Origin of the sequence: Psychrobacter sp. CMS30 (assembly GCF_904846565.1) — a bacterium.
Lineage (GTDB): Bacteria > Pseudomonadota > Gammaproteobacteria > Pseudomonadales > Moraxellaceae > Psychrobacter > Psychrobacter maritimus.
In genome coordinates this window covers 1-98,519 of the sequence record NZ_CAJHBF010000011.1, presented here as the reverse complement: position 1 = coordinate 98,519, position 98,519 = coordinate 1, and the positions used below count along the sequence as shown (strand labels likewise).

Below are 98,519 nucleotides of genomic sequence, written 5' to 3'. Positions count from 1 at the left end.
ATGCCAGTTTTGGCCGGCTGGGTACTTTGTACCGATTCAATCTTATTGCCAGCAATGGCCATTTTGATGACTTGCTCTTTATCGACATCATTGGCGCTATAAGTAAAGCCGCGCGTATGGATAAAGTAAGTATTGCCGGATTTATGATAAGTACCCGTACGATCATAAGACTTGTTGCTTTGATAATTAAGCAGCTCAAGCCACTTTTTCATCGTGTCTGTATCGACGTTCGCGCCTTGATATAGCTCTAGCGGCTGCGAATAAACTTTGGCAGGAATATCCCAGCGTTTACCCTCAAACTTGTGGGTAATGGTGCGATCAAGTTTGACCAAATACAGCGCCAACAGCACCATACCGGCGATAATGACAATTAATAAAATACTACTAAACACCATGCCGCGCTGCTGTGAAGGTAGCGTATTGATAGCAGGCTTAGAGGACTGTGGTTGCTTAGAATTAGATTTTTGCACTGATGACACACCATTCTGGGATAAAAAACTGCCTCATAATGACGCAAATTGACAATTTTTTCAATCTATCATCGTCAACGCGCGCATTCATCGGGCGTTCGTTAGAGATTCGTTATACGGGGTTTGGATACATTGAGATGGCGTGACTATATGCGACTAAGGGTTATGCTGCTTAGCGCACCTGCTTATAGTATAATGGTTATCTTAATACTTAATGGTATATTAATAGGTTTTTACGCAAGCTTTAGACTCTTTTAATAGAGCGTATTGATGCCATATAGTTGCTATTACATGAAAGCAATAATAAACAAAAGCAATAGGTTGGTAGGCGGATTCTGCTGGGATAACTTTTTCTCGCTTGCTGTGCTGATGCCGACAGAGGCTTCGAAAAACTTATCCCAGTTTTACTGTATCGTTTTTGAATTGGATAAACTATATAAGCTGTATTAAAAGCACTAGCCAAACCAGCAATTTACCATTTACGTCACTTATATCATTGAAAGCAGTGGCATCATACTTTTCCCACCATTTGTTTTATGATGCTTTTTATTAATGCTATTAATGAGCAGTTATCGTTATCGTTCTTGTTCGGTATTTTGTTTATGCCAGTCATGCCAATATCTATGTAAAGTAGCTGTATCAAAACACTGTGTTAAAAAACAGCCTTGTTAAGCAGCTCTTTTACATAGGGATTGATTCTAGTTAATCATGATAAGTTTACTAAAGGCCAGTCGGCTGTAAGTGAACCTGTCGAAAGGAAATAAGCGCGATTATGTCCAGTGTTCCCTCGTCAATACCATCAAGCAGCAACCGTCATTATCAAGACTACTCAATTACTGAGGGTTTGGTGCTGCCGCTTGCCGGTCACTGTTTTCATTGCGGTGATCCTGTGCCGCAGCCGCCGTTTCATGCTGAGATATTGGGTCAGTCGCGTGAGATGTGCTGTATGGGCTGTCAGTTGGCCGCGCAAAGTATTGTCGAGGCGGGACTTGAGCAATATTATCTTGACCGCTCAGAGATTAACCGTACGGCAAGTTTGCCCACCCAGCTGACTCGCCTCGAAGCCTATGATCACGACGAGATAAAATCACAATTTGTTTATGCCCAAGACGGTATGTCGGTAGCCGAGCTGTCGGTCAATAATCTGCGCTGTGCTGCTTGTACGTGGTTGATTGAATCGCGCTTAGATGAGCTAGATGGCATCAGTCAATGTCAGGTGAATTTAACCAATCAGCGTATGCGGGTGATTTGGAACGAAGACAAGCTGCCGATTAGTCGTATTTTGGGCGTTATCAATGAGATTGGCTATGAAGCCAAGCCTTATCGGCAAGATACCCATGAAGCTATGCTGGCACGCCATAACAGTCAGATGCTATTGCGTCTTGGTATCGCTGCGCTCGGCTCGATGCAAGCGATGATGTATGCGGTCGCGATTTATTTTGGTGAATATAGCGACATGCTGATTTTCCAACGTGACTTTCTACGTTGGGTATCGTTATTTGTGAGTACGCCGGTATTCTTTTATGCCGGTGTGCCGTTTTTTACTTCAGCATGGTCAGCGATTCGTGCCCGTCAAGTCAATATGGATGTGCCGGTTAGTATTGCCTTAGTGGTGACGTTCTTTGCCAGTCTTTACGCTACCGTCACGGGGCAAGGGGAGACGTACTATGATTCGGTCAGTATGTTTATTTTCTTCTTATTGGCTGGGCGTTATATTGAGCATAATGCACGCCTGAAAGCAGCCACCATGGCCAATGACTTGGTGGTGGTCGAGCCTGTCTTAGTACAAAAAATTGCCGAAGATAAAGACGCAGCTGCGCGTATCTTGCAGCTTCTAGAACAAAATGCCCTTAATGAAACCGTTGCTGATAATGACACTGAACAAGTTGCTAATCCAAGTAATAATTTAGCGGTTAATGACACAAGCGCTGTAGCAAAATCGATGCCCAACTTTATGCAAAGCATGGATGCCAATATTCAGCAGTTGACCTTGCGTATTGCTCAAGACTGGCAGCAATCCAATAATACGCCCGCCAGTCTCTCAAAAACGCAGCATACGCTAAATAACAAGCAAAAAGATAAACAGATGGTGACCGCTCATAGCTTGCAAGTGGGTGACATCATTATGGTGGAGGCTGGTTCTGAGATTATCAGTGATGGTATCTTGCTCAGCCCAACCGCTACCGTTTCGCAAAGCTTACTGACAGGTGAGGGTGATTTAATCATCAAAACCCAAGGCGATTATATCGTTGGCGGCGCACAAAATGACAGTCAGCCGTTTGAGATGCTAGTGACGGCATTGCCAGAAGACAGCCAGATAGGTTTGATTGATAGGCTGATGAACCGTGCCATGAGCGAGAAACCAAAACTCGCCCAGCAAGCGGATAAGCTGGCGCGTTGGTTTGTGGCACGGATTTTAGTATTGTCAGCTTTGGTATTTATCGGTTGGTATATCGTTGACCCAAGCCAAGCGATTTGGGCAACGGTTGCAGTCTTGGTGGCGACCTGTCCTTGTGCGTTGTCCTTAGCAACACCGATTGCGCTGACGGTAGCGACCAATCGATTGGCGAGTTATGGCTTTTTAACCACACGTGGGCATACTTTGCAAACCCTTGCTGAGATTACCCATGTGGCGTTTGATAAGACCGGTACGCTCACTTACGGTAAGCCCAATTTATTAAATATCGAGCTAATAGCTACTAATAATGTGGCAACAGACATAAATGATGCTAGTGACGAAAAGGACAAGCTATTAGCGATTGCCGCCGCGCTTGAAGTCGGTAGTCGCCATCCGATTGCTCATGCGCTGCTCACCGCCGCTTATCAATTGCACCTGCCAGCCACGCAAGCCTTGCAATATTATCCGGCAGGCGGCGTAGAAGCGATGATTGATGGGGTGCTATATCGCATTGGTCATGTGGATTTTGCCTTGAATAAAGCGAATAGTGATAATCATGACTTAGTCATTGATTTGGTTGCACAGCGAGCCAGCTCGGCCGTGGTATTGTCTTGTCAGGATAGTCAGTCAAATGCATGGCAAGCGCTGGCCTGTTTTTACTTTAACGATAAGGTGCGTGATAGTGCTAAATCGATGCTTGATACGCTGAAAGAGCTTGGTATTGAGCCGGTCATGCTGACCGGTGACCCAAGCCCGCAAGCGCTAATAATGGCTGAGGACTTAGGCATGAAAGCCGCTTATAACGGTTTATCTCCAACCGATAAAGTCAATCATATTCAAGCGCTGCAAGCAAAAGGCGCGGTTGTATTAATGGTCGGCGATGGTATTAATGATGCGCCAGTATTGGCCGCAGCCGATGTTTCAACCTCAATTGCGGGCGCGGCAGATTTAGCGCAAGTATCGAGTGACAGTATTATCCTAAATGGTCAGATTGAAGCTATTACTGCGGCGAAACGTATCGCTGATAAGACCAAGCGTATTATTAAGCAAAACTTGCGTTGGGCGCTTATTTATAATAGTAGTGTCTTGATACCGGCGGCTTTAGGCTATGTGCCGCCTTGGCTTGCGGCGATTGGTATGTCATTAAGCTCGTTACTTGTGGTATTAAATGCCCTGCGCCTAAAGCGTGCTTAATTTAAACCAGCTTAAACTCATTTAAATAAATTTCTGAAAATTACCCACAAAAAAACCGCCTTTATAAAAGACGGTTTTTTTATTTAAATAACCACTAAACAGTATTTAGCTTAGTCTTGTAGATAGCTTAGCAGACGCATAAATTCGATATACATCCATACTAACGTTGCAAGGATACCAATACTAAATAACCATTCGTAGTCTTCAGATACGCCCATCGCTACACCGCGATCAATATTATCAAAGTCTAATAACAGGGTAAAAGAGGCGATAACAATCACGAATAAGCTAAAGCCGATAGCGATGGCGCCACCTTCAAATAAGAACGGTAAGCTCGAACCGAAAGCTAAAGACAGTACCCACTGCGCCACATAAACAAGCATGATAGCAATCAATGCTGAGGTGACGATTGAGCGGAATTTTTCAGTCACTTTAACCAGACCTGAGCGATATAGCCCTAGCATTACGGCTGCGGTGACAAAGGTCGCACACATCGCAGTAACTGGCACGCTTGGGTACATGCGCATAAAGAATAGCGAGATGCCACCTAAAAAGATACCTTCTAATAAAGCATAAGGTACGGCAAAGGTTTTGGCTTTTTGCGGTTTAAAAGTGATGAAAATAGCAAGACCAAAGGCGGCAAACATACTACCAAAAGCCGCCATGGTGATAAAACCTTGTGATAGGCCTGCCATTAACGCATAAAAGAAAAATCCAATACCAGTAATCGCCGATAAGCCAAGCAATAGACTGGTTTTTTGAATCACGCCCTTAACCGTCATCGGCGCGCCGCCAACGGCAAGCTCTGCACGACTGACAATAGGATTGGCCATAAAAATGTCCTTAATAAAATATAAATAACTGAGATGCCAGCTACTTTAGCAAAACCGCTATTATTGTCAACTGTGTTTGCGTGACAGCATACAAGGCTCTCAGCGACTATTACGCCGGTGATTCGCTCATGTATGTAGAAATAGGGTGCGATAGTGAGTAGCTAAACAAACACGCCTAAAAGTGGCGTATGATAGAAGATATATGGGGTCAATTACGACAGTTAACAACGATAATTGATAAACATGCTAGTCTAAGCGTTGTTTTCTCGCTATCATTGCCCTGTACTTTACCGTTATGCCGAGTCGTTTTATGGAAAACTCAGCGCAGTCCGCCCGATTGCCGCACTTACATGAATCAGAGCTGTTCCACGCTATCAAAAATCCTGCTTTCAGGCGTATCGGTCTGATGGGCCGCGCGGGAAAACGTAGCGTTACCCAAAGTTTGGTGCAGATTGCCCAAACCATCAATGATATGAATTTGACATTGATTATGGATGTACAAACGGCCAATTTACCGACGTTAAACCTGACTGAGATTGAGCGCGTCAAAATCGTCAAGCGCAGTTTAATTGGCGAGATTTGTGACTTGGTCATCGTAGTAGGCGGTGATGGCTCAATCTTGCATGCCGCTGAAGCACTGGCACGCTACCGTGTCCCTGTATTGGGGGTCAACCGTGGTCGTTTGGGATTTTTGGCCGATGTAAAGCCTGATGAAGCCGCCTTTAAATTACGCCAAGTATTGATGGGCGATTATCAGTTAGACCATAGGTTTTTGCTCACCATGGAGATTCGTGAAGGTCGCAAGATTATTCACGAAGACATGGCGCTTAACGATGTGGTATTACATGCGGGTAAATCGGTGCACATGATTGATTTTCAGATGAAAATTGACGGTCATGATGTTTACCGCCAGCATAGTGATGGGCTTATTGTCGCAACGCCAACGGGTTCGACGGCTTATGCACTCTCTGGCGGTGGTCCTATCATTCACCCGAGTATGGATGCGATTTGTTTGGTGCCGATGCACCCGCACACCTTGTCTAGTCGCCCGATTGTGGTGAGTGGGACGAGTGAGATTTGTATTCGTATCCATGAAGACAATCGCACCCAGCCGCAGGTGAGCGCCGATGGCAAGCCCAGTATACCGCTCGACCAAGAGCAACGCCTGTATATTCGCAAGCATCCTGATAAGCTGACCTTGTTACATCCACCTGGGTTTGATTTTTATGAGGCCTGCCGCACCAAGTTACACTGGAACGTCCATGCCGAAGAATTCAGTATGGATGTTGATGATGATATTATAGAAGAATAAGCGCATCGATGATAAAAGGCCTGTTCGCTAAGGCTTTTTATATAAAATATAGTAGTGGAGAGTAGGTACGATGGACAAACAAACGATATTAGCAAGTGTCACCCCAGAAGTGGTCGATCAATTCCGTTTGGCGATTGAGATAGGTAAATGGCCAGATGGTCGTAAGCTCACGCCTGAGCAGCGCGAAACTTGTATGCAAGCGGTGATGGTTTGGGAGCATGAGCATCTGCTGCCAGCCGAGCGTACCGGTTATATCCATAAACCTGTAAAAGACGATGGCTCTATTGTGGGCGCTGAATGTGATGTCGAACACGAGCATCATTATCCCAATATGCCCAATCCTAAAGGTGCGGTGCAGCCAGTCAAATTTCGCAATAAATAGATTAACATCGAAGTTTTTGGATAAAAAATAATGCATATAAAAAAGCCACGCTATGATGATAGCGTGGCTTTTTTATGTATCAATATTGCATCACTACATAGCTACATCACTATAGCGCGCTGGTATCAACACTTGGACGCGGCGTTAATGGATTTTTTTCCATTAAGAACCCCTGCCAACCCCAATGTAAGAAATTGCGGATATTGGCATGGTCCGTACCCTTTGGGGTCGCTTGAACCTTGGCATAATGCTCACCGAACAGCTTTAGGGTGTCTAATTGATTTAAGCCATGGTGCTTAGCAAAACCAAAAATCTTGGCGCTGCCTTCGTTTTCGCCTGCAGCGTTATGGATCAAGCCATTCACAAAAGGCGCTGGTGCATAGCGATAAAAATCATCAATAAAGCTGATGACATCATTGAATCCAATGGCTTTTTTATTCAAACCATTAAGTAGAGCCGATACATCTGATTGGCGGATACTCATAAATACATGACCTCAGAGCAGATTAGAAAGCAAAAATAGGGTGCTTAATTTATGCCCAATAATTATTGATAGTTAGATAGTAAGCGAACCATTTAGCGATTGAAATAGTCTTCATCATCGAATGAAGGCGCAAAGCTGCCTTGTTCAAGATGTTGCATTTGCGACTGTACCGTACGCTCATGCTGGATACGCTGATAAATCTCTTCACGGTGTACGGCAATATCTTTAGGTGCATTCACACCGATTCGTACTTGATTGCCCTTGACACCTAGGACAGTCACACTGACCTCGTCGCCAATCATTAGCGTTTCGCCCACGCGGCGTGTCAAAATTAACATGCGTCACACTCCTTATGTCGCATCAACAGATTATTACTCATCAGATTGCGTCTCAATTACAGGACATCACCGCAGCACTAAATAAGCAAGGTATTCATCATAAAAACAATGCTTAAGGTGGTGCCAATAGCGGTAATGATAGGTAGATTCATTTAGCCCAAATGAAAGCCCCATTATAGGGGGCATAACAGATACTGTCACGGGTTTTCACAAAACTATTAGGTATATACTTACCTTAGCAATAGTAATAAAAGAAAATAGAGCCTAATAAGACTCTATTTAATTAAAATTTGCTAAAAATAATCAATCGTTATTTGCTTAACAAGTATGCAACCCGCTTTGGTTTTTATTAAAGTGTTCATGCTTACAATGTATAAACGCTAGCCATTAAATATTATAACCCAGCAATTTTGCTGTCACCGTCTTCACGGTCAAGCCCAAAGGCCGTGTGCAATGATTTGACCGCTTTTTCTAAATGCTGCTCTTGGATAAGTACAGACACTTTGATTTCACTGGTCGAGATCATTTGGATATTGATGTTATTTTCAGCCAAGGTTTGGAACATCAGGCTTGCAACACCAGCATGCGAGCGCATACCAACACCGACCAATGACACTTTAACCACTTCGTTATTGGCCAATATCTCTTTGGCACCAATCTCATCTTTTACTTCATCTTCTAGCACTTTCATGGTTTTATCCATGTCAGTACGGTTGACGGTAAAGGTGAAGTCAGTGGTGCCGTTGGTCGATAGGTTTTGGACGATCATATCGATTTCGATATTGGCGCGACCGATAGGGCTTAGGATGGCAGAGGCGATACCAGGGTGATCAGGCACACCGCGCACGACTATTTTTGCTTCGTCGCGATTAAAAGCGATACCTGAGATGATTGCCTGTTCCATGTTGTCTCCTTCGTCTATCGTAATTAGGGTGCCGACATTGTCTTGAAAGTCTTGGTCGAAGCTACCATCGTTGTTTTCATCAAAGCTAGATAATACGCGCAGAGGCACGCCGTATTTGCCAGCGAACTCTACTGAGCGAATCTGTAAAATCTTGGAGCCAAGGCTGGCCATCTCAAGCATTTCTTCAAAGGTAATCTTTTCAAGTTTTTTGGCTTTTGAGGTCACGCGTGGGTCGGTGGTATAGACACCATCGACATCGGTATAGATTTGGCATTCATCAGCGCCCAAGGCTGCTGCAATGGCAACACCTGTCGTATCAGAGCCGCCGCGACCTAATGTCGTCGCGTTGCCTTCTTCATCGATACCTTGGAAGCCTGCGACGATAACGACGTTGCCCGCATCTAGTTGCTCACGGATGTTTTTATCATCGATGCTTTCGATACGCGCTTTATTATGGGCACTATCGGTTTTAATGGCGACTTGGCGACCGGTGAATGAACGGGCGCCAACCCCCAACTCTTTAATCGCCATCGCAAGTAAAGAGATAGAGACTTGTTCGCCCGTTGAGACCATTTGGTCGTATTCGCGTGGGTCAGGTTGGCTGCTGATTTGGCGTGCTAAATCGATCAAACGGTTGGTTTCGCCGCTCATGGCAGACACCACCACAATCACTTGGTGACCGTGGTCATGCCAGCGTTTGACTCGTTTGGCGACATTTTTGATGCGGTCGATACTGCCCATCGAGGTGCCGCCATATTTTTGTACTATTAACGCCATAAAAATCTACCTATTATTCACCAATGGCCATCTGTTACTTATCGACATCAATCCATCATGGCGCTGTTTGCAACGACAGTGCTAGATTCATTTTAATAACGATAAAGCCGGATTATAAAAACTGCGCCCTGTATTTTACTTTCTGCTGTTTTACGCTCTGCTGTTTTACTATTGATAGCTAGTGACTAGATATGCTGACCTGCATCTAAGCGTGGTACTTTATACCATATTAGCGGCATAACTTTAAGTGCTAGCAAGCATTAGATGTATGGCGATTGGTTATAACCGTTATAACCAATCATCTATTAGCCTAAGCTTAATACTTAACCAAGCTGCTCTGCAATCCACTCAGGTAGCGCATTGATAACCGCGCTGGTGTTGGCAGCTTTTGGTGCGCCGCCTTGGGCATAGTCAGGCTTACCGCCGCCTTTACCACCCAGCTCATCTGCCAAATGACGAATGATATCACCGGCTTTTACTTTAGCGGTAACAGATTTTGCCACACTAGCAGCTAATGCCAATTGCTCATCTTTATCGCCAATCAAGACAATCACGCTATCAGGAAGTTTTGATTTGATATCGTCCATCAGGGTACGGATGGATTTACCATCAACGCCGCTTAAAGTACTGATAAGCACCGGTGTACCAGCAATGGTTTGCACGTCATCAAGCAAATTAGCGGCTTGGGCGCTGGCGATTTTTTGCTCTAAACGTTCGAGCTGTTTTTCCAAATCGCGCTGTTTGTCCGCCATGGTACGCACACGCTGTGCAACCTCTGGACGTTTGACTTTTAGCTGGCTGGCAAGCTCGCTGAGTTGTTGCTCACTTTGCTGAATGTTTTTAATGGCATTCATACCGGTGACCGCTTCAATACGGCGAATGCCCGCCGCAATACCGGATTCGCTGGTGATTTTTAAGACACCAATATCACCAGTGCGTTTAACGTGCAGACCACCGCATAGCTCAATAGAAAATGGCTGACGCTGACCATCAACGATACTGTCGGTGCCCATGGTCAAGACACGCACGTCGTTACCATATTTTTCGCCAAATAACGCCATCGCACCTTGCTTCATCGCTTCATCGATAGACATGTGCTCGATACGGGCAGGGGTGTTGGCTTGAATTTGCTCATTGACAAGGCGTTCGATACGGCTGATTTCAGCAGCGCTAACGGGTTTGTCATAGGAGAAGTCAAAACGTAATACTTCGCTTGAAACCAATGAGCCTTTTTGTGTGACTTCATTACCCAATACTTGTCTTAGCGCGGCATGCAATAGATGCGTGGCCGAGTGGTTTTTGGCACTAGCAGCACGAATGCTTGATAATACTTGCGCATCGGCTGTTTGCTGGGTGTTAATCTCGCCCATGGTAACCACGCCATAATGAATAATAGCTTGCCCAGATTTTTTGGTATCTTGCACTTCAAAAACACCGGTTGCGCTGCGAATTTCGCCCAGCTCACCTACTTGACCACCGCCTTCAGCATAAAACGGTGTACGGTCAAGGACAACAACGCCTTCCATGCCCTCAGCTAAGCTCTCGGCTGGATTGCCATCTTGATAAAGGGCATGAATAATCACACCATCTTCTTCAAGCTGCTCATAACCGATAAAGGTGGTTGGGTTTTCTACTTGGATAACGCTGCTGTAATCGACATCGAATTTGCCGGCATCACGCGCCCGTTCACGCTGTGCTTGCATGTGCTCATCAAACTCCGCTTCATCAATCACAATACCGCGCTCACGGGTGATATCAGCGGTCAAGTCAACGGGGAAGCCGTAAGTATCATATAGCTTAAATGCCGCCTCGCCAGAGAGGGTATCACCATCTTTTAGACCTTCAAGCTCGCTGGCAAGCAGGCGTAAACCTTGTGCTAGGGTTTTGGCAAATTGGGCTTCTTCTTTTTGAATGGCGTTTTCGATGACGCTTTGCTTATCTTTTAGCTCAGGATAGGCGCTGCCCATCTCAGCGACAAGCGGCGCAACCATTTTATAAAAGAAGTCGCTATCGGCACCAAGCTTATTACCGTGACGTACGGCACGGCGAATAACGCGGCGCAGTACATAACCGCGACCTTCATTACTTGGGGTGACGCCATCAGCAATCAAAAATGCCACGGCACGGATATGATCGGCGATAACTTTTAAGGAAGATTGTTGCTCGTTTTCAATACCTAAAATCTCAGCCGCCGCATCCATTAGATGGACAAATAAATCTATCTCGTAGTTGCCATGGACGCCTTGCATAATGGCACTGATACGTTCAAGACCCATACCAGTGTCGACGCTTGGGGCTGGTAGCGGCAGCATAGTACCGTCTTTTTGACGGTTAAACTGCATAAAGACGCAGTTCCAAATCTCAATATAACGGTCGCCATCTTCTTCAGGCGTACCCGGCAAACCGCCTTCGATATCAGCGCCATGGTCATAAAACACTTCGGTACAAGGACCACATGGACCGGTATCACCCATCGTCCAAAAGTTATCAGAGGCGTAAGGCGCGCCTTTATTATCACCAATACGGATAATGCGCTCGCTTGGGATGCCGATGTCTTTATGCCAAATATCAAAGGCTTCGTCATCGGTTGCATAAATGGTCACATACAAGCGGTCTTTATCGATTGCCAACCATTCATCTGAAGTTAAAAACTCCCAGATATATTCAATACCGGCTTGCTTAAAATAATCACCAAAAGAGAAGTTACCCAGCATCTCAAAAAACGTATGATGGCGCGCCGTATAGCCGACATTATCCAGATCGTTGTGTTTACCGCCGGCACGTACGCATTTTTGTGAGCTCACGGCACGCGTATAGTCACGCGGCTCCATGCCCAAAAAGGTTTCTTTAAACTGATTCATGCCGGCATTGGTGAATAGTAATGTCGGGTCATTGTACGGAATCAAGCTCGACGAGGCGACGGGGGTGTGCTGCTTGCTTATGAAAAAATCGATAAAAGCTTGACGAATATCGGCTGAGCGAAATGGCTGGCTCACAGCGGCTCCTTACTGACGGATGGTATTAAGTAAAATAAGTAAAATAATTTTGCAAGCGATTTTAGCACAAACGTGCCAAGGGTGTTGAAGATTCATAAGCAAACACCGGGTAAATACGGCTTAAGTTTCGTTATTAAGCAGGCGCTTGCATTGAATATTTGTCTTCATTAAATCGCTTTATTTCAAATAAATACTTTAGGTTTTATAGAAAGGTTGTCGCATTATCGTTATTGCATTAACCGACTAGGGTCAATTAGTCAGTTAAATAAATAGCCGGTTAAATGAATTGCCGGTTAAATAAATCAGTTGGTTAGTATAGTCACATCGGTTTTATCAAGCTTATCTTGAATCAGTGGATGCGACTCAATCACCTGTACAGGCATATAGCGCAGCTGCAAGCGAATCGGTAGATAGTCAGGGAAATTATCGGCCATATCTTGGCTGATAATCGCTTCGATTTGACGGACATCGTAGGAGCTGGGCGTTGTTTCGCCGCGAATCACCGCGCGCACGACTTGATTGGTGTCGCTTTTATCAAACTGCGTATTGGTCAGCACATTGCCTTTATCACTAAAGTAGCTATTAATCGTCTCTTTGACGCTGCTTTCAAACACCTGCTGTTTGGCGTTGGTTTGTAGATTAATGGTCAAATAGGTTCCTAATCCGCCCAGTAACAATAATGTCACCGCATTACGCTGCAAAAAAGTCAAATAGGTGTTGGACTTATAATCGTCTTTAACCAAACGGCGGAAGCCCAAAACCCATAATACCAGCGCATTAGTAAATTGAATGGCAAGGATGTTGGTCATAGCCAGCAAGAGTGCGCCGAACCCAAGCTGAAGCTCGCCATTGGCAAATAAAATGCCACTGGCAGCAAGGGGCGGCACCAAAGCTGTCGCCACCGCGACGCCAACCACTGCCACCGACAGGTGCGGAGAAACCATGGCATAAGCACCAGCCGTACCACCAGCAAGGGCAATCATCAAATCCATCGACGTCGGCTGCGTGCGCGATAGTATCTCTGCCGTTAGCGGTTGGTCTTTGTGTAACCAGCCAACGATAAAGCCCACCAATACCACCAAAGAGATGCCTAGAAACACGGTAATAAGTGACTTACGTAGTAGCGGCATACGATGGTCGATAATCGCTAGTGCCACCCCAGTGATAGGACCCAACATCATAGCGACCAACATCGCACCAATGACCACCGCCGCTGAGTTGGTCACCAGTCCATAGCTTGCGATAATAGCCGAGAGGATATTCATGATGAAATACATTTTGCTCGGCAGCGCATTGGCCTCAATCCTAACGCGCACTTCTGGATAGTCTACTTTTTTATTACTAAACTGTTCAGCGACAAACTGCTTATAAGATTCAAGTTTGGCTTCCTTTTTTTCTTTTACCTCTTCGCCTTCTTCATTGTCTTCTTCATCACTCTTATGGTTATCATCGCTAACCTCATCTTCTTCTAAAACATTAGCAGCGGTTTGAGTACTGTTTTGCTTTTTATTAATTGGCGGCTTATTTTTGTTGATGTTTTTCTCATCGTTCATTGCTTGATGTTTAGTCGTAGGAACAGCCGCTTGTTCCTGATTGAGCGCTTCTTTTTCTTCCATGTTTTCTGGGAAGCTTTCTTCATCTGTCAGCTCATGAGCTTGTGCATCGTTTGAATGCTGTTGACTAAAATCCGTTTCATCAGCTTCTACGCTTACTTCTGCATCTGAGTCGTCCTGAAAAAAATCTTCCTCGGTGCTTAGAAAATCCGACTCTGTATGATCATTCACGGCTTGAGATTCTGTTTCAGGGGTTTCTAATGAGGCAACCACCACATCAGGTGCAACGGTTTCCATCTTTATCTTTGCTTCTGGTGCTCGCGCCGCTGCCGACTCTTTGGCAACTTCTTTATCGCTGTTATTGTCGGCATCAACATTTTCAACAGCCGCATCCTGTGCGGCTGGTTCAGCAATGTTGTCATCAATGTCATCATTAATGATATTGACGACTTTAGATTCAAAATCGTTTTGGGATTTATCGACAGGCAGTGAACCGTTAGTAGTGTCAGTATTAGATGAGGTCATAGAAGCAAGCTTAGCTATTGAGTAAGGATGGAAGAGTGCAAACTAGCAAATGCAAGTGGCAGAATGCATGTAAGAGTACAGGAAACCCACTATTGTAATGATAAATGCATCATAGCGTATGAACTTTTTGCGACTCAAGGATGAGAGGTACAGAGAAGTTGAGCAGGCAAAAAATAGCCAATATACTGCTTTTCTCCTTATTGAAAACACTTGGCGCAAATCAACAATTATAATATGGCTTTCAATATGAATCACTTGCTATGAATGGGCTGCGGGTCTATAAGAAAATACTTACTTTTTGTGTGGATTTAGTGTATAAAGGTGTTATACCCACACAATAAATGAGGAATATATCATGAACTGGCCACTATTCTCTGTCATCTATTCGATAGCCGCAACCGTTACCATCGGCGTATTTATGATTGGCGCATTGGTCACGGGTTTTAACGAGATTCCGCATATTCAAATAGCGGTAGCAGCAGGTTTCCTTGTGTCTATTCCTGCCGCACTCATCTTTACCAAAAAAGTCGGTAGTATCACTGGTAAAGAAGATGGTTATAAAGCGTAATTTCTTAAAAGCAATCGATTTCAAAAAGCTATCACTAATAAGAATAAATAATGCTTAGTTTTTGACTGTGTATAAAGTAAAAAACAGCCTTTAATAGAGAGGCTGTTTTTTATTGGCTTGTAATTTGTATTAAGAGTTTGTATTGCTTTAAACAAAAAAAGACCTTGATTACGCATCAAGGTCTTTTTTATTCATTTGCATTAACTGCTAACTATTTGAGCTCAACGGTTGCGCCATTTTCGATATTGGCATAAACCTCTAGCACATCCCAGTTAGTCAGACGTACACAGCCTGCCGAGGCTTGACGGCTGATGCCTTCCGGCTTTGGTGAGCCATGAATACCATATGAGGGTTTAGATAAGCCCATCCATACAACACCGACAGGGCTGTTTGGGCCTGGTGGTAGCATATGGATTTTTTTATCGGCGCCCTTACCAACGGTTGCTTTATACCAAGGCATTTTTACCTTGTTAATGATTTTAAACGAACCTTGCGGTGATGGCGTGGCGTCACTACCAATGGTGGTTGGATAAGTGGCAACCAGCTTATCATCGTTATAAGCATATAAGGTCTTATCAGCTTTATTGGCAACGACACGGTTGATACGCTGCTTAAGCGGGGCACGGGTATTCAAAACAGTAATAGTTTCGCCCGCTTTATATTGCTTGTTTTTATTCAGCTTATCTAAATAGCGCACATCCATATGGAAGCGCTCACCAAACATCTCTTTAATGTCTTGATAATATAAGCCTTTCATTTTTGACTTGGCTTCTGAGCCTGCAGGCATGTTAGCAAAGTTAGTATTCACATCATCTTCAGTGATGGTATAAGTCACAAGTACGGGCTTATTGGCTGGGATATTTTTATTTAAAGCATCCCACGTTTTTTGGTCCATTTTACCCGTCGCTGGCAAGCCTTTCATGGTTTGAAAGTTAATAAGTGCTTTTTTACTGTTCATGCCCCAGCCGCCATCAATAGCACCAGGAGAGGCGTGGTTCCAATCCAATAGCGCCTGCATTTTGATGGTCATTGCCGAGTTGACTTTCATATTCGGTGTCCATGTGGCACCGTTTACTTGTTTGGCATAATTAGATAAATTCAGTGTGGTATGCTTTTTACCGTCGATATCTTCGATGCTCTTAATCGCAGGGTCATTTGCGCTATCAGCGGTCGATGTAGAAGGGGCAGCAACGGCTTGACCTTCGCTGATATCGTCAGTGCTATCAGACTGCACATCTTTAAGAGACAGCTCTTCTACGGTCATATTATCAGCGCTAACCGCTGCTGAATTGGCTTCAGCTTCTTGCTTTGAGTCAATCAGCTGAGTCATACGGTCAGCTGGCTTGGCTTTATTCGCCTGATTAGCAGTTGGCTTAACAGTAGTACGAGCATCAATTGAGCTGCTACGGCTTTCTTGCACATCCAAGCTCACTTTCTTAGCGATGCTAGGCATTGAGTCAGCTTTGCGTACTGGTAGGGTGCGCGTCGTGTCGGCAGGTGCGGCAACAGCGCTGACACTAACGATAGCAATTGAGATGGCGGTAATAAGAGGCTTCATTTTCATCATATTGGCATACTTATGGTTATAACTAATGGCGCTATTATGCGCATAATTTGGATGCTTCGCAAACTTTTGACACATCTTTTTTCGTTTAGGGCTTGCTAAACGTCAACTGTTGACGTATTCACTACAGTTGGGAAATAATTTAGTCATGCTGGATATAGGGTTGCCGTTAATTATTGCTACAATGGCTAATTTTCTACTTTATAGTCAAATATTATCCTAATGCTCAATCTCATTTTCCCAGATACCTAAACTTGCTAAATTTAACTATATTAGCCGGTAAGCAAGTAGATAGGCAGTTTTTTGCCGTAAAAAACCCAGTCAGTACAATACACAGTTATTGGCGCATCATGACGTTTGCGTCTATAATGGGTGACGAGTTTTTATTTAATAAATCAGCTGCTAATTAAAAGCGATTTAACCCATCCGCATGTAGTTAGTGAGCATGTAAATCAGTAAGGTGCGATATGTCAGAAGACCAAACCATGAGCGCAGAAGAGTTTCAAAATCAGTACTTTGATGATGAGTCGCAAGGCTTGGATAATGAGCCGGAGTATGATTTAGAAACCGGTCTGCTCGGTGAGCACGATGAGTTTGCCAACCTGCATGCAGAGCTTGAAGAGGCGCGTGAGCAGCTGGTCAGTATCCGTGATTTTATTCGTTTTGCTGTCACCCAGCTACGTAATTATGATGTGGTGGTTGCTCAAGGAACGACAGATGAGTTCGCTGAAGCCTCTGCTATTGTGTTGCATTCTTTATCTTTAGATTGGGCTGCCAATGATCAGATTTTGGATTGCCGCCTGACCACATCAGAGAAGCAGCAGGTACTGAGTTTATTAGAAGAGCGTATCGCTGAACGTAAGCCATTAAGCTATTTGATTAATTTATCGTATTTCTGTGACTTGCCTTTTTATGTCGATGAGCGCGTTCTAATTCCACGCTCGCCAATCGCTGAGCTGATTCGTCAGCAGTTCCATCCATACTTTGAAGTGAGCGAGCTGGCAAAACCGATAGGCGTTAGTGTCAATAATCAAGCGCCAGCTTTTTATGATCATGGCTTAGAGATTAAACAGCTGTCACAGCCCGAGCGTATTTTAGATTTATGCACCGGTTCTGGTTGTATTGCGATTGCACTTGCCACACGTTTTGTCGATGCATTGGTCGATGCCGTTGATATCGATAAAGGCGCGCTAGAAGTGGCGATGGTCAACGTCGACCATCATGACTTAGGTCATCAAGTCAATGTGATTGAATCTGACTTATTTGCTAAGATTCCGGCTGAGCATCAATATGAGCTGATTGTCACCAATCCTCCGTATGTCGATGCCGCTATCATGGCAGATTTGCCCCCTGAGTTTTTATATGAGCCGGAACATGCGCTCGCAGCCGGTCAAGACGGGCTGGATTTGGTACATCGTATTTTGTTTGAAGCGCCAGACTATTTAAGCCCTGAAGGGTTGCTGGTCTGTGAAGTGGGCGATAGTGAGTGGGCATTAAAACAGGCTTATCCTGAGATTCAGTTTGATTGGTTAAGGTTTGCTCACGGCGGTCATGGTATCTTTGCTATTACTTATGATGAGCTCATGACCCATCGCCAGTTATTTGCCGCTTATGTACAATTATTAGATAGCAATCAATAAAGTAATTTTGACATTGACACTAGAATTAAAAAACGGCAATTAAAAATCGACTTCATTTGTTTAAGGATAAATATGGCTGGCAATAGTATTGGACAGGTTTTTACGGTAACGACGTGCGGTGAGTCGCATGGTGCAGGCCTGATGGCTACCGTCGATGGCGTGCCACCAGGTTTAGAATTATGTGAAGCAGATTTGCAGGTAGATTTGGATCGCCGTAAACCTGGGTCATCTAAATACTCGACCCAGCGCCGTGAATCTGATGAAGTTGAGATTATTTCTGGCGTCTTTGAAGGTAAAACGACGGGCACATCGATTGGGCTTTTGATTCGTAACACCAATCAAAAATCAAAAGATTATAGTGAAATAAAAGACACTTTTCGCCCCGGTCATGCCGATTATACCTATAGTATGAAATACGGCTTTCGCGATTATCGCGGCGGCGGGCGTTCATCTGCACGTGAAACGGCTATGCGTGTGGCGGCAGGTGCTATCGCTAAGAAATACTTGCATCAGCGCTTAGGCGTGCAAGTGCGCGGGCATGTTACCCAAATTGGCTCGGAATACAGTCAAGTGCTAGACCCAAGTCAAATCGACTGGGATTTTGTTAATAGCAATCCGTTCTTTTGTGCGGATAAAGAAGCAGTCAGTCGCTTTGAAGTCTTGATAGACAGCTTGCGCCGTGAAGGAACGAGCTGCGGAGCACGTTTGGAGATTATCGCCAGTGGCGTGCCCGTAGGATTGGGTGAACCGGTATTTGACCGCTTAGATGCTGATATTGCCCATGCGATGATGAGTATCAATGCCGTTAAAGGCGTTGAAGTTGGTGATGGTATGGCGGTGGCTGGACAGTTTGGGCATCGCTCACGTGATGAGATGACCCCTGATGGTTTTACGGCTAATCATGCAGGCGGCATCTTGGGTGGCATCTCGTCAGGACAAGATATCCGTGTCAGTATTGCCCTGAAGCCAACCTCTAGCATTACCACGGCTGGCAAGAGTATCAATACAGATGGGGAAGCGATTGAGATGCTGACTAAAGGTCGTCATGACCCTTGCGTAGGTGTGCGAGCAACGCCCATTGCTGAAGCGATGTTAGCGATTGTATTACTGGATCACTATCTGCGCCATCGCGGTCAAAATGCGGATATTAAGCAACCAGTCCAATCGATTACTTAGATTTTCTGCCATACATTTATTTGCCCTTTGCCGCATCTACTGCTGTTCTATTAGATACGTTAGAGGGTTTTTTTATGCATGCTTAAAACTGTAATGATTCACGTTATATATTCTAATTTAAATATTGTATGTCTTGCTTAATCAAACAAATAAATCTGGTTTTATTTATCAGTTAAAGGAACTTAAAACATGAGTAACTATTTAGATGCCGTTATTGTCGAACATAATCCCTCACAAAAAAAAATAGATAGAGCCGTGATTTGGCTGCATGGTTTGGGTGCTAGCGGTCATGACTTTGAGCCAGTCGTGCCACAGTTAGGTCTTGCGGATGACATGGCCGTACGTTTTATCTTTCCCCATGCACCTAATCGACCAGTGACGGTCAATGGCGGCATGGTCATGCCCGCATGGTATGATATATTAGAGATGAGCCTTGAGCGTAAAGTCGATATTGCTCAAATCGAAGAATCTTCTCAGCAAATCCATGACTTGATTGCTCGTGAAATCGAGCGCGGTGTTAAGCCTGAGCATATTGTCATTGCGGGATTTTCGCAGGGTGGGGCAGTGGCGTATCATGTGGCACTCGGCTATCCGCAGCGCTTAGCAGGTTTGATGGCACTATCTACCTATCTTGCGACCAATGACAATATTGACTATAGTGAGGCTAATAAAGACATGCCGATATTGATAGAGCATGGCACGCACGACCCTGTTGTTCCTGTGGTTTTAGGTGAGCAGGCACAGGAGTTGTTATCAGCGAAAGGCTACAGTGTCGTTTATCATACCTATCCGATGGCGCACCAAGTTTGCATGCCACAAATCCAAAATATCGGTAAATGGATGAATAAAGTTTTGGCTTAGCACCTTAAGCTGTAACTTAATGTAATACGGACTGCTTATAGGTTGAAAGTCTATGGCTAAGTCCTATATAATAGTCAGTCTTATTGGGGATGTTCTGGCTTCGACGCTGGTGATGAAACTCAATGATGCATGTCGAGAGTGTATGTCCTCTCGTTAATCAAACATATATTGTTATAGTCGCAAACGACGAAACTTACGCTCTAGCAGCTTAAACCCTGCTTACTTGGTTGCTGATCACCTACAGTTGGTCAACTAAGTTGAAGCGTCCGCATGTAGGCTCGCCACAAGTAATTGTCTCAATCGCTTGGGTTCAAAAGTAGAGAATCGTCCAATCCATCCTGACTGTCGGATCGGTGCGGATTAAAACTAAAGACAGAAACTAAACATGTAGATTCATGAGCGTAATGCTGGCGGACGCGGGTTCAACTCCCGCCATCTCCACCAAACAACGATAAAGGGCTAACCGTCATAGACGGTTAGCCCTTTATTTTGGGAATTTTTCAGGTATTGAGGTTTATATAGAGGTATGACGAACCATATAGAATGTTGGTATTAGGGTTTATACATACGCTCAATACCAACAAAGGATAGTCCAATGCCCTTAACTCATACCGTTATCAATAAGCTACCTACAGCCCAGTAGCGCCTCTATTGATACAAAGCGACCAGACAAGAACAGCGATGGTAACGGGCTGCAACTATGGGTGCGTTATACAGGCGTTAAGTCATGGATTAGTGCCTACAGGTGGTAAGGTAAACCGTCAGCCTTCACTATTGGCACTTATCCAGTAATCTAAATGCACGCCAGCGCAATATTGAGATTAAACGCTTGATAGCTAATGGCGCGCATCTGAAAGATCATAAGAAAGAGCAGCACGCCAACTAAGAGGGTTCTAATATTCTGTATGGCAACATTAAAATAAATAAAAGACTTATGCTTTTCAGATCAGTATGTATTTTTTAACGCTTCAACCAGAAAAATTGCTAGGACTTCAATCATCCTACGATCTCAAAGCTTGCCAGCAAGCTAATTAATAAGCCAATAAAAAAATACCTCGATGACGGGGGGGATAACAAGGCTATACATGAGATTGATAGTTATCAAAATAACAAACTGTTCTCTTAGCTAGAATTATGAGTTCTCTTTACGTCAGTTTACCGAACGCAATATGCTATATACAATACGTGAACATTAGTAGACATAAAAACATATTATTAAAGTATAACATTGGAAGCTGAAATTAACTGTTAGAAATAAAGGTTGAGACATGAATAATAGACTATCAGGGAGTGATTTAACTAGAGCTATGCTAGAGCGCGGTGATGAGCAAGTGTGGTGCGCTGTGAGTCATAAGAGTGCTGAGCATGCTATGGAGACTATTATCAATGTCAGCAGTGACTTTATAATGCATATTGTGGCATTTGAGGATGGTCACTTTCTCTGTAAAGAAGGCGGTAGATGGAAATACGCGATACCAATTAAAAAGGTTGAAATTACTCAAGAAGAAGTGGGGTTATAGAGAAATTCTAATTTAATTAATATTATTTTAATAAACATTAGTTTATAGTATAGTTAATTGATAATTAGACTATAAATTATATTCATTATTGTGAATAAAGATATATACTATGTATTAAAAAATAGTATTAGGCACGTCTACTGTACCGTTTTGATTTAAAAATACAAAATCATAAATGCGAAAGTCTCAGAGATGGTCAAGGTATAGCTTTTATATACCCACTTGTTTGGCTTAATAATCGTAAAATATGATTAGGAGCTATAGGTATGGATGCAGCAATTACAGGAAGTGAACTAACTCGTGTAATGTTGGAAGAGGGTCATCAAGAGGTCTGGTGTGCGGTAGATGATGGTTGCGATCAGGATGCTATGGCCTATTTAGCCAATAATGATTTTACAGCCCGTATAGTGTCTTTTAGTGATGGTATGTTTTATTGTACAGCTGGCATGGCTTGGTCGTGTGCAGTACCAATTAAGATAGTAGCGATAACACAGGCCGAGGCAGGATTTTGATTCTCAGAACTATACATGTTACGAAAGTATAGGTCATGTATCACGTTAGAAATGAAAAATCTAATTAGGTATTTTAAAATAGTAATAATAAAGAATGATGGTTAATATCATTGATGTTTTAAAACTTTTAATATCAATGGTTTGTGATTAATAGTTAGTTTCTGCCATCTCCACCAAATATTAAAAGTCCGATCACTTCATGGGGTTGGATTTTTTTGGCTTCAATTTATTAGCAAGTGTGAAGTATGAGCTTTCAACTAAATTAAAACTATGATTAACCGGTCTAGACTGACAAATATTATAAAACAGTTATTTTCTCAGAATATTTTTGCTAGCAATAAACGAGGGGATTATTAATCTCATAAAAAAACGACACCATAAGAAAAAGGCTTCCAATTGCTTGGAAGCCTTTTAATGTAATGGTACCCGGAGCCGGACTTGAACCGGCACGCTATTACTAGCGAGGGATTTTAAATCCCTTGTGTCTACCAATTTCACCACCCGGGCAAAACTTGTATTATCTAAAAGTAAGCTTGCTACTTGTTAGATAGTGGTCGCTATTATAAGCATTTATGTTAATAAAGCAAGCTAAAATTAACGTAATATTTATAATATTTTTAACCTAAATAATTGGAGGCTGAGGTCGGAATCGAACCGGCGTTAACGGAGTTGCAGTCCGCTGCATGACCACTCTGCCACCCAGCCAATCAAGGATGCCTATATTAGCAAAAATAATTTAAATTACAAGTCATTTTTTAATTAAATGCTACTTATCTGCTCAGTTGTGGTTATTTGCCCATAAATTAACGCTTATTCGAAGTATTGTTAGACTAAATGAAGCCATCACTAAGCCTTTGCTACATGATGGCTTTGTAAAACACATCGTCTAATATCATGTGCTAAACGATATCTTTATTATTATATTGCGCTTTTTTAATATCACGATAGGTTGCGGTACAAATTAATATCAGTACACCCAGCGTAATAGCTGGCCAAATGAGGATATATAATCCATAGATAAAAACGTTGTCCATGATAGCTCCTTATATTTAGTGTTTGTTGCTGTAGATTCTTACTTTACTTTGCTAGCTTCTAATAATGACTTCTAATAATGGCTAGCCAGTTAATGACCAACCATTACTTGATAATATTAATCTTATTTAAGATTTTGCTAGCGGTTGTACTGGCGGCTTTTTATCATAGTCGCCAACCCGCTGTTTAATGAGGTCAAAATCAAAATGCTCGTCACCCATTAGGCTGATAATCACACAGACGATGGTACTTGCGCCGTAAGCGGTCAGTGAAGCGAGTAAAACCATGTACTGGCGTAGGAAGCCAGTGGCGAAGATTAACATCAGCACCAGCGTGATAGCGGCTGCTGCCATGCCGATTTTACGACCTAAAAAGCCAAAGACCATAAGTCCAATAACCACTGCGGCACCGACACTCGCCAATATCTCAAAGAATAGGGCGGTGAAGCCAGTAATTGGTATCAGCTCAAAGCGCGCAACGCAGAACAATAACAGCCCAACGATGACCGCTGAGGTAAAAGCGACATTGGTGACGCGATTCCAAAACACACTGGCAATCACTGGGAAAACAATCGCACCCCATAACGCCCCAACGAAGACCAACATTACCAATATATCAAGCTTAAAGCTGGCAAAAATCAATCCTGCTGCCGTGGCGACAATCATGGTTCCGCGACCGACAAGCATCATAGTTTTTGGTTTAACGCTCCCCTTAGCAAGGTTTTTGCCATAGACATCCGCCATCATAATCGTTGATAGCGCTGATAAGTCTGAGTCAGCGGTTGAGGACAGCGAACCTATCACTAAAATAAAGAATAATGCGATAAAGACCGGATGCAAATAAGTACTGACCATTTGCGGAATTAAGTTATTCATATTGCCATCAAGTGGCTCGATACCTATGGTTAATGCCATGAGTCCAATCATACCAAGCCCAATGACGATACCGGCATAACCGACCGTGGCAGTGATAAAGGTCGCTTTAATTTTAGTTTTATCAATGGCAAATAGACGCTGGGTAATGGTTTGATTACCGATGGCATAAGCCAATACGGCGACAAAATACGGCGCACCCTGCTGAAAGAAAGCTTCAGAGGAAAAGAAGTCTTGCTGCTCAAAGGTTAAATTTGACAGTCCGCTGACCATGACCGACGGACCACCCATGGAAAATAGTACCGCTGGGATGATGATGACACCAATGGCCATCAAGGCGACCAGTTGGGCAAAGTCGGTAAAGACAGAGGCTCGGAATCCTGAGGTTAACGTATAGCTGAGCACCCCAACGCCTGCGATGATGACGCCCGTCTGAAACGATAAGGGTGACAGTACGGAGACCAAGGCACCAGCAGCGGTGAAGTTGACCATCAAGCTAATTAAGCTCCCCATAATATTGGATATGGCTAAAATTAATTGGCTTGATGAGCCGTGGCGGGCGTGGATGAGTTCACCTAAGGTATGGCCATTTGGGGCAAGTTCACGAAAGCGCATACCAAAAGGGTAGATGAATAAAATCATCAAAGCACCCCAAAAACCGTAATGTATCGGTCCTGAGACGCCGTATTTATAACCAGAAGTAGCGGCAGCATAAAACGACGCCGCCCAAATCCACGTGGCGGTCATACTGGCTGCGCCCATGCCGAAGCCAACACTGTGACCGGCGACCATAAATCCTGAAGTTGTCTCCTTGTCTTTTTTGATTAATAAAGACAGTAAATACGTGCCGCCATAAAATGCTAGTAATAATAAAAGAATGGTTAACGATGAAAATTGGAACAATGACTCAGTTTTCAAATTCATACCTCGCAATTGTTTTAATAGAATAATAGTTCGCTTTAAAGTAAAACTTACAAACTGGCGAAAATATAAAAACGCGCGTTCAACCTATTTGCCACGCGCATACAATTTTGCCCGTGCGTACAATTAGCAACGAGCAATACGCAATACGCAATAAAATAAATGGTTATAAAAACCAAGTGCTAACGTCAGCTGGTGTATTAATTTTTCATTGGCCACAGGCTATTAAAATATTTAATAAAAAATATCGACTAAAAGCTTGTATGAAAAATAACAGCGGCAACTCTCAATTAGCGTCTGCTAATGGATAAACCATTACGCGGTCAAATACGGCATCATCGATAGTAGCGATAGGCTACACGAGGCTTACATGGTAAGCGTCCATAGCAAAATTACGGATAAGCACTAAGCCAAAACTGTATGACTTGTGCTAAATGTAGACAGCTTATATCAGCTGTGATAAGCAATAATTAGAGTAGCGTTTTACTCAATTTATTGCGTGTGAGCTATCATCCGTTGTCGTGATGATAAGTAAAATCTTATTGGGATTGTGGTGCTCATTTACTTATCATTGATAAATAAAACTACAACTATGTTAAATATTCGTAACATGTTTGTGTGGTAAGGGTAACCTATTATCTATCTAACCTCAAATTTTCTCTCAAACTTCTGAGTTAAGGATGGTTAAGGCAAACTAATAGATAGATTTATAATAGTAACTGTAATCAGTGTTAGAGCAAAATGGAGTTAAAAAAGCTTAATCGAATGGATAAGTGAAAACTTGCACAGGAAGGGTAATGGGAGTGGATAGTAACGGAGTAATATCTGGCATGTTTAGTTATAGAGATATAACAGCAGAATCCGCTCTAGATTGGTGTTTTAAGCGTTTGGACAGTTGGTGTGATGTTGGTATAGTAAGTAACTCGGTCATCGCGTAAAAACCCTGCCAGCCCCAAGCCATAGCGCTCAGCAACCCGTACCGCAGTGCTGGTCGGTGCAGACATGCCGACAAGCCAAGGCAGGCGACTACGAATGGCCTTTTGCACCAGCTCAATAGACAGCCGTGAGGTCATCACCACGCATGTCAGCTCTGCTTTGTGGCGTAATTGCCAACCAATAAGTTTATCGAGGGCATTATGGCGTCCGACGTCCTCGAATAGATATAAGTCAGCGCCTTGCATGGTGGCAGCGGCATGTACCGCACCGGTTAATTGATGCGTGTGTTGTGCGGCGTTAATATTTTGTCGTACTTGCAATAGATAATTTAGAGTAGGGATAGTTGATGCTGATAGTTTTTCGCCTGATTCTAAGTTTGGCGCCGAATAACGGCTTAAATCAGGAAGTGCTTGCGCCAGTCCTGTAATACCACACATTCCGCAGCCTGTACGTCCTGCTAGCTGCCGCTTTTGCGCTTGAATACGCTGATGACAGCGCTGATTTAATACCAGTTCCACCACATACACATCATAGTCTTGTAGCTGCGTTGAAAACTGCTCAAAAGTAGTCGTTGCAGTAGCCGAATCATCCGTTAAATCATTGCTGAATTTCTGATAACTTGCGATATCGGTCAGTTGCGTTATTTCCCAATCTAATAATTCATGACTATGATGAATGAGCCCTTCACTGTATAAAAAGCCAATGGCAAGATATTCAAGCTGATAGGGGCTTGCCATCAATATCGCATAATGGATACCATTAATGACAATCGCAACGGCGGCCTCTACTGCTAGCATTGCTGATTTATCATCAATCTCTATTTCTTTGGCTGCATAAGTGGAGTTTTCAGTAGATAAATAACGATGTTTTTGTGCCAAATGCAGCCGCGATAGTGGCACTGTCTGATTATCCATTGACGCCTCAGCAGCATCTGTTGCCAAAGTATCTACTGTCGCTAAGTTATTTTTATTGACCATTATTTTAACCATTATCGTAGGACATTAAGCGCTATTAAGCGGTAGCTGCCAAACTGCCTTCATTAACGCGCTGTAAAACAACAGTAACCGACTTATAAGCCGGTGTCCTCGAGTCAGGAGCATGACTGTCCAAGTCAATAAGGTCGTTACATTCAGGATAATAGGTCGCCACCGCGTTGGCAGCGATGTCCATCTCAGTAAGTATCAAAGGACCCAAGGTACGCCGCTCATCCTTGCTGCCTTGCCGCGATACCATGACACTATCACCTTTTTGCCAGCCTAAACGCTTGATTTCATCGGGATGCATAAATAACACATCGCGGCGGTTGGTTTGGCGATAGCGGTCTTTAAACCCGAAAATCATGGTGTTAAATTGATCATGACTACGGACGCTAGTCAATTGCCATACTTTTTGCTCAGTACTTTTTTCGATATTTTTATCTTTAAAATTGTCGCTCGTGTCATTGCTATGATAGTCCGCGCTCGTTTGTGCCATTTGCGCGGCGACATAAGTAATCGGATATTGCGGTACTTCAAATTGGGCTTTGCCACTATCGGTATTCCAAACGCGATGACGTGCTGGGTGGTATAAATGAAAACCGCGCTCGCTTTCACGGATACGCTCATTAAAGTTCTCAAAGCCGTTAATAGCGCGGGCAATATAATTACGGATGATATCGAAGTCACTACCCATGGTCTGCCATGGAATTGACGAATCAGACCCAAGTACATAGGTTGCCATATCAGCCACAATTTGCGCTTCAGACTTTAAATCATCACTAATCGGTTTTAGACGTCCTTGTGTGGGCACAATCTGGCACATAGAGTCTTCAATCGTCGCAAACTGCTTGCCTTTAGCCGTTATCACGCGTTCGGTACGCCCTATACAAGGCAAGATTAAGTTGTTTGTACCCGGATATAGCATGGTTTCATTGAGCTTGGTAGCGACAAAAACATTAAGCTGAGTAGTGGTTAAGGCGGTTTGAATCGCACTCTTATCGGGTGCGGCAACGGCATAATTACCGCCCATACTGATAAAGGCTTTGAGTTTACCTTGCATCAATGCTTTAGCTCCAGCAATGACATCCAGCCCATCTTCTTGCGGCATAGGGCGCTGAAACACGCGCTCAAGGCTATCAAGTAGGCTTTGTTTAGGGCGCTCATGGATACCCATGGTGCGATCGCCTTGCACATTGGAGTGACCCCGCACGGGCGATGCACCTGCACCATCGATACCAATCATGCCCATCAGCAGCAGCAAATTGGTAATCATGGCGACATTATCTTCGCCTTGGACATGTTGGGTAATGCCCATGCCCCACGTACAGATAGTAGCAGGACTGTCTGCCACGAGCTTGGCAAGGTTGATGATGTCTGCTTGCGTAATACCAGAGCCAAGCTCGATATCTTGCCAAGATTGGGCGACCAGCCACTGTTTTAAATCATCAAACCCTGAAGTATGAGTGCTAATAAACTCACTATCAATCTTATCGTTTTCTACCAGCCATTTAGCCAAACCAGTCAATAAAGCGACATCACCACCGATTTGAATTTGAATGACCTCATCGACCATCTCATCGCTTTGTCCTGCAGCCATATGGGTTGGTTTTTGTGGATTCCTAAACTTGCTTAAACCCTGCTCACGCATCGGGTTGATAGAGATAATACGGCAGCCTTGTTTATGAGAGTGCGCCAACATCTCAAGCATACGCGGGTGATTGGTGGCAGGATTTTGCCCAAACAGCATAATCAACTTTGCTTGCTCAAAATCTTCCAAAACTACGGTGGCTTTACCGACGCCTAATTGTTTGCCAAGCATCACTGATGTTGGCTCATGACACATGTTTGAGCAATCTGGCAAATTATTGGTGCCAAAACAGCGTACAAACAGCTGAAACATAAAAGCTGGCTCGTTGGTCACGCGTCCTGAAGTATAAAATAAGGCTTCATCTGGTGAATCAAGATTTTTTAAGACATCAGCGATACGCTCATAAGCCGCTTGCCAAGAAATAGCGACGTAACGATCTTGCGCTGCATCATAATATAACGGCTCTGATAAGCGTCCGCTATGCTCAAGCTCATAGCCTGACCAACTTTGCAGTTCGGTCACGCTATGTCTGGCAAAGAACGCTGCATCTGCGCGTTGGTTCATCGTTTCACTGGCAATGACTTTGATACCGTTTTCACAGACATCGATAACTTTATGGGTCTTATGGTCAGGCCACGCACAGCCCGGACAGTCAAAGCCGCCCTTAGGCTGATTGCTATGTAAGACGCTGACACTACCGCGCATAAACGCCTTGTAATCCATCAGCTTACGAGTCGATGAGATCAGCGCTGGCCAACCAGCAGCAGGATGGGTATAAACAGGGATTTTGCGCATGACAGACCTCATAGGCGAATGGCGATAAGTAAGGGCTACTATAATAAGAGTGATTATGTTAAGTGCTACTACATTAAGTGCTACTATATAATGGCTGATAAGAAATATTGACTTTCATTACTTATAGATAACAAAAAACCTCAAAGCAAATGATGCGTTGAACTGACCCCCAAATGTTGGACGGTTTAGTTTATAACAAGGACTGAGTTCTGTATTGCACAGGACTCAGTCCTTTTAATTTAAGTTGAATACGCTCATGATTATAATAATGCATATACTCATGAATCTGTTTCTCTAACTGCTCAATAGTTTTCGGTTTCTCAATATAAATCGTCTCGCACTTCAGCGTACCGAAGAACCCCTCCATCAGTGCATTATCTAAGCAGTTGCCTTTTCTGCTCATACTTTGCTTAATTCCATGCTGTTTAAGCGTCGTGCTAAACGGTTTCATTTGATAATGCCACCCTTGATCTGAATGCAGCATTAATCTCTTACCACGGCACGCCTTTGTCTTATCTAAAGCACTAGCTAGCATCTTACCAACTAAGTCATAAGTGGGTCTCTTTGAGAGCGTATAGGTGATGATCTCATTGTTATAACAATCAAGTATGGGTGACAAATACAGCTTATCATCACCCACCTTAAACTCAGTAATATCGGTCAGCCAGCGCTTATTTGGTTTATCTGCATGAAACTGGCGCTTTAAATAGTTCTTCGCAATCTTGCCTTGTTGTCCTTTGTAAGATCGGTACTTCTGACGTCTTATCTTTGCGCTAAGCTTCATGTTACGCATCAGCTTAGCGATGAGCTTATGGTTATGATAAACCCCTAACTGCTTTAGCGCGGCCGTGACTCTACGATAACCATACCTGCCTTTATGCTTGTGGTATATCTGAGCAATATGATGTTTTAAGTCTGCATATTTGTCTTTAACATCAAACTGACACCTATGGTAGTAAAAGACACTCTTAGCCATCTTAGCGATGTTTAGCAAAGCAGATAAAGGGTGCTCTTGTCTTAGTCCTTCGATGAGCCTTGCTTTTTCAAAGCTTGTTTCTTCTTCTGTTTGAGCAAGGCATCCAGCTTTTTTAGGTAGGCGTTCTCCGCACGTAGGTACTCATTCTCACGCTTAAGCTCTGCTAGCGTCTTTTCATCATCTGGCTTGTCTGTAATAAAGGGTTTACTCATGGCGGTTCTACCTTTAGGTTTGGATATTAGTCCAGACATACCATAAAGCCGATACGCTTTGTGCCAGTGGCTAATTAAGGCCGGTGAGCTGATGTTAAACGTTAGAGCGACCTCGGATTGACTTAATCCTTCCTTAAGCATGGTCGTAATCACGTGATGTTTAAACTCACTGCTGTATTTGGCCTTACTTGTCTTTGGCTTAATGGCATCTATGCCACCGCTTTGGTATTGTTTAACCCATTTTTGTACAAGTTTCGAATCTACTTTAAACTTCTCACTTGTGGCAAGTCCGGTATGTCCTTGCCGATAGTATGCGATGACTTTTATCTTAAAGTCTAGGTCGTAATGCATAAAAATACCCCATAAGTTGTGTCCAACTTATGGGGTTCAGTTCACGTTTGAGGTTTTTCTGTTTCATAAATCAGCATGACTGATATGTTGTCAGGCTAGCGCATTTAATAACGGGCATCTTTAGGTTTGTTACCGTTTGGCCAGTCATTTACTTTACCAGCAAAATCAGGACGCGGTTGATGGGTGAAAAATTCAGCGACATCGATAGCATCTTGGTCACTCAGCACGTTACCATGACCCCATAAGCCTTTGGTCTGAATGCCCATTGGCATATTGTACTTAACAAAAGCCGCGGCTTTATAAGTACGCGCCAACCCAGCGCCAATGTTAAAGGATTCATCGCCCCATAATGGCGGGAAGACAATATCGCCGCGACTGTCTTTCATGCCTTCGCCGTTATCACCATGACAGGTCGCGCATTGTACTTGGTAGATTTTTTCACCGCGTACAGGATTGCCAACCAAAGATTCATCCACTTTACCAGCGTTTTGGATATCGACCTTTTGCTCTTTCGGCGTATTTTGTGACAGCCATTTCATATAGGCCAACATTGCCAACATTTCAGGTGATTCAGGTTTTAAAGGTTTGCCATTCATCGAACGCTGGAAGCAGCCATTAATACGCTTGGTTAAATCAACTTCTTTACCAGCACGTGGCATTACGCGCGGGTAGAAATTATAACTGTTGATATAGGGGTCGCCAAGCGGGATTTTACCTTGCGAGATATGGCAACTATTACAGTTCATTTGCGCGCCAACGTGCTCGGGCAATAAACGCTTGGTTTCGTTTAATAAGCGTTTGCCATAAAAAATCTCATCAGCGTTTGGTTCATCCAAGATAGAGGTATCTTGCGGCAGCACATAAGTGCCGACATCTTCGTTGGCATCATCAGCAGTAACTAAGCCATATTTAGGGGCATTTTGCTCGATAGGCTCTGGCTGTGAGCAACCACTACTGATAGCGGCGATACTAACCACTGAGGCAGTCAGAACAGCGGTGGTTAGTTTGCTCATTTTCATTTTCTGAGAGATAACGCTAACAATAGCAGGCAGGTTGTGTGGAGAGTTTTTCATTATTTTGCTCCTTTTGTTTGCGCATCAATACTTAAGTCTGGGGCGATATCGGTACTGGTTTTTGGTTTTTTGGCGAGGAAAGCACGCATTTTTACCACGTCATCGACACCAATTTCAGGCGCTTGGTTGGTCCAGCTATTACGTACATAGTTGACCACTTCTGCCACATCCGCATCACTTAGGTTAGTGAATTCAGGCATGGTAAAGGCCATGCGGTCGTGCGGAGTTTCTGGCATGCGACCACCGCTCAAGGTGATTTGTAGTACAGAGTCGGCATTTTTCGCATATACCGCACTATTGCCATCAAGGGCTGGGAAGATACGCGCCACGCCTTTACCATCGGCACGGTGACAAACTTGGCAATACTCGGCGTACAAGATTGAGCCGCGCGAATCATAGTTGCCATCAAGCAGTTTTTGCGTGGTAATGTCTTTTTTCGCCGGCAAGGTTTTTTCTTTATTTGGCGCGGGCGTTAAAGTCTTTAGATAAGATGACATGGCGTTGATATCATAGTCTGTCATATATTGCGTGCTGTGCTCGACCACTTCGGCCATAGCGCCAAAAGCAGCTGTGGTGTCAGTGCGACCGGTTTTAAAGAAGTCATTCAATTCTGCGACCGTCCGCGTACCCAAACCGCGATGTTCACCGCGAATACTTTTGGCGCGCCAGCCATCGATAACCGCACCGCTCAAATATTCTTCTGAGTCGGCATTATTTAAGGCGATTTCTTGGAAGCCAATACCGCGGCCAGTATGACAAGAGCCGCAGTGCCCAGGACCTTCAACTAAGTATTGTCCACGAGCCAACACTGCATCATCACTTTCAGCGACAAAGTCACGTTTTGGGTCAAACATTGCTTGCCAGTATGCTAAGGGCCAACGCCAGTTTGCCACCGGTGGTAGCTCGCTTTTTAGATTGGCTTGCTTGACGGGTTTGACGTCTGACATAAAAAAGGCGTACATCGCGGCCAAATCTTCATCTGGCATAAGCTGATAAGAAGGATAGGGCATCGCAGGGTAAAGGGCTTTATTATCACGACGCACGCCATGCTTGACGGCATTTTTAAAGTCAGTAAAAGTATACTGACCAATACCCGTTTCTTTATCAGGGGTAATGTTGGTTGAATAAATGGCACCCAGTGGTGTTAGCATAGGCAGGCCGCCTGCATAAGTCTCGCCATCTAACGTGGTATGACAAGCAACACAGTCAGCGGTACGCGCGACATATTCCCCTTGTTTAATAAGAGCAGGGTCGGTGATATTGACCTCGATGTCACTGCTACTCGTGCGCATATTAGGCAGTATTTGCCCAATGATAAACGCTAAAATCAGCCCGACAATGGCTGCCATAATAATGATTAATGGCCACTTTTTCATAAGCCTGCCCTCCATAAAAATAGTCTATAAAAATATTACTGCGCTTACTGTCGCTATCTATGTTGTAAGGCTTATTGGTAATGCCTGATTTTTATATTCGATAGCAATCATTAAGCTCAGCCAATTAAAAGATACAATCTTGCTATGTAGTATAGAATATGGCGTAATATGCTGATATTGTGGAAAACCACATTAATCATATGGTTTTAATAAATTTTACAAACTTGGACGTCTTAAGTCGTAAATAATGCCTATAAATACCATTTATTTTTTATCGAAAATCGCGCTTAGAACCATAACCTTGAGAGTGTGGAAAGCGTTGCAAGCGTTAATACCCTTTATGGCTCTGATGGCATTAAATGCTTGCTTGGTTATGTCGATGGCAAACGCCCAGACGTATTATTTAGGCGTGCTGGCGCCGCAAGGCGAAACGGTTGCGCAAGAACGCTGGCAACCTTGGCTCAATCAGCTTAATGAGCAGTTGCAAGAGGACACAGTAGTCTTAGTGCCGCTAGCGTTAGAGAATTGGCAGCAGGAAATTGAGGCGCAGCAGTTTGCCTTGGTGCTTGGACCACAAGTACAGCTGATTAAAATGAATACCACCCATTGGCGCTGGATTGCGACCTTGCAAGCGGATACGGCGCCAACTAAATTGACTGCGCCTGCTGATATCAATGGTAAAAACTTTAATGAAAAAGGTTTTAACACCAAAACCGCTGATAAGCAGTTTTCCGCCACGGTTAATCTAGCCAATGAATTTAATAAGCTCAGTCAGGGTGGTCCGTTAAAAGAACCTAGCGCCATGGAAGAAGTGGCCAGTGCACTTTGGGTAAAGGCGGACAGCGGCATTTATCAGCTGCAAGATTTGCAGCAGCGTAAAATTGCTGCCGTCGATGCCGAGGCTTTTGGTGGTTATCTATTGGTCGCGCATTTATTACAACAAAACGGTGTGCCGTCCAACCGTTATCAGACCCAGTTCGTTGGCTATCCTATTGAGCGCACGTTAAATGCACTAGCGAATGGCAGCGTAGATGCGGCGATAGCGCCACTTTGCTTGATGGAAGAGATGGCACGGCAAGGGAAAGTTAGTGAGAAACAATACCGTCTTATTCACCCTGTTGCGACCGCTTCTAGCTGTCAATCTTCAACGCCTATATATCCAAATTGGACATTGGCGGCGACCGAGCAAGCGCCAAATGCTTTGGTGCGACAGATTAATCAAAATTTATTTGGTACAAGTCAATCAGAGCAGGAGTTGTTAGGAATAAATCAGGGCTGGCTACCACCCGAATCGAGTAGTAATGCTGAGCGTATCCTCTATGATATGAACCGTCATCCCGCCCAAAAGCAGCTGGGCGCGCATATGGTTGAATGGGTAAAGGCGCATCGATTGTGGATGGCGATTATTGTTTTAATTATTTTGATATCAACAGTAAATTATGCGTGGATGAGTTGGCTGGCATGGCGACGGCGGCAAAAAATAACCCTGCAAAATCGATTGATTCGTGATTATGACCAGCAGCTACGTCAATCAGAACGCTTCGCTGTCATCGGTGAGATGAGTGGTTCAATCGCCCATGAAATCAATCAGCCGCTGGCGACCATTCAAAATTATGCCCAAGGATTACTGATTCGCAGTCAAAACAGTCAAGAAAGGACGTGGCTGGATAAAAACTCTTTAAATAGTCTGCATGCGGTAGAAAAGTCGCTAACTGATAAACAAGCCACTGACAAACAAGTGACAGATAAACAAGCGACAGAAACTGCGCTGCAGCAAATTGTCAATGAAACCGAGCGGGTCGCGGCTGTTATTAGTAATATTCGGCGCTGGGCAGGGCGCTCACAGCCGGATGAGGTGAGGGTGGATATCGCCACTACTTATGAGCAGTGTATATTGCTATTGGGTGAGAAGGCTTCAGCCATGAGTTTTTGGCTAACGAGCGACTATCCATCGTTGCAGTTGCCAAATCTAGTTCTTGACCAATTATTAATTAACAGCATGGTAAACGCCGAGCAGCAAGGGGCGACGCAGATAATGTTACGTTGTCAGGCAGAAGATTATAATGGCAAATCGTATCTAGTATTGCATATAACCGATGATGCAGGCGGTTTTGATAAGGCGCAGTTGCTTGACCATAAACAGTTAGCTGGTAATAAGCAGCTAGTCGAGAGTAAATCACAGCAGCGTCTAACTAATCATTACGCCACCAAATCAACCAAAGCCAATGGTTTAGGCTTGGGTTTGATGATATGTCAGCGCTTGTGCAAATCACTTGGCGGTATGATGCAGCTTAGCAATATCGAAGTGCAGCAGGAGCTTAATTGCATACAAGCGTTATGTGGTTATCAGCAACGCTTTAAGCGTAACTTAAATGGTAAAGTGCGCTTGATGAACACTGAAAACACTTACACGCCAGCAAATAAGATTGGTGCGCAAGTGTCTTTTTATCTGCCGCTGCATTTGGCTGATAATGCTGAGAAATAAAGCAATCAAAAGCGAAAGTGAGCAAAAGAGAAAGTAAGCATAAGAGAGCTATGAATAACCAAGCGCTTATAAATTTTACAAATTCATTTAGTCATAAGGTTGCGTATGAATGCTCAGCATCATCTCAATAAGCGCTCAGAATGGCAAACGCCAGTTGATAACAGTAGTGACTCTCTACTGATTCATATCATCGACGATGAAGAAAGCGTGCGTACATCCTGTGATTTTCTGATTAGCAGCTTAGGATTACCGACCCAAGTATGGTCAAGTGCTCTGATATTTTTACAGCAAGTCGATATCTATCGCCCAGCAGTGGTGGTCAGTGATCTAATGATGCCAGAAATGAGCGGTCAGGCACTACAAGCGTATCTTAATAAACATGACAGTCCGATAGGGTTTATTGCGTTAACTGGCAAGGGTGAGATTGCTGATGCGGTTAACATGCTCAAACAAGGCGCCGCTGATTATCTCGAAAAACCGATTAATAGTCACCGTTTACAAGAAGCGCTTGCGCGTGCACAAGCCTTAACACTCAAGCGTGCTCAGCTTTATAATATTAAAAAACTCTATGCGCAGCTGACCGATAAAGAAAAGCAGGTAGCCAATGAGTTACTGCAAGGCAATCTGAATAAGAATATCGCCGACCATTTAGACATATCGGTCCGTACGGTAGAGGTACATCGCTCACAGGTGATGAAAAAAATGCAAGCGCAGCATGTGAGTGAGTTGATTCAAAAATTGGTCATGCTTGATTCTTAATAACTAAAACAGTCATAAAAAAACGCCTAATGAGTAGGCGTTTTTTTGTTTGAAGATAAGAACCAAGGGAGTTTGAAATTAACTCAAAATCAAGCTGTCATCTTCGACTTTTTCACCGCGAGTCTGCTCAAACATATCGAGTAAGTCATGCACATTCATGCCTTTACGAATATCGCCTGCGACATCGAGCACCACTTGTCCTTGATGTAGCATCACGGTACGCGTGCCATGGGCTAAGGCCTGCTGCATCGAGTGAGTGACCATCATCGTGGTAAGCTGATTGTCCGTGACGATTTTATCGGTCAACTCTAAAACAAACGCCGCAGTCTTAGGGTCAAGGGCAGCCGTATGCTCATCAAGCAGTAGAATCTTAGATGGTTGCAATGACGCCATCAGCAAGCTAACTGCTTGACGTTGACCACCGGATAGCAGGCCCATACGGTCGGTTAAACGATTTTCTAAACCCAATTTTAATACTGACAGTTTCTCGCGAAATAAGTCACGGTTATTTTGATTAAGCGCAAAGCTTAAACCACGTTTGCCGCCGCGCTTATAGGCAAGCGCCATGTTTTCTTCAATGGTTAGCGCCTCACAAGTTCCCGCCATCGGGTCTTGGAATACACGAGCCACCCAATGAGCACGTTGGTGCGCGGTTTTTTTGGTGACATCGATGCCATTTAACAAGATTGAACCGCTATCGACGCGCGTGGTGCCACTGACCGCATTTAAAAAGGTCGATTTACCCGCGCCATTGGTACCGATAACAGTCACAAACTCACCATCAGCGATATTAAGATTGATACCGCGTAGGGCAGGGTTTTCAATGGGCGTTCCAGGATTAAAGGTCAACCGCAAATCTGTAGCTTGCATCATAATAATTATTCCTTATGGTTGCACATTGACATTAAGCCCGAACTTTACGACTTAAAAATTTATTTTTAGCTTTGGGTAATACCAAGGCCAATACCACAAGCAGCGCTGTAATCAAGTTTAAATCCTGCGGACCAAAACCGATACTACGTAGCGTATCGCTCGATAGGGCAACCTGAATAAACAGCTTGTACAATACCGCACCGACAACCACAGCAAAGGTAATCAGCCAAATCCGCTTGGCAGGAATAATAGTCTCACCGATGATGACCGCTGCCAGACCAATGACAATGGTACCGATACCGATCGAGATATCTGCGCCACCTTGCGTCTGCACAAATAGCGCACCCGCTAGAGCAATCAAACCGTTGGAAATCGCCATACCAATGATGGTCATCCACGAGGTGTTGATACCTTGCGCCTGTGCCATACGTAGGTTTGAGCCGGTCGCACGCATCGATAAACCCGTCTCGGTACTATAAAACCAGTTTAAAAATAACATGGCCAGTAGCACGACAACACCTATGATTAGACAGCGCATCCAGTAACCATTGCCATCATGGACCAAGGTACTAAAGACCGTGGTTTCACCCAATAGCGGCAAGTTTGGCGCACCCATAATCCGTAGATTGACAGAATATAAGGCAACCATCACAAGAATACTGGCAAGCAGCTGCAAAATGCCCAGTTTGACGTGTAGCCATGCGGTGACAATACCGGCAACTGACCCTGCTAGCATACCAAAGGCGCAAGCAAGCCAAGGATTGATGCCGGCAATGATAGAAATACCAGCGACGGCGCCACCTAACGGAAAGCTACCGTCAGCGGTCAAATCTGGAAAGTCGAGGGTACGAAATGAGATTAGGACGCCAAGCGCCACTAGGCCATAAATCAGACCACTTTCAAGCGCACCAAAAAAAGCAATTAAAGACATAAGAGATCAGTAAGTCATAACCAAGCGTTTAGCAAATAACATTCTAGTGATTCATAGGATAAGTGAGCGCTATATAGCGGCGCTATTTTATTTATAAATGAATCTATACATGAGTTTTAGCTAAACGACGAAGCGGTGAATTTAACAGATTGGGTTATCTGCAGCTAGGGTAATACAAGACTTGTCATTATTACGCATAATCATAAATCTTGCTCATTTAAAGCCTTTAAAAAACAAGCCCAGCCTACTGACTGATAGCTGGGTTTTGTCTGCGCTAAATAAATAGCGGTATCGCCCATAGACGATAATTGATAAAAATTACCGTCTATCGGTGCGATACCAGAAGTCGCAGTTATTCTACCACTACTTTTGCTTTATCGATAACGGCTTGTGGCAAAGTAATGCCTTCGGCTTTCGCATTTTTTGGACTGACATATAAATCAAGCGATTGCGGGGTATAAACAGGGATAGCACCGGCTTTTTCACCGTTTAAAATACGCGTAACGATTTTACCAGTTTCGCGGCCTAAATCGTAATAGTTTACCCCTAAAGCCGCAACGGCACCGCGCTCAACAGAGCTGGTATCAGAGGCAATTAGTGGAATCTTGCTTTCTTTAGCGATTTGGTACAGTGACTCATACGCTGAAACGACGTTATTATCGGTTGAGGTATAAATCATATCGACTTTACCTTCAAGGCTACGGGCAGCCATCGCAATATCGTTACTACGCTGAGCCGGCGCTTCGTGTACGTTGATACCTAGTGGCGTTAGGTTATCTTTTAATGCCTTTAAAACGATGGTTGAGTTAACTTCGCCTGGGCTATAAACATAGCCGACGTTTTTTAAGCTTGGGATAATTTGACGCATCAAATCGATTTGCGGCGCATAAGGCAGGGCATCCGAAGCACCGGTGACGTTGGTGCCAGAACCATCAAGTTTGGGCACCAGTTTGGCTGCTACTGGGTCAGTCACTGCTGAGAATACCATGGGAATGGTGCTGGTAGAGGCAGCCACAGACTGAGCTGATGGTGTTGCAATGGCAACGATGACGTCTGGTGCATCAGCGACGAATTGCTTAGCAATCTGACCGGCGGTAGCGGTATTACCTTGGGCGCTTTGGAAGTTGATGATTAAATTCTCACCTTCTTTAAAGCCGGCATCATTTAATTCATCGATAACGCCTTTACGTACGTCATCGAGTGCTGGATGCTCAACGATGGCGGTAATAGCGACCGTTTTCATGGCAGCTTTGGCATCGCCACCTGTTGCAGCGCCGTCAGTGGTGTTGGCATCTTGTGCGGGTTGGTTACAGCCGGTCAAGATAGCGGTGCAAACACCGCCCCATAATAAAGCTTTTGCAAAACGATTTTGATACAACATGGGTCTGACTCCTGAAAATAATAATGTGTCCGTACATTATATAAAAGATAAATAAAAGGTAGCGCTGACTGCTTGTTAATCACGGTCTTTCTATTCAATGCTCACTGCTGTTTTGCCAGCAATTACTTACTGGTTTTTTGTGCTTCTTTATCGACATTGATGGCGTTTTTAAGTAAATCTGCTGATAGGCTGGTACCTTGTTCAGCGGCGTGTTTCGGGCTCACATATAGCGTTAAGGTGTTCATCACTTGCGGTGCAATATCTTTGGTAGCTTCACCATTTAATACCCGATAAACCATTTTGCCCGTGGTACGACCAAAATCATAGTCATTAACCCCAAGCGCCGCAGTTGCACCGCGTCTGACGCTAAATTCATCTGAGGCAATGACTGGGATATCAAGCTCATTAGCCGCACTGGCCATGGCTTCAAAAGCCGAGACCACGTTGTTGTCCAATGAGGTATAAATGACTTCTACCTTTCCTGCAAGACTACGGGTTGCCATTGCGACATCGGTAGGGCGATTGGCGGTTACGCCCAATATCTTAAGCCCGCGTGCTGGTGCCGCCTTTTCAAGTTGTTTAAGGACCACCACAGAGTTGGCTTCACCTGGGCTATAAACATAACCGATGGTTTTTACATTGGGGACAATTTTTTGAATATTGTCTAACTGTGGCTCGATAGGTAATTCGCTCGACAGACCGGTCACGTTGGTTTGGATAGGTACATCATTTTCATCAATCAGCTTTGCTGCCACAGGGTCTGAGATGGCGGTATAAATAACGGGAACGGTTTTGGTCGACGCCACGATTGATTGCGCAGAAGGTGTTGAGATGGCGACGATAGCATCTGGATTGTCACCAGCGAACTGTTTGGCAATTTGCCCTGCAGTTGCGGTATTACCTTGGGCACTTTGAAAGTTAACTTTTAGGTTTTGACCTTCTACATAACCATTTTCAGACAGCTCATCAATAATGCCACGACGCATCTCATCTAAAGAAGGATGCTCGACAATCTGAGTGATGGCTAAGGTTTTGGCAGGCTTATCGTTAGTTGCGCTGTCATCAGCAGTGGCCGCAGGGTCAGTAGCATTATTAGAGCAGGCGGTTAATCCAAGCGCCGCGCTAATAGCAGCGCCGCACAGGCTAAGGCGTAAAGTAGTGGCAAAGGTCATTTTATTTTGGCTCATAGGTTAAAAGGTGCAGGTTACCCGAGTCAATGTTATGTGCATGCTGAGATAACGGGCGAACATTAAGGTAATCAATCCATTGATCATTACGTCCATATTATGACAGTAATGTAACTTATGGCAATAAGAAAATAAAACGCGTTTGTCATTAGCTTTATAAAGGAGGATTTAAATCAATTTTTGTTAGATAAATAATTTTGTTATCAGGTTCTTTATGCATAGTTACCAATGAATTTTGGGCAATAAAAAAGATGCCACGAAAGCATCTTTTTATTCGGTAAAATTACAATCAAAAAGCTTACAAGCTAGCAACGCATCTATTACGAAGGCACTTCATAATTAACATAAGCTAGTTTTTATACGAGAATTATAGTGAGTCCAAAATTCACATTACTATAAAATTCACATTACTATTATGCTGACTTGGTGAATGTACAACCCACTCTAATATCTACTTAATATTTTTCACACGAATATTTTAAGGCTAACATTATGAACACTTCTAATCTTAAACTATTAACCATCGCTGGCATTACTGCTACCTCATTGATTTGCTTACCTGCTACGGCAAAAGATGGAAATGGAAATGGAAATGCCAAGGGCAAAGCTGTTTATATCAATAAAGGTTATAACCATCATAGCAACGCCCAACCTAATATCAACGCTTATCGCAATGCTAGCCCTAATGCCTCATTCAAACGTGATCTTGATCAATACGGTTATAGAGTAGTCGGCAAGATTGATAGGAATATTTATGATCGTTCGGTAATTTTAGACCGTTATGATGACCGCTACGTTCGTATTCGCACGCCAGAAAATAAAATTGTGACGGTCATTAATGATACGTTGCAGATTATTGATATTTTAACTAGATAAACAGCAAGCTTACTTTCTATTGTTTTTCACATAAGAACAAAAAACGGTCTATTTCGACCGTTTTTTTGTTCTTTAATTATTACTTGATTTAACGTTTTTAAGCAAGCACATCGCCAATCACGCAGTTGTCCGGTAAAGTCACTACCGTTAGCTGAGTTTTTGGGTTGCCCGTTGATAGCACCATCCCTTCTGAGATGCCAAACTTCATTTTACGCGGCGCAAGATTGGTGACGCAAATTACCTTTTTATCCAGTAATTGCTCAGGCTCATAAAACTTACGGATACCGCTAAAGACATTACGTGGTTTGTCTTCGCCAACGTCTAGGGTAAATTGTAAAAGCTTGTCCGCGCCTTCGACATAATTACAGGCTAAAACATGCGCCACTTTCATCTCAACTTTGGCAAAGTCTTCGATACCGATATAGTCAGCTTGCTCAGCATTTGTATCAGTATCAGCCTTTTCTGCTGGCTGGGTGTTTACTGCCGCTGTTTTATTATCTGAATTATTATCGCTGCTAGTAGTAGGGGCTTCTGCTTGCGCTAACGAGGCCTTTGAGTCTTCAACCATTGCCGCAACGTCTTTTTCTTCGATACGCTGCATTAAAGGTTTAAATTTATTGATTTTATGACCAAGTAACCACTCATTACGGCTAGCAAAGTTTAAATCATCAATATTTAAGAATTCTTTGGCATTAGCAGTCAGCTCAGGTAATACTGGCGCCAAATAAACCATCAATTGGCGGAAGATATTAATCGCCACCGAGCAGACGTCTTGAACTTCTTGCTCAGACCCTTCTTGCTTGGCAAGCGACCACGGTTTTTTCTCGTCGATATATTCATTGGCTTTATCGGCGCACTGCATGATTAAGCGCATTGCACGTGAGAATTCGCGATTCTCATAAGCGGCGGCAATCTCATCACCGGTTTTGGTAATATCTTCTAATAATTCAGACTCTACGCAAACCTCAGACAGCATACTGTCGTATTTCTTCACGATAAAACCGGCACTGCGACTGGCGATATTGACCACTTTACCCACCAAGTCAGAGTTGACCTTCTGCATAAAGTCTTCTAAATCAAGGTTGATGTCTTCAACTTTGTCAGACAGCTTACTAGCAAAATAATAACGCAAGTATTCAGGATGTAAGTGTTCCGCGTAAGTTTCGGCTTTGATAAAGGTGCCGCGTGACTTACTCATTTTTTCGCCATTGACCATCAAGAAACCGTGGGCAAAGACACCAGTCGGCGTACGGAACTCACTACCCGCAAGCATCGCTGGCCAAAATAGCGCATGGAAGTAAACGATGTCTTTACCAATGAAATGATAAACCTCGGTTTTGTGCTCGTTTTCTTGCATCCAATAACGGTCAAAATCAAGCGCTTGGTCGGTACCTTCGCGCTTGTCACATAGGTTTTTAAAGCTTGCCATGTAACCGACTGGCGCATCTAGCCACACATAAAAGTACTTGTCTGGCTCATCGCTTGGCGTATCTGGAATTTGGAAACCAAAATAAGGCGCATCACGCGAGATATCCCAGCTGGTCAAGCCAGCGTCAAACCATTCTTGCAGTTTATTGGCGACCGACGTTTGCAAGCGATTTTCGCTACGGGTCCAATCTTTTAAGAACTGCTCAAATTCTGGTAAGTCAAAGAAATAATGCTTAGAAGTTTTAAGTACTGGCGTCGCATTTGATAACGTTGAATGCGGATTGATAAGGTCGGTCGCATCATAGGTGGTACCGCACACTTCACAGTTATCGCCATATTGGTCAAGCGCACCGCATTCAGGGCACTCTCCTTTGACAAAACGATCGGCTAAAAATAGCTGTTTTTCAGGGTCAAAAAGCTGTTTGACGTCCTTTGTGCTGATATGTCCGGCGCTATTAAGGCGACGATAAATCAGCTCAGAGAATTCTCGATTCTCTTCTGAATGCGTTGAATGATAATTATCAAAGTTAATCAAAAATTTGGTAAAATCTGCTTCATGTGAGGCTTTTACCGAGGCGATTTGCTCTTCTGGCGTGACGCCATTGGCTTCAGCTTTGAGCATAATGGCGGTGCCATGAGCGTCATCGGCGCAGACATAGGTGACTTGATGGCCCTGTGCTTTCATCGCACGTACCCAAATGTCGGTTTGAATATACTCTACAAGATGCCCCAAATGGATATGGCCATTGGCGTAGGGCAGCGCACTGGTTACTAGAATCTCACGCACTTTCATCACCTATATTTTTATATAAACGGGTTGGTTATCAAACGTCTCAAGCGCTTTATGACGAGCAGGCGCGATATGATTAATATTAAATCATCAATGCTAAAAACGTCTAAAAACTTACAAAAAAGAGAAAAATTAAAAAAGTGTGCCTATGATACCGTAATTCAGCCAATTTTGTGACATTACTCAGTAATTAATACGTTAACCAACATAGTCATTGGCTATATTATGCCAATAGATTTCTATGCATTTATTAAGTGTCAATAAGCTATTTTTTTTAAAGAGGATCGTCATAAAGTGGCGATAAAAAACCCACTAAGCAATTTGCCAAATGGGTTTATAAAAGATGCATTTTTTGCGAGTTAAAGTCTGTTTTCAACGTCCGACTTTCTTTTAAAATGAGCCAAACATCGTCCCTAAAATGATAACGGCGACCACCGCAATAAGTGGAATCACCATCGTCACCATGGCAACGTTTAGATAGGATTGCTTATGGGTCAAGCCACAAATCGCCAGTAAGGTGATGACCGCACCACTATGCGGTAGCGTATCTAAACCACCTGCTGCCATCACAGCAACACGGTGCATCAGCTCTGGGTCAATACCAGCGGCCACCGCCATTCTTAAATAATCTTCACCCAACGTCGATAGGGCAATACTCAAACCACCAGACGATGAGCCCGTAATACCAGCCAGCGTGGTCATCGCCACTGCTTCTGAAATCAAAGGATTATCAGGATTTAGGTTTAAGATGCTATCACGAATGATAAGGAAGCCTGCTAGCGAGGCGATAACCGCACCGTAACCCACTTCTGAGGCGGTGTTAAAAATCGGCAACATCGAATCATAAGTACCACGGTTAATGGTTTTTTGTAGGTTGTTCCAATGACCAATACGCAGCACAATGAGTACGGTACAAGCAACCACCAATGAGATAATGATGGACCACAAGCCGAGCGAGCCTGCGATATTTAAGTCCGGAAATTGAGTTTGTAAGGCGCTAAAGTCGAGCGACGGGAAAATAGCATAAGTTAATAAAGCATTTAGGGCGATGACCAGCACCAGCGGAATCATAGCAACGGTAAACGAGGTGTGATGCGTACTTAGGGTCTCAGATGCTTGTTTTGCCGCACCAACGCCACCGACATCCTCTTCATCATGCTGACCGTAGCCTTCACCTACTGCATTGGCTTTTCTAGCACGAGATTGTAACCATAACCAACCACAAATAAACATGATGCTACCGCCGATAAGGCCCAAGATAGGCGCGGCAAAGACGTTGGTATTATAATAAGGAATCGGAATGGCATTCTGAATGGCGGGCGTGCCGGGCAATGCTGTCATGGTAAAGGTAAATGAACCTAAGGCAATCGCTGCCGGAATCAAGCGCTTAGGAATATCAGCGGCTTTAAACAAGTCTTTGGCGATTGGATAGATGGCAAAGGCCACCACAAATAACGACACGCCGCCATAGGTTAAGATGGCGCAAACTAAGATGACCGCTAAAATGGCTTTACTGGCACCGAGCTTTTCGACCACAGTATTGGCAATCGCTGTCGCCGCGCCAGAGTCTGCCATCAAACGCCCAAATAGCGCGCCCAATAAGAAAATAGGGAAGAACTTCAGTAAGAATCCACTTAACGCCCCCATAAATACATCGGTATAGGCGGGGATACTGCTTAAAAAATCACCTGAAAGTAATACGGCTAATATCGCCATAATCGGTGCTAAAATCAGCACAGAATAGCCGCGATAAGCAAAAAACATCAATAGTAATAAAGTGATGACAATAGCAAATGTACTCATCATGATCCGCCCTCCTTGGCAAAGTTCAAGCATCGAGTATGCAGGGCATATTGACATGGGTCAATAAAATTAATCAAAATATGCAGTATTCAATATTTTATCAAACATAAATCTAGACTGCTGTCATAGTGAATGAGGATGTCTTAAATGACGGCGCTGGCGCGTAAGTTCTTACCGTTATTCTCTTCTCGCTAACACAATAATATGGTAACTTAGCATTACAGCCGTATCTAATATATCGATAGATAATGTATTGCTATAAATCTATAAATGAAAGTAAATCATCATTGATGATGACTGTTAATAACAAAAACTCGACTTGCAAGGAGATAAGCATGAGTCGCTCAAAAGTATATAGTAGTGCCGAAGAGGCGCTACAAGGTGTGGTAAGTGATGGACAAACACTTGCTATCGGCGGTTTTGGTCTATGTGGTATTCCTGAGGCGCTCATCGAAGCGTTACGTGATAGCGGGGTTAAGGATTTGACCTGTATCAGTAATAATGCCGGCGTCGATGGGTTTGGTTTAGGCTTGCTATTACAAACCCGTCAAATTAAAAAAATGATTTCATCTTATGTCGGTGAAAATAAAGAGTTTGAGCGTCAATACTTGGCAGGTGAGTTAGAAGTTGAATTAACGCCGCAGGGAACTTTGGCGGAAAAGCTACGTTCAGGTGGCGCTGGTATTCCAGCGTTTTATACGGCGACGGGCGTCGGCACACAAGTGGCTGAAGGCAAAGAGACGCGTGATTTTGATGGCCGTACTTATGTGCTTGAGCATTCATTGCGTGCGGATGTGGCATTAATCAAAGCGCAAAAAGCAGATAAAGCGGGTAACTTAATCTTTAATAAGACGGCGCGTAACTTTAATCCAGATTGCGCCATGGCAGGCAAAATTACCATCGTCGAAGTCGAAGAAATCGTAGAAACCGGCACCTTTGATCCTGATGAAGTGCATCTACCGGGTATCTTTGTGCAGCGTATCGTCTTAAACAGCAATCCTGAAAAACGTATTGAGAAAACCACCACTAAAGCCGTTGAAAGCGCTTAAGTTATTCAGTGATTTTATAAAAATATTTTTTAATGATTATATTAATAATAGAGCAGTGTAAAAAATAAGGAAGTTACCATGGCATGGACAAGAGAGCAGATGGCACAGCGTGCCGCACAAGAACTACAAGACGGCTATTATGTCAATTTAGGCATTGGATTACCAACCCTAGTCGCCAACTATATTCCTGAAGATGTGGATGTTTGGCTACAGTCTGAAAACGGCTTGCTAGGTATTGGCGAGTTTCCAACGGCAGAGAACGTGGATGCAGATTTGATTAATGCGGGCAAGCAAACGGTAACCGCAGAACCGGGCGCCAGTTATTTTAGTAGCTCAGAGTCATTTGCGATGATTCGTGGTGGCCATGTCAATCTGGCGATATTGGGCGCGATGGAAGTGTCAGAAAAAGGCGATTTGGCCAACTGGATGATTCCCAAAAAAATGGTTAAAGGCATGGGCGGCGCGATGGACTTGGTCGCAGGCGTGCAACGGGTGATTGTGCTGATGGAGCAAGTTAATAAACATGGCGAGCCAAAAATCCTTGCCAATTGCGAGTTGCCATTAACAGGTAAAGGCGTGGTCGACCGTATTATCACCGAACTTGCCGTATTAGACGTCACTGACAATGGTCTAAAATTGGTTGAGTTGGCAGAAGGTGTTAGCTTCGATGAGCTACAAGAAAAAACGCCAGTGACTATTACTCAATAAGCTTGTTGCATAAATATGTCTAGCACAGACATCCAAAAAACCTATTTAATAATGGATTATAAAATATGGCGACCACATTACAACAAGATTTGACCGGCAAGGTAGCATTGGTCACAGGTGCTGCAAGTGGCATTGGACGCGATATCGCTGAGACTTATGCTAAGGCAGGCGCTGCAGTTGGTATTGCCGATATTAATCTTGAATCAGCACAGCAAACGGTCGATGCTATCGAAGCTACTGGCGGACGCGCACTGGCAATTGAAATGGATGTCACATCAGAGGATGCGGTAAACGCTGGCGTGCAGCAATTAGTTGATACCTTTGGCGCTATTGATATTCTTGTCTCTAATGCTGGTATTCAAATCATTGACCCGATTCATAAAATGGCGTTTAATGATTGGAAAAAAATGCTCGCTATTCATTTAGATGGGGCGTTTTTAACCACCAAAGCAGCTGTACAGCATATGTATAAAGATGACAAAGGCGGCACCGTCATTTATATGGGCTCGGTACATTCGCATGAAGCGTCATTATTTAAAGCACCGTATGTGACCGCCAAGCACGGTTTGCTTGGACTGTGCCGTGTGTTGGCAAAAGAAGGCGCTGAGCACAATGTACGCGCGCATGTGATTTGCCCGGGGTTTGTCAAAACACCATTGGTCGAAAAACAAATTCCGCAACAAGCGGCTGAAAAAGGCATCAGTGAAGCATCTGTGGTGAATGACATTATGCTGGTTAATACCGTCGACAAAGAATTTACCACTGTTGATGATATTGCTCAATTGGCATTATTTTTAGCAGCATTCCCAAGTAATGTATTCACTGGTCAGTCTATCGTTGCCAGTCATGGCTGGTTTATGAATTAACGGCGCGGTCAATGGATAGGTTTGCGGGCTGTCTGATTGGTTTAAAAATCATTAGCTTGCTAATAAAACACCAATCCATTAGGATTTGATTCTATGTTAACTTGAGCCAATTATATTGGCTCTTTTTTATGAGCGCCTGTTGCATAATTTCGCGCTGCACGGAGTAAAAATAATGAATAATGAAGACTTAGCGGTGACCCTTGCTGCAAAACTAAGCCGTGCTATCGAGCAGCAGCAGTTTGAGCAAGCAATTGATGAGGTGCAAGCATTACGTCCGATTGATATTGCTGATGTGCTGGCACTGATTGAACCCAAACTTGCGTGGCAACTGCTTGAGGTTTTGCCCAATCGCTCGACGATATTTGCCTATTTAGACGTCGATATTCAGGTTGCGATGGCTCTTGAGTTTCCGCGTGCAAGCCTAGCAAAGATAGTCGGGGAGATGCCATCTGATGAGCGCACCGACTTATATAAGCACCTAAATCAGGAACAGCGAGATGCGTTACTGCCCGCACTTGCACAGGCAAAACGTGAAGATATTCGCCGACTGTCTGCCTATGAAGAGCGCACGGCTGGCGCGTTGATGACATCTGACTATGCGACGTTAGCGGCCGAGATGACGGTTGCTGAAGCGCTGGATGCTCTTAGGTTAGAAGCACCTGATGCTGAAACCATTTATCATGCTTATGTGATTGATGATGCGCGTAAACTGCTAGGCGTGGTGTCATTAAGAGTACTTATTTTAGCGTCGCCTGAGCAGCTGATTAATGACATTATGGTGCGCTCGGTCATATCTTCTGATGTAAACGACGATCAAGAAGACGTTGCTAAAACCGTCGCGCGCTATGACTTGATTGCCTTGCCAATTACTGATGCCAGTGGCGCGTTAGTCGGTATCGTCACTCACGATGATGCGATGGACGTTGCTAGCGATGAGGCCACCGATGACTTTCATAAGTCGGGCGGTGTCTCGACTATGGTCGGCAGATTAAAAGACGTCAGTATCAGGGTTTTATATCGTAAGCGTGTGTTTTGGCTAGTGTTTTTAGTCTTTGGTAATCTGCTCTCAGGGCTTAGTATCTCAAACTTTGAAGATGTGATTGCCGCCAATTTGGTATTGGTGTTTTTCTTACCGCTACTGGTTGATAGTGGTGGTAACGCCGGTTCTCAGTCCGCAACCTTGATGGTACGTGCGCTAGCCACTGGCGATGTGGTCATGCGTGACTGGTTTTCATTGCTCGGTCGTGAAGCCTTGGTTGCGCTCATGCTTGGGGCGACGATGGCGGTAGCTATATCAGTTATCGGTTATGTACGCGGTGATGCCGTTGTATCGCTAGTGCTGGCGCTGAGTATGATGTCGGTGGTCATGATTGGCTGTGTGATTGGCATGAGTTTACCGTTTGTACTCAACAAACTAGGCTTTGACCCTGCTACTGCCAGTGCGCCTTTGATTACCTCGGTATGTGATGCGTCAGGCGTGCTGATTTATCTGTTTATTGCTTCAAAATTCTTAGCCATTTAATTTCTTCATTAGCTAATAAAGGTAATAAAGAAATAACAATCATTGGCACCAGTCATTAATAACAATCATTGAAAATAGATGGCAGGATAGATGAATTTTACAAAGCATCATCCTATTGGCGTTGTGGTTTTTTTATCCTTGTAATTGAGCTACACTGTCACGATAAAAGGTTTGGCTAGGAAGCTCATGGGCAGTATGATTTAGCCTGTTTATCACAGTATGAATTGAGTTTTTTACCATGCCCACCCACTTGTATAGGCAGTAACGGTAGCTATGTTTAACTTTATGAAAAAAAATAAACCGACCCCAAAAACTGAAACCCCGCAGCAGCGGGCAGAACGTGACAGTGCTGTGGATAAGGTGCTGCTCGGCTATGAAGTAGGTACGCTTAGCATTGCCACCATGGTGCTGGGACTGGAGCGCAACGGTGAAGAGCTTACCTTAGACTTACGCCTGCCAGAAGACAGTAGCCCTGAAACGATTCAGCAAGAGCTTGGGCAACTGCTGCACCCGCATGGCATCAAAACCATTCATATGAATGTTCGGCTGTCGGCACCAGGTAAGGGTGCAGGCTCAACCTTACCGAAGCAAATGCCAAAGACCACGGATGCTATGGCAAATCAATCCAAGCCTAGCGCACAGTCTAATAGCGACAGTGAACCACCGATCACTAAAGCTGCGCCAACGCAAGCTTCATTGGCCGCGCATCCGCGTATTCGTCATATTATTGTCGTAGCTTCCGGTAAAGGCGGCGTTGGTAAATCAACCACCACCGTTAATATCGCTTTGGCATTACAAAAACTGGGCAACCGTGTTGGCGTCCTCGATGCCGATATTTATGGTCCTAGTATGCCAACGATGCTGGGCGTCGCCGATGTAAAGCCGCAACTCGAAAACGAGCAGTTTGTTCCAGTTGATGCGCATGGTATGGCGATGCTATCGATTGGTAGCTTGCTCGATGGTGATAACACCCCTGTCGCGTGGCGTGGACCAAAAGCCACCGGTGCACTGATGCAGCTTTATAACCAAACCAACTGGCCACAATTAGATTACCTAGTGATTGATATGCCACCAGGTACGGGCGATATCCAATTGACGCTCGCACAGCGTATCCCCGTCACAGGTGCGGTGATTGTTACGACGCCGCAGCATATTGCATTACTCGATGCGCAAAAGGGTATCGAGATGTTTAACAAGACCAATATTCCGGTACTTGGCGTGGTTGAAAACATGGCACTGCATACTTGTAGCAACTGTAATCATACCGAAGCTATCTTTGGTACGGGTGGTGGCGAGTTTATCGCTGAGCAGTATCAGGTGCCGCTATTAGGGCAGTTGCCATTAGCCAGCGGTATTCGTGCACAAGTGGATAAAGGGGAGCCGAGCGTGTTGGCCGATGATGAGTTTGCGCCGTATTATCTAAGTATTGCCAAAAATATCGAAGCCAATATTAGTAAGTTTGCAAAGCCTGTTGATGATAAGCGTATTTTCTAATGGTTTTATAATGGCTCTTAATAGTGCTAATGGCTTTTATTGATAGCAAAATAGCCTAAGCATATAAACTTGAATGGTTTTAATTTTAAAAAGGGAATATTGTGAGCTTATCGATTTATCAACGTTATTTAGACAATGTTCCCAAGCAGTATAAGTTTTTAAAATTATTGCGCCCGCCGATATACGTGATTGAGCTCTCAAACAATCAACTGATTGGCGTTTGTTACTATAAAGATGGCAGTAGTAAACGCCATCAGGTTAATGCGGGTTTCAGTAATCGACGAATGGTGATTGCTGATTTTTCGCGAGCAGTACAAGCCATGACTGATTTATTGCTTAAGTTTCCCAAGCATGCATTTGCATTGAATGGCTTTGCAGTAGCGAATGTAACCGAAACGCTAGCAGATGGGTTGACCACGATAGAGATTAAAGCCATTAGAGAGGCAGTTTGGGCAGCATCAGGACAGGCAAAAAGAAGAATCATAAGTACCGCAGTCAGCTACCAAGGACAGGTAGTCTCGCAATGAATTTTGGCTAGGATGCCGTAAAAATGAAGCAAAATGATAATAACCAACCTATCGCTAATCACTTTAGACCAGTTGAACTTGACCAGCTTATTCAAAACGGTCAACCTACCTTTGGCGTATTTGCGAAAGTTAAGAGCATCAATTATCTGGACTATCACAGTCATCTTATCTCGCAAAAAGCGCTGCCCAACTGGCGTAAAGCGCTTAAAGCCAACCAATTCTGCTTTATTCAAATTATTCAGCCGCCTTATCGAATCTGTTTAGCACTGGCGACCATTAAGCTCGCAACCAGTGCCTTTGTCTATCTTTACAATGATGAGACTGGTGAGTTAGAGGTTGATGAAGCCTTGCAGCCTTTGACTCGGCAGACGCATTTAACAGGTGATTGCTATCAAGGGCAAATGGCATTTACTCATGCCAAACTAACCGTTACTTTAGATTTTACACCTTCGCAGATTAACGTTGTGCTAGACAGTCAAAACCTTGCACTCAATGCAATCTTAGCAAGGCATTCGCAACCACTCGCTATCTGTACGCCAACGGGCAGGCGCGGCTGGACGTTTACCCAAAAAGAGCCATTAACCGCTGTATCTGGGCATTTACTCATTAAAGACAATTCAAAATTTAACGCTGATGCTGCTCATACCCTCGATTCTCTCAATTCTCCCGATGCTAAAGCTAAGCAAATAGACTTTACTGACACCACTAGCGCCAATCTAGATTGGACGCTTGGCTATATGCGTCACAAGACCAATTGGTTTTGGAGCTGTATTAATAGCTATTTGCCAGATGGTCGTCATTTCACATTAAACTTATCAATGGGCGTCAATGAAACGGGCGCCAGTGAAAATGCGTGCTGGCTTGATGGTCAGATAGTTTATCTGCCGCCCGTGATGTTTATACGTCAAGATTTGGATACACCCGCGCAGAATACTTGGCGTATTTATCATCAAAACCTCGGCTGGAGCAAGGTTGATATTGATTTAACCTTTACGCCGATTACTGTCTATAAAAAGACCGATAACTTCGGTGTGCTTGCCAGTATCTTTGAGCAATGGCTTGGACTATATAGTGGTGAGATTCGCTTAGGAGATGAGGTCATTAAAATTGATAAGGTAGTGGGCTTGGCAGAAGATCATTTTGCTAAATGGTAGTGTAGTGAGCGTAGGTTTGAGTAGCAGCAACAAGACATCAGTAAGACATTTATTAGATATTGAATAGCATGCTTTATTTTAAAGTCATTGTGGCTCTATAAATTAAGGCGCCAATTCCGTATAATCGTCGCTATCGAAATACGGTATCATAACCACTATTAAATATTTGCTTTTGCTAAGGAAGAACAATGTCTATCAAATCTGACCGCTGGATTCGTAAAATGGCCGAAGAACATGGCATGATTGAACCATATGAGCCAGGTCAAGTACGCTTTAATGATGCAGGCGAGCGTTTGGTCAGTTATGGCACCTCAAGCTATGGTTATGATGTGCGCTGTGCCCCTGAGTTTAAAGTTTTTACCAACGTGCATTCGGTCGTCGTTGACCCTAAAAATTTCGATGAGAAAAGCTTTATCGATATCGTTGGTGACGAATGTATTATTCCGCCAAACTCGTTTGCATTGGCGCGTACGATGGAATATTTCCGCATTCCACGTGACGTATTGACCATTTGCCTCGGTAAATCAACCTATGCGCGCTGCGGTATCATCGTCAACGTGACGCCGCTTGAGCCTGAGTGGGAAGGGCACGTGACGTTAGAATTTAGTAATACCACCAATTTGCCAGCACGTATTTATGCCGGCGAAGGCGTGGCACAGATGCTATTTTTCCAAAGTGATGCTGATGACGTCTGCGAAACCAGTTATAAAGACCGCGGCGGTAAATACCAAGGCCAACGCGGCGTGACTTTACCTAGAACTTAGGCGTCTAGAATTTAAGCGCTAAGAATTTAAGTGTTTTAGACTGACAATAAAAAAGCCAGCATATTTAATATGATTGGCTTTTTTATTGTTTTATAATTTGGCTATTTCAAAGTCGATTACTTTTTTAAAGTCAATTATTTTAAAACTTTTAAACCGGCTTTATTATCACGTTTGGGCTTAGGCGCTGCAACGTTGGTTTTAGAGCTGCTACTCGCCATAGCGTCCTCTTCAGGTTCATAATTGTCATATTCATTAGGGTCAAAAAACATCCCTTGCGAATTTTCTTTGGCATAGATGCCCATTACCGCCGTTAGTGGCACCCAAATCTCTTGTGATACCCCACCAAAGCGCGCACTAAAGTTAATGTAGTCATTTCCCATACTCATGTTACCGGTCGCACGACTGGCGATATTGAGCACAATACGCCCATCTTGTACATGCTCTCTTGGAATCTGTACGTTGTCGGCAGTAGCGTCCACCATCAGATACGGCGTGAGCGCATTGTCTTCTATCCATTGATATATCGCGCGCACCATATAAGGACGGGTTGGGGTAATAGAGGTGGTTTCTTCGCTCATCTTTGGCTTCCTATACTGAGGATATGAAATAATAATTAAAAAAGGATTGACGGTAGAGTGTTCGTTATAAAAAAAGTCGTTCATGCTTAACTATTGGTTATTCTAAGGTAGCACTTTGCTATTGTCTAATTAGCGCACGCTTTTTTGAAAACTATCACGCTCAAAAACCCGTTTTTGATAATCAAATAGAGGACGACTGATAGCGCGCGGTAGCTCAATGCCCATTTCTTCCAACCGCCATAGTAGAGGCGCTAAGAGCACATCACACCAACCAAACTCATCTGCCATAAAGTAAGGCTTATGCGCAAACAGTGGTGATAAAGTAATGAGTGAATCGCTCAGCTGTTTTTTGGCCATGGCAGCTTGGGCTTTATTGAAACTATCTGGATGCATCAGCAGGCGTTTACCGAGTACCAGCCAATCGCGTTGAATACGCCATGCTAATTGGCGGAATTGCGCGCGCTCTTGCGGCGTTTCAGGCAATAGCTTATTGGCATGGTAACGCTCTTCAAGATACTCAAAGATGACGTTAATCTCATATAGCGCAATTTCCCGCTGCTGCAAGACAGGCAGGGTATGATAGGGGTTGAGCTCTGTCAAATCTTCAGGACGCTCAGAGTGCAAACGTGATAAATAATAGGCAAGCTTTTTTTCTTCAAGTAATAGACGCACCACATGACTGTCGTAGCCGTCATCAGCGTATAAAATCAGCTGACTACTTGGAATGTCATTCGCATCAATCATGAAAGCCTAATATATTAGTAAAGCCTGTTATCGTAAACAATGTGGCTCTGTTTATCAAGGTAGCGTACGTAAACATTAGGGGGCAGCCTTATTTTCAGCTAATATTTTAGTGTCTAACGGCTTGTCAAAGAATAAAAAAAGGCACTACCGAAGTAGTACCTTTTATATGATGCAGTCTTAGTGTTTAATACTTAAATTATTTTACGTCTTTCCAGAACTCTTTGTTCAATAAGTAAACTGGAATTAGTAATACTAATAAGAATAAAATCACAAAGAAACCAATCACTTGGCGGTCATGACGAACAGGCTCAGCCATCCACGCCATGAAGTTAACCAGGTCACCAACCTCAGATTCAAACTCATCGGCACTCAGCTCTTCTTGCATATTATGCAAGACGTGAGGCATCGCAGCGTTTGCAAGCACTAAGTTATTAGCGCCCCAAGGACGGCTTGGATCTTCATAGAATGACAACAGGTACGTATATACCCAGTCATCACCGCGCAGACGTGTCTCAAGAGACAAATCTGGAGGAGCCGCGCCGAACCATGATGCTTGGACTTCAGGGTCAGTTTCAGCATTGATATGGTCACCGATTTGATCGGTAGTGACCATCAAATACTTCTCGACCAGCTCAGGTGGTATCTCTAAATCTTTAGCAATGCGCGAGTGGCGAACGTACTGTGCGGAGTGACAACCGGCACAGTAGTTCATAAAGATTTTCGCGCCGTTTTGTAGCGAGCCTTTATTGGTAAAATCAATAGGGGCTATGCTACAAGCTAGGTGTTCTACCACACCGTCAGCATTGGTGAAAGTACCGCAGCCACCGCCTGCTGCCAGTGCGCTACCAGCAGTCAAGGTTAATGCCGCGCCTAAGCCTAGACCAGCTAGGGATTTAATTAGCGTGCTCATTAGTGACCTCCGGTAACGCGTTCTGGTGGCTGTTTACACTTCTCAATGGCAGTGTAAAACGGCATCAATAAGAAGAACAAGAAATATAGAACTGTGAATATACGTGACATGATAGTCGCCGTTGGGGTTGCAGGTGTTGCACCCAAGTAGCCTAGTACGACAAAGCTAATCGCAAAGATAGTAAGTGCAATCTTAGACAAGATGCCTTTATAACGTATCGAGCGTACTGGAGATCTATCGAGCCATGGGATTAAGAACAGTACGGCAATCGCACCACCCATCGCAATAACACCACCAAGCTTATCAGGAACTGCACGTAAGATGGCATAGAAAGGTGTGTAGTACCATACTGGCGCAATATGCGCAGGTGTTTTTAGCGAGTTCGCTGTCTCAAAGTTTGGTGGCTCAAGGAAGAAACCGCCGCCTTCTGGGAAGAAGAACACCACTGCAAAGAACAAGATAAAGAAGACAACAATACCAACCATATCATGCACAGTGTAGTACGGATGGAATTCAATACCGTCTAATGGTACGCCATTCTTATCTTTTAGCTTCTTAATGTCGATGCCATCAGGGTTGTTTGAACCAACGTGATGTAGCGCCACTAAATGCATAAAGACTAAGCCCACAAGCACCAGCGGAATCGCAACCACATGCAAGGCAAAGAAGCGGTTTAGGGTGATACCTGAGATAATATAATCACCACGTACCCATTCAGCAAGACCATCACCAATCACAGGCAGTGCAGCAGGTAAGTTTAAGATAACCTGTGCGCCCCAGAATGACATGTTGCCCCAAGGAAGTAGGTAACCGAAGAAACCTTCTGCCATCAATGCTAGGTAAATACCCATACCGATGAGCCAAATAAGCTCACGTGGTTTTTGGTATGAACCGTATAGCAAGGCGCGGAACATATGCAGATATACCACGACGAAGAACGCTGATGCGCCGGTCGAGTGCATATAACGGATGAGCCAGCCACCTTTAACATCACGCATGATGTATTCAACAGAGGCAAATGCCCCTTCGGCACTTGGGTTGTACATCATCGTCAGCCAAATACCAGTGACTAACTGGTTGACCAGTACCACCATTGATAACACGCCAAAGAAATACCAAAAGTTAAAGTTCTTTGGTGCATAGTACTTTGACATATGATATTCATAGGTTTCAGTCGCAGGAAAACGCGCGTCCACCCAATGCATTAACTTTTTACCCATGCTCATATTAAGCCTCCCCAATCGTCAAGATGGTACCATCCACGTTGTACTCTGGGACGGGTAAGTTAAGCGGTGCAGGTACACCACTATAAACACGACCCGCTAAATCATATTTAGAGCCATGACATGGGCAGAAAAATCCACCGTACCAATCATTACCACCTAAATCGGCTGCGCCAACATCAGGACGGTAGTTTGGTGCACAGCCTAAATGCGTACAGACGCCTTCTACTACCAATACTTCTGGCGAGATAGAGCGTTCAGGATTTTTACAGTATTCAGGTTGCAAAGATGCATCAGAATCGGGGTCAGATAATAGTGGCTTTACTGATTCAAGCGTGGTCAGCATCTCTTCAGTGCGCTTGACCACAAAGATAGGTTTACCACGGTATTTGACGACAATCATTTGTCCTGCTTCGATAGAACCAATATCTTGGGTCACTGCAGCACCAGCAGCCTCAGCTTTAGCGCTTGGGGTCCAAGAGCGGACAAAAGGTGTTGCCACAGCAGCTACCCCAGCTGCACCAATTACGGCAGTCGAGGCAATAAGAACTCTACGACGTTGTACGTTAACGCCTTCGGCATGGCTCATTAAAACTTCCTCCAGGTGAATGAAATGGGATTATCCCACACTGGGTTTGTGGCTTAGAAAAATTACAATTATCAAGCCACGTTAGCTGTGCCTAATTTTGCTAATTGTTGCTATTCTAAGCTATTTCGGTCATAAAATAAATTATTGTGTTAAAAATAAAGCAACCTTGATAGGGCACGCTACAACGTTAAACCAGATAATGGGTCGAAAAGACCTTACTTATCAATGTTTAACAGATGCCTGTATGCAACAAGGCTTATAGGAATAATGACCTTATAATTAATAAGGATATTCAGCAATAGCGAATGATACTTGAAATTCAGACAATGTTCACTAACTTTCAGCACATCACTACTGTGTAAGTAGCCGTTGGCTATTTATTTCTACTTACTATAATGAAATACTTATAAATCGCCCTACCTTTAATAGTGCATTTTAAATAAGATATCTATTAATATGATAGCTATTAAAGGTATAACCATTAAAGGTAAGGGCGTCATGATTCATACTAAGCTTGTAGTGCTTTATTTTTTATACTAACTATAAATACTAGCTTTCAAGAGTATGCCAGCGCTCAAGCTTAGTCATCATCTCATCTTCAATGACCAATAAACGCTCACTGGCAGCAGTCGCGGCTTCAATATCTTTTGTAAACCATGACCCGTCAGCCAGCTTTTCTTCTAGCTGAGTTTGCTCAGCTTCAAGCGCGGCGATTTCTTTCGGTAAATTATCAAGTTCACGCTGCTCATTATAGTTGAGCTTTTTGGCCGCTGTATTAGGCTTTGCGGCTACCGCAGCTTTATTGCTAGATTTGCTATTGGCAGCATTATCGTTAGACGATTTAGCATTCTTAGCCTTTGCTGCTTCTTCACGGTTTTTTTGTACCAAATATTCTTGATAACCGCCGACATACTCTTTGACCACCCCTTTACCGTCTTCATCAGTATCAAACACCCAAGTAGAAGTGACGACGTTGTCCATAAATGAGCGGTCATGACTAATCAGCAAGATAGTACCGTTAAAGCTACTAACAGACTCTTCTAATAGCTCCAAGGTTGCCATATCCAAGTCGTTGGTTGGCTCATCGAGTACCAGAATGTTAGCAGGCTTTAATAGTTGCTTGGCAAGTAATACACGGTTACGCTCACCACCTGACAGGGCTTTGACAGGAGTACGAGCACGCTCTGGGGCAAATAAGAAGTCTTGCAAATAGCTCATGATATGCGTCTTGCGCCCGCCAACTTCGACAAAGTCTGAACCTTCTGAGACGTTTTGCGCAACACTGGCTTCTAAATCTAGCTGATCACGCAGCTGATCAAAAAAGGCAATTTTCAGATTAGTGCCAAGCTCAACTGTACCTGTTTTGGTCACTTCATCGTCAGACATATCGAGTAGGGCTTTAATGAGCGTGGTTTTACCAGCGCCGTTGGGACCCACGATACCAATTTTATCGCCGCGCATAATCATGGTGCTAAAGTTATCGACTAAGACGTTGCCATCATATTCCAGATGCAAGTTTTTAACTTTACAGACCAGCTTGCCGCTTTTCTCGCCTTCACCCATGGTGATATTGACGTTACCGACTTGCTCACGGCGACCGCTACGCTCTTCGCGTAAGGCTTTTAGCTCACGGACGCGACCTTCGTTACGGGTACGACGGGCTTTGATACCTTGGCGAATCCAAACTTCTTCTTGTGCCAGTTTCTTATCAAAGTTAGCATTATTTTTTTCTTCAGCAAGTAGCTGCTGCTCTTTTAATTCTTGATAACGCGCATAACCTTTTGCGCCTTGGGTGACGTCATAGCTTGTTAACTGACCACGGTCAAGCTCAACGATACGCGTAGCAAGCTTATTCACAAATGCTCTATCGTGAGTCACAAACAATAAAGTCAAACCTTGCCAATCTAATAAGAAGCGCTCTAACCATTCGATACTTTCAACGTCTAAATGGTTGGTTGGCTCATCGAGTAATAGTACGTCAGGCTTAGTAACCAGCGCACGTGCAAGTAGTACGCGGCGTTTACGACCACCAGAAAGTGAAGACAAGTCATCTTCAGGATCGAGTCCCATGGTCGTAATCAGACGGGTTGCATCGCGCTCTAAATCCCAGCCATGTACGGCGTCAATATCATGCTGCAGGGTTGCCATATGCTCGCAAGCGTCCATATCGCCGTTGGCACACATATCGACTTGCTTATTATAGTTGATGAGCAAATCAGCGGTACGGCGGCTACCGCCCATCACGATGTCCAAGATACGACCGCTGGTTTCAGGGACGTCTTGCTCTAGCATCGCAACACGCATGCTGCTATTGGTGATAATCTCACCGCTGTCAGGCTGCAATGAGCCGTTAATCAGTTTAAATAAGGTGGATTTACCTTCGCCATTGCGGCCAATCAAACACACACGCTCGCCCGCATTAATCGCAAAATCAATGCCGTCAAGAACAGGAGCGACGCCAAAGGCTAAGTGAATATCTTTTAAATGTATCAATGCCATAGAATATCTTAAGCTTATATAATAGTGAGGTAGGGGTTGTTGCAAAATTGCTAGCAGTATAACATGCTGCCACCTAACTGTAGTATGCGTAAATGCATTTATAAGCACTATTTTATAACGGTTATTTTAAATGGTCATGGATGAGATTTGACAAAGGCCGTGCCCATATTATCTGGTATTGAGAAAAATATGAATGAACTGAATTCGATAGATAGCAAACCTTCCAATAGTCAAGCTAAGCTGTCAGATACCCAAGCGGATTTACAAGCACAGGTTATTGAATTACAGATGAACCTGTCTCACCTTGAGGTTACCGTAGAACGGCTTGATGAGGTCATTACGCGTCAAGACAGAGATATCCAAACCTTGCAGCGACAGGTGCAGTTTATCTATAAGCAAGTCGAAAGCCAAGATGGAGAGGGCGGTGTGGCGCCGTTTGATGTTGTGGCAGATAGACCGCCACACTATTAAGTGGAAAAACACCTTTTACTGATAAGCCATCTGATGGGCTGTTTATGATAAGCGTATATGTGTGTTTTTGCATAAATACACCGTACGATGACTATTGAGTCATATTAGAGAAATAATGTGTTTTTAGGTTGTCTTAATGTAAAAAAAACATTAGTATCCTTCACCTTAGATACTGTCTACCTAACAAAGTTCGGTGTAGCGGTAAAACAATGTGGATGTTTGGAGATACACAATGGGCGCAAATTTCAATCTAAAGACTCTTACGGTAGCTTTGGCTGCTCTTTCTGCAGCTAGTATCGCTAGTGCAGCAGGTCTTGATCGTTCAGGTCAAGATATCACCGCATTCTTACAAGATGGCACCTATGCCGAAACCGTTTATACTTATCTAGACGCTGATGTCAGTGGTTATGATAATGCTTATATTGGTAAAGATAAAAACGCTTATCAGCAAGGTAATAAAATTGATGACATCGCGGAATCTTATGATTTCTTCCGATACGGCGTAAAGGCCGATATTAACGATACTTTTAGTGTTGGTGTTCTATATGATGAGCCTTTTGGTGCTGCTGCCGATTATAGTGGTGACAACAACTTCGTTGCTCAAGGCGATCTAGATGCTTCAATTAACGCTATATCAGGTGGCGTTGCTAGCAGCGTAGCAGATGCTAGTATGAAAATTGGTCAACTATCACAGGGTGCAAAACAAGCGGGTGATTTGGCGGCAAGTTTTGCAGAACAAGCTCAAACAGCTACAACGCCGCAAGCAGCTGCAGCGTTTGCTGCACAAGCAAAAGCTGCAAAAGAGCAAGCGCAAATACTAGCAGGTCAAGCTCGATCTCTAGGTGGAGCATTAAAAGCTGCTGAAGCAGAGCTTGCCACTAAAGGTGAGGGTACGAATGTTGAAGTTCGTACTGAAAATATTACGGCGATTCTTGGCATGAAATTTGGCGAAAATAAAAATTTCCAAATTTATGGTGGCCCGGTTGCTCAACAAGTACAAGCAGACGTAAAACTGCGCGGAATTGCATATAGCGCTGCGACTGGCTATACCGCTCATATTAGCTCAGATCAAGATTATGGCTGGCTAGCAGGTGTGTCTTATAGTAAGCCTGAAATTGCTTTACAAGCCGCGTTAACCTATCGCTCAGAAATTGATCATACTTTACCAATATTTGAAAGCTATCCTGCAGCCAGCATTGAAAAAGCTGGTGACATAGATATCACTACTCCAAAATCTGTAAACTTTGATTTTCAAACAGGTATCAATCCAACGACTTTAGCGACAGCAAAAGTACGCTGGGTACCATGGAGTGACTTTGCAATCGTACCTCCTGTTTATACAGAAGTGAGTAAAGCGCAGTACCCTGAAGGTTTGTCTTTAGTGAGCTATGACAAAGATCAATGGTTAGTAGAATTAGGCTTAGCTAAGCGACTAACCCCAGCATTAGCAGTTACTGGTAATATTGGTTGGGATAGTGGTGCTGGTAATCCAGTGACGTCATTAGGTCCTATTGACGGTTACTATAGTGCTGGACTAGGTGCAAAATATAACTTCACTGAGAACTGGGCAGTTTCTGCCGGTGGTAAATACCTATGGTTCGGCGATGCTAAAGGTCAAATACCAACTAAGAATGTCGTTAGTAACTTTGAAGACAATGACGGTTTTGCCCTTGGTGTGAAGCTATCTTATCAAGCTAAGTAAAACTGAAAATTACTAATATTGATATAAGTTATATTTTTTAGATAAAAAAACGACCTTAAATAGGTCGTTTTTTTATGTTTAAAATAAAGAGAAATACAATAATAAATATCTTTTAATTTAAGAATAAAAACCTATATTTTCCGATTTAAGTTCGCCAATAATGTTAATTAGAAATTAATGATTGTGTGTTAAGTAAACTATTGTTTATTAAAGTAATTTAATGTTTTGTACCGCTCAGTCATTAACAAGAAATAAAGCGTTTTAATTGTTGTTTTAGTGTCAGAAAGTCATTACTATTCATTTTAGGACATCGTTTACATAATCATATATTTTGCGTAACAATGCTAAATGTTGATTATTACAACGATTTAACAACGAGGATGTTTGGAGATACACAATGCGCGCTACTTTTCACTTAAAAACCCTTGCCGTAGCGATAGCTACTCTTTCTGTAGCCAGTATGAGTAATGCTGCAGGTCTTGATCGCTCAGGTCAAGATATCACAGCATTCTTACAAGATGGCACTTATGCCGAAGCTGTATATACCTATATCGACGCTGACGTTAGCGGTTATGATAATCAACGTGTTGCCACTGATGATGCCGGTTATGTCCAAGGTAGGAGTACGGGTGAAGTTGCTGAGTCTTACGACTTTTTCCGTTATGGTGTAAAAACTGATATTAATGATACCTTTAGTGTTGGTATCTTATACGATGAACCTTTTGGCGCAGCAGCAGCTTATAACGGTGACAATAACTTTGTTGGTTCCCCAACCGCGGCAATAGACGGATTAATTGCTTCACAGCTGAATGGAAAATTACCACCTGGGGTTACCATTACTAATGCTGAAGAATTGAATGATTTCGTACAAGATTCGCAACAAGAACTTGCAGCAGGTAGAGATCGAGTTAGACAAGCTGAAGCTGCCATTGCATCAAATCCTGCACTTGAACCAATTTTGCGTCCACAGATTGTCGCAGGTCAAGTAGAAATTGCCGCTGGTGAAGCACGGCTAGCTCCTTTACAAGGTCTGAATGGCTATGCGGCTAATCAGCTTGCTAATACTGAAGGCACTAAAGTTGAGGTGCGCTCTGAGAATATCACTGCTATTATGGGTATGAAACTTGGTGCAAATAAAAACTTTCAAATATATGGCGGTCCAGTTGCTCAGCGCGTTCAGGCTGATGTAAAACTCCGTGGTAGTGCTTATGGCCTCGCTACAGGTTATACTTCACATATTAGCCCTGACCAAGACTATGGTTGGTTAGCCGGTGTAGCATATAGTAAACCTGAGATTGCTTTAAAAGCAGCGCTTACTTATCGCTCAGAAATTGATCATAGTATGGATATTACTGAAACATATCCATTAGCAGGTCTTTTAGCAGGTAATCCAGCGGCAGCCACTCAAACCAATAACATGGAAATTAGCACGCCAAAATCAGTTAACTTTGATTTCCAGACGGGTATTAATCCTACGACATTAGCCACAGCAAAAGTACGCTGGGTACCTTGGGGTGATTTTTCTATCGTACCGCCATTATATAATGAAGTTAGTAAACGCAGTTACGGTCCAGATGGTTTAGCTTTAGTAGATTATAGCGATGATCAATGGCAGGTAGAGCTTGGTATGGCTAAACGCCTAGCACCAGCTTTAGCTGTTAGTGGTACAATTGGTTGGGATAGTGGTTCAGGCGATCCAACGACATCATTAGGTCCGATTGATGGCTACTATAGTGTTGGTTTGGGCGCTAAGTATAATGTCACCCCTGAGTGGGCGGTATCAGCAGGTGGTAAATATCTATGGTTTGGTGATGCCAAAGGTCAGTTGCCGACGCAGCAAATTGTTGGCGATTTCCAAGACAATGATGGATATATCGTTGGTGTGAAGTTGTCTTGTCAAGGTAAGTAACTATACTCTCTATCAATAATTTATAGGATTAATGTTCGTAAAAGCAAAGCAGCCTATATGGCTGCTTTGCTTTTTTTATACTTATATATTTAGAAATTAATATAAAAAATTCCTCTGATTAATATGTCTAATATATAATTTTTTGATCAAGATGTACTGATATCATAGGTTTGGGTGGTATTGATTTATATTTGTTTTTCAGTATAAACTCTATCGGCTTTAGCCTATTTCCTTAAAGTTCAAAAAGAGAGTTGCTATAAGACTCAACTTTAATTATGATACTTAAATCGGTTACGTTATCTTACATAGCTGTAATGTCTGATGTTTAGGAAATGTGAAGATCGAGTCATCGATTCTTACTTCTAAAGATTTAGTTCAAAGTCGTTTGGCAAAGGATTGCACAGCATCAGCTGAAGTTACTGATATAAGACATATCATAACCAAGCTATTTGCCAGTTATTATATTCATGGAGGATATCAAGTGTCTCAAAAATTCCCTATCTCTAAACTCACCCTCGCTCTTTTTGCTTTATCGGCTGCATCATTGACGCAAGCCGCTGGTCTTGATCGTTCTGGTCAAGATATCAAAGGCTTTTTTAATCCCGGAACCTATGCAGAAGTTGATTTTGCTTATATCGATACCAAGGTATCTGCTCATGACAATGCGGGCAATAAATTTGGTATAACAAATACTGAAGCTGAATATGTTAAAGGTAAGAGTACCGGTAATGCTACTGATGATACCTATAGCTTTATGCGTTATGGTGTCAAAACGGACGTCAATGACAATATAAGTATTGGTGTCTTTTATGATGAGCCATTCGGGGCAGAGGTAGAATATAAAGGTGATAGTAATTTCGTATCAAAAGTAGGTGAAGAAACGCTTATTACACCTAAATTCAATGGAATCGGTGCTAAAAATGAAATTATTAACTCTGCAATACTAGACCCTGATTATAATAAAAATACCAAGGTCAGTGTTCATACCGAAACTTGGACCGGCTTAGTTGGTTATAAGTCTAACGGTTTTCAGGTATTTGGTGGTCCAGTGATGCAAAAAGCAAAAGCGGACGTACATTTACGAGGTAAGGCATATGGTCCTTTGACAGGCTATGATGCTAATGTTAATGCTGATACTGATTACGGCTGGGTCGCAGGTCTTGCTTATAGCAAACCTGAAATAGCACTAAATGCCGCTTTAACTTATCGTTCTGAAATTGAGCATAAAACAGATATCGCTGAGAGAGTTCCGCTTTTAGATAGTCAATATAAAGACCTTGTTCTTTCTCAGATTCCAGGAAGTGCTGGATATGACATTCAAGCCAATGCGACAACTGAGGCGACAGTTACAACACCTGAATCAGTAAACTTAAATATACAGACAGGTTTGAGTGAAAAGTATCAATTATTAGGAACGCTTGATGTTCGCTGGGTGCCTTGGAGTGATTTTTCGATTGTTCCACCTTTATATAATGTATTCTCAAAGGCAGCTGTACCAGAAGGTTTACCATTATTATCCTACGAAAAAGATCAGTGGAAGGTCGATGTTGGTTTAGCTAAGCGATTTAATGAAAAATTGGCTGGTTCAGTTGTACTCGGCTATGATTCTGGTGCTGGAGACCCTGTGAGTTCACTTGGTACCATTGAAGGTTTTTATAGTATTGGTGGTGGCATTAAATACAATGTCACACCAGAGTGGGCAGTATCTGTCGGCGGCAAGTATCTTAAGTTTGGGGATGCTACTGGACAGTTACCTAATGGTAGTATCGTCAGTAAGGCTGAAGACAATGATGGTTATATTGCGGGCGTAAAAATCTCTTACCAAAGTCAGTAAAATTGCATTTGATAGTATTATTTTGAATAAAGTTCTTAAAAAGCTTATCTAGTGAGTTAGATAAGCTTCACTAATGACTATTATCTATCTTATTGAGTACTGAGTTAATACTCATATAAATGTTTAACCTCTCACAAATGAACGTTTGCGTCATTTTTTATCAACAGCAGTCAGCTGTTATGAATTGACTTTGTAAACTAAATTTGGTTATCTATAGCTCTTATCTAAACACTAGTAGTACAAGTAGTAGATAAAGGAATATCAATTAATCATCCATGGAGGAAGAAGAATGTCACCTAACCGTCATTCAATCACGGCTGTATCGACAGCTAAAAAATTCAAAACCCCGCTAAAAGCCAGTGTTGTTCTTTTAACATCAATGATCCTCGCCGCCTGTAATACGACTGATGAGCCTTCTTATAATCTTGGCGATGTATTTGAAACAATAACGCCGACTCCGACTCCAACGCCGACTCCGACTCCGACTCCAACGCCGACTCCAACGCCGACTCCGACTCCGACTCCGACTCCAACGCCGACTCCGACTCCGACTCCAACAGAACCTGAAGCAGGTATTTCAGGAGCTCAACGTATTAATGTCGGTGGAATGTTTAAGGCTGATACACGTAAATTTGAAGCAAGCGCAGATAAGTCAAAAATAGAGGCAAGAGCGGACTTAGCAACCAGTCTTTTACCGACTGTACCAGTAAACTTATCTGGAGACGGTGATGCAGATGCTAAGCAAGGCTTTAAGTCACATGATGACAGTACAACGATTATAGCCGCTGGTAACGATATTCCACTAGAATATACTTCAGTATATAAAGACTACGATAATGTAATGCGTGTTGCTCATATCAATGGTGAGGCAGATGCAAGAACACTTTTAGGGCAAAAATTGCCAGTTGATGGTGTTGTAGTAATAGGCAATGCAACTCAAGTAACAAATTTACCAATGGATGGCAAGGTTGGCTATAGTGGTGATGCAACCTACCGCGAATTGGGTGCAAATAAAAACATCGAATATGGTACGTCAGTATTTACTGCAGATTTTGTTGCTAAAAACGTAAAAGGTGATCTTACATTTGCTAACGCAGGTAAAATCGGCTTAACAGCAAATATTGATGGCAATAAGTTTGCAGGCAAAGCCGAAGACAATGGAGGCTATGCAACAGAAGGTGGATTTTACGGTGGTAAAGCTGAACATCTAGGTGGTATCTACGAAAGCGAAAAAGCTCAAGGCACATATGGTGCCAGTCAAGTAACAACGCCAACTCCAACGCCGACTCCAACGCCGACGCCAACGCCGACGCCGACGCCTGAAGTTCCAAAACCTCCAGTGAATCTAGAACATCCAGTAGATAGCGAATTTACTGGCTTCCAAAGCAATACGCTCAGTAGTAAAAAGGGTACCTTTACAGATGATGCGATTGGTTATGCGGAAATACGTGATGACAAATCAGACTTTACTGAGACACAAGATGTAAACGGCTCTAAAGTCCCAGTAGACAATCGTGCTGGTAATAATTTTACTAGTTATGATAAGTTCTTAGCGCGCGCTGATATGACCAAGCCTGACTCTGTAAAACAGAAGGTTCTTGTTAATATAAGTGGAGCTAGTGATTCAGATTATGGTAATGGCTTTAAGCTTCATACTGATTCTACTAAAGTTCAAGGTCCTGTAGAGTTAGACTTAAAATATTCATCTGTTTACAAAAACTTTGATTCACAAATGCAGATTGGTCATGTATACGGTGATCCAAATCAGTCGTTCTTAGGTGATTTGGCTCGAGTCTCTACTGTCTATGTACAAGGTAACGGTACCAACCTTAAAGACATGCAGTACATGAAAGACTTGGCAAAGTACAATATTGATAACAATATTAATGATGGTATGGTAGCGTATGCTGGTGTTGCTACTTGTATGGAAAACCTACATTTAAAAGAGGGCAAGCGTGGCGGTCCAGTCGTTAATGGAACCTCGAAGTTCGATGTTGACTTCGTTAATAGCAAACTTGAAGGAACATTGACATTTGCAGATGGCGATTATAAATATATGCCTACTGACAATAAGATTAATATCAATGCAGATATCAGCGGCAATACCTTTGCTGGTAATGTAAATAATATTGATACCGCAGGTGGTTTCTATGGCGAGGATGCTAAATTCTTAGGCGGGGTTTACCAAGAAGCGTTAGCTCAAGGCGGTAAGGGTGCTCAACCAGGTGAAGGTACAACTTTCCAAGGAACCTTTGGTGCCGAAAAGCAATAAATAAATTAACCATAAAGACTTAAATATAAAAAAGCGCCTTAGGGCGCTTTTTTTGTTTTCTAGATTCTTGTATTTACGAAACTTGTATAAAAAATGATGGAAAAACTAACTAGTAAGTAGAAATAACAAAAATACAAAACAAAAATTGGTATATTTTGTATCAATATAGTTTAAGACTGCTATTTAATATGAAAAATTGTTGAACATAGTTCGATTTCTATAATTAATTTTCAAATTGTTATTTGACTCAATCCCTGTCTTTAATCTCAATAACATCTCTATATGTATTAAGGTATATAAATTAATATGAGGAGAATTTTTTATTATTTTAAAATTTCCTAATTAATATTTCTAATATTGTATTAATAAAGGATTTATATAATTACTAATGCTCCATTATTTTCCTTATATTAGTCTAACTATTCTTATAAAACATAGGGAATACTCAATTTACTCTAAAAAAATGATGATTATCTTACTTTTTCTAAAAAATGACGCAATACATGGAAATGCATCATTGATTATCGTATTTATTTTAATTTGGATGACTATGAAAGTATAAGAGTGTCCTATATTCTTTTTTGCGTATATTGATACATATTTTCTCTATATAGCTTATTATATTCGCTTATAAGGATTAATTGGTAACTAAATATTACAGTGAACATTATTTCATTAATATTAATTGACTTTCTGTAGTGAATTTGTTTATGTATGCATGCAACTGGATTAAAGTTGTATCTTATTCGAAGTAACGGAATATCATAAACTCTTCATGGAGGAAGACGAATGTCGCCTAACTGTCATTCAATCTCAGCTGTAACAGCAGCAAAAAAACTAAATACACCACTCAAAGCCAGTGTGGTTCTCTTAAGTGCTATTATTCTAGCGTCATGTGTGACTAGTGGCGGAGATGATCCTATCACTCCGAAACCAACACCTGTGTTGCCAGGTACTGATACGGGAGGTGGAGCTGGTAATATAACTGAGGCTGAAAAAGCTATTAAAGCGGCTGAGGCTAAAACCAAAGCAGCAGAAGAAGCGCTTAAAGTAGCAGAAGCCAAAACCAAGGCAGCAGAAGAAGCGCTTAAAACAGCAGAATTGAAGTTTGGAGAGGAATCAGAAAAAGCAGCAGAAGCATCGAAGACAGCAATTGATGCAGCAAGAGCAGAAGCAGTACAGGCAAAAGCAGCAGCAGAAGCTGCAAGAGTCGAAGCAGTAGCAAAAATTGAAGCCGCTGCAAAAGCATCTAAAGAAGAAGTGGATGCAGCCAAAAAGATAGCTAGTGAAGCAGTAACAAAAGTTAAAGACGCTGAAGAAAAAGCAAAAGCTGCAGATCTTCGTGCTACGGTAGCAGCGGCCAAAGCTAAAGAAATTGAAGAGTCACTTAAAGCAGAAATAGCGGCTAAAAAGGCAGCAGAAGAAGCCAAAGAGCTGGCGCAAGCAGCAGAAAATGCTGCTAAAGATGCTAAAGTAAAAGCAGAACAAGCAGCGCAAGCCGCCAAAGCGCAAGCAGAGCTTGAAAAGCAAAAAGCAGCCACTGCCCAAGCAGAAGCGGATAAAGCCAAAGGTGAGTTAATCACCGCACAGGATAAGTTAGCTGCTGCAGAGAAAGCCCTAGCAGACGCATTGGCAAATGGCAGTGGTGACACCGCGGCCCTACAAGCAGAAGTGGATCGTCGCAAAGCTGCCCTTGAGGCCGCCAATGCCCAAATCACCGCTGCCCAGCAAGCGCAAGCTGCAGCGACTGCCGCAGCAGAAGCTCAAATTGCTGCCGCCAACCAAGCCGCGCAAGCCGCCAAAGACGCCCTAGCAGCAGCCACCATCAAGAACGCTGCCGAAGCGAAGAAATCGGGTGTTCAATCATTAAACATTAATGCCGGCTCACTCGGATTGTTTAATACCACCACCCGCGACTTTGCCGTAAATGAAGACGGCTCTGCCGTTGATGCCCGTGCTGACATCGCCTCTCAGAATCCAGATGGCACAGCAGGCTTACTCCCACTGGTCCCAATCACCCTCTCTGGTGAAGGCGACACAGACGTTGCTAACGGCTTTAAAGCCCATAAAGGCAAAGCAGACATCGTGGTTGCCGCCATTGGTCAGACACTGCCTTTAACCTACACCTCAACCTATAAAGACTTTGGCGATGACATGCGCATCGGTCATATTGATGGCTCTGCTGAAGTTGCTCTATTGAACAAAACCTTACCCGTCAATGGTGTCGCCGTCATCGGTAATGCCACCCAAGCGGCTAACATGCCGAAAGAGGGCACCGTAGGTTACACAGGGGACGCCACTTACCGCAAGCTGGGTATTGGCAATGACATCGAGTTTGGCAAATCTGTATTCACCGCCGACTTTGTTGCTAAAAACGTGAAAGGGGACTTAACCTTTGCTAACGCCGGTAAGATTGGTCTAACCGCTGGTATCAATGGCAACCAATTCTCAGGCACAGCGGCTGACAATGCCGGTTACAGCACTGAAGGTGGATTCTTTGGTGGGGATGCTCAATACCTAGGCGGGGTCTACGCTGGTAATGATGCTCAAGGCACCTATGGCGCGAAGAGCGACAAGCAAACCGCAGCAGAAAAAGCCGCTGCCAAAGCCCAAGCGGATGCCGCCAAAGCCAATGCTGACAAAGACACTGCCCAAGCCCAAGCCGCCGCCGCCCAAGCTGCTGCAGACAAAGCCCAAGCGGATGCCGTTAAAGCCCAAGAGGCCCTGAAAAAAGCAGAAGATGCCTTAGCAAGTGCTGGTAATGGCGAAGATCAGCTCGCCGCCGCCTTAGCACGTGCGGCCGCCGCCGAAGCCGCTCAAGCTGCAGCAGAAGCCGCCGCAGAGACTGCAAAAGCTGCTGAAGCGGCTGCGTTGTTAGCCAAAACCGCAGCAGAAAATGCAGCCACTGCAGCGCAAGTAGCTGCCGACAAAGCCATTGGTGACGCTAAAGTTGAAGCCGACAAGAAAGTAGCCGCCGCCAATCAACAAGCGGCTGATGCTAAAGCGCAAGCGGCTAAAGCGGAAGCTGACGCTGCCACCGCTAAAGCTGCAGAAGATAAAGCCAAAGCGGAAGCAGTAAAAGCCAAAGCTGACGCTGCAACCGCAATCGCTGCGGCCAATGCCAACGCTGAAACAGCCAATCAGCAAGCCACAGCCGCCAAAGCGCAAGCAGAGCTTGAAAAGCAAAAAGCAGCCACTGCCCAAGCAGAAGCGGATAAAGCCAAAGGTGAGTTAATCACCGCACAGGATAAGTTAGCTGCTGCAGAGAAAGCCCTAGCAGACGCATTGGCAAATGGCAGTGGTGACACCGCGGCCCTACAAGCAGAAGTGGATCGTCGCAAAGCTGCCCTTGAGGCCGCCAATGCCCAAATCACCGCTGCCCAGCAAGCGCAAGCTGCAGCGACTGCCGCAGCAGAAGCTCAAATTGCTGCCGCCAACCAAGCCGCGCAAGCCGCCAAAGACGCCCTAGCAGCAGCCACCATCAAGAACGCTGCCGAAGCGAAGAAATCGGGTGTTCAATCATTAAACATTAATGCCGGCTCACTCGGATTGTTTAATACCACCACCCGCGACTTTGCCGTAAATGAAGACGGCTCTGCCGTTGATGCCCGTGCTGACATCGCCTCTCAGAATCCAGATGGCACAGCAGGCTTACTCCCACTGGTCCCAATCACCCTCTCTGGTGAAGGCGACACAGACGTTGCTAACGGCTTTAAAGCCCATAAAGGCAAAGCAGACATCGTGGTTGCCGCCATTGGTCAGACACTGCCTTTAACCTACACCTCAACCTATAAAGACTTTGGCGATGACATGCGCATCGGTCATATTGATGGCTCTGCTGAAGTTGCTCTATTGAACAAAACCTTACCCGTCAATGGTGTCGCCGTCATCGGTAATGCCACCCAAGCGGCTAACATGCCGAAAGAGGGCACCGTAGGTTATACAGGGGACGCCACTTACCGCAAGCTGGGTATTGGCAATGACATCGAGTTTGGCAAATCTGTATTCACCGCCGACTTTGTTGCTAAAAACGTGAAAGGGGACTTAACCTTTGCTAACGCCGGTAAGATTGGTCTAACCGCTGGTATCAATGGCAACCAATTCTCAGGCACAGCGGCTGACAATGCCGGTTACAGCACTGAAGGTGGATTCTTTGGTGGGGATGCTCAATACCTAGGCGGGGTCTACGCTGGTAATGAGGCTCAAGGCACCTATGGCGCGAAGAGCGACAAGCAAACCGCAGCAGAAAAAGCCGCTGCCAAAGCCCAAGCGGATGCCGCCAAAGCCAATGCTGACAAAGACACTGCCCAAGCCCAAGCCGCCGCCGCCCAAGCTGCTGCAGACAAAGCCCAAGCGGATGCCGTTAAAGCCCAAGAGGCCCTGAAAAAAGCAGAAGATGCCTTAGCAAATGCTGGTAATGGCGAAGATCAGCTCGCCGCCGCCTTAGCACGTGCGGCCGCCGCCGAAGCCGCTCAAGCTGCAGCAGAAGCCGCCGCAGAGACTGCAAAAGCTGCTGAAGCGGCTGCATTGTTAGCCAAAACCGCAGCAGAAAATGCAGCCACTGCAGCGCAAGTAGCTGCCGACAAAGCCATTGGTGACGCTAAAGTTGAAGCCGACAAGAAAGTAGCCGCCGCCAATCAACAAGCGGCTGATGCTAAAGCGCAAGCGGCTAAAGCGGAAGCTGACGCTGCCACCGCTAAAGCTGCAGAAGATAAAGCCAAAGCGGAAGCAGTAAAAGCCAAAGCTGACGCTGCAACCGCAATCGCTGCGGCCAATGCCAACGCTGAAACAGCCAATCAGCAAGCCACAGCCGCCAAAGCGCAAGCAGAGCTTGAAAAGCAAAAAGCAGCCACTGCCCAAGCAGAAGCGGATAAAGCCAAAGGTGAGTTAATCACCGCACAGGATAAGTTAGCTGCTGCAGAGAAAGCCCTAGCAGACGCATTGGCAAATGGCAGTGGTGACACCGCGGCCCTACAAGCAGAAGTGGATCGTCGCAAAGCTGCCCTTGAGGCCGCCAATGCCCAAATCACCGCTGCCCAGCAAGCGCAAGCTGCAGCGACTGCCGCAGCAGAAGCTCAAATTGCTGCCGCCAACCAAGCCGCGCAAGCCGCCAAAGACGCCCTAGCAGCAGCCACCATCAAGAACGCTGCCGAAGCGAAGAAATCGGGTGTTCAATCATTAAACATTAATGCCGGCTCACTCGGATTGTTTAATACCACCACCCGCGACTTTGCCGTAAATGAAGACGGCTCTGCCGTTGATGCCCGTGCTGACATCGCCTCTCAGAATCCAGATGGCACAGCAGGCTTACTCCCACTGGTCCCAATCACCCTCTCTGGTGAAGGCGACACAGACGTTGCTAACGGCTTTAAAGCCCATAAAGGCAAAGCAGACATCGTGGTTGCCGCCATTGGTCAGACACTGCCTTTAACCTACACCTCAACCTATAAAGACTTTGGCGATGACATGCGCATCGGTCATATTGATGGCTCTGCTGAAGTTGCTCTATTGAACAAAACCTTACCCGTCAATGGTGTCGCCGTCATCGGTAATGCCACCCAAGCGGCTAACATGCCGAAAGAGGGCACCGTAGGTTACACAGGGGACGCCACTTACCGCAAGCTGGGTATTGGCAATGACATCGAGTTTGGCAAATCTGTATTCACCGCCGACTTTGTTGCTAAAAACGTGAAAGGGGACTTAACCTTTGCTAACGCCGGTAAGATTGGTCTAACCGCTGGTATCAATGGCAACCAATTCTCAGGCACAGCGGCTGACAATGCCGGTTACAGCACTGAAGGTGGATTCTTTGGTGGGGATGCTCAATACCTAGGCGGGGTCTACGCTGGTAATGATGCTCAAGGCACCTATGGCGCGAAGAGCGACAAGCAAACCGCAGCAGAAAAAGCCGCTGCCAAAGCCCAAGCGGATGCCGCCAAAGCCAATGCTGACAAAGACACTGCCCAAGCCCAAGCCGCCGCCGCCCAAGCTGCTGCAGACAAAGCCCAAGCGGATGCCGTTAAAGCCCAAGAGGCCCTGAAAAAAGCAGAAGATGCCTTAGCAAGTGCTGGTAATGGCGAAGATCAGCTCGCCGCCGCCTTAGCACGTGCGGCCGCCGCCGAAGCCGCTCAAGCTGCAGCAGAAGCCGCCGCAGAGACTGCAAAAGCTGCTGAAGCGGCTGCGTTGTTAGCCAAAACCGCAGCAGAAAATGCAGCCACTGCAGCGCAAGTAGCTGCCGACAAAGCCATTGGTGACGCTAAAGTTGAAGCCGACAAGAAAGTAGCCGCCGCCAATCAACAAGCGGCTGATGCTAAAGCGCAAGCGGCTAAAGCGGAAGCTGACGCTGCCACCGCTAAAGCTGCAGAAGATAAAGCCAAAGCGGAAGCAGTAAAAGCCAAAGCTGACGCTGCAACCGCAATCGCTGCGGCCAATGCCAACGCTGAAACAGCCAATCAGCAAGCCACAGCCGCCAAAGCGCAAGCAGAGCTTGAAAAGCAAAAAGCAGCCACTGCCCAAGCAGAAGCGGATAAAGCCAAAGGTGAGTTAATCACCGCACAGGATAAGTTAGCTGCTGCAGAGAAAGCCCTAGCAGACGCATTGGCAAATGGCAGTGGTGACACCGCGGCCCTACAAGCAGAAGTGGATCGTCGCAAAGCTGCCCTTGAGGCCGCCAATGCCCAAATCACCGCTGCCCAGCAAGCGCAAGCTGCAGCGACTGCCGCAGCAGAAGCTCAAATTGCTGCCGCCAACCAAGCCGCGCAAGCCGCCAAAGACGCCCTAGCAGCAGCCACCATCAAGAACGCTGCCGAAGCGAAGAAATCGGGTGTTCAATCATTAAACATTAATGCCGGCTCACTCGGATTGTTTAATACCACCACCCGCGACTTTGCCGTAAATGAAGACGGCTCTGCCGTTGATGCCCGTGCTGACATCGCCTCTCAGAATCCAGATGGCACAGCAGGCTTACTCCCACTGGTCCCAATCACCCTCTCTGGTGAAGGCGACACAGACGTTGCTAACGGCTTTAAAGCCCATAAAGGCAAAGCAGACATCGTGGTTGCCGCCATTGGTCAGACACTGCCTTTAACCTACACCTCAACCTATAAAGACTTTGGCGATGACATGCGCATCGGTCATATTGATGGCTCTGCTGAAGTTGCTCTATTGAACAAAACCTTACCCGTCAATGGTGTCGCCGTCATCGGTAATGCCACCCAAGCGGCTAACATGCCGAAAGAGGGCACCGTAGGTTACACAGGGGACGCCACTTACCGCAAGCTGGGTATTGGCAATGACATCGAGTTTGGCAAATCTGTATTCACCGCCGACTTTGTTGCTAAAAACGTGAAAGGGGACTTAACCTTTGCTAACGCCGGTAAGATTGGTCTAACCGCTGGTATCAATGGCAACCAATTCTCAGGCACAGCGGCTGACAATGCCGGTTACAGCACTGAAGGTGGATTCTTTGGTGGGGATGCTCAATACCTAGGCGGGGTCTACGCTGGTAATGATGCTCAAGGCACCTATGGCGCGAAGAGCGACAAGCAAACCGCAGCAGAAAAAGCCGCTGCCAAAGCCCAAGCGGATGCCGCCAAAGCCAATGCTGACAAAGACACTGCCCAAGCCCAAGCCGCCGCCGCCCAAGCTGCTGCAGACAAAGCCCAAGCGGATGCCGTTAAAGCCCAAGAGGCCCTGAAAAAAGCAGAAGATGCCTTAGCAAGTGCTGGTAATGGCGAAGATCAGCTCGCCGCCGCCTTAGCACGTGCGGCCGCCGCCGAAGCCGCTCAAGCTGCAGCAGAAGCCGCCGCAGAGACTGCAAAAGCTGCTGAAGCGGCTGCATTGTTAGCCAAAACCGCCGCAGAAAATGCAGCCACTGCAGCGCAAGTGGCTGCCGACAAAGCCATTGGTGACGCTAAAGTTGAAGCCGACAAGAAAGTAGCCGCCGCCAATCAACAAGCGGCTGATGCTAAAGCGCAAGCGGCTGCGGCTCAAACACGTGCCGATGAAGCGGAAAAAGAGAAATTAGAAGCTGAAGCTAGAGCGATAGCTGCAGAAGAGGCTCTTGCAGCGGCACAGCAATTACCGCCAGCACCAACCAACCCGACAATTGCTGCAAATACTAAAGTTACTGGCTTCCAAAATAGTATTGCAAAAGACGACAATAGTGGTTTGAGCGCAAATACTTCTGCGAGCTACGATACCTACACAGCTCTTTTTAATGAGACTGGATCGAGTTATTTTAAACAACCTGTGAATGTCACATTAAGAAGTACAGATGACCAAGACTACGAAAAGGGTTTTAAGAAGAGCTCTCTCAAGCAAATTGGTGGTACGTGGGACAATAAGTTAAATTACACCTCCACTTATAAAAACTTTGACAATCAAATGCAAATTGGTCATGTATATGGTGACCTTAAACGTTTCGCTAACGTAACCCAATTAGCTACTTTGTCAAACGTCTATGTACAAGGTAATAGTACAAATGACGTTGATATGAAGTACATGAAAGATCTATCGCAATATAATATTAATAACCGTATTAATGACGGTAAAGTTGCCTACAAAGGTGATGCCACTTATCTTGGTAATACAAAAAGTGAGATTATTGGTGTTGACCCCACTGTAGGTACGTCTAACTTTAGTGTTGACTTTGTGGATAGCCAGGTTGATGGCACACTATCGTTTGCTGGTATGAAAGATAAGAAAATAAAAGCAGAAATTGCAGGCAATACCTTTGCCGGTAATTGGAATGGTGTTGATACTAAAGGTGGGTTCTATGGAGAAGATGCCAAGCTATTAGGTGGCATATATCAAGATGCTGGCGGTAAAGGAACTTATGGTGCTACTAAAGTCGGCTCTAACTCTGAACCAGTACCAGTACCTAAAGCTATAACAGGTGTTATGAGTAACACCGTCAGCAGTGTAGCGGGAACTGGAACAGAAAATGCTATTGGTTATCGTCAGTTTGTAAGGGACAATGATACATTCAATACCACAACAGGTTCTGGTGAAGATACCAACCCAGTAATGATTGTTGATACTAATACAGATAATCTACCGGGTTATAATCAGCTTGTTGGTCGTCTAGATATTACTAAACCAGGTAAATTCGGACAAGCATCGAAACTGACACTAGTAAAATCTGATGATATATTGCTCGATGATGGTTTCAAAAAATCTAAAGATACGAGTACAGCGACCTTTGGTAAAGTTGAATCCATTCTTGGCAAGATTGATTTAAAATACGATTATCAATCTGTTTATAAGAACTTCGACTCGCAAATGCAAATCGGTCATGTGTATGGTGACATGCGTAAAGAAGGTTCATTTGGTGGGGTGAAATCACGCTATACCAATGTTTACGTCATGGGTGAAGCAACTGAGAACATGCCTACAGAAGGTAAAGTTCAGTATGCTGGTGTTGCAACCTATATGGATAATCTACATTTAGGCTCAGGCGCGCTCAAAAACCCAGTGGTCAACGGCACATCTAATTTTAATGTTGATTTCGTTAATGACTCATTAACAGGGACATTAAAGTTTGCTGATATTAATAAAAATATTGGTATTAGTGCTGGCATTACGGGTAATACTTTTGCTGGTAGTAAAGATAGTATTGCAACCTCAGGTGGTTTCTATGGTGAAGATGCTAAGTTCTTAGGTGGTATTTACCAAGAAGCACAACCTGGTAGCGTACCCGGAACTGGAACTACGCCAGGAACTGGTACAACTTTCCAAGGAACCTTTGGTGCCGAAAAGCAATAAAGTAATATGACTGTATAAAACAAACAAAAAAGCGTCCTAGGACGCTTTTTTGCTCGCTTAAAGCATTAAAATCCCTTAGGATAACTAAAGTTGGAATAATGTTTAGAAAAATAGTGATCGTACTTAGGTAAGGATACCCATGAATAATCAATATATGCGCAAACCTCTCACCGCTTCCATTTTGCTATCGATGATGGCGTTTTCTCTACCATCAATGGCTGCTCCAGACGATTTACCAGAGATAGAACCTGATCTCGACCAGGCTACTGAGCTCCTCAAACGTGAAAGTCAAACTGCCGTATCCGACCCTACGGCACCTTCTACCACCGTTACTGACACAGAAGCACAACGTGCTATCAGAAGTCGTCAGCAACTTGCTGCTGCCACCGCTTATAATCTAGAAGCTTTAAAAGCCAACCCAGCCGCATTTAGTAAATTCTTAAATGACGCTTTAGCGGCGCAGGATATGGTGACAGTAAAGCAGGTATTGCCCCACTATAAAGCGTTAGAAACCAATGATCCTATGCTGATCAAGTTTGCTGACGCCTTGATATATCGCAGTGAAGCTAAAAACAAACAAGCGATTGAAATTTATCGTGAGATGCTAGCAGCAGATCCAGACTTCCATCCTGTCCGCTTAAATATGGCAACTGCGATGCAAGCAGATAAGCAGTATGCTGCCGCAAAAGAGCAGTTTTTAAAACTGCAGTCGGTTGATCTGCCTGCACCGGTGATGGCTAGAGTTCAAAACTCGTTAGCTCAAATCAATAGTTCTGAGCAATGGCAGTTTAATGCTTCTGCTAGCTATATTCAGGATAAAAATTTGAACGATGTCCCTGATAGTTTTGCCAGACCGGGGTATAGACCTCCAGAAAAAGTATCTGGTAAAGGGCTTCAAGTATCTGGTAGTGCAAACAAACGCTTTAATCTACCTGATAACTTTTATGCCACCGTGGGCGGAAATGCGTCGTTGAAAGGTTATTGGGATGAGACGGACTACAATGATTACCTATTTACAGCTTCCGCTGGCGTCGGTTATGACGATGCCAAAAATGATGTCTCGCTCACGCCGTTTGTGACTAAGCGATATTATGATGAAGAAGCCTATAGCTTACGTAAAGGCGTGACCGTGAGTGGCTCGCGTTGGGTTAAACCAAAGCTCAAACTAACGGCAACCGGTATTTTATCAAAAGAGACCTTTGAAGATGATGACAATCAGAACCGTGAAACAGATGGTCAGTTTTTGGGCTTAAATGCCTTTTATATTAAAGATGCTAAAGAGTATTTTTATGGTGGTCTAGGTAACTATCAAAATGATGTGCCAAAATCGGGCATTATCAGCTATGACCGTAACTCGATAAAAGTCGGTTGGGGGCGTGAGTGGAAGCGAGGTATCTCAACACTAGCGTCAGCAGGCTACGGTATTAAAAAGTATGAAGATCCTGCAATCTCTCTTTCACCAGATATTTTGAATGGATACTATGAAGTTAACGGTGGTGAGCCAGGCTCCAAAAGAGAAGACAAAACCACCTCACTGGGTCTACAAGTATGGAAGCGCGATTTCACTGTGCTTGGCTTAACGCCAAGATTGGTATTTGATTACGATACCACTTCTAGTAACTTTGCCTATTATGACGACCGTGATGAAAAATCAGCGACAGTACTATTAACGAAAACCTTTTAGTTAAACCATTTTAATTAAATACGTTTACTACGTATAAAACGCTAATAATAAAAAACCTCGCCAATTATGAACTGACCCCCAAATGTTGGACGGTTTAGTTTATAACAAGGACTGAGTTCTGTATTGCACAGGACTCAGTCCTTTTAATTTAAGTTGAATACGCTCATGATTATAATAATGCATATACTCATGAATCTGTTTCTCTAACTGCTCAATAGTTTTCGGTTTCTCAATATAAATCGTCTCGCACTTCAGCGTACCGAAGAACCCCTCCATCAGTGCATTATCTAAGCAGTTGCCTTTTCTGCTCATACTTTGCTTAATTCCATGCTGTTTAAGCGTCGTGCTAAACGGTTTCATTTGATAATGCCACCCTTGATCTGAATGCAGCATTAATCTCTTACCACGGCACGCCTTTGTCTTATCTAAAGCACTAGCTAGCATCTTACCAACTAAGTCATAAGTGGGTCTCTTTGAGAGCGTATAGGTGATGATCTCATTGTTATAACAATCAAGTATGGGTGACAAATACAGCTTATCATCACCCACCTTAAACTCAGTAATATCGGTCAGCCAGCGCTTATTTGGTTTATCTGCATGAAACTGGCGCTTTAAATAGTTCTTCGCAATCTTGCCTTGTTGTCCTTTGTAAGATCGGTACTTCTGACGTCTTATCTTTGCGCTAAGCTTCATGTTACGCATCAGCTTAGCGATGAGCTTATGGTTATGATAAACCCCTAACTGCTTTAGCGCGGCCGTGACTCTACGATAACCATACCTGCCTTTATGCTTGTGGTATATCTGAGCAATATGATGTTTTAAGTCTGCATATTTGTCTTTAACATCAAACTGACACCTATGGTAGTAAAAGACACTCTTAGCCATCTTAGCGATGTTTAGCAAAGCAGATAAAGGGTGCTCTTGTCTTAGTCCTTCGATGAGCCTTGCTTTTTCAAAGCTTGTTTCTTCTTCTGTTTGAGCAAGGCATCCAGCTTTTTAGGTAGGCGTTCTCCGCACGTAGGTACTCATTCTCACGCTTAAGCTCTGCTAGCGTCTTTTCATCATCTGGCTTGTCTGTAATAAAGGGTTTACTCATGGCGGTTCTACCTTTAGGTTTGGATATTAGTCCAGACATACCATAGAGCCGATACGCTTTGTGCCAGTGGCTAATTAAGGCCGGTGAGCTGATGTTAAACGTTAGAGCGACCTCGGATTGACTTAATCCTTCCTTAAGCATGGTCGTAATCACGTGATGTTTAAACTCACTGCTGTATTTGGCCTTACTTGTCTTTGGCTTAATGGCATCTATGCCACCGCTTTGGTATTGTTTAACCCATTTTTGTACAAGTTTCGAATCTACTTTAAACTTCTCACTTGTGGCAAGTCCGGTATGTCCTTGCCGATAGTATGCGATGACTTTTATCTTAAAGTCTAGGTCGTAATGCATAAAAATACCCCATAAGTTGTGTCCAACTTATGGGGTTCAGTTCAAATTAGCGAGGTTTTTTTGTCATACAATAATGAATAAAAACTACTTATCTATCTAAGTTCATTTCCATCTCTTCAAACTTCGCCGATACTGAAGGTCTTGGACCGCCAGTCATGATACTCACGGCAAAAATAGCGATAGTACTTAAGATAAAGCCTGGAACGATAGCGTATAACCAGCTGTTTAATGGCACGCCATTCATCTGGAAAGGACCATAAACCCATAAGATAACAGTCAATGCACCGACGACCATGCCAGCAACGGCACCGTTACGGTTCATACGACGCCATGTAAGGCTGAAAATAACCAATGGTCCAAATGCTGCGCCAAATCCTGCCCAAGCGTTAGATACTAAGCTGAGTACAGAACTTTCTGGGTTCGAAGCAAGTAGAATTGCGACTACAGCAACCACGACAACTGAGAGTCGACCAACCAATACTTGACGCGCTTCTGGCGCATCTCTATCAAAGAATAGCTTATAAACATCCTTAGTCAATGAGCTTGATACCACGAGTAGTTGAGAGGAAATCGTACTCATAATAGCGGCTAAAATGGCGGCTAATAAGAAACCCGATACCAGTGGATGGAACAAGAACTGGGTAAAGACCAAAAAGATGGTTTCAGGGTCGTCTAATGTCATTGCCGTTTTTTGTACATAGGCGCGACCAGCGATACCTGTCACACAAGCACCGATAAGGCTGATAATCATCCAGCTCATACCGATATTACGCGCAGTGGGGATATCTTTTACTGAGCGAATGGCCATAAAACGGACGATAATATGCGGCTGACCAAAATAACCAAGCCCCCAAGCGAGTAGCGATACAATTCCCAGTACCGTCATGCCGCTGGTAATATCTAACATACTAGGGTCAATGGCTCTAATAGCATTGGTCGTCGCCGACACACCACCAAGGTCGGTCAAGGCGACGATAGGTACGATGACCATAGCAAACAGCATGATGATACCCTGTACAAAGTCAGTCATCGATACCGCTAAGAAACCACCAAATAGCGTATAAGCAACGACCACACCTGCGGTTACCCATAGACCTGTACTATAAGAAAGATTTAATGAGCTTTCAAAAAGTTTACCACCACCGACTAAACTGGCAGCGGTATAAACGGTAAAGAATAAGATAATAACCACGGCAGAGATGACACGTAGCAAATGCGACTTGTCTTCAAAGCGGTTGGCAAAATAATCTGGCAAAGTGATGGCGTTGTCAGCGACTTCGGTATAAACACGAAGGCGCGGTGCCACGATAAGATAGTTTAGAAAAGCACCCAAGGTTAAACCAATGGCAATCCATGCACTGACGACACCGTCAGCGTACATAGCACCTGGCAAACCAAGTAGTAACCAGCCTGACATGTCCGATGCGCCTGCTGATAAGGCAGTGACTGCAGGGCCTAAACTACGACCACCAAGCATATAGCCTTCAGTATCATTGGCTTGCTTAAAATAAGCATAAATGCCAATCCCAATCATCACTAAGAAATAGGCGCCAAGTGATATCATCACGCCACTAGAAACTCCGTTCATATAAACTGTCCTTAACCAACATAATTGGCTGTCATTATTTTGAATGATAAAAATTAGGTCTTACAAGACGCTGTTCGAAAACAATGTCTTAAGATGAAAGAATCTAAAGACGAAAAAAGCCATTAAGTAGGACATAATGGCTTTTATTCAAAATCTTCTGTTAGTTTTATATGATTGATGCTGTTCTAGGACTGCTATCTATAAAGTCATGATGAAACACAAACGGCAATACATAGTTCAATTTTACATTTTTATTGTTCGCATCTGCTTATCATGTATAAATCTCAGTCGTTTATATAACCAATCATTTAAAACCACTAGACCTACTGTTTACTATCATATATTACTAGAAGTGTTCAATATATGACTATCAGTGTGCTTAAGGTAAATTTATGTTATCTAAACAACGTCAAATGTATTATAACGTATGAGTGGCACAAATGCGAATGCGCTATTTTGCTAAATAACGCAGTTCTTTTAGCCAATATTCATAAAGAGTCTACCTAGTCTCTATTCAATGGGCGCTAGCAGCTCTAATAATGCCGTCACGCTGCTAGATTGCGTCAGTTTTGGATTGATGACCACGCCCAAATAGCGCTGCAATTCGATATTATCTGCCATATCAATACGTTCTAAATCCTGACTGACCATCGTTTGTGGTAATACCGACCAGCCAAGCCCAACAGAAACCAACATCCGAATAGACTCAAGCGGGTTGGTGCTCATAGTGGCGTAAGGTTTTAGATTGTGCTTAGCAAATTCCGCCAAGGTAATCTGACTGGTAAAGGTATTGGCAGATGGCAGGATTGCAGGATAGCGCGCCAATTGCTCGAGCGTTACATTGGATTTGGTCGCTAAAGGCGATAAAGTGCCGGTCATAAAGTAGAGCGGATCTGACCATAAGGTATGATAGGTCAAACGCTTATCATAGACGGGCGGCAGCGTTAAAAATGCCAATGATAAATCACCATCGAGCACCGCTTTATGGGCAGTTTCTGAATCGACAAAATGCACTTCTAGTTGTACAGCAGGATAAGCTTGGATAAAATGCTTAAGCACAGGGGCTAGGTGATGCAAGCCGATATGATGGCTGGTACCAATCACCAATTTGCCAGAGACGATATGCTGCGAATGCTGTAGGTTAATTTTAAAGTTTTCATAATCTTCAAGCCAGCGTTTGGCATGAGGCAGCATTTCACTGGCGGCTTGCGTCGGTACAATGCCGCGACCAACCGTATCAAATAGGGTGATATTAAACTCATCTTCTAAATTTTTGATGCGCTTACTGACCGCAGGCTGAGTAATAAATAGCTTTTCTGCTGCACCTGAGATGCTGCCTGTCTTCATAACAGTGACAAATGTCGTCAAATTTGTGGTATTCACACCGATGTCCTTAGCTACATAACGAGCTATAAATAAAAGTTGGCTAGCCTAATCATAATGAATTAGAAATAAAAGTTTGTGACTATGCAAAAATCATCAATTATTATTATAGGATTAGCCTGCTATAATCACAAGACATCTAGACGTATTGTGACATATTTATTCTGTTAACGTCATGATTGGCAGTATATGGCGTATTTTGAGTAGCCATTAATGCAATAGATGATAAATCTTATAAAATATCTGTGTTTATTCTTTGTGCCTATAACGTCTTAATCAGGCTTTATAAAACATAAATGAATAACCAGGTAGTAACAAAGTATTAAATTAAAGTGCGTCAGTAGACAAAAATATTTTGTCACTCACTCATTATTAAAGCAGTCATTCAGAAATTAGCAACTAAAAAAGGATAGCAACATGGCCGGTCAAACGTTATATGACAAACTTTGGAATGCTCACGAAGTCACCAAGCGCGATGATGGTTCGAGCCTGATTTATATCGACCGCCATTTGCTACACGAAGTGACAAGCCCGCAAGCATTTGAAGGCTTAGAGCTTGCCAATCGTGCGCCGTGGCGTATGTCGGCTAATATCGCAAGCCCTGACCATAATGTACCGACAGTGACTAAAGAGCGCTCAGAAGGCGTGGCTGGTATCAAAGACAAAGTATCGCGCTTACAAGTACTAACCTTGGATGAAAACTGTGCCAAGTTTGATATCGCTGAATTTACCATTAATGATGCGCGTCAAGGTATCTTGCACGTGGTCGGTCCTGAGCAAGGCTTAGTCTTGCCTGGTATGACGGTCGTTTGTGGTGATTCACATACCGCCACCCATGGTGCTCTTGGCTGCTTGGCACACGGTATCGGCACCTCAGAAGTTGAGCATGTATTGGCAACCCAGTGTTTGATTCAAAAGAAATCAAAAAATATGCAAATCCGGGTCACCGGTAAGCTTGGCGCTGGCGTGACGTCAAAAGACGTGGTGCTTGCTATCATTGCTAAAATCGGTACCGCTGGCGGGACGGGGCATGCGATTGAGTTTGCCGGACAAGTATTTGAAGACATGAGCATGGAAGGTCGTATGACCGTCTGTAATATGGCAATTGAAGCGGGCGCACGCGTCGGCATGGTTGCCGTCGATGATACGACCATTGACTATGTGAAAGGCCGTCCTTATGCACCGACTGAGGAGCAGTGGGAGCAAGCGGAAGCTTATTGGCGCACCTTGTACTCAGATGATGATGCCGTATTTGATACCGTGGTTGAGATTGATGGTAGCGAGATAGCACCGCAAGTTTCTTGGGGCACCTCACCTGAAATGGTCGTTGATATCACTCAGTCGGTGCCAACGCCTGACCAAGCGGTTGATGAAGCGCAAGAAGAGGGCTGGTTACGTGCTTATACTTATATGGGTTTAGAAGCTGGGCAAAAAATCACCGATATCCAGCTTGACCGTATCTTTATTGGTTCATGTACCAACTCACGTATCGAAGATTTACGTGATGCAGCAGCGGTTATTAAAGGTCGTAAAGTTGCCGATAATATTAAAGAAGCCATTGTTGTCGCAGGTTCTGGTCAAGTGAAATTGCAGGCAGAAGCAGAAGGCTTAGATGCTTTGTTTACGGAAGCGGGTTTTGAGTGGCGCGAGCCGGGCTGCTCTATGTGTTTGGCGATGAATGCCGATAAGCTTGAGCCGCAAGAGCATTGTGCCTCAACGTCTAACCGTAACTTTGAGGGTCGTCAGGGTAATGGCGGTCGTACGCATTTGGTCAGCCCAGCGATGGCAGCAGCAGCAGCTTTGGCTGGTCACTTTGTCGATGTGCGCACGTTTTAACTTTGCATTTCTATAGAGCATAAAAATGAAAATGCTGTTTATTTTATTTTGCTTATTGGGTAGCTCTCAGCTAGCGATGGCTCGTGATTACTGTAATGGAAGATTTGCCTATTGTGTCGATGTGCCAAATCAATTGACATGGTTGCCTGAGGCAGATAATGGTGATGGTCGTCATTTTAAGTTACCCAACTCTAATGCCACTATTTTGGTCTTTGGGAGTAATACACCAATTGTTTTCTTTTATACAGATAGTGATTATCTAAAAGAGAAGCAGCATCAATATAAAGCTGGCATGACAGTTACTTACGAGCTGTTAAAAGACAAAACCTATACAGCAAGCGGCTATAGAAAAGACGGTCAAGTTTTTTATCATGTTATTAAAGTTAAGGATGGTCAGGAAGCAGTATTACATCTGAACTATCCTGAGAGTGAAAAAGATAGGATGACTAAGATAGTTAAGCAAATGGCACGCTCTTTTAAGCTGTATTAAGCAGCCAGAAAATTTTACGTTAGTAATCGATATTTTAAGGAAATCTTATGCAAGCTTATAACACCCAAACGGGTATCGTTTGTCCGCTCGATCGCGCAAACGTCGATACCGACCAAATTATCGCCAAACAATTTTTAAAATCCATTAAACGTACTGGCTTTGGCGTCAATTTATTTGATGATTGGCGTTACCTTGACGAAGGTTATCCAGGTCAAGACAATAGCACCCGCGTGATTAACCCAGATTTTGTCTTGAATCAGCCGCGTTATCAAGGCGCAACCATATTGCTGGCACGCAGAAACTTTGGCTGTGGCTCGAGCCGTGAACATGCACCTTGGGCGCTTTCAGAATACGGCTTTCGTACTATCATTGCACCAAGCTTTGCTGATATTTTTTATAATAACTGCTTTAAAAATGGCATGCTGCCAATCGTCTTGGATGAAGCCATCGTTGATACCTTGATGAAAGCAACGCTTGCCAATGAAGGCTATGAGTTAACCGCCGACCTCGAGCGTCAAGTGGTTATTACCCCAAGCGGTGAAGAGTATGCTTTTGAGGTCGATGAGTTTCGTAAGCATTGCTTGCTCAATGGTCTTGATGATATCGGTCTGACTTTGCAGCAAAGCGATGCGATTAAAGACTATGAGCATAAAATGATGCAAAAAACGCCTTGGATATTTAATGACGTTAGAGCATAGCTATTAGATAATAGTCCTTAGTATTCAAAGGACTGGTAAAATTTTTTTAGTAGAAAATATTATTCAACATATAAAAGTGCTCAACGCTAATACAGCGTTGAGTTATGGTAATTAAGTGGCTAAAATGAATGATAATGTATTTTTACCTTATCGTAATTTCTACCTCATAAATAGTAGCCACCATTATGAATAAAACACGCTTTGTTGTATGGACAAGTACGGCTATTGCCGCAAGTTTATTATTATCTGGCTGTCAGGTATTGACGGGTTATCAACAAATAGACTCGGCAGAAAATGCCAAGGTATGGACTGGGAAAATAACCCCTGTCGCCGGTGAAGTAAATATTGCCTGTGTCGGTACTTATCATTGCGAAATTGCCCGCATTGACCAGACGCGCATTATAGGTAGTGATACTCATGAGCCTCTTAATCCTGCCATGCTGGTTGCGATGCAAGCGGTGAATGCAAACGGTAAGAGCCGTACTGGTAATAAGCATGGACAAGCGCCAATGGCGATGGATATGACGCCGCTTACTCATAAAAAAGCGATAAAAATTGTACCCTTGTCAGCATCTGCTATGCCTGGGCTAACCAATTATTATGCGCGAGTAAAGCCTGGCAAGCGTGAGGTACAAGTCAATTTCTATCCAGAAAATAACGTGGGCTATGTCGAGCGTTTCGCGATGATTCACGATTTTTCTGAGGCAGGAACCTATCAGCTGCGCGCTTATCAAAAAAAATCAAGCAACAACTCAGGCAGTTTGCTTGATAGTGCTTCGCCAGAGCCGTTATGTGTTGAGCTATATCAAGGCAATAGTGTCCAGCGCCGCTTTTGCAAAGAGATAGGGGCTGAGCATCAAGGGGAGTTTGTGGAAACTCGTGTTGTTAAAGCTGAACCTACTCAGTCGCCATCAAAGCCACTAGCAAAAAATAAAGTAAAAGCCAAAGTTTCATAAAAAAGCGTTTACATCGAAGCTTATTTAAAAAAGTTTATTTAAAGAAACTTATTTAAAGGAACTTATTTAAACAGATAGACCCTGACTTCTTGTGTAACACATTGCACAAGAAGTCATTTTTTAACAGACTCCTATAAACTTGTCAGCAGTACCCTAAATAGCAATACCATAAGTATTAGTAGCATAAACATCAATTCCATAAAGAATATTTACTTAACCATTTACTCACAAGGATCAGTATGGCAACGATTTTAACATTAGCAGGCGATGGCATCGGCCCTGAAATCATGACTCAAGCCGTTGATGTGCTTAATGCTGTCAATAATAAGTTTGAATTAGGCTTAACCCTTGAATCTGGATTAATCGGTGGTGTGGCGTTTGATGCCACGGGTGAACCGTTGCCCGAAGAAACGCTACAACGTGCGCGTGCAGCAGATGCGGTGTTATTGGGTGCGGTTGGCGGCCCTAAGTGGGATGGTATTGAGCGTAGCAAACGTCCTGAGCGTGGCTTACTTAAAATTCGTAGTGAGCTTGGTTTGTTTGCCAATCTGCGCGTAGCCAAACTTTATCCGCAGCTTGTTAATGCTTCAAGCATCAAGCCTGAGATTATCTCGGGTCTAGACTTGCTGATTGTACGTGAATTAACTGGTGGTATTTATTTCGGTGAGCCGCGCGGTATTCGTACCTTAGCGAATGGTGAGCAGCAAGGCTATAACACCATGGTTTATAGCACCAGTGAAATTCAACGCATCGGTAAGGTTGCTTTTGAATTGGCGAAAACTCGTGCACAAGCAGCAGGTACGCCAGCCAAAGTTTGCTCAATCGATAAAGCCAATGTTTTAGAAGTCACTGAGCTGTGGAAGCAGACGATGATTGAGATGCAGCAAGCGGATTATAACGATGTGGCGTTATCGCATATGTATGCGGACAATGCTTGTATGCAGCTGATTAAAGACCCTAAGCAGTTTGATGTAATGGTCACAGGCAACATGTTTGGTGATATCTTATCTGATGAAGCGGCGATGCTGACCGGTTCTATCGGTATGCTGCCATCGGCGAGCCTCAATGAGGCGGGTAAAGGCATGTATGAGCCTTGCCATGGTTCAGCCCCTGATATCGCTGGTCAAGACAAAGCCAATCCATTGGCGACCATTTTATCTGTGGCAATGATGCTGCGTTATACCTTTAAACAAGAAGCTGCCGCGCAAGCGATTGAGCAAGCAGTCAGTGACGTACTTGACGATGGGTTACGTACCATTGATATCCTCGATCGTAGCGAGACAGGACTCAAGCAAGTAGGTTGTCAAGAAATGGGGCAGGCGGTACTGGCAAAATTGGTTTAGTGATGCAGCTTTAATATAAGCGGATTTTTCAAATATTGTTAACTAGAAGCCCTAATAGCCAGAAATCTTAAAGACTAGAAAGCATGATAAAGAGAAATCCTTATAGCGCGAAACCCATAATTTGCTTAGCAAATTATGGGTTTTTTTATACCTATTTAAAAGATTTATTCACCGTAACACACTCAATAAGCTGGTCGCAAAAAAGGACTTTTTTTAACACAGATGCCGCAGGATAAGGCTTTTATTAACATAAAGCTGTTATATGCTGACAGGCTAATATGTCACTATAGGCGAGCTTACTAAGTTATTAAAATACTAAGTCATTAGAATAAGCGCTATTTATTAACCTTAGTTTTTCTACGAAAGAAATATTTTATTAAGACATTAAAAATCACTCAAAACAAACGTCTTAATAGTGAGTTTTTATCATTAAATTTCTAATAAAAAACAATATTAATAACAATAACTACTCTAGGAGTTTTACATGTACCAATTAACCAAAATTAGCAGCGCACTGGCAGCGTTGGGTTTATTGACATTCTTATTGATGGGCCAAAGCTTTGCTGCTACTAATGACAATAATACTAATGCTACTAATGATAATAGTGCAAATGCGACAAGCAACGCCGCTACCAATGAAACCGTTACCAGTAAGGCAGCGTCCAACACTGTCAGTAAAGAAGCTGCTGCTAACAATGCCAAAGATATCAGCCCAGTGACCAATGGGGTGAGCCAAAAAGTTGCTGGTAACAGTAGAGCTGCCGTATCGTTGAATAAGTTTTTACCGACCATTAAATATACGACAGAAAATCTGCCAGTAGTCGCGCAAAAGATAAATGCCGCTACTTGGAAGGAAGGCACTAAAATTGATCGTAATGTCGGTACCAAGCTACAAGCCTTGTTGAACTGGAACCAAAATGGTGTTGGTCCGGTAGATGGCTATTGGGGTAAAAATACCATCAAAGCCATGCAAGCTTTTCAAAAGGCCAATGGTTTGACCGTAACTAATGATTTGAATAATGAGACTTGGCAAGCATTAACCAAAAATGAAAAACTGATGACACAGCCAGTATTGGTCAGTTATCAGCTGAGTGAGGCGGATGTTAATATTAAAACCACGAGCATTCCAGCAGGCGCAGAAGCCAAGGCTAAGCTCGATGGTATGTATTATGAAAGCGTGACGGAAGGCTTGGCAGAAAAGTTCCATATCAGTGAAAAATATCTTAAAACGCTCAATCCTACCGCTAAATTTACCGCGGGTGAAACCATCACTGTTTATAACCCTGGCAATCCTAATACCAAGCCTGTGAGCCGAGTCGTCGCTGATAAAGCCACCGAAACGCTATACGCTTATGATGCTAAAGATAACTTAATAGCCAGCTATCCGACCACGGTAGGCAGCACAGCGACGCCCTCGCCAACAGGGACGCATACGGTAGAAGTAAAGGTACATGAGCCCAATTATACCTACACAGGCAATGATGGTAGCAAAGCTATCATTCCACCAGGTCCTAATAATCCAGTCGGGTTGGTATGGATAGGACTGAGTAAGCCTTCATACGGTATTCATGGTTCACCAGATCCTGCGCGTATCAGCCGTCAAGCATCAGCAGGCTGTATACGCTTGACTAACTGGGACGCGCTTGCACTGTTAGGTGTGATTCAAAATGGTGCAACCGTTGAGTTTAAATAAGTCATCACTATATTGGTTAGCAATAAAATCGATGCGCTAGATACGCTAACAGTTACGTGCGACTGGTATAAAATGAACACAGAGCTATTGGTATTCATTTTGCGCAGCCTCTGTCTGCGTAGGCACAGCAAGCAAGAAAAATGAATACCAGTAGCGCGTTATAATACTTGTACTGATTTTATTTAAGATTGACTATATCGGTTGCAAAGTGAATTCACTATATTTATAGGTTGTTATTTAAAAACCGTTATTTAAAAACGGCTATTGAAAAGTTGTTATTAAAAAAACAATTAAGTCCTAAGATTTCGGTCTTAAAATGAAAACAAAAAAATACCGCTAAAAGTAGCGGTATTTTTTATGGTAAAAGCAAAAAACAATATTAATAGACTAAAATATGATAGGCAATAATGAGTAGGCTAGCAGTATCATTATTATTATCAGTTAAACCTCTCAAGCATTTATATTAATGCTGTTATAACCATTTTAGCCAATAAGAATTTAGTTTTTACCACGGTAAGTAATGCGACCTTTTGATAAATCGTAAGGCGTCATCTCAACCTTAACTTTATCGCCAGTCAAAATGCGAATGTAATGTTTGCGCATCTTACCTGAGATGTGCGCAATGATTTCGTGTCCGTTTTCTAAACGAACTTTAAACAATGTATTTGGAAGGGTATCAATGACTTCGCCTTCAAATTCAATAATATCGTCTTTTGCCATAATTTGTATCAATCAATTAAAAATAAGCCCATATTATACGTAACTTAGCGGATTAAAGCAATACGGAACCTGATTTTTGCTTGACAGCCTGTAAGTGATATGTATGTTATCTTTTAACGAGGGGCTGTAGTAGATAAGCACTATGCCCGCTTATATTAGCTTAATCGGGTAGGTTGAGCCAAATAGGCGTTAAAGGCGCATCGGGCAGTAATTGTTGAAAAAGATTAGGATAATAGGCGTTAATAAAATACAAGCCATCACCAGAAGCTGTCGGCGGCGCAATCGTACGATCTTTTTTGGCTAAAATATCCAAAAATGCTGCGGGCGGCAATTCGTGTCGACCGATAGCATATAAAGTGCCCATGAGGTTACGTACCATATGATGCAAAAATCCGTCTGCTTGAATGTCAAAAACAATAAATTGACCGTGGGTAAAGAGTCTTGCATGACTGACTGAGCGGACGGGCTGATTAGACTGACAGGCAGCGGCACGATAGCTGCTAAAATCGTGAGTACCAACGATATCAGCCGCCGCTACTTGCATCGCTGCTAAATCCAGCGGCTCATAAATATGAGTCACTTGGTGATTTAAAATAGCAGGGCGCTGGGCTTGATTGAGCGTGATATAGCGATAACGACGGGCAATAGCCCCAAAACGGGCATGAAAGTCGTCAGGCATCGGCTGTACCCAGCGTAGGGCGATATCATCGGGCAATAAGCTGTTGACGCCGCGCAGCCAGTTATGAGGGTGACGATAGGCATGAGTGGTAAAATGGGCAATCATATTGCTGGCATGCACGCTTGCATCGGTACGACCAGCCGCGACGACCTCTACCGTCTCATTCGCGACTTTACCGATAGCTGTCTCTAACGCTTCCTGTACGCCCAATACTTCTCGTTGCCGCTGCCAACCATGATAGTGCGTACCCAAAAATTCAATGGCGATGGCTAATGTATAGGTTGGGGGAGCTTTAGCTTCGATGCTGTTAATCTCGGACATGTTAATCTCGGACATGGGTGTTATTGGGCATTCTAGTATTGGGCATTCTAGTATTGGACATTCTAGTATTGGACATTCTAGTATTGGCGCTTATAAAGTACGCATATTCAACGCTAGTCTAACGTTTCTTGATAGTAGTGCCAGCTTGATTGACATTGTTGAGCCAACGTTGACGGCGTCTTGCCGGACTATCATAACGCAGTAATAGCCATAACAGCCGTGCATAAATAGCGGGAATTGTTAAACGTCCGCCACTAATTACATGATAATCATATTGCCAACTACCGGCAGCATAGCTCTCACTGACCCCGCCAAATGGAGACTGGCTAGCGCATACCACCATGTGGCCATTTTTATAAGCAAGTTCTAGTGCTTCTGCTAGCGCTGGCGAATAAGGAACGTTGCCTGCGCCGAAACCTAATAAAATAATCCCACAAGGCGGCTGTGATAATAATGCCTGTAGCTGATTGCTCATCACCTCAGTGTCGTTCGGCAGGCAATATAAGGCATGAATGCGCGCTTGCTTAGCCCGAGCTTCAATATTGCTAACCAATTCCTGCTGATCATCTATCCAGTGCTGGCGGCGAGTATCTGGTAAGCTTTTGATATAACTATTGGCAGGATAGGCCGCTCGAGAGTGACCGGTAAATGCCATCAAATCGTGGCTATGAATTTTTTGTACTGTCTGCGCCGGCCAAGACTCGCCGCCAAAACCAATCTTTATACCTGATTCACCAGCTGCCGCCAATTTTAATGAATCGGTAAGGTTATCCCAGGCGTCGCTATTTGCGTCAATGGTGTAAGAGTGCAACACGTTACTGTCTAATAATGGGCGCATACTAGCGGTGATAACCACGCAAATATCACTACCAGCAAAAGCCTCTGCTAAAAACGCGCCCAAATAACTCAAAGTATCCGTACCAGTAATAAGCACAAACCGCCTGTCGCCTTGGGCATAGGCGGATAGCAAAAGCTGATAAAAATGTACAAAGTCACTAGGGGTAAGCTGGCTGCTGTCTTTAATTAAAGTATTATCAAGCCATGAAACCTGAGGCAGATTATTAGCATTATTTTGCTCAGCCAGTAAGTGTTGCAAGGTCGGCAAAAAAATATCTGCCGATAACGGTGCTAAGGGTCGCCCGTAGCTACCAAAAGTACCACCAGCATAAATGAGACGAATAAGATTGGAGCGTGTCTTTGTCATAATAGAGGAGGGCATAGTAATAGTATTAGCACAGTGAAGAGAAATGAGAGCAGAAAGCGCCGCTAAGTCTTAGGGCGCATTCTAGCAAAAATAATGAGCAATGATAGAGCGAATGATAATAGAGAGTATCAAGCTTAAATGCAAAAAAAATCAGCAAGTATTCTTAGGATAGTAGAATACTTACTGATAAGAGAAGGTGCTACTTGTTATGCAGTGCGATCTAGTAGAGTTTGCGCAAGGCTTTGTTGCTCGCTCGTACCTTGGCTTATGACTTCATTGAGTAAGCGTTTGGCACTGTCATATTCGCCCAGCTGTACATACTGACCGGCTAAGTCTAAGGTGACTTGATTGCTGTCTAACGTTTTGACGAAGTCAAAGTCAGCTGCAAAGCGTGATGAGAAGTCTTCGGCAGTTTCAACCTCAGTCTCAGCAGTAACTCCGCTATCAACATTGTTTTCAACTTCGCTTGCAAGCTCAACTGGCGTCGTCGCTGTTGGAGCACTTGTTAAAGAATCAAAGTCAAAATCATCATCAATCAGGGTATTGTCATCGAACGTAACAGTCGTTGGTGCAGTGTTAGAAGCGACTGTTTCATGAGCTGCTGTCTCATGAGGGACTTCATTTATTTCCTGCGCTGCATTGTCTTCAAAAGTAAAGTCATCAAAATTGTCTTCAATAAGAATAGACGTTTCACTTGATGGCTGTGTTTTCGTCTCTGCTTCAACTGGTGCATTGAAAGTATCAATATCATTGATATTATCAACATTATCGAGAGATAAAGTAAGGTCTTCTTGCTCTAGTTGAATAGCTTCTGTAGTGACTTCATCAATATCAGCATAAACGTTATCATCGCTAGCTTCAATTTCTAAATCTGCCAAATCTAAGACAAAGTCTTCATTGTCATCTAATGTAGTATTATTAGACGTATCATTAGATAGAGTGGTAGTAGGCACTTGCGTAGAGATATCTTGTTGCTCTGCTAAGTCGAAATCAAAATCAAAATAGGAGTCACTGGCACTACTATCGTTACTATTATCATTTTCGCTTATAACAGCTGAAGCAGTTAAAATTTTATCATCAGCGATATCTAGCTCAGTAACCGGTGTCATGCTAGTAGCGGCGGGCTCGTTAATATCGTTTTCTAAGTCATTCAGGCTCAGGTCAAAATCTTGCTCGATATTATCGAAATCATGAGAAGGAGCTAAAGTGGTGTCAGAGCTGTCTGCTAAGTCGCTTCTATAGGCAGTAGGTTGAACCGTATCATCGTCAAGATGGTTATCAATAATGGCGTTTTGACTGTCGACTTTGTCCGCAGGGATATCAAAATCAATACTTTCAAAACCTGCATCTTGGTCATTTTCAGCTGGTAGAGCATATTTGGCAGCTTGATTTTGTTCTTCAGTCAGCAATGCTTTTAATTCATCGGCTTGAGCGATACTTTTTGCATCAGCATAAGTCTTAATAGAGTCATAGACTTTATTAAAGTTATCAGATTGATCTATCGTGGCATATATCGCAAGCAGCTTAAGAGATAATTGGCTATCATTAGGTTTTTCAATAAGACCGCGATTGAGTGTTTCAATGGCTTTGTCATAGCGCTGCTGATCCATAAAACGTTGCGCAATCTCAATAGGATCAAATTTTTTGTCATTATTACTGTTGACTCGAATAAGTGTTTCTTTAGGCGCAGTTTTTCCTGCCTTTACAATTGGCTGCCCTGATGGTTTTTGCGCATTGTTTTTGCGCATGACCAAAACCGCTATTAGTACAATAAATACCAATCCGGCGATAATATATAGCATATTGTCCATAATTACTCCTGCGCCCATGATCACTATTACAACATAATACGTTGATCAGTTAGGCAATTATTGATTGCGTAGTTTTTCGAGACGAGCTTGTAGCTCCGCCAGTTTTTGGTTTTGTAATTGCAACTTTTTAGTATAACCGCCAAGCGTGCTGTTGGTTTTTGATAAACGCTGAGCCTCCGCTACTGTACTTTGTCTTGATGATTTAAGAATATCTAACACATCTGAGCTAAGTCCGTTACCCGTAGCCATAGCTGTCTTATTTTTAGTGCCATCTGCGCTACCGTCATGGCCAGGAGCGAGAACAGAAAACTGAGCGGTTGGCAGTGTCTGAGTTCTAGTTGTTACCGATGTCTCAGCTACGGTCTCAAGTGCTGTTTTTGGCGTATCAGGTTTTTTCGCAATAGTCGTATTTCGTTGCCTATTATATTGTCTCTGAACACTAATAGCTTCTTGTAATTTTTTTTGTGTTGGCATCACGTCATAATTGGGAAGGCTTAATTGAGCATTTGCTTTTAGTTGATCTGCATTTTTATTAATAAAAGCATTAGGATTTTGTGCTTGAATTTCGCTCATTACGGTTTGAACATCGAGATTATTTTTCTCTGCAATTTGCTGAGCAATGAGCCATAAGTTGTCATTACGCTGTACAGTGTAATTAACATTGTTACTAGAAGTCTTACTAGTTGTGGCATTCTCTACAGTTGAAGTATTCGCCCCTGTAGAAAGTGCGTTTGTCGCTACAGCCTGTTGTGCCGTAGTTTGGTTAGATTGAGCATTACTGTAAGGAATTTCGCTAGAGGGTACTTTATTTAAAAGAGTATTAGCAGCAACCGTATTATCAGAAGTCACTTTGGCTGTTGACAGAGAGTTATCTGGCGTCACTGCCATGGGTGCAGTCACCATAATGGTATTATCGTTCTTATTAACGTCATTTACTTTATTATAGTTAAGCTGTATCTGACGAGTAATTTTTATATTTAAAATGTCGAACAGTTGATCATTAATGGGAGTAGCAACTTTAGTATTGTCTAAAATACTGGCTGGGCTCACATGAGTAGTATTTGCCCTCACAGCTATATCATTACTTATATCATCATTATTCAAACGACTAGCAGCAGAAGGCGTTGTATTACTTGGTATCACTGTGTTTGCTGCTGACAAACTGGCTGATGTCTTAGGCGCTTGAATTTGGGGCGATTGCACATTTGGTGCTTGGCTACTCGGTAATTGAATACTAGAAGCAGACAATTTTGTAGCTACTGCTTTTGAAGCTGCTAAATCAGAAGATGATGACCTAGGCGTTGAGAACAATGGTGGCGGCATGCCTTTTCTCACCGTTAACGGTTGCGCATTCGTGGTAGAAACCTCAGGTAAGTTCGGCTTTTTTGCGCCTGTAACGATATTTTGAGTAGGGGTAATCGGCAAGCTGTTATTTAGAGGCATCAGTAATGTTTTAGGAATAACATTGCGCTGAGTACCATCATTAATAGACAGCACCACATCTGCAAAAGGCTTGGAGACAGGTTTGGTCGTTGTGATAAGAACGTGACCACTGGTGGCTGACGTCGGTTGGAAACGGACGGTCATTGAGTCAGTTGGCGTCAAGCCCATTTGCTGATAAATAGTAGAGTTTGCCAAACTGGCTGAAAAATCAGCGGTCTTAATATCAGTGACCATAATACTGGCAGCTAAAGGTTCATGCTGCGCCGAGGTGATGACTGTCTTGCCAATGGTGGCAGCTTGGGCATGAGACATAAAAGCTGCATAGCCGACTGAATAAAGCAGCGCCATTGATACTGAGCGATGTACAGTAGTCAAGCGATGAGATAAGTGACAAGACATGTGCAGCCCTTTAGAGTGAGAGTTATCTGTGTTGTTATAACAAAATACTGTTTAGTTTACCAGTTTATTTCACCGCTGTTGTGAACAATGCATGAATTGTTTGCTTAATGTTTATTCTTGCAACTGAATCTTTTTATCAAGCAGCATGGCATCACCGTAGCTAAAAAAGCGATATTGGGTATTAATGGCATGTTGATAGGCCTGTTCGATAGCGGCTTTACCTGCAAATGCTGAGACTAACATCAGCAACGTAGACTTTGGTAGATGAAAATTAGTAAACAGTTTGTCTATAACACCAAACTTAAACCCTGGATAAATAAAGATATCGGTATCACCCGCCCAACTAGAAAGCGCTTGACCATTGACCGCTGTTTTTTGATATGCAGTCTCGAGCACTCGTGTGACCGTTGTTCCAATCGCAATCACTTGCTTACCATTGGCATGCGTTTGATTAATGAGGTCAGCAGTGGTTTGGGGCAGGTGAGCATATGCGCTATGCATGGTGTGATTGAGCAAGTTGTCTGTTTTTACCGGGGCAAACGTACCAGCACCAACATGTAAGGTGACAAAAGCGGTATTAATACCTTTGGCGGCAAGCTTATCTAACACGAGCTA

Annotated in this window: 68 protein-coding genes, 2 tRNA genes, 1 other RNA gene and 3 pseudogenes; 34 read left to right on the top strand and 40 right to left on the bottom strand. The window is 43.7% G+C overall.

Translation table 11 applies throughout. From position 1 onward, the window contains the following. Nucleotides 1-470 (bottom strand): annotated as a pseudogene (locus JMX94_RS07730) (penicillin-binding protein 1B); the annotation flags it as partial. Nucleotides 471-1,242: 772 nt separating this feature from the next. On the opposite strand from JMX94_RS07730, the gene JMX94_RS07725 reads away from it, so the two are divergent. Next, nucleotides 1,243-4,062 (top strand): heavy metal translocating P-type ATPase, encoded by a 2,820-nt coding sequence (locus JMX94_RS07725; protein ID WP_201564805.1) that lies wholly within the window; start codon nucleotides 1,243-1,245, stop codon nucleotides 4,060-4,062. Nucleotides 4,063-4,172: 110 nt separating this feature from the next. On the opposite strand, the gene JMX94_RS07720 is transcribed toward JMX94_RS07725, so the two are convergent. Next, nucleotides 4,173-4,895: a Bax inhibitor-1/YccA family protein gene (locus tag JMX94_RS07720; RefSeq protein WP_011280732.1), complete on the bottom strand. Its 723-nt coding sequence runs from the start codon at nucleotides 4,893-4,895 to the stop codon at nucleotides 4,173-4,175. 310 nt (nucleotides 4,896-5,205) lie between these two features. On the opposite strand from JMX94_RS07720, the gene JMX94_RS07715 reads away from it, so the two are divergent. Beyond that, nucleotides 5,206-6,207 carry an NAD(+) kinase gene (locus JMX94_RS07715; RefSeq protein WP_227670440.1) on the top strand — a complete coding sequence of 334 codons (1,002 nt, stop codon included), beginning with the start codon at nucleotides 5,206-5,208 and terminating at the stop codon, nucleotides 6,205-6,207. 70 nt (nucleotides 6,208-6,277) lie between these two features. Continuing rightward, complete coding sequence (locus tag JMX94_RS07710; protein ID WP_201564803.1) at nucleotides 6,278-6,589, top strand: YeaC family protein; 312 nt, start codon at nucleotides 6,278-6,280, stop codon at nucleotides 6,587-6,589. Between the two features lie 109 nt (nucleotides 6,590-6,698). Here JMX94_RS07710 and JMX94_RS07705 read toward each other — a convergent pair whose 3' ends face one another. From JMX94_RS07705 to JMX94_RS07685, 5 genes and pseudogenes are all read right to left on the bottom strand, one after another. Continuing rightward, nucleotides 6,699-7,073 (bottom strand): HopJ type III effector protein, encoded by a 375-nt coding sequence (locus tag JMX94_RS07705; RefSeq protein ID WP_201564802.1) that lies wholly within the window; start codon nucleotides 7,071-7,073, stop codon nucleotides 6,699-6,701. A 170-nt stretch (nucleotides 7,074-7,243) separates the two neighbouring features. Beyond that, nucleotides 7,244-7,411, bottom strand: a pseudogene (gene csrA / locus JMX94_RS07700) (carbon storage regulator CsrA); the annotation flags it as partial. A 394-nt stretch (nucleotides 7,412-7,805) separates the two neighbouring features. Further along, nucleotides 7,806-9,092 (bottom strand): aspartate kinase, encoded by a 1,287-nt coding sequence (locus tag JMX94_RS07695; protein WP_201564801.1) that lies wholly within the window; start codon nucleotides 9,090-9,092, stop codon nucleotides 7,806-7,808. Nucleotides 9,093-9,415: 323 nt separating this feature from the next. Next, nucleotides 9,416-12,088: an alanine--tRNA ligase gene (gene alaS, locus JMX94_RS07690; RefSeq protein ID WP_201564800.1), complete on the bottom strand. Its 2,673-nt coding sequence runs from the start codon at nucleotides 12,086-12,088 to the stop codon at nucleotides 9,416-9,418. Nucleotides 12,089-12,390: 302 nt separating this feature from the next. Continuing rightward, the gene (locus JMX94_RS07685; protein WP_201564799.1) at nucleotides 12,391-14,166 is read right to left on the bottom strand and encodes a TIGR00341 family protein; all 1,776 of its coding nucleotides are present in this window, start codon (nucleotides 14,164-14,166) and stop codon (nucleotides 12,391-12,393) included. Nucleotides 14,167-14,521: 355 nt separating this feature from the next. Between JMX94_RS07685 and JMX94_RS07680 the strand changes: the two genes are divergently transcribed. Beyond that, a complete protein-coding gene (locus tag JMX94_RS07680; protein WP_201564798.1) occupies nucleotides 14,522-14,734 on the top strand; it encodes a hypothetical protein in 213 nt (70 codons plus the stop codon). 211 nt (nucleotides 14,735-14,945) lie between these two features. Here the strand turns inward: JMX94_RS07680 and JMX94_RS07675 are convergent, their stop codons facing one another. Continuing rightward, the gene (locus JMX94_RS07675; RefSeq protein ID WP_201564797.1) at nucleotides 14,946-16,376 is read right to left on the bottom strand and encodes a L,D-transpeptidase family protein; all 1,431 of its coding nucleotides are present in this window, start codon (nucleotides 16,374-16,376) and stop codon (nucleotides 14,946-14,948) included. 389 nt (nucleotides 16,377-16,765) lie between these two features. Between JMX94_RS07675 and prmB the strand changes: the two genes are divergently transcribed. The 6 genes from prmB (at nucleotide 16,766) to JMX94_RS07645 (ending at nucleotide 22,007) form a co-directional block, all read left to right on the top strand. After that, a complete protein-coding gene (gene prmB / locus JMX94_RS07670; RefSeq protein WP_201564796.1) occupies nucleotides 16,766-17,938 on the top strand; it encodes a 50S ribosomal protein L3 N(5)-glutamine methyltransferase in 1,173 nt (390 codons plus the stop codon). A 72-nt stretch (nucleotides 17,939-18,010) separates the two neighbouring features. Further along, on the top strand, nucleotides 18,011-19,114 hold the full coding sequence (gene aroC, locus JMX94_RS07665) for a chorismate synthase (RefSeq protein WP_201564795.1): 1,104 nt from the start codon (nucleotides 18,011-18,013) through the stop codon (nucleotides 19,112-19,114). Nucleotides 19,115-19,303: 189 nt separating this feature from the next. Next, nucleotides 19,304-19,975 carry an alpha/beta hydrolase gene (locus tag JMX94_RS07660; protein WP_201564794.1) on the top strand — a complete coding sequence of 224 codons (672 nt, stop codon included), beginning with the start codon at nucleotides 19,304-19,306 and terminating at the stop codon, nucleotides 19,973-19,975. A gap of 85 nt (nucleotides 19,976-20,060) precedes the next feature. Continuing rightward, nucleotides 20,061-20,419: a transfer-messenger RNA gene (ssrA, locus tag JMX94_RS07655) on the top strand. 824 nt (nucleotides 20,420-21,243) lie between these two features. Then, complete coding sequence (locus JMX94_RS07650; protein WP_201564793.1) at nucleotides 21,244-21,495, top strand: hypothetical protein; 252 nt, start codon at nucleotides 21,244-21,246, stop codon at nucleotides 21,493-21,495. Nucleotides 21,496-21,761: 266 nt separating this feature from the next. Then, nucleotides 21,762-22,007 (top strand): hypothetical protein, encoded by a 246-nt coding sequence (locus JMX94_RS07645; RefSeq protein ID WP_201564792.1) that lies wholly within the window; start codon nucleotides 21,762-21,764, stop codon nucleotides 22,005-22,007. Between the two features lie 420 nt (nucleotides 22,008-22,427). Here JMX94_RS07645 and JMX94_RS07640 read toward each other — a convergent pair. From JMX94_RS07640 to JMX94_RS07600, 10 genes are all read right to left on the bottom strand, one after another. Continuing rightward, nucleotides 22,428-22,514 (bottom strand) — tRNA-Leu (locus JMX94_RS07640). A 124-nt stretch (nucleotides 22,515-22,638) separates the two neighbouring features. Continuing rightward, nucleotides 22,639-22,712: transfer RNA gene (locus JMX94_RS07635), tRNA-Cys, on the bottom strand. 194 nt (nucleotides 22,713-22,906) lie between these two features. Continuing rightward, nucleotides 22,907-23,041: a putative transporter small subunit gene (locus JMX94_RS13285; RefSeq protein ID WP_227670443.1), complete on the bottom strand. Its 135-nt coding sequence runs from the start codon at nucleotides 23,039-23,041 to the stop codon at nucleotides 22,907-22,909. Between the two features lie 126 nt (nucleotides 23,042-23,167). After that, the gene (locus JMX94_RS07630) at nucleotides 23,168-24,814 is read right to left on the bottom strand and encodes a sodium:solute symporter family protein (RefSeq protein ID WP_201564811.1); all 1,647 of its coding nucleotides are present in this window, start codon (nucleotides 24,812-24,814) and stop codon (nucleotides 23,168-23,170) included. A gap of 884 nt (nucleotides 24,815-25,698) precedes the next feature. Beyond that, nucleotides 25,699-26,745: a formate dehydrogenase accessory sulfurtransferase FdhD gene (fdhD, locus tag JMX94_RS07625; protein ID WP_201564791.1), complete on the bottom strand. Its 1,047-nt coding sequence runs from the start codon at nucleotides 26,743-26,745 to the stop codon at nucleotides 25,699-25,701. 34 nt (nucleotides 26,746-26,779) lie between these two features. Then, nucleotides 26,780-29,128 (bottom strand): FdhF/YdeP family oxidoreductase, encoded by a 2,349-nt coding sequence (locus tag JMX94_RS07620; RefSeq protein ID WP_201564790.1) that lies wholly within the window; start codon nucleotides 29,126-29,128, stop codon nucleotides 26,780-26,782. Between the two features lie 190 nt (nucleotides 29,129-29,318). Beyond that, the gene (locus tag JMX94_RS07615; RefSeq protein WP_201564806.1) at nucleotides 29,319-30,158 is read right to left on the bottom strand and encodes an IS3 family transposase; all 840 of its coding nucleotides are present in this window, start codon (nucleotides 30,156-30,158) and stop codon (nucleotides 29,319-29,321) included. Continuing rightward, the gene (locus JMX94_RS07610) at nucleotides 30,146-30,667 is read right to left on the bottom strand and encodes a helix-turn-helix domain-containing protein (RefSeq protein ID WP_201564789.1); all 522 of its coding nucleotides are present in this window, start codon (nucleotides 30,665-30,667) and stop codon (nucleotides 30,146-30,148) included. Before JMX94_RS07610 ends, JMX94_RS07615 begins: the two co-directional genes overlap by 13 nt. A gap of 104 nt (nucleotides 30,668-30,771) precedes the next feature. Beyond that, nucleotides 30,772-31,740 carry a c-type cytochrome gene (locus JMX94_RS07605; RefSeq protein ID WP_265088601.1) on the bottom strand — a complete coding sequence of 323 codons (969 nt, stop codon included), beginning with the start codon at nucleotides 31,738-31,740 and terminating at the stop codon, nucleotides 30,772-30,774. Then, nucleotides 31,740-33,116 carry a cytochrome c gene (locus JMX94_RS07600; RefSeq protein WP_227673558.1) on the bottom strand — a complete coding sequence of 459 codons (1,377 nt, stop codon included), beginning with the start codon at nucleotides 33,114-33,116 and terminating at the stop codon, nucleotides 31,740-31,742. Before JMX94_RS07600 ends, JMX94_RS07605 begins: the two co-directional genes overlap by 1 nt. Nucleotides 33,117-33,363: 247 nt before the next feature. Between JMX94_RS07600 and JMX94_RS07595 the strand changes: the two genes are divergently transcribed. Both JMX94_RS07595 and JMX94_RS07590 read left to right on the top strand, forming a co-directional pair. After that, a complete protein-coding gene (locus tag JMX94_RS07595; RefSeq protein ID WP_201564787.1) occupies nucleotides 33,364-35,601 on the top strand; it encodes a PhnD/SsuA/transferrin family substrate-binding protein in 2,238 nt (745 codons plus the stop codon). A 105-nt stretch (nucleotides 35,602-35,706) separates the two neighbouring features. After that, on the top strand, nucleotides 35,707-36,360 hold the full coding sequence (locus JMX94_RS07590) for a response regulator transcription factor (RefSeq protein ID WP_201564786.1): 654 nt from the start codon (nucleotides 35,707-35,709) through the stop codon (nucleotides 36,358-36,360). Nucleotides 36,361-36,438: 78 nt separating this feature from the next. Here JMX94_RS07590 and JMX94_RS07585 read toward each other — a convergent pair whose 3' ends face one another. The 4 genes from JMX94_RS07585 to JMX94_RS07570 form a co-directional block, all read right to left on the bottom strand. Continuing rightward, nucleotides 36,439-37,233: an ABC transporter ATP-binding protein gene (locus tag JMX94_RS07585; protein ID WP_183620875.1), complete on the bottom strand. Its 795-nt coding sequence runs from the start codon at nucleotides 37,231-37,233 to the stop codon at nucleotides 36,439-36,441. 31 nt (nucleotides 37,234-37,264) lie between these two features. Further along, on the bottom strand, nucleotides 37,265-38,164 hold the full coding sequence (locus JMX94_RS07580) for an ABC transporter permease (protein ID WP_183620874.1): 900 nt from the start codon (nucleotides 38,162-38,164) through the stop codon (nucleotides 37,265-37,267). Nucleotides 38,165-38,516: 352 nt separating this feature from the next. Further along, on the bottom strand, nucleotides 38,517-39,545 hold the full coding sequence (locus JMX94_RS07575; RefSeq protein ID WP_201564785.1) for an ABC transporter substrate-binding protein: 1,029 nt from the start codon (nucleotides 39,543-39,545) through the stop codon (nucleotides 38,517-38,519). Between the two features lie 122 nt (nucleotides 39,546-39,667). Then, nucleotides 39,668-40,717 carry an ABC transporter substrate-binding protein gene (locus tag JMX94_RS07570; protein ID WP_201564809.1) on the bottom strand — a complete coding sequence of 350 codons (1,050 nt, stop codon included), beginning with the start codon at nucleotides 40,715-40,717 and terminating at the stop codon, nucleotides 39,668-39,670. A 507-nt stretch (nucleotides 40,718-41,224) separates the two neighbouring features. Here JMX94_RS07570 and JMX94_RS07565 point away from each other — a divergent pair. After that, entirely contained in the window at nucleotides 41,225-41,608 is a 384-nt protein-coding gene (locus tag JMX94_RS07565) for a hypothetical protein (protein ID WP_087815041.1), read from the top strand. 97 nt (nucleotides 41,609-41,705) lie between these two features. Here JMX94_RS07565 and metG read toward each other — a convergent pair whose 3' ends face one another. Both metG and JMX94_RS07555 read right to left on the bottom strand, forming a co-directional pair. Continuing rightward, the gene (metG, locus tag JMX94_RS07560; RefSeq protein ID WP_201564784.1) at nucleotides 41,706-43,823 is read right to left on the bottom strand and encodes a methionine--tRNA ligase; all 2,118 of its coding nucleotides are present in this window, start codon (nucleotides 43,821-43,823) and stop codon (nucleotides 41,706-41,708) included. A gap of 393 nt (nucleotides 43,824-44,216) precedes the next feature. Beyond that, nucleotides 44,217-45,632, bottom strand: a complete 1,416-nt coding sequence (locus JMX94_RS07555) for a GntP family permease (RefSeq protein ID WP_201564777.1) — start codon at nucleotides 45,630-45,632, stop codon at nucleotides 44,217-44,219. A gap of 332 nt (nucleotides 45,633-45,964) precedes the next feature. Between JMX94_RS07555 and JMX94_RS07550 the strand changes: the two genes are divergently transcribed. From JMX94_RS07550 to dcd, 8 genes are all read left to right on the top strand, one after another. Continuing rightward, nucleotides 45,965-46,678 (top strand): CoA transferase subunit A, encoded by a 714-nt coding sequence (locus JMX94_RS07550; RefSeq protein ID WP_201564775.1) that lies wholly within the window; start codon nucleotides 45,965-45,967, stop codon nucleotides 46,676-46,678. A gap of 78 nt (nucleotides 46,679-46,756) precedes the next feature. Continuing rightward, complete coding sequence (locus JMX94_RS07545) at nucleotides 46,757-47,386, top strand: CoA transferase subunit B (RefSeq protein WP_201564773.1); 630 nt, start codon at nucleotides 46,757-46,759, stop codon at nucleotides 47,384-47,386. 65 nt (nucleotides 47,387-47,451) lie between these two features. Further along, nucleotides 47,452-48,252: a 3-hydroxybutyrate dehydrogenase gene (locus tag JMX94_RS07540; protein ID WP_201564771.1), complete on the top strand. Its 801-nt coding sequence runs from the start codon at nucleotides 47,452-47,454 to the stop codon at nucleotides 48,250-48,252. A 172-nt stretch (nucleotides 48,253-48,424) separates the two neighbouring features. Further along, nucleotides 48,425-49,774, top strand: a complete 1,350-nt coding sequence (gene mgtE, locus JMX94_RS07535) for a magnesium transporter (protein ID WP_201564769.1) — start codon at nucleotides 48,425-48,427, stop codon at nucleotides 49,772-49,774. 273 nt (nucleotides 49,775-50,047) lie between these two features. Beyond that, entirely contained in the window at nucleotides 50,048-51,268 is a 1,221-nt protein-coding gene (apbC, locus tag JMX94_RS07530) for an iron-sulfur cluster carrier protein ApbC (protein WP_201564761.1), read from the top strand. Nucleotides 51,269-51,369: 101 nt separating this feature from the next. Further along, complete coding sequence (locus tag JMX94_RS07525) at nucleotides 51,370-51,795, top strand: hypothetical protein (protein WP_201564759.1); 426 nt, start codon at nucleotides 51,370-51,372, stop codon at nucleotides 51,793-51,795. 23 nt (nucleotides 51,796-51,818) lie between these two features. Further along, a complete protein-coding gene (locus tag JMX94_RS07520) occupies nucleotides 51,819-52,949 on the top strand; it encodes a DUF2804 domain-containing protein (protein WP_201564757.1) in 1,131 nt (376 codons plus the stop codon). Nucleotides 52,950-53,137: 188 nt separating this feature from the next. Then, nucleotides 53,138-53,713, top strand: coding sequence for a dCTP deaminase (gene dcd, locus JMX94_RS07515; RefSeq protein WP_149489812.1), 576 nt, complete (start codon nucleotides 53,138-53,140; stop codon nucleotides 53,711-53,713). Nucleotides 53,714-53,847: 134 nt separating this feature from the next. Here dcd and JMX94_RS07510 read toward each other — a convergent pair whose 3' ends face one another. From JMX94_RS07510 to JMX94_RS07485, 6 genes are all read right to left on the bottom strand, one after another. Beyond that, nucleotides 53,848-54,291: a ClpXP protease specificity-enhancing factor gene (locus JMX94_RS07510; RefSeq protein ID WP_201564755.1), complete on the bottom strand. Its 444-nt coding sequence runs from the start codon at nucleotides 54,289-54,291 to the stop codon at nucleotides 53,848-53,850. A 129-nt stretch (nucleotides 54,292-54,420) separates the two neighbouring features. Continuing rightward, entirely contained in the window at nucleotides 54,421-55,035 is a 615-nt protein-coding gene (locus tag JMX94_RS07505; RefSeq protein ID WP_201564753.1) for a glutathione S-transferase N-terminal domain-containing protein, read from the bottom strand. A gap of 196 nt (nucleotides 55,036-55,231) precedes the next feature. Further along, on the bottom strand, nucleotides 55,232-55,945 hold the full coding sequence (locus JMX94_RS07500; protein WP_201564751.1) for a cytochrome c1: 714 nt from the start codon (nucleotides 55,943-55,945) through the stop codon (nucleotides 55,232-55,234). Beyond that, nucleotides 55,945-57,165, bottom strand: a complete 1,221-nt coding sequence (locus tag JMX94_RS07495) for a cytochrome bc complex cytochrome b subunit (RefSeq protein ID WP_372829985.1) — start codon at nucleotides 57,163-57,165, stop codon at nucleotides 55,945-55,947. The genes JMX94_RS07500 and JMX94_RS07495 overlap by 1 nt, the downstream gene beginning before the upstream one ends. A 7-nt stretch (nucleotides 57,166-57,172) precedes the next feature. After that, nucleotides 57,173-57,757, bottom strand: coding sequence for a ubiquinol-cytochrome c reductase iron-sulfur subunit (gene petA / locus JMX94_RS07490; RefSeq protein ID WP_201564749.1), 585 nt, complete (start codon nucleotides 57,755-57,757; stop codon nucleotides 57,173-57,175). A 549-nt stretch (nucleotides 57,758-58,306) separates the two neighbouring features. Then, nucleotides 58,307-60,256 carry an ATP-binding cassette domain-containing protein gene (locus JMX94_RS07485; RefSeq protein WP_201564747.1) on the bottom strand — a complete coding sequence of 650 codons (1,950 nt, stop codon included), beginning with the start codon at nucleotides 60,254-60,256 and terminating at the stop codon, nucleotides 58,307-58,309. A 189-nt stretch (nucleotides 60,257-60,445) separates the two neighbouring features. On the opposite strand from JMX94_RS07485, the gene JMX94_RS07480 reads away from it, so the two are divergent. The 7 genes from JMX94_RS07480 (at nucleotide 60,446) to JMX94_RS07450 (ending at nucleotide 79,893) form a co-directional block, all read left to right on the top strand. Beyond that, on the top strand, nucleotides 60,446-60,727 hold the full coding sequence (locus JMX94_RS07480) for a SlyX family protein (protein ID WP_201564740.1): 282 nt from the start codon (nucleotides 60,446-60,448) through the stop codon (nucleotides 60,725-60,727). Nucleotides 60,728-60,959: 232 nt separating this feature from the next. Next, nucleotides 60,960-62,429 (top strand): hypothetical protein, encoded by a 1,470-nt coding sequence (locus tag JMX94_RS07475; protein ID WP_201564738.1) that lies wholly within the window; start codon nucleotides 60,960-60,962, stop codon nucleotides 62,427-62,429. Nucleotides 62,430-62,826: 397 nt separating this feature from the next. Further along, nucleotides 62,827-64,338, top strand: a complete 1,512-nt coding sequence (locus tag JMX94_RS07470; protein ID WP_201564731.1) for an outer membrane protein transport protein — start codon at nucleotides 62,827-62,829, stop codon at nucleotides 64,336-64,338. A 481-nt stretch (nucleotides 64,339-64,819) separates the two neighbouring features. Next, nucleotides 64,820-66,172 (top strand): OmpP1/FadL family transporter, encoded by a 1,353-nt coding sequence (locus JMX94_RS07465; protein ID WP_201564807.1) that lies wholly within the window; start codon nucleotides 64,820-64,822, stop codon nucleotides 66,170-66,172. Nucleotides 66,173-66,551: 379 nt separating this feature from the next. Next, nucleotides 66,552-68,444: a transferrin-binding protein-like solute binding protein gene (locus tag JMX94_RS07460; protein WP_201564729.1), complete on the top strand. Its 1,893-nt coding sequence runs from the start codon at nucleotides 66,552-66,554 to the stop codon at nucleotides 68,442-68,444. Between the two features lie 789 nt (nucleotides 68,445-69,233). Next, the gene (locus JMX94_RS07455) at nucleotides 69,234-78,209 is read left to right on the top strand and encodes a transferrin-binding protein-like solute binding protein (RefSeq protein ID WP_201564720.1); all 8,976 of its coding nucleotides are present in this window, start codon (nucleotides 69,234-69,236) and stop codon (nucleotides 78,207-78,209) included. 139 nt (nucleotides 78,210-78,348) lie between these two features. Beyond that, nucleotides 78,349-79,893 (top strand): surface lipoprotein assembly modifier, encoded by a 1,545-nt coding sequence (locus tag JMX94_RS07450; RefSeq protein ID WP_201564712.1) that lies wholly within the window; start codon nucleotides 78,349-78,351, stop codon nucleotides 79,891-79,893. A gap of 99 nt (nucleotides 79,894-79,992) precedes the next feature. Here the strand turns inward: JMX94_RS07450 and JMX94_RS07445 are convergent, their stop codons facing one another. The 4 genes from JMX94_RS07445 to JMX94_RS07430 all read right to left on the bottom strand — a co-directional run bounded on the left by JMX94_RS07445 (nucleotide 79,993) and on the right by JMX94_RS07430 (nucleotide 84,311). After that, nucleotides 79,993-80,796 carry an IS3 family transposase gene (locus tag JMX94_RS07445; protein ID WP_265088943.1) on the bottom strand — a complete coding sequence of 268 codons (804 nt, stop codon included), beginning with the start codon at nucleotides 80,794-80,796 and terminating at the stop codon, nucleotides 79,993-79,995. Nucleotides 80,797-80,845: 49 nt separating this feature from the next. Next, nucleotides 80,846-81,340, bottom strand: a complete 495-nt coding sequence (locus tag JMX94_RS07440; protein WP_227673556.1) for a helix-turn-helix domain-containing protein — start codon at nucleotides 81,338-81,340, stop codon at nucleotides 80,846-80,848. An 88-nt stretch (nucleotides 81,341-81,428) separates the two neighbouring features. Then, entirely contained in the window at nucleotides 81,429-82,928 is a 1,500-nt protein-coding gene (putP, locus tag JMX94_RS07435; protein WP_201564710.1) for a sodium/proline symporter PutP, read from the bottom strand. A gap of 510 nt (nucleotides 82,929-83,438) precedes the next feature. Beyond that, on the bottom strand, nucleotides 83,439-84,311 hold the full coding sequence (locus JMX94_RS07430) for a LysR family transcriptional regulator (protein ID WP_201564708.1): 873 nt from the start codon (nucleotides 84,309-84,311) through the stop codon (nucleotides 83,439-83,441). Between the two features lie 417 nt (nucleotides 84,312-84,728). Between JMX94_RS07430 and leuC the strand changes: the two genes are divergently transcribed. The 6 genes from leuC to JMX94_RS07400 all read left to right on the top strand — a co-directional run bounded on the left by leuC (nucleotide 84,729) and on the right by JMX94_RS07400 (nucleotide 91,327). Further along, nucleotides 84,729-86,147 (top strand): 3-isopropylmalate dehydratase large subunit, encoded by a 1,419-nt coding sequence (leuC, locus tag JMX94_RS07425; RefSeq protein ID WP_201564706.1) that lies wholly within the window; start codon nucleotides 84,729-84,731, stop codon nucleotides 86,145-86,147. 76 nt (nucleotides 86,148-86,223) lie between these two features. Next, nucleotides 86,224-86,637: a hypothetical protein gene (locus JMX94_RS07420; protein WP_201564704.1), complete on the top strand. Its 414-nt coding sequence runs from the start codon at nucleotides 86,224-86,226 to the stop codon at nucleotides 86,635-86,637. Between the two features lie 47 nt (nucleotides 86,638-86,684). Beyond that, nucleotides 86,685-87,335 carry a 3-isopropylmalate dehydratase small subunit gene (gene leuD, locus JMX94_RS07415; protein WP_201564702.1) on the top strand — a complete coding sequence of 217 codons (651 nt, stop codon included), beginning with the start codon at nucleotides 86,685-86,687 and terminating at the stop codon, nucleotides 87,333-87,335. A gap of 185 nt (nucleotides 87,336-87,520) precedes the next feature. Then, nucleotides 87,521-88,291 carry a hypothetical protein gene (locus tag JMX94_RS07410; protein ID WP_201564700.1) on the top strand — a complete coding sequence of 257 codons (771 nt, stop codon included), beginning with the start codon at nucleotides 87,521-87,523 and terminating at the stop codon, nucleotides 88,289-88,291. 239 nt (nucleotides 88,292-88,530) lie between these two features. After that, nucleotides 88,531-89,634 (top strand): 3-isopropylmalate dehydrogenase, encoded by a 1,104-nt coding sequence (gene leuB, locus JMX94_RS07405; protein WP_201564698.1) that lies wholly within the window; start codon nucleotides 88,531-88,533, stop codon nucleotides 89,632-89,634. Between the two features lie 484 nt (nucleotides 89,635-90,118). Then, nucleotides 90,119-91,327 (top strand): L,D-transpeptidase family protein, encoded by a 1,209-nt coding sequence (locus tag JMX94_RS07400; protein WP_201564696.1) that lies wholly within the window; start codon nucleotides 90,119-90,121, stop codon nucleotides 91,325-91,327. Nucleotides 91,328-91,825: 498 nt separating this feature from the next. Here the strand turns inward: JMX94_RS07400 and infA are convergent, their stop codons facing one another. The 6 genes and pseudogenes from infA to JMX94_RS07370 form a co-directional block, all read right to left on the bottom strand. Continuing rightward, the gene (gene infA / locus JMX94_RS07395) at nucleotides 91,826-92,047 is read right to left on the bottom strand and encodes a translation initiation factor IF-1 (RefSeq protein ID WP_021814850.1); all 222 of its coding nucleotides are present in this window, start codon (nucleotides 92,045-92,047) and stop codon (nucleotides 91,826-91,828) included. Nucleotides 92,048-92,207: 160 nt separating this feature from the next. After that, complete coding sequence (gene truA / locus JMX94_RS07390; RefSeq protein WP_201564688.1) at nucleotides 92,208-93,047, bottom strand: tRNA pseudouridine(38-40) synthase TruA; 840 nt, start codon at nucleotides 93,045-93,047, stop codon at nucleotides 92,208-92,210. Between the two features lie 118 nt (nucleotides 93,048-93,165). After that, nucleotides 93,166-94,251, bottom strand: a complete 1,086-nt coding sequence (locus JMX94_RS07385; RefSeq protein ID WP_227673555.1) for an asparaginase — start codon at nucleotides 94,249-94,251, stop codon at nucleotides 93,166-93,168. A gap of 206 nt (nucleotides 94,252-94,457) precedes the next feature. Beyond that, entirely contained in the window at nucleotides 94,458-96,062 is a 1,605-nt protein-coding gene (locus JMX94_RS07380) for a FimV/HubP family polar landmark protein (protein WP_201564685.1), read from the bottom strand. Between the two features lie 57 nt (nucleotides 96,063-96,119). Continuing rightward, nucleotides 96,120-97,904, bottom strand: a complete 1,785-nt coding sequence (locus tag JMX94_RS07375) for a FimV family protein (protein ID WP_201564683.1) — start codon at nucleotides 97,902-97,904, stop codon at nucleotides 96,120-96,122. 111 nt (nucleotides 97,905-98,015) lie between these two features. After that, a pseudogene (locus JMX94_RS07370) lies at nucleotides 98,016-98,513 on the bottom strand (S-adenosylmethionine:tRNA ribosyltransferase-isomerase); the annotation flags it as partial. Nucleotides 98,514-98,519: the final 6 nt, after the last annotated feature.

Coding starts and splice junctions, on each gene's coding strand:
- JMX94_RS07725 (WP_201564805.1), top strand. CDS start 1,243: ATGTCCAGTGTTCCCTCGTCAATACCATCAAGCAGCAACCGTCATTAT.
- JMX94_RS07720 (WP_011280732.1), bottom strand. CDS start 4,895: ATGGCCAATCCTATTGTCAGTCGTGCAGAGCTTGCCGTTGGCGGCGCG.
- JMX94_RS07715 (WP_227670440.1), top strand. CDS start 5,206: ATGGAAAACTCAGCGCAGTCCGCCCGATTGCCGCACTTACATGAATCA.
- JMX94_RS07710 (WP_201564803.1), top strand. CDS start 6,278: ATGGACAAACAAACGATATTAGCAAGTGTCACCCCAGAAGTGGTCGAT.
- JMX94_RS07705 (WP_201564802.1), bottom strand. CDS start 7,073: ATGAGTATCCGCCAATCAGATGTATCGGCTCTACTTAATGGTTTGAAT.
- JMX94_RS07695 (WP_201564801.1), bottom strand. CDS start 9,092: ATGGCGTTAATAGTACAAAAATATGGCGGCACCTCGATGGGCAGTATC.
- JMX94_RS07685 (WP_201564799.1), bottom strand. CDS start 14,166: ATGACCTCATCTAATACTGACACTACTAACGGTTCACTGCCTGTCGAT.
- JMX94_RS07680 (WP_201564798.1), top strand. CDS start 14,522: ATGAACTGGCCACTATTCTCTGTCATCTATTCGATAGCCGCAACCGTT.
- JMX94_RS07675 (WP_201564797.1), bottom strand. CDS start 16,376: ATGTGTCAAAAGTTTGCGAAGCATCCAAATTATGCGCATAATAGCGCC.
- prmB (WP_201564796.1), top strand. CDS start 16,766: ATGTCAGAAGACCAAACCATGAGCGCAGAAGAGTTTCAAAATCAGTAC.
- aroC (WP_201564795.1), top strand. CDS start 18,011: ATGGCTGGCAATAGTATTGGACAGGTTTTTACGGTAACGACGTGCGGT.
- JMX94_RS07660 (WP_201564794.1), top strand. CDS start 19,304: ATGAGTAACTATTTAGATGCCGTTATTGTCGAACATAATCCCTCACAA.
- JMX94_RS07650 (WP_201564793.1), top strand. CDS start 21,244: ATGAATAATAGACTATCAGGGAGTGATTTAACTAGAGCTATGCTAGAG.
- JMX94_RS07645 (WP_201564792.1), top strand. CDS start 21,762: ATGGATGCAGCAATTACAGGAAGTGAACTAACTCGTGTAATGTTGGAA.
- JMX94_RS13285 (WP_227670443.1), bottom strand. CDS start 23,041: ATGGACAACGTTTTTATCTATGGATTATATATCCTCATTTGGCCAGCT.
- fdhD (WP_201564791.1), bottom strand. CDS start 26,745: ATGGTCAATAAAAATAACTTAGCGACAGTAGATACTTTGGCAACAGAT.
- JMX94_RS07620 (WP_201564790.1), bottom strand. CDS start 29,128: ATGCGCAAAATCCCTGTTTATACCCATCCTGCTGCTGGTTGGCCAGCG.
- JMX94_RS07610 (WP_201564789.1), bottom strand. CDS start 30,667: ATGCATTACGACCTAGACTTTAAGATAAAAGTCATCGCATACTATCGG.
- JMX94_RS07605 (WP_265088601.1), bottom strand. CDS start 31,740: ATGAAAAACTCTCCACACAACCTGCCTGCTATTGTTAGCGTTATCTCT.
- JMX94_RS07600 (WP_227673558.1), bottom strand. CDS start 33,116: ATGAAAAAGTGGCCATTAATCATTATTATGGCAGCCATTGTCGGGCTG.
- JMX94_RS07595 (WP_201564787.1), top strand. CDS start 33,364: ATGCCTATAAATACCATTTATTTTTTATCGAAAATCGCGCTTAGAACC.
- JMX94_RS07590 (WP_201564786.1), top strand. CDS start 35,707: ATGAATGCTCAGCATCATCTCAATAAGCGCTCAGAATGGCAAACGCCA.
- JMX94_RS07585 (WP_183620875.1), bottom strand. CDS start 37,233: ATGATGCAAGCTACAGATTTGCGGTTGACCTTTAATCCTGGAACGCCC.
- JMX94_RS07580 (WP_183620874.1), bottom strand. CDS start 38,164: ATGTCTTTAATTGCTTTTTTTGGTGCGCTTGAAAGTGGTCTGATTTAT.
- JMX94_RS07575 (WP_201564785.1), bottom strand. CDS start 39,545: ATGTTGTATCAAAATCGTTTTGCAAAAGCTTTATTATGGGGCGGTGTT.
- JMX94_RS07570 (WP_201564809.1), bottom strand. CDS start 40,717: ATGACCTTTGCCACTACTTTACGCCTTAGCCTGTGCGGCGCTGCTATT.
- JMX94_RS07565 (WP_087815041.1), top strand. CDS start 41,225: ATGAACACTTCTAATCTTAAACTATTAACCATCGCTGGCATTACTGCT.
- JMX94_RS07555 (WP_201564777.1), bottom strand. CDS start 45,632: ATGATGAGTACATTTGCTATTGTCATCACTTTATTACTATTGATGTTT.
- JMX94_RS07550 (WP_201564775.1), top strand. CDS start 45,965: ATGAGTCGCTCAAAAGTATATAGTAGTGCCGAAGAGGCGCTACAAGGT.
- JMX94_RS07545 (WP_201564773.1), top strand. CDS start 46,757: ATGGCATGGACAAGAGAGCAGATGGCACAGCGTGCCGCACAAGAACTA.
- JMX94_RS07540 (WP_201564771.1), top strand. CDS start 47,452: ATGGCGACCACATTACAACAAGATTTGACCGGCAAGGTAGCATTGGTC.
- mgtE (WP_201564769.1), top strand. CDS start 48,425: ATGAATAATGAAGACTTAGCGGTGACCCTTGCTGCAAAACTAAGCCGT.
- apbC (WP_201564761.1), top strand. CDS start 50,048: ATGTTTAACTTTATGAAAAAAAATAAACCGACCCCAAAAACTGAAACC.
- JMX94_RS07520 (WP_201564757.1), top strand. CDS start 51,819: ATGAAGCAAAATGATAATAACCAACCTATCGCTAATCACTTTAGACCA.
- dcd (WP_149489812.1), top strand. CDS start 53,138: ATGTCTATCAAATCTGACCGCTGGATTCGTAAAATGGCCGAAGAACAT.
- JMX94_RS07510 (WP_201564755.1), bottom strand. CDS start 54,291: ATGAGCGAAGAAACCACCTCTATTACCCCAACCCGTCCTTATATGGTG.
- JMX94_RS07505 (WP_201564753.1), bottom strand. CDS start 55,035: ATGATTGATGCGAATGACATTCCAAGTAGTCAGCTGATTTTATACGCT.
- JMX94_RS07500 (WP_201564751.1), bottom strand. CDS start 55,945: ATGAGCACGCTAATTAAATCCCTAGCTGGTCTAGGCTTAGGCGCGGCA.
- JMX94_RS07495 (WP_372829985.1), bottom strand. CDS start 57,165: ATGGGTAAAAAGTTAATGCATTGGGTGGACGCGCGTTTTCCTGCGACT.
- petA (WP_201564749.1), bottom strand. CDS start 57,757: ATGAGCCATGCCGAAGGCGTTAACGTACAACGTCGTAGAGTTCTTATT.
- JMX94_RS07485 (WP_201564747.1), bottom strand. CDS start 60,256: ATGGCATTGATACATTTAAAAGATATTCACTTAGCCTTTGGCGTCGCT.
- JMX94_RS07480 (WP_201564740.1), top strand. CDS start 60,446: ATGAATGAACTGAATTCGATAGATAGCAAACCTTCCAATAGTCAAGCT.
- JMX94_RS07475 (WP_201564738.1), top strand. CDS start 60,960: ATGGGCGCAAATTTCAATCTAAAGACTCTTACGGTAGCTTTGGCTGCT.
- JMX94_RS07470 (WP_201564731.1), top strand. CDS start 62,827: ATGCGCGCTACTTTTCACTTAAAAACCCTTGCCGTAGCGATAGCTACT.
- JMX94_RS07460 (WP_201564729.1), top strand. CDS start 66,552: ATGATCCTCGCCGCCTGTAATACGACTGATGAGCCTTCTTATAATCTT.
- JMX94_RS07455 (WP_201564720.1), top strand. CDS start 69,234: ATGTCGCCTAACTGTCATTCAATCTCAGCTGTAACAGCAGCAAAAAAA.
- JMX94_RS07450 (WP_201564712.1), top strand. CDS start 78,349: ATGAATAATCAATATATGCGCAAACCTCTCACCGCTTCCATTTTGCTA.
- JMX94_RS07440 (WP_227673556.1), bottom strand. CDS start 81,340: ATGCATTACGACCTAGACTTTAAGATAAAAGTCATCGCATACTATCGG.
- putP (WP_201564710.1), bottom strand. CDS start 82,928: ATGAACGGAGTTTCTAGTGGCGTGATGATATCACTTGGCGCCTATTTC.
- leuC (WP_201564706.1), top strand. CDS start 84,729: ATGGCCGGTCAAACGTTATATGACAAACTTTGGAATGCTCACGAAGTC.
- JMX94_RS07420 (WP_201564704.1), top strand. CDS start 86,224: ATGGCTCGTGATTACTGTAATGGAAGATTTGCCTATTGTGTCGATGTG.
- leuD (WP_201564702.1), top strand. CDS start 86,685: ATGCAAGCTTATAACACCCAAACGGGTATCGTTTGTCCGCTCGATCGC.
- JMX94_RS07410 (WP_201564700.1), top strand. CDS start 87,521: ATGAATAAAACACGCTTTGTTGTATGGACAAGTACGGCTATTGCCGCA.
- leuB (WP_201564698.1), top strand. CDS start 88,531: ATGGCAACGATTTTAACATTAGCAGGCGATGGCATCGGCCCTGAAATC.
- JMX94_RS07400 (WP_201564696.1), top strand. CDS start 90,119: ATGTACCAATTAACCAAAATTAGCAGCGCACTGGCAGCGTTGGGTTTA.
- infA (WP_021814850.1), bottom strand. CDS start 92,047: ATGGCAAAAGACGATATTATTGAATTTGAAGGCGAAGTCATTGATACC.
- truA (WP_201564688.1), bottom strand. CDS start 93,047: ATGTCCGAGATTAACAGCATCGAAGCTAAAGCTCCCCCAACCTATACA.
- JMX94_RS07385 (WP_227673555.1), bottom strand. CDS start 94,251: ATGACAAAGACACGCTCCAATCTTATTCGTCTCATTTATGCTGGTGGT.
- JMX94_RS07380 (WP_201564685.1), bottom strand. CDS start 96,062: ATGGACAATATGCTATATATTATCGCCGGATTGGTATTTATTGTACTA.
- JMX94_RS07375 (WP_201564683.1), bottom strand. CDS start 97,904: ATGTCTTGTCACTTATCTCATCGCTTGACTACTGTACATCGCTCAGTA.